Source organism: Neorhizobium populisoli, assembly GCF_019430945.1.
GTDB lineage: Bacteria > Pseudomonadota > Alphaproteobacteria > Rhizobiales > Rhizobiaceae > Neorhizobium > Neorhizobium populisoli.
The window spans coordinates 399,949-510,917 of the sequence record NZ_JAHYCB010000002.1; the positions used below are offsets into that span (position 1 = coordinate 399,949).

Annotated in this window: 116 protein-coding genes, 2 tRNA genes and 1 pseudogene (1 of these 119 running past the window's edge); 72 read left to right on the plus strand and 47 right to left on the minus strand. The window is 60.9% G+C overall.

The features are described 5' to 3' along the window. The first annotated feature begins 161 nt into the window (after window positions 1–161). The 13 genes from coxB (at window position 162) to KX729_RS06165 (ending at window position 10,852) form a co-directional block, all read left to right on the plus strand. Window positions 162–1,046 carry a cytochrome c oxidase subunit II gene (gene coxB / locus KX729_RS06105; RefSeq protein ID WP_219741543.1) on the plus strand — a complete coding sequence of 295 codons (885 nt, stop codon included), beginning with the start codon at window positions 162–164 and terminating at the stop codon, window positions 1,044–1,046. Between the two features lie 17 nt (window positions 1,047–1,063). After that, complete coding sequence (gene ctaD / locus KX729_RS06110) at window positions 1,064–2,767, plus strand: cytochrome c oxidase subunit I (RefSeq protein ID WP_219741544.1); 1,704 nt, start codon at window positions 1,064–1,066, stop codon at window positions 2,765–2,767. 90 nt (window positions 2,768–2,857) lie between these two features. After that, a complete protein-coding gene (locus tag KX729_RS06115; protein WP_219741545.1) occupies window positions 2,858–3,814 on the plus strand; it encodes a heme o synthase in 957 nt (318 codons plus the stop codon). Next, the gene (locus KX729_RS06120; RefSeq protein ID WP_512699451.1) at window positions 3,814–3,951 is read left to right on the plus strand and encodes a cytochrome c oxidase system small membrane protein; all 138 of its coding nucleotides are present in this window, start codon (window positions 3,814–3,816) and stop codon (window positions 3,949–3,951) included. The genes KX729_RS06115 and KX729_RS06120 overlap by 1 nt, the downstream gene beginning before the upstream one ends. Window positions 3,952–3,960: 9 nt before the next feature. After that, window positions 3,961–4,599, plus strand: a complete 639-nt coding sequence (locus tag KX729_RS06125; protein WP_246617426.1) for a cytochrome c oxidase assembly protein — start codon at window positions 3,961–3,963, stop codon at window positions 4,597–4,599. Window positions 4,600–4,651: 52 nt separating this feature from the next. Next, entirely contained in the window at window positions 4,652–5,530 is an 879-nt protein-coding gene (locus KX729_RS06130) for a cytochrome c oxidase subunit 3 (RefSeq protein ID WP_219741546.1), read from the plus strand. A gap of 146 nt (window positions 5,531–5,676) precedes the next feature. Continuing rightward, window positions 5,677–6,447 carry an SURF1 family protein gene (locus KX729_RS06135; protein ID WP_376775926.1) on the plus strand — a complete coding sequence of 257 codons (771 nt, stop codon included), beginning with the start codon at window positions 5,677–5,679 and terminating at the stop codon, window positions 6,445–6,447. Between the two features lie 58 nt (window positions 6,448–6,505). Beyond that, window positions 6,506–6,871 (plus strand): DUF1304 domain-containing protein, encoded by a 366-nt coding sequence (locus tag KX729_RS06140; RefSeq protein ID WP_219741547.1) that lies wholly within the window; start codon window positions 6,506–6,508, stop codon window positions 6,869–6,871. Between the two features lie 3 nt (window positions 6,872–6,874). Further along, on the plus strand, window positions 6,875–7,891 hold the full coding sequence (gene ispH, locus KX729_RS06145) for a 4-hydroxy-3-methylbut-2-enyl diphosphate reductase (RefSeq protein ID WP_219741548.1): 1,017 nt from the start codon (window positions 6,875–6,877) through the stop codon (window positions 7,889–7,891). Window positions 7,892–8,113: 222 nt separating this feature from the next. Beyond that, entirely contained in the window at window positions 8,114–9,079 is a 966-nt protein-coding gene (locus tag KX729_RS06150) for a homoserine kinase (RefSeq protein ID WP_219741549.1), read from the plus strand. Then, window positions 9,076–9,516 (plus strand): ribonuclease HI, encoded by a 441-nt coding sequence (gene rnhA / locus KX729_RS06155; protein WP_219741550.1) that lies wholly within the window; start codon window positions 9,076–9,078, stop codon window positions 9,514–9,516. Before KX729_RS06150 ends, rnhA begins: the two co-directional genes overlap by 4 nt. 150 nt (window positions 9,517–9,666) lie before the next feature. Beyond that, entirely contained in the window at window positions 9,667–10,470 is an 804-nt protein-coding gene (locus KX729_RS06160) for an endonuclease/exonuclease/phosphatase family protein (RefSeq protein ID WP_219741855.1), read from the plus strand. Between the two features lie 73 nt (window positions 10,471–10,543). Further along, window positions 10,544–10,852: a Dabb family protein gene (locus KX729_RS06165; protein ID WP_219741551.1), complete on the plus strand. Its 309-nt coding sequence runs from the start codon at window positions 10,544–10,546 to the stop codon at window positions 10,850–10,852. 46 nt (window positions 10,853–10,898) lie between these two features. Here KX729_RS06165 and KX729_RS06170 read toward each other — a convergent pair whose 3' ends face one another. Together KX729_RS06170 and KX729_RS06175 are read right to left on the minus strand one after the other, a co-directional pair. Continuing rightward, window positions 10,899–11,384, minus strand: coding sequence for a peroxiredoxin (locus KX729_RS06170; RefSeq protein WP_219741552.1), 486 nt, complete (start codon window positions 11,382–11,384; stop codon window positions 10,899–10,901). A gap of 129 nt (window positions 11,385–11,513) precedes the next feature. After that, a complete protein-coding gene (locus tag KX729_RS06175; protein WP_246617427.1) occupies window positions 11,514–12,365 on the minus strand; it encodes a protein-disulfide reductase DsbD domain-containing protein in 852 nt (283 codons plus the stop codon). 171 nt (window positions 12,366–12,536) lie between these two features. Between KX729_RS06175 and KX729_RS06180 the strand changes: the two genes are divergently transcribed. The 3 genes from KX729_RS06180 (at window position 12,537) to KX729_RS06190 (ending at window position 14,684) form a co-directional block, all read left to right on the plus strand. Next, window positions 12,537–13,142, plus strand: coding sequence for a YqgE/AlgH family protein (locus KX729_RS06180; protein ID WP_219741553.1), 606 nt, complete (start codon window positions 12,537–12,539; stop codon window positions 13,140–13,142). A 101-nt stretch (window positions 13,143–13,243) separates the two neighbouring features. Further along, entirely contained in the window at window positions 13,244–13,435 is a 192-nt protein-coding gene (locus KX729_RS06185; RefSeq protein ID WP_219741554.1) for a CsbD family protein, read from the plus strand. Between the two features lie 190 nt (window positions 13,436–13,625). Beyond that, entirely contained in the window at window positions 13,626–14,684 is a 1,059-nt protein-coding gene (locus tag KX729_RS06190; RefSeq protein ID WP_219741555.1) for a zinc-binding metallopeptidase family protein, read from the plus strand. A gap of 289 nt (window positions 14,685–14,973) precedes the next feature. Here the strand turns inward: KX729_RS06190 and KX729_RS06195 are convergent, their stop codons facing one another. The 4 genes from KX729_RS06195 to thrC form a co-directional block, all read right to left on the minus strand. Further along, the gene (locus KX729_RS06195; RefSeq protein ID WP_376775927.1) at window positions 14,974–17,880 is read right to left on the minus strand and encodes an EAL domain-containing protein; all 2,907 of its coding nucleotides are present in this window, start codon (window positions 17,878–17,880) and stop codon (window positions 14,974–14,976) included. 212 nt (window positions 17,881–18,092) lie between these two features. Next, entirely contained in the window at window positions 18,093–18,704 is a 612-nt protein-coding gene (locus KX729_RS06200) for a GNAT family N-acetyltransferase (protein ID WP_219741556.1), read from the minus strand. Window positions 18,705–18,749: 45 nt separating this feature from the next. Beyond that, a complete protein-coding gene (locus KX729_RS06205) occupies window positions 18,750–20,048 on the minus strand; it encodes a M16 family metallopeptidase (protein ID WP_219741557.1) in 1,299 nt (432 codons plus the stop codon). Window positions 20,049–20,085: 37 nt separating this feature from the next. After that, a complete protein-coding gene (gene thrC / locus KX729_RS06210) occupies window positions 20,086–21,486 on the minus strand; it encodes a threonine synthase (RefSeq protein WP_219741558.1) in 1,401 nt (466 codons plus the stop codon). 138 nt (window positions 21,487–21,624) lie between these two features. On the opposite strand from thrC, the gene KX729_RS06215 reads away from it, so the two are divergent. Beyond that, entirely contained in the window at window positions 21,625–22,233 is a 609-nt protein-coding gene (locus tag KX729_RS06215; RefSeq protein WP_219741858.1) for a PilZ domain-containing protein, read from the plus strand. Between the two features lie 134 nt (window positions 22,234–22,367). Next, window positions 22,368–25,262 (plus strand): autotransporter outer membrane beta-barrel domain-containing protein, encoded by a 2,895-nt coding sequence (locus tag KX729_RS06220; RefSeq protein WP_246617429.1) that lies wholly within the window; start codon window positions 22,368–22,370, stop codon window positions 25,260–25,262. Between the two features lie 3 nt (window positions 25,263–25,265). Here KX729_RS06220 and KX729_RS06225 read toward each other — a convergent pair whose 3' ends face one another. Beyond that, a complete protein-coding gene (locus tag KX729_RS06225; protein ID WP_219741559.1) occupies window positions 25,266–25,955 on the minus strand; it encodes an HAD family hydrolase in 690 nt (229 codons plus the stop codon). Between the two features lie 136 nt (window positions 25,956–26,091). Between KX729_RS06225 and KX729_RS06230 the strand changes: the two genes are divergently transcribed. Then, window positions 26,092–26,760, plus strand: a complete 669-nt coding sequence (locus tag KX729_RS06230; protein ID WP_219741860.1) for a GntR family transcriptional regulator — start codon at window positions 26,092–26,094, stop codon at window positions 26,758–26,760. Window positions 26,761–26,952: 192 nt separating this feature from the next. Then, a complete protein-coding gene (locus tag KX729_RS06235; protein ID WP_219741560.1) occupies window positions 26,953–27,546 on the plus strand; it encodes a biotin transporter BioY in 594 nt (197 codons plus the stop codon). Between the two features lie 12 nt (window positions 27,547–27,558). Here the strand turns inward: KX729_RS06235 and KX729_RS06240 are convergent, their stop codons facing one another. Then, complete coding sequence (locus tag KX729_RS06240; RefSeq protein WP_219741561.1) at window positions 27,559–28,239, minus strand: ArsR/SmtB family transcription factor; 681 nt, start codon at window positions 28,237–28,239, stop codon at window positions 27,559–27,561. Window positions 28,240–28,328: 89 nt separating this feature from the next. Here KX729_RS06240 and KX729_RS06245 point away from each other — a divergent pair, with 89 nt between their 5' ends. Further along, on the plus strand, window positions 28,329–28,658 hold the full coding sequence (locus KX729_RS06245) for an NIPSNAP family protein (protein WP_219741562.1): 330 nt from the start codon (window positions 28,329–28,331) through the stop codon (window positions 28,656–28,658). Then, on the plus strand, window positions 28,655–29,002 hold the full coding sequence (locus tag KX729_RS06250; RefSeq protein ID WP_219741563.1) for an antibiotic biosynthesis monooxygenase family protein: 348 nt from the start codon (window positions 28,655–28,657) through the stop codon (window positions 29,000–29,002). Before KX729_RS06245 ends, KX729_RS06250 begins: the two co-directional genes overlap by 4 nt. 161 nt (window positions 29,003–29,163) lie before the next feature. Here KX729_RS06250 and KX729_RS06255 read toward each other — a convergent pair whose 3' ends face one another. Then, window positions 29,164–30,831, minus strand: coding sequence for a vWA domain-containing protein (locus KX729_RS06255; RefSeq protein WP_219741564.1), 1,668 nt, complete (start codon window positions 30,829–30,831; stop codon window positions 29,164–29,166). A 196-nt stretch (window positions 30,832–31,027) separates the two neighbouring features. Between KX729_RS06255 and KX729_RS06260 the strand changes: the two genes are divergently transcribed. Continuing rightward, the gene (locus KX729_RS06260) at window positions 31,028–32,158 is read left to right on the plus strand and encodes a site-specific DNA-methyltransferase (RefSeq protein WP_219741565.1); all 1,131 of its coding nucleotides are present in this window, start codon (window positions 31,028–31,030) and stop codon (window positions 32,156–32,158) included. A 261-nt stretch (window positions 32,159–32,419) separates the two neighbouring features. Here the strand turns inward: KX729_RS06260 and KX729_RS06265 are convergent, their stop codons facing one another. Beyond that, window positions 32,420–32,716, minus strand: a complete 297-nt coding sequence (locus tag KX729_RS06265) for a hypothetical protein (protein ID WP_219741566.1) — start codon at window positions 32,714–32,716, stop codon at window positions 32,420–32,422. A 271-nt stretch (window positions 32,717–32,987) separates the two neighbouring features. Between KX729_RS06265 and KX729_RS06270 the strand changes: the two genes are divergently transcribed. After that, window positions 32,988–33,788, plus strand: a complete 801-nt coding sequence (locus KX729_RS06270) for a S24 family peptidase (protein WP_219741567.1) — start codon at window positions 32,988–32,990, stop codon at window positions 33,786–33,788. 88 nt (window positions 33,789–33,876) lie between these two features. Here KX729_RS06270 and KX729_RS06275 read toward each other — a convergent pair whose 3' ends face one another. Next, window positions 33,877–34,491 (minus strand): HAD family hydrolase, encoded by a 615-nt coding sequence (locus KX729_RS06275; protein WP_219741568.1) that lies wholly within the window; start codon window positions 34,489–34,491, stop codon window positions 33,877–33,879. A gap of 48 nt (window positions 34,492–34,539) precedes the next feature. Further along, window positions 34,540–35,625, minus strand: coding sequence for an A/G-specific adenine glycosylase (gene mutY, locus KX729_RS06280; protein WP_219741569.1), 1,086 nt, complete (start codon window positions 35,623–35,625; stop codon window positions 34,540–34,542). Window positions 35,626–35,738: 113 nt separating this feature from the next. Here mutY and KX729_RS06285 point away from each other — a divergent pair, with 113 nt between their 5' ends. Continuing rightward, on the plus strand, window positions 35,739–36,242 hold the full coding sequence (locus tag KX729_RS06285; RefSeq protein ID WP_219741570.1) for a DUF721 domain-containing protein: 504 nt from the start codon (window positions 35,739–35,741) through the stop codon (window positions 36,240–36,242). 16 nt (window positions 36,243–36,258) lie between these two features. On the opposite strand, the gene ppdK is transcribed toward KX729_RS06285, so the two are convergent. The 4 genes from ppdK to KX729_RS06305 all read right to left on the minus strand — a co-directional run bounded on the left by ppdK (window position 36,259) and on the right by KX729_RS06305 (window position 44,013). After that, the gene (gene ppdK / locus KX729_RS06290; protein ID WP_219741571.1) at window positions 36,259–38,925 is read right to left on the minus strand and encodes a pyruvate, phosphate dikinase; all 2,667 of its coding nucleotides are present in this window, start codon (window positions 38,923–38,925) and stop codon (window positions 36,259–36,261) included. Between the two features lie 361 nt (window positions 38,926–39,286). Beyond that, complete coding sequence (locus tag KX729_RS06295) at window positions 39,287–42,748, minus strand: chromosome segregation SMC family protein (protein WP_219741572.1); 3,462 nt, start codon at window positions 42,746–42,748, stop codon at window positions 39,287–39,289. 114 nt (window positions 42,749–42,862) lie between these two features. Then, a complete protein-coding gene (locus tag KX729_RS06300) occupies window positions 42,863–43,567 on the minus strand; it encodes a DsbA family protein (RefSeq protein WP_219741573.1) in 705 nt (234 codons plus the stop codon). Between the two features lie 176 nt (window positions 43,568–43,743). Then, window positions 43,744–44,013, minus strand: a complete 270-nt coding sequence (locus KX729_RS06305) for a hypothetical protein (protein ID WP_219741574.1) — start codon at window positions 44,011–44,013, stop codon at window positions 43,744–43,746. Window positions 44,014–44,122: 109 nt separating this feature from the next. Here KX729_RS06305 and KX729_RS06310 point away from each other — a divergent pair, with 109 nt between their 5' ends. Further along, window positions 44,123–45,016 (plus strand): DUF1499 domain-containing protein, encoded by an 894-nt coding sequence (locus KX729_RS06310; protein ID WP_219741575.1) that lies wholly within the window; start codon window positions 44,123–44,125, stop codon window positions 45,014–45,016. Window positions 45,017–45,043: 27 nt separating this feature from the next. Here KX729_RS06310 and KX729_RS06315 read toward each other — a convergent pair whose 3' ends face one another. Continuing rightward, window positions 45,044–45,970 carry an MBL fold metallo-hydrolase gene (locus KX729_RS06315; RefSeq protein WP_219741576.1) on the minus strand — a complete coding sequence of 309 codons (927 nt, stop codon included), beginning with the start codon at window positions 45,968–45,970 and terminating at the stop codon, window positions 45,044–45,046. A 194-nt stretch (window positions 45,971–46,164) separates the two neighbouring features. Here KX729_RS06315 and KX729_RS06320 point away from each other — a divergent pair. Continuing rightward, a tRNA-Gln gene (locus tag KX729_RS06320) sits at window positions 46,165–46,239 on the plus strand. 148 nt (window positions 46,240–46,387) lie between these two features. On the opposite strand, the gene KX729_RS06325 is transcribed toward KX729_RS06320, so the two are convergent. Then, window positions 46,388–46,744: a hypothetical protein gene (locus KX729_RS06325; RefSeq protein ID WP_219741577.1), complete on the minus strand. Its 357-nt coding sequence runs from the start codon at window positions 46,742–46,744 to the stop codon at window positions 46,388–46,390. A gap of 264 nt (window positions 46,745–47,008) precedes the next feature. On the opposite strand from KX729_RS06325, the gene KX729_RS06330 reads away from it, so the two are divergent. Beyond that, a tRNA-Pro gene (locus KX729_RS06330) sits at window positions 47,009–47,085 on the plus strand. A 536-nt stretch (window positions 47,086–47,621) separates the two neighbouring features. Here KX729_RS06330 and KX729_RS06335 read toward each other — a convergent pair. The 5 genes from KX729_RS06335 to KX729_RS06355 form a co-directional block, all read right to left on the minus strand. Further along, window positions 47,622–48,395, minus strand: a complete 774-nt coding sequence (locus tag KX729_RS06335; protein ID WP_219741578.1) for a glycosyltransferase family protein — start codon at window positions 48,393–48,395, stop codon at window positions 47,622–47,624. Then, on the minus strand, window positions 48,392–50,356 hold the full coding sequence (locus KX729_RS06340) for a class I SAM-dependent methyltransferase (RefSeq protein ID WP_219741579.1): 1,965 nt from the start codon (window positions 50,354–50,356) through the stop codon (window positions 48,392–48,394). Before KX729_RS06340 ends, KX729_RS06335 begins: the two co-directional genes overlap by 4 nt. 514 nt (window positions 50,357–50,870) lie before the next feature. Further along, a complete protein-coding gene (gene cysN, locus KX729_RS06345) occupies window positions 50,871–52,370 on the minus strand; it encodes a sulfate adenylyltransferase subunit CysN (RefSeq protein ID WP_219741580.1) in 1,500 nt (499 codons plus the stop codon). A 1-nt stretch (window position 52,371) separates the two neighbouring features. Beyond that, complete coding sequence (gene cysD, locus KX729_RS06350) at window positions 52,372–53,325, minus strand: sulfate adenylyltransferase subunit CysD (protein WP_219741581.1); 954 nt, start codon at window positions 53,323–53,325, stop codon at window positions 52,372–52,374. Window positions 53,326–53,534: 209 nt separating this feature from the next. Continuing rightward, on the minus strand, window positions 53,535–54,299 hold the full coding sequence (locus KX729_RS06355) for a phosphoadenylyl-sulfate reductase (protein ID WP_219741582.1): 765 nt from the start codon (window positions 54,297–54,299) through the stop codon (window positions 53,535–53,537). A 363-nt stretch (window positions 54,300–54,662) separates the two neighbouring features. Here KX729_RS06355 and KX729_RS06360 point away from each other — a divergent pair, with 363 nt between their 5' ends. After that, window positions 54,663–55,121 carry an RrF2 family transcriptional regulator gene (locus KX729_RS06360; RefSeq protein WP_219741583.1) on the plus strand — a complete coding sequence of 153 codons (459 nt, stop codon included), beginning with the start codon at window positions 54,663–54,665 and terminating at the stop codon, window positions 55,119–55,121. After that, complete coding sequence (locus KX729_RS06365; RefSeq protein WP_312990551.1) at window positions 55,118–55,252, plus strand: type II toxin-antitoxin system ParD family antitoxin; 135 nt, start codon at window positions 55,118–55,120, stop codon at window positions 55,250–55,252. The genes KX729_RS06360 and KX729_RS06365 overlap by 4 nt, the downstream gene beginning before the upstream one ends. Window positions 55,253–55,462: 210 nt before the next feature. On the opposite strand, the gene KX729_RS06370 is transcribed toward KX729_RS06365, so the two are convergent. From KX729_RS06370 to KX729_RS06385, 4 genes are all read right to left on the minus strand, one after another. Continuing rightward, a complete protein-coding gene (locus tag KX729_RS06370; protein WP_219741584.1) occupies window positions 55,463–56,203 on the minus strand; it encodes a carbon-nitrogen hydrolase family protein in 741 nt (246 codons plus the stop codon). 33 nt (window positions 56,204–56,236) lie between these two features. Further along, window positions 56,237–57,097, minus strand: coding sequence for a DUF1444 family protein (locus KX729_RS06375; RefSeq protein ID WP_219741585.1), 861 nt, complete (start codon window positions 57,095–57,097; stop codon window positions 56,237–56,239). 55 nt (window positions 57,098–57,152) lie between these two features. Further along, entirely contained in the window at window positions 57,153–57,635 is a 483-nt protein-coding gene (gene greA, locus KX729_RS06380; protein WP_219741586.1) for a transcription elongation factor GreA, read from the minus strand. Window positions 57,636–57,829: 194 nt separating this feature from the next. Beyond that, window positions 57,830–58,210 (minus strand): hypothetical protein, encoded by a 381-nt coding sequence (locus KX729_RS06385; RefSeq protein ID WP_219741587.1) that lies wholly within the window; start codon window positions 58,208–58,210, stop codon window positions 57,830–57,832. A 353-nt stretch (window positions 58,211–58,563) separates the two neighbouring features. On the opposite strand from KX729_RS06385, the gene KX729_RS06390 reads away from it, so the two are divergent. The 4 genes from KX729_RS06390 (at window position 58,564) to KX729_RS06405 (ending at window position 62,678) form a co-directional block, all read left to right on the plus strand. Further along, window positions 58,564–59,601 carry a sulfate ABC transporter substrate-binding protein gene (locus tag KX729_RS06390; protein WP_246617430.1) on the plus strand — a complete coding sequence of 346 codons (1,038 nt, stop codon included), beginning with the start codon at window positions 58,564–58,566 and terminating at the stop codon, window positions 59,599–59,601. Window positions 59,602–59,630: 29 nt separating this feature from the next. Further along, window positions 59,631–60,488 (plus strand): sulfate ABC transporter permease subunit CysT, encoded by an 858-nt coding sequence (gene cysT, locus KX729_RS06395; RefSeq protein WP_219741588.1) that lies wholly within the window; start codon window positions 59,631–59,633, stop codon window positions 60,486–60,488. Between the two features lie 280 nt (window positions 60,489–60,768). Next, window positions 60,769–61,629: a sulfate ABC transporter permease subunit CysW gene (gene cysW / locus KX729_RS06400; protein ID WP_219741589.1), complete on the plus strand. Its 861-nt coding sequence runs from the start codon at window positions 60,769–60,771 to the stop codon at window positions 61,627–61,629. An 11-nt stretch (window positions 61,630–61,640) separates the two neighbouring features. Continuing rightward, complete coding sequence (locus tag KX729_RS06405) at window positions 61,641–62,678, plus strand: sulfate/molybdate ABC transporter ATP-binding protein (protein ID WP_219741590.1); 1,038 nt, start codon at window positions 61,641–61,643, stop codon at window positions 62,676–62,678. Between the two features lie 3 nt (window positions 62,679–62,681). On the opposite strand, the gene KX729_RS06410 is transcribed toward KX729_RS06405, so the two are convergent. Further along, entirely contained in the window at window positions 62,682–64,025 is a 1,344-nt protein-coding gene (locus KX729_RS06410) for a chloride channel protein (protein WP_219741591.1), read from the minus strand. Between KX729_RS06410 and KX729_RS06415 the strand changes: the two genes are divergently transcribed. The 7 genes from KX729_RS06415 (at window position 64,024) to KX729_RS06445 (ending at window position 68,640) form a co-directional block, all read left to right on the plus strand. Beyond that, window positions 64,024–64,245 (plus strand): hypothetical protein, encoded by a 222-nt coding sequence (locus KX729_RS06415; RefSeq protein WP_219741592.1) that lies wholly within the window; start codon window positions 64,024–64,026, stop codon window positions 64,243–64,245. The two genes, KX729_RS06410 and KX729_RS06415, sit on opposite strands and share 2 nt — an antisense overlap. Before the next feature lie 48 nt (window positions 64,246–64,293). After that, the gene (locus KX729_RS06420) at window positions 64,294–65,610 is read left to right on the plus strand and encodes a phosphatidylglycerol lysyltransferase domain-containing protein (protein ID WP_219741593.1); all 1,317 of its coding nucleotides are present in this window, start codon (window positions 64,294–64,296) and stop codon (window positions 65,608–65,610) included. After that, on the plus strand, window positions 65,607–66,968 hold the full coding sequence (locus KX729_RS06425; RefSeq protein WP_219741594.1) for an AcvB/VirJ family lysyl-phosphatidylglycerol hydrolase: 1,362 nt from the start codon (window positions 65,607–65,609) through the stop codon (window positions 66,966–66,968). The genes KX729_RS06420 and KX729_RS06425 overlap by 4 nt, the downstream gene beginning before the upstream one ends. Window positions 66,969–67,073: 105 nt before the next feature. Next, entirely contained in the window at window positions 67,074–67,475 is a 402-nt protein-coding gene (locus KX729_RS06430; protein WP_219741595.1) for a DUF6152 family protein, read from the plus strand. A gap of 11 nt (window positions 67,476–67,486) precedes the next feature. Next, window positions 67,487–67,957, plus strand: coding sequence for a DUF6644 family protein (locus tag KX729_RS06435; protein WP_219741596.1), 471 nt, complete (start codon window positions 67,487–67,489; stop codon window positions 67,955–67,957). Window positions 67,958–68,014: 57 nt separating this feature from the next. Further along, window positions 68,015–68,230: a ribbon-helix-helix domain-containing protein gene (locus KX729_RS06440; protein WP_219741597.1), complete on the plus strand. Its 216-nt coding sequence runs from the start codon at window positions 68,015–68,017 to the stop codon at window positions 68,228–68,230. After that, complete coding sequence (locus KX729_RS06445) at window positions 68,224–68,640, plus strand: type II toxin-antitoxin system VapC family toxin (RefSeq protein WP_219741598.1); 417 nt, start codon at window positions 68,224–68,226, stop codon at window positions 68,638–68,640. The genes KX729_RS06440 and KX729_RS06445 overlap by 7 nt, the downstream gene beginning before the upstream one ends. Here KX729_RS06445 and betA read toward each other — a convergent pair. Next, window positions 68,595–70,244 (minus strand): choline dehydrogenase, encoded by a 1,650-nt coding sequence (gene betA / locus KX729_RS06450; RefSeq protein ID WP_219741599.1) that lies wholly within the window; start codon window positions 70,242–70,244, stop codon window positions 68,595–68,597. The genes KX729_RS06445 and betA overlap by 46 nt on opposite strands. Window positions 70,245–70,366: 122 nt before the next feature. Here betA and KX729_RS06455 point away from each other — a divergent pair, with 122 nt between their 5' ends. After that, window positions 70,367–70,591 (plus strand): hypothetical protein, encoded by a 225-nt coding sequence (locus tag KX729_RS06455; protein ID WP_219741600.1) that lies wholly within the window; start codon window positions 70,367–70,369, stop codon window positions 70,589–70,591. On the opposite strand, the gene betB is transcribed toward KX729_RS06455, so the two are convergent. Beyond that, entirely contained in the window at window positions 70,588–72,051 is a 1,464-nt protein-coding gene (betB, locus tag KX729_RS06460; protein ID WP_219741601.1) for a betaine-aldehyde dehydrogenase, read from the minus strand. The genes KX729_RS06455 and betB overlap by 4 nt on opposite strands. Window positions 72,052–72,065: 14 nt before the next feature. After that, window positions 72,066–73,589: a choline-sulfatase gene (betC, locus tag KX729_RS06465; RefSeq protein WP_219741602.1), complete on the minus strand. Its 1,524-nt coding sequence runs from the start codon at window positions 73,587–73,589 to the stop codon at window positions 72,066–72,068. Window positions 73,590–73,757: 168 nt separating this feature from the next. Between betC and KX729_RS06470 the strand changes: the two genes are divergently transcribed. The 7 genes from KX729_RS06470 to KX729_RS06500 all read left to right on the plus strand — a co-directional run bounded on the left by KX729_RS06470 (window position 73,758) and on the right by KX729_RS06500 (window position 78,932). Beyond that, window positions 73,758–74,009 (plus strand): type II toxin-antitoxin system RelE/ParE family toxin, encoded by a 252-nt coding sequence (locus KX729_RS06470; protein WP_219741603.1) that lies wholly within the window; start codon window positions 73,758–73,760, stop codon window positions 74,007–74,009. 53 nt (window positions 74,010–74,062) lie between these two features. Further along, a complete protein-coding gene (locus KX729_RS06475) occupies window positions 74,063–74,371 on the plus strand; it encodes a HigA family addiction module antitoxin (RefSeq protein WP_219741604.1) in 309 nt (102 codons plus the stop codon). Between the two features lie 261 nt (window positions 74,372–74,632). Beyond that, window positions 74,633–76,435, plus strand: a complete 1,803-nt coding sequence (locus tag KX729_RS06480) for a bifunctional diguanylate cyclase/phosphodiesterase (protein ID WP_219741605.1) — start codon at window positions 74,633–74,635, stop codon at window positions 76,433–76,435. 105 nt (window positions 76,436–76,540) lie between these two features. Further along, window positions 76,541–77,542 carry an NAD(P)H-quinone oxidoreductase gene (locus KX729_RS06485; protein ID WP_219741606.1) on the plus strand — a complete coding sequence of 334 codons (1,002 nt, stop codon included), beginning with the start codon at window positions 76,541–76,543 and terminating at the stop codon, window positions 77,540–77,542. Window positions 77,543–77,584: 42 nt separating this feature from the next. Continuing rightward, a complete protein-coding gene (locus tag KX729_RS06490; RefSeq protein ID WP_219741607.1) occupies window positions 77,585–77,896 on the plus strand; it encodes a type II toxin-antitoxin system RelE/ParE family toxin in 312 nt (103 codons plus the stop codon). An 11-nt stretch (window positions 77,897–77,907) separates the two neighbouring features. After that, window positions 77,908–78,189: a helix-turn-helix domain-containing protein gene (locus tag KX729_RS06495; protein WP_219741608.1), complete on the plus strand. Its 282-nt coding sequence runs from the start codon at window positions 77,908–77,910 to the stop codon at window positions 78,187–78,189. Window positions 78,190–78,785: 596 nt separating this feature from the next. Next, the gene (locus KX729_RS06500; protein ID WP_219741609.1) at window positions 78,786–78,932 is read left to right on the plus strand and encodes a DUF1127 domain-containing protein; all 147 of its coding nucleotides are present in this window, start codon (window positions 78,786–78,788) and stop codon (window positions 78,930–78,932) included. Window positions 78,933–79,013: 81 nt separating this feature from the next. Here KX729_RS06500 and KX729_RS06505 read toward each other — a convergent pair whose 3' ends face one another. Next, window positions 79,014–79,751, minus strand: a complete 738-nt coding sequence (locus KX729_RS06505) for a DUF3750 domain-containing protein (protein WP_219741610.1) — start codon at window positions 79,749–79,751, stop codon at window positions 79,014–79,016. Window positions 79,752–79,897: 146 nt separating this feature from the next. Between KX729_RS06505 and KX729_RS06510 the strand changes: the two genes are divergently transcribed. The 4 genes from KX729_RS06510 (at window position 79,898) to KX729_RS06525 (ending at window position 83,753) form a co-directional block, all read left to right on the plus strand. Then, window positions 79,898–80,905 carry an asparaginase gene (locus KX729_RS06510; protein ID WP_219741611.1) on the plus strand — a complete coding sequence of 336 codons (1,008 nt, stop codon included), beginning with the start codon at window positions 79,898–79,900 and terminating at the stop codon, window positions 80,903–80,905. 151 nt (window positions 80,906–81,056) lie between these two features. Beyond that, a complete protein-coding gene (locus KX729_RS06515; protein WP_219741612.1) occupies window positions 81,057–82,037 on the plus strand; it encodes an LLM class flavin-dependent oxidoreductase in 981 nt (326 codons plus the stop codon). Between the two features lie 263 nt (window positions 82,038–82,300). After that, entirely contained in the window at window positions 82,301–83,251 is a 951-nt protein-coding gene (locus KX729_RS06520; RefSeq protein ID WP_219741613.1) for a flagellin N-terminal helical domain-containing protein, read from the plus strand. A 271-nt stretch (window positions 83,252–83,522) separates the two neighbouring features. Then, window positions 83,523–83,753, plus strand: a complete 231-nt coding sequence (locus KX729_RS06525) for a hypothetical protein (protein ID WP_219741614.1) — start codon at window positions 83,523–83,525, stop codon at window positions 83,751–83,753. 338 nt (window positions 83,754–84,091) lie between these two features. Here KX729_RS06525 and KX729_RS06530 read toward each other — a convergent pair whose 3' ends face one another. Further along, entirely contained in the window at window positions 84,092–84,886 is a 795-nt protein-coding gene (locus KX729_RS06530; RefSeq protein WP_219741615.1) for a shikimate dehydrogenase family protein, read from the minus strand. Window positions 84,887–84,980: 94 nt separating this feature from the next. After that, window positions 84,981–85,736 carry a DeoR/GlpR family DNA-binding transcription regulator gene (locus KX729_RS06535; protein WP_219741616.1) on the minus strand — a complete coding sequence of 252 codons (756 nt, stop codon included), beginning with the start codon at window positions 85,734–85,736 and terminating at the stop codon, window positions 84,981–84,983. Between the two features lie 127 nt (window positions 85,737–85,863). Between KX729_RS06535 and KX729_RS06540 the strand changes: the two genes are divergently transcribed. Beyond that, complete coding sequence (locus tag KX729_RS06540; RefSeq protein ID WP_219741617.1) at window positions 85,864–86,220, plus strand: DUF4406 domain-containing protein; 357 nt, start codon at window positions 85,864–85,866, stop codon at window positions 86,218–86,220. Window positions 86,221–86,306: 86 nt separating this feature from the next. Continuing rightward, complete coding sequence (locus KX729_RS06545) at window positions 86,307–86,933, plus strand: glutathione S-transferase family protein (RefSeq protein WP_219741618.1); 627 nt, start codon at window positions 86,307–86,309, stop codon at window positions 86,931–86,933. 7 nt (window positions 86,934–86,940) lie between these two features. Here KX729_RS06545 and KX729_RS06550 read toward each other — a convergent pair. Together KX729_RS06550 and KX729_RS06555 are read right to left on the minus strand one after the other, a co-directional pair. Then, a pseudogene (locus KX729_RS06550) lies at window positions 86,941–87,282 on the minus strand (MmcQ/YjbR family DNA-binding protein); the annotation flags it as partial. Between the two features lie 184 nt (window positions 87,283–87,466). Beyond that, complete coding sequence (locus KX729_RS06555) at window positions 87,467–87,667, minus strand: hypothetical protein (protein ID WP_219741620.1); 201 nt, start codon at window positions 87,665–87,667, stop codon at window positions 87,467–87,469. A gap of 101 nt (window positions 87,668–87,768) precedes the next feature. Here KX729_RS06555 and KX729_RS06560 point away from each other — a divergent pair, with 101 nt between their 5' ends. Continuing rightward, window positions 87,769–88,662 carry a LysR substrate-binding domain-containing protein gene (locus tag KX729_RS06560; protein WP_219741621.1) on the plus strand — a complete coding sequence of 298 codons (894 nt, stop codon included), beginning with the start codon at window positions 87,769–87,771 and terminating at the stop codon, window positions 88,660–88,662. Window positions 88,663–88,671: 9 nt separating this feature from the next. Here the strand turns inward: KX729_RS06560 and KX729_RS06565 are convergent, their stop codons facing one another. Then, on the minus strand, window positions 88,672–89,334 hold the full coding sequence (locus KX729_RS06565) for a glutathione S-transferase family protein (RefSeq protein ID WP_219741622.1): 663 nt from the start codon (window positions 89,332–89,334) through the stop codon (window positions 88,672–88,674). 128 nt (window positions 89,335–89,462) lie between these two features. Between KX729_RS06565 and KX729_RS06570 the strand changes: the two genes are divergently transcribed. Further along, on the plus strand, window positions 89,463–89,744 hold the full coding sequence (locus KX729_RS06570) for a ribbon-helix-helix domain-containing protein (protein WP_219741623.1): 282 nt from the start codon (window positions 89,463–89,465) through the stop codon (window positions 89,742–89,744). Further along, window positions 89,741–90,049 (plus strand): type II toxin-antitoxin system RelE/ParE family toxin, encoded by a 309-nt coding sequence (locus KX729_RS06575; protein ID WP_219741624.1) that lies wholly within the window; start codon window positions 89,741–89,743, stop codon window positions 90,047–90,049. The genes KX729_RS06570 and KX729_RS06575 overlap by 4 nt, the downstream gene beginning before the upstream one ends. Here the strand turns inward: KX729_RS06575 and KX729_RS06580 are convergent. After that, on the minus strand, window positions 90,046–91,443 hold the full coding sequence (locus KX729_RS06580; RefSeq protein WP_219741625.1) for a TIGR03808 family TAT-translocated repetitive protein: 1,398 nt from the start codon (window positions 91,441–91,443) through the stop codon (window positions 90,046–90,048). The two genes, KX729_RS06575 and KX729_RS06580, sit on opposite strands and share 4 nt — an antisense overlap. A gap of 277 nt (window positions 91,444–91,720) precedes the next feature. Between KX729_RS06580 and KX729_RS06585 the strand changes: the two genes are divergently transcribed. Then, window positions 91,721–93,187 (plus strand): sensor domain-containing protein, encoded by a 1,467-nt coding sequence (locus tag KX729_RS06585; RefSeq protein WP_219741626.1) that lies wholly within the window; start codon window positions 91,721–91,723, stop codon window positions 93,185–93,187. Here KX729_RS06585 and KX729_RS06590 read toward each other — a convergent pair. From KX729_RS06590 to KX729_RS06600, 3 genes are all read right to left on the minus strand, one after another. Then, window positions 93,184–93,513 carry a type II toxin-antitoxin system RelE/ParE family toxin gene (locus tag KX729_RS06590; protein ID WP_219741627.1) on the minus strand — a complete coding sequence of 110 codons (330 nt, stop codon included), beginning with the start codon at window positions 93,511–93,513 and terminating at the stop codon, window positions 93,184–93,186. The two genes, KX729_RS06585 and KX729_RS06590, sit on opposite strands and share 4 nt — an antisense overlap. Next, window positions 93,514–93,759 (minus strand): type II toxin-antitoxin system ParD family antitoxin, encoded by a 246-nt coding sequence (locus KX729_RS06595; protein ID WP_219741628.1) that lies wholly within the window; start codon window positions 93,757–93,759, stop codon window positions 93,514–93,516. Window positions 93,760–93,824: 65 nt separating this feature from the next. Continuing rightward, entirely contained in the window at window positions 93,825–94,361 is a 537-nt protein-coding gene (locus tag KX729_RS06600; protein WP_219741629.1) for a MarR family winged helix-turn-helix transcriptional regulator, read from the minus strand. Between the two features lie 118 nt (window positions 94,362–94,479). Between KX729_RS06600 and KX729_RS06605 the strand changes: the two genes are divergently transcribed. The 5 genes from KX729_RS06605 (at window position 94,480) to KX729_RS06625 (ending at window position 100,272) form a co-directional block, all read left to right on the plus strand. Then, entirely contained in the window at window positions 94,480–96,015 is a 1,536-nt protein-coding gene (locus KX729_RS06605; RefSeq protein WP_219741630.1) for an MDR family MFS transporter, read from the plus strand. A gap of 49 nt (window positions 96,016–96,064) precedes the next feature. Then, on the plus strand, window positions 96,065–97,075 hold the full coding sequence (locus tag KX729_RS06610) for a ligase-associated DNA damage response exonuclease (protein WP_219741631.1): 1,011 nt from the start codon (window positions 96,065–96,067) through the stop codon (window positions 97,073–97,075). Between the two features lie 223 nt (window positions 97,076–97,298). After that, a complete protein-coding gene (locus tag KX729_RS06615; RefSeq protein ID WP_219741632.1) occupies window positions 97,299–98,924 on the plus strand; it encodes a cisplatin damage response ATP-dependent DNA ligase in 1,626 nt (541 codons plus the stop codon). A 62-nt stretch (window positions 98,925–98,986) separates the two neighbouring features. Continuing rightward, window positions 98,987–99,193: a hypothetical protein gene (locus KX729_RS06620; RefSeq protein ID WP_219741633.1), complete on the plus strand. Its 207-nt coding sequence runs from the start codon at window positions 98,987–98,989 to the stop codon at window positions 99,191–99,193. A gap of 122 nt (window positions 99,194–99,315) precedes the next feature. Then, on the plus strand, window positions 99,316–100,272 hold the full coding sequence (locus KX729_RS06625) for an alpha/beta hydrolase family protein (RefSeq protein WP_219741634.1): 957 nt from the start codon (window positions 99,316–99,318) through the stop codon (window positions 100,270–100,272). A gap of 9 nt (window positions 100,273–100,281) precedes the next feature. On the opposite strand, the gene KX729_RS06630 is transcribed toward KX729_RS06625, so the two are convergent. Beyond that, window positions 100,282–101,166 (minus strand): NAD(P)/FAD-dependent oxidoreductase, encoded by an 885-nt coding sequence (locus tag KX729_RS06630; protein WP_219741635.1) that lies wholly within the window; start codon window positions 101,164–101,166, stop codon window positions 100,282–100,284. A gap of 134 nt (window positions 101,167–101,300) precedes the next feature. Here KX729_RS06630 and KX729_RS06635 point away from each other — a divergent pair, with 134 nt between their 5' ends. The 4 genes from KX729_RS06635 (at window position 101,301) to KX729_RS06650 (ending at window position 104,841) form a co-directional block, all read left to right on the plus strand. Beyond that, window positions 101,301–101,768, plus strand: coding sequence for an Rrf2 family transcriptional regulator (locus KX729_RS06635; RefSeq protein WP_219741636.1), 468 nt, complete (start codon window positions 101,301–101,303; stop codon window positions 101,766–101,768). A gap of 74 nt (window positions 101,769–101,842) precedes the next feature. Next, complete coding sequence (locus tag KX729_RS06640) at window positions 101,843–102,670, plus strand: L,D-transpeptidase (RefSeq protein ID WP_219741637.1); 828 nt, start codon at window positions 101,843–101,845, stop codon at window positions 102,668–102,670. A 293-nt stretch (window positions 102,671–102,963) separates the two neighbouring features. After that, window positions 102,964–103,686, plus strand: coding sequence for a L,D-transpeptidase (locus tag KX729_RS06645; RefSeq protein WP_219741638.1), 723 nt, complete (start codon window positions 102,964–102,966; stop codon window positions 103,684–103,686). 261 nt (window positions 103,687–103,947) lie between these two features. Next, window positions 103,948–104,841 carry an aminoglycoside phosphotransferase family protein gene (locus KX729_RS06650; protein WP_219741639.1) on the plus strand — a complete coding sequence of 298 codons (894 nt, stop codon included), beginning with the start codon at window positions 103,948–103,950 and terminating at the stop codon, window positions 104,839–104,841. On the opposite strand, the gene KX729_RS06655 is transcribed toward KX729_RS06650, so the two are convergent. Further along, window positions 104,828–105,616 (minus strand): class I SAM-dependent methyltransferase, encoded by a 789-nt coding sequence (locus tag KX729_RS06655; protein WP_219741640.1) that lies wholly within the window; start codon window positions 105,614–105,616, stop codon window positions 104,828–104,830. The genes KX729_RS06650 and KX729_RS06655 overlap by 14 nt on opposite strands. Window positions 105,617–105,703: 87 nt before the next feature. Then, a complete protein-coding gene (locus KX729_RS06660; RefSeq protein WP_219741641.1) occupies window positions 105,704–106,165 on the minus strand; it encodes a MarR family winged helix-turn-helix transcriptional regulator in 462 nt (153 codons plus the stop codon). A gap of 162 nt (window positions 106,166–106,327) precedes the next feature. Here KX729_RS06660 and KX729_RS06665 point away from each other — a divergent pair, with 162 nt between their 5' ends. Beyond that, window positions 106,328–106,750, plus strand: coding sequence for an organic hydroperoxide resistance protein (locus tag KX729_RS06665; RefSeq protein ID WP_219741642.1), 423 nt, complete (start codon window positions 106,328–106,330; stop codon window positions 106,748–106,750). A gap of 132 nt (window positions 106,751–106,882) precedes the next feature. Here the strand turns inward: KX729_RS06665 and KX729_RS06670 are convergent, their stop codons facing one another. From KX729_RS06670 to KX729_RS06680, 3 genes are all read right to left on the minus strand, one after another. Continuing rightward, window positions 106,883–107,179: a hypothetical protein gene (locus KX729_RS06670; protein ID WP_219741643.1), complete on the minus strand. Its 297-nt coding sequence runs from the start codon at window positions 107,177–107,179 to the stop codon at window positions 106,883–106,885. A 444-nt stretch (window positions 107,180–107,623) separates the two neighbouring features. Then, a complete protein-coding gene (locus tag KX729_RS06675) occupies window positions 107,624–108,187 on the minus strand; it encodes a hypothetical protein (RefSeq protein WP_219741644.1) in 564 nt (187 codons plus the stop codon). Between the two features lie 261 nt (window positions 108,188–108,448). Continuing rightward, on the minus strand, window positions 108,449–108,913 hold the full coding sequence (locus KX729_RS06680; protein WP_219741645.1) for a MarR family winged helix-turn-helix transcriptional regulator: 465 nt from the start codon (window positions 108,911–108,913) through the stop codon (window positions 108,449–108,451). A 54-nt stretch (window positions 108,914–108,967) separates the two neighbouring features. On the opposite strand from KX729_RS06680, the gene KX729_RS06685 reads away from it, so the two are divergent. The 3 genes from KX729_RS06685 to KX729_RS06695 form a co-directional block, all read left to right on the plus strand. Continuing rightward, entirely contained in the window at window positions 108,968–109,717 is a 750-nt protein-coding gene (locus KX729_RS06685; protein WP_219741646.1) for a DUF899 domain-containing protein, read from the plus strand. A gap of 44 nt (window positions 109,718–109,761) precedes the next feature. Next, window positions 109,762–110,241: a DUF1579 domain-containing protein gene (locus KX729_RS06690; RefSeq protein ID WP_376775930.1), complete on the plus strand. Its 480-nt coding sequence runs from the start codon at window positions 109,762–109,764 to the stop codon at window positions 110,239–110,241. A gap of 202 nt (window positions 110,242–110,443) precedes the next feature. Further along, window positions 110,444–110,969 carry the 5' portion of a VOC family protein gene (locus KX729_RS06695; protein WP_219741647.1) on the plus strand. 296 nt of this gene lie beyond the right edge of the window, so the window shows 526 of its 822 coding nt (coding positions 1–526); its start codon is at window positions 110,444–110,446; its stop codon lies off the right edge, out of view.

Genomic DNA, 110,969 nt, shown 5'->3' on the forward strand with positions numbered 1-110,969 from the left:
ATGGCACGATTGAGGGGTTTGGCGGGAGACGCAAAAATGCCGCATGGGCTTTTCCAGCCAGATATTGCGGCGGCAGGCAAACTGTGATTGAAGCAGACCATATAGCTTGGATTCTGCGTTCGGTTTGATCCAGATCAGACGCATGGGGAGATAATGTTGTGATGAACAGAGCTTATGCAGTGATGACGGGGCTCATCTGTCTGCTCTTTGCATCTGCCGGATATGCGGACCAGCCGCGTCCGTGGCAGATCAATTTTCAGGATGCGGCAACGCCGATCATGCACCAGATTACCTGGTTCAACCACTATACACTGTGGTTCATCGTGCCGGTGACGCTTCTGGTCCTGGCCCTTCTGGTCGTGGTTGCCCTCAAGTTCCGCGCCAGCGTCAATCCGGTGCCGTCGCGTACCAGCCATAACACGGTGATCGAGATCGTCTGGACCATCGCTCCGGTGCTGATCCTCTTCTTCCTCGCCATCCCCTCGTTCAACCTCCTCAATGCCCAGCTGGAAATTCCCGACTCGGACATGACGGTGAAGGCGACCGCCACCCAGTGGCAGTGGAACTACGAATATGAAGGCACGCCGGCTCCGGTCGCCTTCGATAGTTTCCTGCTCAAGGACGGCGACCGCGCCGCCGCCGGCAAGACCGACATCGCCCGCTTCCCGCGCCTTCTCGCTGTCGACAACGAACTGATCATTCCGGTCGGCAAGACGGTCCGCGTGCTCGTTACCGCCGCTCCGTCGGACGTCATTCACGCCTTCGCGATGCCGGCTTTCGGCATCAAGATCGACGCCGTCCCGGGTCGCCTCAACGAGACCTGGTTCAAGGCCGAGAAGGAAGGCATGTATTACGGCCAGTGCTCCGAGCTTTGCGGCAAGGACCACGCCTTCATGCCGATCGCCATCCATGTCGTGTCGGAAGACAAGTACAAGGCATGGCTCGCGCAGGCTGCAACCGACCTTCCGGGCGCCTACAAGACGCTCGTGGCCGATGCCGGCAAGCCGGCTGACGGCGTTGCCGTCGCTGCGAACGTTTCCAAGTAACATAGGGGAGTGAGATTATGGCTGGACATTCCGCTCACGACGATCACGCTCATGACCGCACCTCTCACGATGCGCATGCACACGACGATCATCACGATCACCACCACGCGCCGACTTTCGCGCAGCGTTGGCTTTTCTCGACCAACCACAAGGACATCGGCACGCTCTATCTGATCTTCGCGATCTTTGCGGGCATCGTCGGCGGCCTTCTGTCGGTCGCCATGCGTATGGAACTGCAGGAGCCGGGCATCCAGATCTTCCACGGTCTGGCATCGATGGTTTACGGTTTCGAAGGTGATGCTGCCATCGACGGCGGCAAGCACATGTTCAACGTCTTCACCACCGGTCACGCGCTGATCATGATCTTCTTCATGGTCATGCCGGCGATGATCGGCGGTTTCGCCAACTGGATGGTGCCGATCATGATCGGCGCGCCGGACATGGCCTTCCCGCGCCTGAACAACATCTCCTTCTGGCTGATCGTTCCCGCCTTCCTGCTTCTGCTGCTTTCGATGTTCGTCGAAGGTCCGGCGGGCGCGTTCGGCGTCGGCGGCGGCTGGACCATGTATCCGCCGCTCGCGACCTCCGGTCAGCCGGGCCCGGCCGTCGACCTGGCGATCTTCTCGCTGCACGTTGCCGGCGCGTCCTCGATCCTCGGCGCGATCAACTTCATTACTACGATCCTGAACATGCGCGCTCCGGGCATGACGCTGCACAAGATGCCGCTTTTCGCCTGGGCCGTTCTGATCACCGCCTTCCTGCTGCTGCTCTCGCTGCCGGTTCTGGCGGGCGCGATCACCATGCTTCTGACCGACCGTAACTTCGGCACCACCTTCTTCTCGCCTGAAGGCGGCGGTGACCCGATCCTCTACCAGCACCTGTTCTGGTTTTTCGGTCACCCGGAAGTCTACATCCTGATCCTGCCCGGCTTCGGCATCATCAGCCACATCGTCTCGACCTTCTCGAAGAAGCCGATCTTCGGTTACCTCGGCATGGCATACGCCATGGTCGCCATCGGTGCCGTCGGCTTCATCGTCTGGGCCCACCACATGTACACGGTCGGCCTGTCGCTCGATGCACAGCGTTACTTCGTCTTCGCGACGATGGTCATCGCCGTCCCGACCGGCATCAAGATTTTCTCGTGGATCGCAACGATGTGGGGCGGTTCGCTCACCTTCTCGACCCCGATGATCTGGGCGATCGGCTTCATCTTCCTGTTCACCGTCGGCGGTGTGACGGGCGTGCAGCTCGCCAATGCCGGTCTCGACCGTTCGCTGCATGACACCTATTACGTCGTGGCTCACTTCCACTACGTTCTGTCGCTCGGCGCCGTCTTCGCGATCTTCGCAGCCTGGTACTACTGGTTCCCGAAAATGTTCGGCTACATGTACAGCCAGAAGATCGGCAACCTGCATTTCTGGGTGATGTTCGTCGGCGTGAACCTCGTGTTCTTCCCGCAGCACTTCCTCGGCCTTGCCGGCATGCCGCGCCGCTACATCGACTATCCGGATGCATTTGCCGGCTGGAACTACGTTTCCTCCATCGGCTCCTACATCTCCTTCGTCGGTGTGCTGATCTTCCTCTTCGGTGTCTGGGAAGCCTTCGCCAAGAAGCGCGTCGCCGGCGACAACCCCTGGGGTGAAGGTGCGACGACGCTGGAATGGCAGCTGTCTTCGCCGCCGCCGTACCACCAGTGGGAACAGCTGCCGCGCATCAAGTAAGCGCCCGGGTCTCAAGCCCCGCTATCCAAAAAGGGGCATCGCGACAGCCGCGATGCCCTGAAATGCCAAACAGGACGGTTCACGAATAAAATGACGGTTATCGACAATCACGACGCTCTCGGCACCGATGGAGGCGTTCGCCTCTCGGAAGCGGGTGCGCGCGATTTCTTCGAACTCCTGAAGCCGCGCGTCATGTCGCTCGTGGTCTTCACCGCATTCGCCGGCCTGATGCTTGCGCCCGGACATATCAATCCGATCCTCGGCGTCATCTCCATTCTCTGCATCGCGGTCGGTGCCGGTGCCTCCGGCGCGCTCAACATGTGGTACGACGCCGATATCGACGCCGTCATGAGCCGCACCGCGAACCGCCCGATCCCGGCCGGCCGCATCTTGCCGCAGGAAGCGCTCGCCTTCGGCCTGACGCTCTCGGTCTTCTCGGTCGTCATCCTTGGGCTGGCGGTCAACTGGTTCTCGGCAGCACTGCTTGCCTTCACCATCTTCTTCTACGCCGTAGTCTACACGATGTGGCTGAAGCGCTCGACGCCGCAGAACATCGTCATCGGCGGCGCATCCGGCGCCTTCCCGCCGATGATCGGCTGGGCCTGCGTGACGGGCGGCGTTTCGCTCGACAGCATCCTGCTTTTCATGATCATCTTCCTATGGACGCCGGCGCATTTCTGGGCGCTCGCCCTCTTCAAGATGCGCGATTACGGCTCTGTCGGCGTGCCGATGATGCCGAACGTTGCCGGTGAAAGCTCCACCAAGACCCAGATCGTCGTCTACGCCGTGCTGACCGCGTTTACCGCCGTAGCGCCGGTCGCAACCGGTCTCGTCGGCATCGGTTACGGCCTGTTCGCCACCGTGCTCGGTCTGATTTTCATATACTGTTCCATCGCCGTTCGGCGCATGCCGGATGGCGATGAGAAGATGGTGCCGGCGAAAAAGATGTTCGCCTATTCGATCTTCTATCTTTTTGCGATCTTCTCGGCGCTTCTGGCGGATCACATGTTCGCCGGCCTGCCGAGCCTCCTTGGAGGTATGCTGTGATCGATACCGTGAAGCTGAACGAAGCCCAGAAGAAGTCTCGCCGCAACCGCAACGTGGCGCTTGGCCTCGTGCTGGCCGGTCTGGTCGTCCTTTTCTACATGATGACGCTCGCCAAAATCGGCGGATTCTGGAACTAGGATCGGGATATGGCTGAGACGCAACAGAAAAATCCGATCCAGAACGGCCCAGTACGAAACGGCCAGGTGAAGCGCGTCAATAACAACGCGATCTTTGCCGGCTGCGTCGTTTTTGTTGCCGGCATGGTCGGTGCAGCTTACGCTTCCGTGCCGCTCTACCGCCTGTTCTGCCAGGTGACCGGCTATAACGGCACGACGCAGCGCGTCGAGCAGTATTCCGACAAGATCCTGTCGAAGCCGATCCAGGTGACCTTCGACGCCAATATCTCGCCGGGTCTCAACTGGGATTTCAAGGCGGCCAAGACGGTCAATCCGAAGATCGGCGAGACCGTGCAGATCGAATATACCGCCACCAACCGCTCGTCCAAGGCGACGACCGGCACGGCCGTCTTCAACGTGACGCCGATGGAAGCGGGTGCCTATTTCAACAAGGTCGAGTGCTTCTGCTTTACCGAGCAGACGCTTCAGCCGGGTCAATCGGTCCAGATGCCGGTGGTGTTCTTCGTCGATCCGGCGATCGCTACCGCGAACGAGACCAAGAATATCAAGACGATCACGCTGTCCTACACCTTCTATCCGAGCGAACCGAAGTCACAGCCGGTTGCCGCTCTGCCGGAAGGCCAGAAGGCAACAGACAAGAAACTTTAAGAGGGATCTGCCAGTTTACTGGCAGGGCAGGCATTCATCCGGGGATTCTGACATGGCCGACGCGCATCAGAAAAATCACGACTACCACATCATCGATCCGAGCCCGTGGCCTATCCTGGCTTCGATCGGCGCTTTCGTCCTGACCTTTGGTGGCGTCGGCTACATGCGTTATCTGCATGGCGGCCAGTTCCACATTTTCGGTCTCGATCTGGCGACCCCGTGGATCTTCTTCATCGGTCTCGCCATCGTGCTCTACACGATGATGGGCTGGTGGTCGGACACGATCAAGGAAGGCAATGCCGGCGCCCATACGCGCGTCGTCTCGCTTCACCTGCGCTACGGCATGATCATGTTCATCGCTTCGGAAGTGATGTTCTTCGTGGCCTGGTTCTGGGCCTTCTTCGACGCCAGCCTCTATTCCAACGAGGCGATCCAGGCGACCCGCACCCAGTTCCTGGGTGGTCAGTGGCCGCCGAAGGGCATCGAGGTTCTCGACCCCTGGCACCTGCCGCTCTACAACACCGTCATCCTGCTGCTTTCGGGCACCTGCGTCACCTGGGCTCACCATGCGCTCCTGCACAATGACCGCAAGGGCCTGATCAACGGCCTGGCGCTCACCGTCGCGCTTGGCATCCTGTTCTCCTGCGTCCAGGCCTACGAATACATCCACGCACCGTTCGCGTTCTCGAACTCGATCTACGGCGCGACCTTCTTCATGGCGACGGGCTTCCACGGCTTCCACGTCCTGATCGGCACGATCTTCCTGGCGGTCTGCCTGCTGCGTGCGATGAATGGCGGATTCACCTCCACCAAGCATTTCGGCTTCGAAGCCGCCGCATGGTACTGGCACTTCGTCGACGTGGTCTGGCTCTTCCTGTTCTTCGCCGTCTACGTCTGGGGCGGCTGGGGCGCACCGCTTCACGCTGGTTGAGACGCGGTCAGGCACAGCCTGAGCAATCGATCCAGTGAATCGATTGCAGCGTCGAACGCCCGAAGCGTAAGCGAAGGGCCGGGGGCCAATATTATTCAGATGGGGCGGCGAAAGCCGCCCTTCTGCTTTCCAGTATCGGATAGGCCATGACTTCCATGCCAGTGACGCAACCAACTGCACACGAGAAGAAGGCTCCAAGCCGCACCCGCACGATCGCCACGGCAGTCGTCGTCCTGCTGTCGCTGGCACTTCTGTTGACGCTCGGCACCTGGCAGGTGGAGCGCCTCCATTGGAAAGAGGGACTGCTCGCCGATATCGCCGAGCGGCTGGCGGCGGCGCCGGTCTCGCTCGCGGAGGTCGAGGAAATTGCGGCCAAGGGCGGCGAAATCGAATATCGCCGCGTTTCCGTCACCGGCACATTCGACCATGCCAAGGAACGGCATTTCTTCGCCACCTTCGAGGGGCAGACCGGATTTTACGTTTACACTCCGATGACGCTGGCCGATGGCCGCATCCTTCTCGTCAACCGCGGTTTCGCGCCCTACGAAATGAAGGACCCGGCCAAACGGCAGGCAGGCGAAGTGCCGGGCATACAAACGGTCACCGGTTACGCCCGCGCGCGGCTTGCCGAAAAGCCGTCCTCCATCGTGCCGGACAACGATCTCGCCAAGAACATCTTCTACTGGAAGGACCTCGACGCGATGATCTCGACCACCGGCCTCGATAAATCGAAGACTGTGCCGTTTTTCGTGGATGTCGATGCCTCCGTCTCCAATCCGGGCGGCTGGCCCAAGGGCGGCGTTACCCAGTTCGACTTGCCGAACAGCCACCTGCAATATGCCGTCACATGGTATGGTCTGGCGGCGGCTCTGGTGGCGGTGGTGATCGGCATGTGGATGCGCGGCCGCCGCGCCTGATCCGCATGGCGCGGGTTCTGTTCATCGGTTATCCTGCGGATATCAAGGGGAGGGGATGATGGCCATTCTGTCGATGATATTTGTGGCGCTGACGGCGCTGCTGCATGTCGGGTTTCTGATCCTGGAAATGTTTCTCTGGACCACGCCGACCGGTCGCAAGATCTTTCGCATGACGCCGGAACAGGCGGAGGCGACGAAAGTGCTGGCCGCCAACCAGGGCCTTTATAACGGCTTCCTTGCTGCCGGCCTCGTCTGGTCGCTGTGGCAATCCGATCCGGCTTTCGCCTTTCAATTGAAACTCTTCTTTCTTGTGTGCGTGATCATTGCCGCTATATATGGCGCGTGGTCGGTCAAGCCGCGCATCCTGCTCATCCAGGGCGGCCCGGCCATTCTCGCACTCGTGCTGACATTGCTGGCGTCCTGATTGATGGCATCTTCCATTCTTGAAAAAAGCCCCCTGGCGATCCGCCTTTGCGGCCCGCGCGGTTTCTGCGCCGGCGTCGATCGCGCGATCCAGATCGTCGTGCTTGCGCTGAAGGCCTATGGCGCCCCGGTCTATGTCCGCCATGAGATCGTTCATAATCGGTATGTGGTCGAGGGGCTGGAAGCCAAGGGCGCGATCTTCGTCGAGGAGCTTGACGAGATCCCCACCGAGCACCGTCAACAGCCGGTCGTTTTCTCCGCCCATGGCGTGCCGAAATCGGTGCCGGAAGATGCCCAGGCGCGAAATCTCTTTTATCTCGACGCGACTTGCCCGCTGGTCTCCAAGGTCCACAAACAGGCCATGCGCCACCAGCGCCTCGGCCGCCACGTCGTGCTGATCGGCCATGCCGGCCACCCGGAAGTCATCGGCACGATGGGCCAGTTGCCGCCCGGCACGGTCTCACTGATCGATACGATCGCTGATGCGGAAGCCTATGTGCCGGAAGACCCGGACAATCTCGGCTACGTCACCCAGACGACGCTGTCGGTCGATGACACGGCGGGCGTCATCGCCAAGCTGCAGGAGCGTTTCCCGAATCTCACCGCACCGGCTGCGGACAGTATCTGCTACGCGACCACCAACCGCCAGGAAGCGGTGAAGGAAGCGGCCCCCGGCTGCGACCTCTTCATCGTCGTCGGGGCGCCGAATTCATCCAACTCGAAGCGGCTGGTCGAAGTGGCGCTCCGGGCCGGTGCCACGCGCTCGCTGCTGGTGCAACGCGCCTCCGAGCTGAACTGGGACGAGATCGGCAATATCCGCACGCTCGGCCTCTCTGCTGGCGCCTCTGCCCCGGAAGTCATCGTCGACGAGATCATCGCCGCCTTCAAGGAACGGTTCGATGCCGAGATCGAGCTGGCGATCACAGCCGAAGAGACGGAGAATTTTCTCGTCAATCGTGAGCTTCGGAGTGTTCCGTTGACCCATGAAGACATGGAGTGGGTGAACGGGGCGAGGGCGTGAGGGCATTTATCGCCGCGCACCCCCCTTTGGCCTGCCGGCCATCTCCCCCACAAGGGGGGAGATCGAATCGCGGCAACGTCTCGCTTATCTCCAACGTTGTTTTTGAAACTGTGTCCGAGCGGCTAGCCAATCTCCCCCCTTGTGGGGGAGATGCCCGGCAGGGCAGAGGGGGGTATATCTCTTCTCAGTTGATCCCATCGAATCCCTTACAGTGAGACCACCTTGGCCGTTTACACCGACATCACCGAAGACGACCTCAAGCGTTTCCTGACCGACTACGACACCGGTGAGCTGACCTCCTACAAGGGCATCGCCGAGGGCGTCGAGAATTCGAACTTCCTGCTGCACACCACCCGCGATCCGCTGATCCTAACGCTCTACGAAAAGCGCACGGAAAAGTCCGACCTGCCGTTTTTCCTTGGCCTGATGCAGCACCTCGCCGCCCGCGGCCTGTCCTGCCCGCTGCCTTTGCCGCGCCGCGACGGCCAGTTGCTCGGTGAACTCTCCGGCCGCCCGGCGGCGCTGATCTCCTTCCTCGAAGGCATGTGGCTGAGGAAGCCCGAGGCAAAACATTGCGGCCAGCTGGGCAAGGCGCTGGCGGAACTGCATCTAGCGGGCGAAGGGTTCGATCTCACCCGCCCGAATGCGCTGTCGCTCGAAGGCTGGAAGGTGCTCTGGGCCAAGTCCGCCGACCGCGCCGACGAGGTGGAGAAAGGTCTGCAGGACGAGATTTCGTCCGAACTGGATTTTCTGGGCAGCCACTGGCCGAAGGACCTGCCGGCCGGCGTCATCCATGCCGACCTCTTCCAGGACAATGTGTTTTTCCTGGGCGACGAGCTGTCCGGCCTGATCGACTTCTATTTCGCCTGCAACGACCTGCTCGCCTACGACGTATCGATCTGCCTCAATGCCTGGTGCTTCGAGAAGGACCATTCCTATAATATCACCAAGGGGATGGCGATGCTCGAGGGCTACCAGAGCGTCCGCCCGCTGTCGAAGGATGAGCTTTCGGCGCTGCCTGTCCTCGCCCGCGGCTCTGCGCTCCGCTTCTTCCTGACCCGCCTTTACGACTGGCTGACGACGCCGGCTGGCGCGCTGGTGGTGAAGAAGGACCCGCTCGAATATCTGCGCAAGCTGCGCTTCCACCGGCAGATATCCTCTGTCGCCGAATATGGGATCGCACCATGAAACAGGTCGAGATTTTCACCGACGGCGCCTGCTCCGGCAATCCCGGTCCCGGCGGCTGGGGCGCCATCCTGCGCTATGGCGAAACCACCAAGGAATTGTTCGGCGGCGAGGCGGATACGACCAATAACCGCATGGAGCTGCTGGCCGCGATCACCGCGCTGAATGCCTTGAAGACGCCTTGCGAAGTCGATCTCCATACCGACAGCAAATACGTGATGGACGGCATTACCAAGTGGATTTTCGGCTGGAAGAAAAAGGGCTGGAAGACCGCCGACAACAAGCCGGTCAAGAATGGTGAGCTCTGGCAGCAGCTCGATGCCGCCAACCAGCGCCACAAGGTCAAGTGGAACTGGGTCAAGGGCCATGCCGGCCATCCGGAAAACGAGCGTGCCGACGAGCTGGCACGGCAAGGCATGGCGCCGTTCAAGAAGAAGTAGGCCGCAGAGGGAAGGCGGGAGGCCCTGCCTTTCGCCGCCTCTTGAGATGGCTGCCGCTTGAGATTATTGCTGCAAGTTGAACCGTTCCCACCCAAGGGGCTTCGCAATTCACGACGTCCCGATCCACTGACAGAACGCTGGCCGATGACCCTGAAGATCATTTCCCTCAACGCCTGGGGCGGGCGTGTTCATGAGCCGCTGATGCGTTATCTGCGGGATGAGAGCCCGGATGTGCTTTGCCTGCAGGAGGTGACGCGCACGCCGTCGGCGTCTGCCGAATGGCTCGTCTATCGTGACGGGGCGTTCGAACTGCCGCAGCGCGCCAGCCTTTATGAAGACGTGAAATGGGTGCTTCCCGGCCATGAATCGGCCTTCGCGCCGATGGCCCGGGGCACGCTGTTCGAAGGCGAGCGTGAGGTGGCGTCCGAATTCGGCCTCGGCACTTTCGTGCGCAGCACGTTTCCGATCCTCGGCCAGCACAACGGCTTCGTACACGGAGCGTTTTCGGCGGATGGCTGGGGACCGCATCCGCGCGCCCGCAACGCTCACGGCGTCCGCATCTTCCGCTACGAGACCGGATCCGCACTGACGATCGTCCAGCTGCATGGCCTGCGCGACCTCGAAGGCAAGGGCGATACGCCCGCCCGCCGGGAGCAGGCGCATGCGCTGGTGGCGCTGATCGAAAAGGTCCGCGAAAGGGGCGAGCCGCTGGTCGTCTGCGGCGATCTCAATCTCCTGCCGGATAGCGAGACATTCTCGATCCTCGGCGAAATCGGTCTCGTCGATCTCGTCACCACTCGCGGCTTTATCGATACGCGCACCTCGTGGTATCCGAAGGAGGGACGGTATGCGGACTATCTGCTGGTGACGCCGGAGGTGAATGTCGCACGCTTCGAGGTGGTGGCCGAACCGGAAGTATCCGACCATCGCGCCCTGCTTCTGGAAATCGCCTGAACCCGGTTGCGCTTGCCGGCTTTGCCGCTAATCTCTGCCCAAAATCAAGAACCCATATCCTGGAGGTCCGCCCATGATCCTGCATTGTGTTTTCGTCCGGTTCAAAGGCGCCCTTCAACCGGCCGACAAACAGGCGCTTTATGAGGCGGTTGCCGCCTTGAAGAACGTCACGCCAGGCATTCTCGACGTCAAATACGGCCCGAACGTCTCGCCGGAAGGCCTGAATGGCGGCTTTCTCGACGGTTTCATCGTCACTTTCGAAAGCCCGGAAGCGCGCGACGCCTATCTTGCCCACCCCGAACATATCACCGTTGGCGAACGCATCGTCGCATCGGCCGATGGCGGGCTGTCGGGCCTGATGGTCTTCGATCTGTCGGTGTGAAAAAGGGCGCCGCAGCGCCCTGTCTCGACTATTGAAATGAAGCAGGTCAGAGCTGCTCGATCATCGCGGCTGCACCCGAAACGGTTGCCTGGCCGGGGCTTTCCTCGACGTTGAGCGACTTTACGACGCCGTTTTCGACGAGCATCGAATAACGCTTGGAGCGCACGCCGAGGCCGCCGGCGGAGAGGTCGGCGTCGAGGCCGAGCGACTTGGTGAAGGCGCCGTCCCAGTCGGCCAGGAAGTGGATCTTGCCCATGCCGCCGGTCTGCTGCGCCCAGGCGCCCATGACATGCCAGTCGTTGACGGCCAGAACCGCGATATCGTCGACGCCCTTGGCGAGGATGGCGTCACGGTTTTCCAGGTAGCCCGGCAGGTGGTTCAGCGTGCAGGTGGGCGTGAATGCGCCGGGGACGGCGAAAAGAACGACCTTCTTGCCGTCGAACAGCTGCTCGGTGGTGATCTCCACCGGACCTTCTGCGGTCTTTTCCTTGAACTTGGCAGCTGGCAGTTTTTCGCCGATGGCAATCGTCATAGGGTAGCTCCTCTTCTTCAGGCGAGCACTACCTCCGGCCCGCCTTTTGCGGCGCACTATAGTCCCGACTTGACATAAGACAAGGAGGACAGGCCGATGGCGCGGACGAAATCAGTCTGCCGAAACAGATCACTCGAAGGCCAGCGAGGTTTCCATGGCACGGTTGCCGGCAATCACCAGAATGCCCCAGCGCTTGCCCTTGATGTCATAGTTCTTGGGCAGCTTGCCGACCGGCATGTCCAGCGAGTAACCGTCGCCGTCCTGCCGGCCGTTGATGCCGTCGAACAACACATGGCCTTCCGGCCCGGTGACGATCACCTGCGGCGGCTTGGTGATGGCTGCCGGCAGTTTCAGCGTCAGGCTCAGCCTGTCGCGCCCATGCGTCATGGCGTAATGGGTCACGGCGAAATCGTCCGACGGCGCTTCGGGCAGCCGCGACATGGCCGTGTTGAGGATCATTGCCTCTTCCACGGGCGTGGCATTGACCGGCGCCAGCGCCAGCGAGAATTCCGCCTGGAAGGGAATGCAGATATTGCGGCAGAGGCCGATGAAGGCGGAGGCGCCGAGGTTCAAGGGCTTCAGGGGATCCTGCACCTTGAGCTCGAAAGGCAACGTCACCGGCTGGTCGTAGCCGATATCGCGCAGCTTGCCGTTATCGATCCGTTTCGGCACGGGAAAGGCAAAGCTGTTGAACGTCACGCCGTCCGCTTTGGAAAACATCACATGCGGCGGAATGCCGGCATCGCCCGGCTCTTTCCAATAGGTGATCCAACCCGGTTTGGGTTCGATCTGCAGCGCGCCGTGCACCGTGCCGTCCGGTTCCGGCGGCATCGCGACGATCCGCATCCGGCCGCCTTCATTGCTGGCCCAGGGTGTCATTTCCGCATGGCAGAACGGCGCAGCCGCAAGTGCCCCGGCAACGACGAGGCAAGCGGCAAGCGTCGCAGACGCGCGGGTCGGAAACATGCGAATAACAGTCATCTTCATCGACCAAGCATTTAATCGATATAGCTGGAGCGAACCAGTCACGAGCGTTTCGACGCCGATCATTTTCGGTTGATTGATCGCCCGGACTGCCCCATCTTGTCTGGAATGGCGCAACTGACGCTTTCTAGTCCGCACAGCCGGACCGGATCGCAGGCTGGAGGCATGATGGCTCTCTCGACCCTGAAGGACAAGCGCGAACGCGGCTTCCTGGACGGACAATTCCTGATCGCCATGCCCGGCATGCAGGACGACAATTTCGTTCGCACGGTGGTCTATATCTGCGCCCATTCGGCGGCGGGCGCCATGGGCTTCATCATCAACCGGCCGCAATCGATTTCCTTCACCGACGTGCTCTTGCACCTGAAGCTGATGGACAAGACGGATGCGATCATGTTGCCGGGCGAGACCCGCAACTTCCCGATCCTGTCTGGTGGTCCGGTGGAAACCGGTCGCGGCTTCGTGCTGCATTCGGACGATTTTTCGAGCGAGTCGTCGATCCCGGTCAGCGACGATATCTCGCTGACGGCCACGCTCGACGTCATCCGGGCGATCTGCGACGGCCGGGGACCGGCACGTGCCACGATGCTTCTCGGTTACGCCGGCTGGGGGCCGGGCCAACTGGAGACCGAGATTTCCAACAACGGCTGGCTCAATTGTGCGGCCAATGAGGAACTGATCTTCGATCGTTCGCTGGAAGGCAAATACGAGCGGGCGCTGGCTATCCTTGGTGTCAGCCCGGAAATGTTGTCCAGCGAAGCCGGCCACGCCTGAGGCTCAAATCTAAAATTTTGAAATGGCCGGAACGAAGCGCGCAGAAGCCGCGTTCTCCTTGTGCAAGACGTTGAAACGTCGACGAAACGAGGAGAAGTCCAATGGGTAGCACTGGTGACAAGATGGCCGGCAAGGCCAACGAACTGGCCGGCAAGGCAAAGCAGGCAGCCGGCGACATGACCGACAATCCGAAGCTGAAGGCCAAGGGCGCCGGTCAGGAAGCCAAGGGCCATGCACAGCAGGCCAAGGGCAAGCTGAAAGAAGCCGCCAAGGACGTCGTAGATCGCGCATAACGGTCGCTCTCGTCCGAAATTTCAAACCTGTTCCGGCTTCGGCCGGGGCAGGTTTTCTATGTCCGGCTCCCTTTGGAGCCGTTTGCTGTTCTTCGTATCGCGGGACAGCTCCACGTCTTCATTTGCGCAATTCCGGACGCAAGACCGCTTCGCACTTTTGCTGGAATTACTCTAGTTCACGGATCTCTCCATGCGCCTCTACGACTGCGATCATTGCGGCCAGCCCATTCATTTCGACAACCGCTCCTGCGTCAATTGCGGCCATAGGCTGGCTTTCGTGCCGGAAAGGCTTGCCATGCATGCGCTGGAGGAAGAGGCGGACGGCACATGGCATCTCGGCGCCGTGCCAGAGCAAAAGGTACGTCTCTGCGCCAATGCCGCCATGGATATCTGCAACTGGACGGTCCTGGCAGACGATCCGCACACATTCTGCCCGGCCTGCCGGCATAATCGGCTGGTGCCGGATGCCTCCACAGAAGCGGGGCTTAGCCAATGGCGCCATATCAGCCAGGCGCAGCGGCATCTCTTCTATTCGCTCCTACGCTGGAACCTGCCACGCACCAATCGAGAGGAGGACCCTGAAGGCGGCCTCGTCTTCGATTTCCTGGTCGACGAGGTGAAGGAGGACGGCACGATCGTGCCGGCCATGACGGGCCACGAGGATGGCCTGATCGCCATCCGCGCGGCGGAAGCCGACGACGTGACGCGCGAACAGGTTCGCGTTTCGATGAACGAGCCCTATCGCACCATGCTCGGCCACTTCCGCCATGAGACCGGCCATTATATCTGGGACAAGCTGGTGCGCGACGGCGGCAGGATCGATGCCTTTCGCGCCGTCTTCGGCGACGAGACAATTGACTATGCCGAGGCGCTGCAGCGCAATTACGAAAACGGCCCGCCGCCGGATTGGCAGGAATATTACATCAGCACCTATGCTAGCTGTCACCCGTGGGAGGACTTTGCCGAAAGCTTCGCGCACTATCTCCACATCGTCGATACGCTGGAAACCGCGCGTGCCTACGGCATGTCGATCGAGCCGCGACGCCACGAGGAACTAGCGGCCGAGGTGGATTTCCGCCCATATGAGGCTAAAAGCGCCGAACAACTGGTCTCCGCCTGGGTGCCGTTCAGCGTAGCGATCAACAGCCTGCACCGCTCGATGGGCGTGCCGGACCTCTACCCGTTCATCCTGACGCCCGCCGTCGTCGGCAAGCTGGAATTCATCCACGGGATGATTCACGGGCGGTGAGCGCCAAGCTCTCATACGAATGGAAGACGGTGCGTCAGCCACCCATCTTCCCCCTTGCGGGGAAGATGTCAGCGGAGCTGACAGATGGGGGTGGTGCCCCAAATTCGACGGGGAGGGTGTTGAACCACCCCCCTCTGTCGCTTCCAGCGACATCTCCCCCGCAAGGGGGGAGATAGGAGTTTGCCGGACCGTCTCTCGTCCATATGCAATAGCCCCGGTTGATTTGGACAAAGGGCGCTGAAACGTAAGGCTGCAAAGTATTGCGTAAAACGCCTAAAACGACGGACGACTAAGCCCGCTTCGTCAGCGGAAAACGTTCCTTCAAGAGCTTTAGCACGGCATCTGCTGCGGCCGGCGGACCGAAGAGATAGCTCTGGCCGAAATGGCAGCCCATCTTGGCGAGTTCGGCCGCGTCCTCGTCCGTCTCGATTCCTTCCGCGACGACCGACATTTCGAGCGCGCGTGCCATGGCGATGACGGAGCGCAGCAAAACCGCCCGCTTTTCCGTCGCGTTGCGCACCAGCGCCTTGTCGAGCTTGATCGTGTCGAACGGGAACTGCGTCAGGTAAGCGAGCGACGAGTATCCTGTGCCGAAATCGTCGAGCGCCAGTCCAAGCCCGGTTTCCTTGAGCTTTGCCAGCACCAGCCGCGCCTGTTCCGGGTTTTCCATCATCAGCGACTCGGTCAATTCCAGCTTGATCTGGCTGGGATTGACCTGGGTTTTCTGCAGCAGGCTGCGGACGTCGTTGTAAAGATCGGCGTTCAGGAGTTGCGCGCTCGACAGGTTGACCGAGACGAAGACCGGCAAATTCCCGGTCTGGCCCTGCCAGTTCATCAGGTCGGACGCGGCGCGGTCGAGGGCGAAAAGGCCGAGCGGCCCGATGAGGTCCGACATTTCGGCGATCGGGATGAATTCCGACGGCGGGATGCTGCCGCGTTTCGGATGTTCCCAGCGCATCAAAGCTTCGAACCCGGCGATCTCGCCGTCCTTCAGGCTGATGATCGGCTGGTAGGCGAGCGAGAGTTCCTTGCGCTCGATGGCGCGGCGGAGGTCCGTCTCGATCTGCAGCTTGTCGGTGCCGGCGGAGCGGAAAGCGGGGCGGAACGGCTCGACGCGGTTGCCGCCGGCGCGTTTGGCCCGGTACATGGCCAGTTCCGCATCGGCCAGCATGCCGGACGCGCTTTCCTGCTGGTCCACCCAGGAGGCAAGCCCGATCGAGGCCGTGAGGATGATCTCGCGATTGGCGAAATTGATCGGCACCATGATCGCCTTGGAGACCGCATCGGCAAAATCCGCCACCTTGCCCGGATCCCGCTCGGAAACCAGGATCAGGCCGAACTGGTCGCCGGAAAGCCGCGCCAGCGTGTCCTGCGGCTTCAGAAGGCGGCGGAGGCGGCGCGTCAGGGCGATGAGGATGTTGTCGCCGGCGGCGATGCCGAGACTGTCGTTCACCTGCTTGTAGCGGTCGATGTCGATCGCCATCACGGTCGGGCGCACGGTATCGCCGCCCGGCGCCAGCGTCAGCACCGATTGCAGGCGATCGAGGAAGACCTGGCGGTTCGGCAGACCGGTCAGGTTGTCGTGCATCGCGTCCTGCAGCAGGCGCTCGACGGAATTCTTCTGTTCGGTCACGTCGATGATCGTGCCGACGCAGCGGATGATTTCGCCGTTCGAGCCGAGAACCGGCCGGGCGCGAATCTGCAGCCAGTGGAAATGCCCGTCTTCGGCGCGGATGCGGAATTCGTGGTTCAGGCGGCCGCGGCGATGTTCGAGCAGCACGTCGAGCGTCGCGCGGAACCGGTCGCGGTCGTCGGGATGCAGCCGCGGCACCCAGTTGCGCACCGGCCCGTGCATGGCGCCCGCATCGAGCCCGAGACGAGTGGAAATATCCGGCGTGGTGACGACGCGGTCGCGCGCTACGTCCCAGTCCCAGACCGTATCGCCACTGCCGGTCAGCGCCAGCGACTGGCGCTCGAGATCGGAGAACAGGCCTTGCTGATAGGCGCCGCCCGCAAAGGCGTGCTGCATGACCGTGAAGCCGATCAGCAGGACGATCAGCACGAGACCGCCGCCGAGTGCGGGCTGGATGATGTCGTTGTCGAGGCGGCCGGTCACCGTCAGCCAACCGCCGAACAGCCAGACCAGGATCAGCCCCCAGGCGGGCACCAGAAGGATGGCGCGGTCATAGCGGTTGAAGCCGAGATAGATGATCAGCAGAATGCCGACCGTGCCGGTCAGCGCAAAGGAAAGCCGCGCGATGCCGGATGCGACGGACGGATCGTAGATCGCCACGCCGCCGAGCAATACGAGGCCGACGACCCAAGCGAGCGTCGCATAGCCCAGATGCACGTGCCAGCGATTGAGATTGAGATAGGTGAACAGGAAGATGACAAGCGATGACGCAAGCGCCACTTCCGCTGCCGCGCGCCAGATGCGCTGGTCCGACGAAGTCACGGCGATCAGCTTGTCGAGGAAGCCGAAGTCGACGCAGATATAGGCAAGCACCGCCCAGGCAAGGGCTGCCGCCGCCGGCAGCATCGAAGTGCCCTTCACCACGAACAGGATGGTCAGGAACACGGCAAGCAGGCCGGCAATGCCGAGCACGATGCCGCGATAGAGCGTGAACGAGTTGACCGTGTCCTTGTAGGAGTCCGGCTGCCAAAGGTAGATTTGGGGGAGCGATGGGGTCGCGAGCTCGGCGACGAAGGTGATGGTCGAGCCGGGGTTGAGCGTGATGCGGAACACGTCGGCATCGGCGCTGGCGATCCGGTCCAGCGCAAAACCTTCCGACGGGGTGATCGAGATGATGCGCTGCGAGCCGAGATCCGGCCAGAACATCTTGGAATTGGCAAGCCGGAAATGCGGGGCGACGATGACGCGGTCGAGCTGTTCTTCGGAAACGTTGGAGAGCGCGAATACCGCCCAGTCGCCTTGGTGTCCAGGGGAGCTGGCACGCACTTCGATGCGCCGGCGGATGCCGTCAGAGCCGGCGGCAGTGGAAACCTGGAAGGCCTCGCCCTGGTTCGTATAGATGTCGGTGGTACGGGTCAGGTCGAGCGCGGTGTCGTCGCGGGCGATTTTGACGGGTTCGGCGGCATGGGCACTGGCAACGGCGAAGGACATTGCGGCGAGGAAAGCGGTGATCACATAAGCGCGGTTGAAGAACGTGATACCCCCCTCTGTCCTGCCGGACATCTCCCCCTCAAGGGGGGAGATTGGAAAGGCGCGCTGCCTTGCCCGATTTGCGTCGTTCGAGATGGGCGAGAGGTTTCCGCGAGTCGATCTCCCCCCTTGAGGGGGAGATGTCCGGCAGGACAGAGGGGGGTGTGCCGAGGCCGGACGGAGCACGAATGCAAACACCGACGCAACCAAACCGACCAGATACGCAATACAAGACACCGCCGCGCTCATAGCTTCAGCATCTTCCCGAATTCACCATCTTCCGGCAGTCGGGAGAACATCAGGTGATCGCGCCATTCGCCGTTTATTTTGAGGTACTTGCGCAATAGACCTTCCCGCTCGAAACCGGCTTTTTCCAAAAGCCGGACACTTTTCCAGTTTTCCGGAATACAGGCTGCCTCGATCCGGTGCAACTGAAGTCCGCCGTAGATATACGGGATAGCCACTTTCAATGCGGCCAACATATGGCCTCGACCGGAATGTTTCTCGCCCATCCAGTAACCGATCATGCAGCTCTGCGCCGCACCGCGCCGGATGTATCCAATGGTAAGGCCGCCGAGCAGGGCATTGTCGTCCCGCTGGAAGAGGAGAAGAGGCACAGCGAGGCCCGAGGAATATTCTTGGCCGCTGCGCACCACGCGGGCGCGGAAGGCGCCTTCGGTCAGTTCGTCGGAACGCCAGACCGGCTCCCATGGCTGCAGGAATCCACGGCTTTCGGAGCGAAGCTTGAACCAGGCCCTGTAGTCGGAATAGCGGGGCAGCCGCAGCAGATGGTCGTCGCCGTAAAGCTCAGGCGTGTCGGGCTGCCTCGACAGAAACCGAAACACCGACTTCGCCATCCTCGTTCTGCTCCGGCCCTGTTCGCGGGAAAGTCGGGCGCCGGCTTAGCCGGCAGCCTTCTTGGTCTGGACGCCCGGCGTGGAAAGCGCCGAAACGATGTCTTCCATCGGGGCGAGCTGTTCGATTGGGCCGACGGCGGACAGGGTCGGAACTGTATCGAAAAACAGCCGTCCGGCAAGATCGGTCAGACGCTCGGTGGTGATGCCTTCAAGACGTTCCATCAGTTCCGGGTTGGGGATAGGACGTCCGTAGAGCATCATCTGCCGGGCGATCTGGCCGGCGCGGGCGGCCGGGCTTTCCTGACCCATCAGAAGCTGGGCGCGGATCTGCGCACGGGCGCGATCGATTTCGACCTGATGGATCGTCTCGGAGGATTTCTTCAGTTCGTCGATGATCACCGGCACCAGCGTCGGCAACTCGTTGCCGCTGGTCGCCGCATGGATGCCGAAAATGCCGGTATCGGAAAAGCCCCAATGGAAGGCATAGACCGAATAGCAGAGGCCGCGCTTCTCGCGCACCTCCTGGAAGAGGCGGGACGACATGCCGCCGCCGAGGATGTTGGCAAGGATCTGCGAGCAGTAGAAATCCCGCATGTGATAGGCCTTGCCCTCGAAGCCGATGAGCACCTGCGCGTCCATCAGGTCGCGGCCCTCGCGGCTGTCGCCGCCGATATAACGGGCGGCATCGAAGACGGGCGGTGCGGACGGCGTCAGCGGCAGCCGGGCGAAACGCTCTTCCACCTGGCGACAGAAGATCTGGTGATCGACGGCGCCGGCAGCGACCACGAACATCCGGTCGGTCGTGTAATTGCGCGACAGATAATTGCGGATCTGGCCGGGCGTGAAGCTCTGCACGGTCTCCGGCGTGCCGAGGATCGGCCGGCCGATCGTCTGCTCGCGGAAGGCAGCTTCGGAGAACTTGTCGAAGACCACATCGTCCGGCGTGTCGTTGGCAGCGCCGATTTCCTGCAGGATGACATGTTTTTCGCGGCGAAGCTCTTCCTCGTCGAATTCCGATTCGGTGAGGATATCGGCGAGGATGTCGACCGCCAGTGGCACGTGGTCCTTCAGAACGCGGGCGTAATAGGAGGTGGTTTCGGTCGAGGTCGCAGCGTTCAGCTCGCCGCCGACATTCTCGATTTCCTCGGCGATGTCGCGGGCACTGCGCCTTGCGGTGCCCTTGAAGGCCATGTGTTCGAGGAGATGGGCAATGCCGTGCTCGTCTGCGGTCTCGTTGCGCGATCCGGACTTGATCCAGACACCCAGCGCAACACTTTCGAGATGCGGCATGGTTTCGGTGACGACCGTCAGCCCGGAGGAAAGCCGGGTTACTTCTACGTTCATGTTCTAAGTCTTTCCGGCGCCGCCGATACTCTTAAACTCAAGCGCGGGCATGCTGGCCGATGAAGGTTTCGACGGCCTTAAGCTCAGGCTCCAAGATATCGAAGCGCTCCTCCCTTTGCATTAGATCAGCAAGCCATGATGGAAGCGCCGGATCAATTCCGCAAGCGGATTTTACCGCGGCCGGGAATTTGGCCGGATGTGCGGTGGCAAGCGTTACCATTGGGCTGGAGGGTTTCGCATTCTTCGAAGCGACGAAAACGCCGGTCGCGGTATGCGGGTCGATGAGGTAGCCGGTGGCGGTAAGCGTCTCGCGGATCGTCTGGGCCACCTGCTTTTCGGTGGCGCGGCCGGCGCGGAACTCGCGCTTGATGGTTTTCAGCGGTTCCGGCTGGATTTCGAAGGCGCCGGACTGTTTGAGGCCCGCCATGGCGGAGCGCACGGCCGCCGCATCGCGACCGTAGGATTCGAACAACAGCCGCTCGAAGTTGGACGAGATCTGGATGTCCATCGAAGGCGATGTCGTCGCCATGACACCCTTCATCTCGTAGCGGCCGGTCTTCAGCGTACGGGCGAGGATGTCGTTGTCATTGGTGGCGATCACCAGCCGGTCGATCGGCAGGCCCATCTTCTTGGCGACGAAGCCGGCGAAGATATCGCCGAAATTGCCGGTCGGCACGGTGAAGGAAATCTTGCGGTCCGGCCCGCCGAGCGAAACGGCGGCGGTGAAATAATAGACCACCTGCGCCATGATGCGCGCCCAGTTGATCGAGTTGACGCCGGAAAGCTTCAACCGGTCGCGGAAGGCAACGTCGTTGAACATGTCCTTCACGAGGTTCTGGCAATCGTCGAAATTGCCCTTTACCGCGATCGCCCGCACATTGGCGGCACCCGACGTCGTCATCTGCCGCTGCTGTACCGGCGAGACCTTGCCATGCGGGAAGAGGATGAAGATATCGGTGCGCTCGCGACCGGCAAAGGCGTCGATCGCCGCACCGCCCGTATCGCCGGACGTGGCGCCGACGATTGTGGCGCGCTCGCCGCGTTCGGCCAGCGTGTAATCCATCAGCCGGGCGAGAAGCTGCATTGCCACGTCCTTGAACGCCAGCGTCGTGCCGTGGAAAAGTTCGAGCACGAAGTCATTGGGGCCGGTCTGGACGAGCGGCACGACAGCCGGATGGCGGAACGTGGCATAGGCCTCGTCGATCATCGCCTTGAACTTGTCGTCGGGAATTTCACCGGCCACGAAGTGCTTCAAAACCTCGAAAGCGACCTCCTGGTAGGACTTGCCGCGCAGTGCCCGGATTTCCTTTTTGGTCATGGTTGGCCATTCGCGCGGCACGTAAAGACCGCCGTCGCGGGCGAGGCCGGCGAGCATTGCATCGCGGAAACGGAGTGCAGGAGCTTCGCCCCGGGTAGAAATGTAGTCCACGACCTTCAATCCCCAATCGATTTTTATTCGCGCCGCTGATATAGACCATCGAAATCGGCGGTGAAAGACCGGAAAATGACATGTTCGGTCCGCAGAGAAACAAGCCTTGCAATGGGCATGCGACGGGATGGAAGAGGGTTGAGTAACGTGTTTGGCAAGATTTCGCGCGGTCTTCTGGCAGTTTCATTGATTGCGGTCCTCAGCGGCTGCGACACGACGATGGGGCCGCCCGACTCTTCTTTTGCGCCGACCAAAGGCAGTCAGCCCGTGGTGATGCCAAGGGCGTCTTCACCGAGCACCGACAACGCGACCGCTGTCGTGCAGGCCTATTGCCCGCAGGTCGTCCTGCCGGAACAGACCGCCATCTATCAGTCCTATGCCCGTGGCGGCGAAAAGTCGGCGGACAAGCTGGCCTACCAGGCATCGTTCGGCGATATGACACGCCAGTGCACGGCCAACGAAACGACGCTGACGATCAATGTGCTCGCACAGGTTCGCCTAGTTCAGGGGCCTGCCGGCAACCCAGGCAAGGTCACGTTGCCAATCCTCGTCGAGGTCGTCGAGGGTGACAATGTCATCTATTCGCAGAAGGTGGCGTTCCCGGTCGATCTGGCGGCCGGCGGCACGCAGCTCATCTTCAACAAGCCGGACGTCGAGATTCCGAACGCTGCCGGTGGCGCATCGCGCTTCACCCGCGTCCGCCTGAGCTTCGATACCGGCGCTACCCCGGCCAAGAAGCCGGTTCGCCGCGGCTAAGCTTTAAAACTTTTTGCCGGACGGTCGGCTGATCGTCCGGTGTTAAACCTCGGTTAACCATAAATCCCGTACTTAATATTAGAATATCGTTAAGGACTTTGCATGTCCTCGGCGGTTTCTGGCATGAGGAACGGATGATGGTCGAAGCGGGGTTTGCGCGCGCAAAAAAACGGTTGCGGCTTTATTCCGCGCTCGTCTCCCTGACGGTCGCGCTGCCGGTGACGGCATCGGCGCAATCCACATGGACCGGTGCCGGCAGCAGTGATTTTTCCGATGGCGCCAACTGGGATACGGCGCCAGCCGCACCCGGCGCCAGTGATGCGGCTATCATCCAGTCCGGAACGCCGATCGCTTCGAGCGACGCGGAAGTCAAAAGCCTCGATGTCTCCGGCGGCACACTGAAGGTCGGCGCAGATCTGACCGCGACCGGCGGCACCAAGGTTTTCGACATGGGCCGCCTGGAAGTCTCGACCGGCGGCGAGCTGATCTCCGACGTGACGCTGACTGGCGGTCATCTCGGCGTTTCCGGCACGCTGACAGGCGATGTCGATGCGTCCGGCGGAACCTTCATCAATGACGGCACTATCGACGGCGAGGCGAATATTCGCGGCGGCACGCTGAACAATAACGGCAAGCTGCGTGATCTCGCTATCACCTCCGGCGGCATCGTCACCAACAATGCGACCGCCACCGTGACGGGTCAAACGAATGTCACCAACGGCACGCTGACCAGCAACGGGACGCTCGGCGCCGTCGATATCGGCACGGCCGGTACATTCACCAACAATACCGGTGCAAAGGCCGGTGCCGTCACTAATGCGGGCACGGCATCGAACAGCGGCACGGTGATCCTGCTGGTCAACAATGCGGGCTCGTTCACCAACAATGCCGGCGGCGTGGTGACCGGAACGACGACGGTAACCGGCGGCACCGTCGCCAACAACGCCACGTTCGGCGCCGTGGAAGTCACCTCCGGCGGCGCCTTCACCAACAATACCGGCGCATCGGCCGGTGCGGTCACGAATGCCGGCACGTCCTCGAACGGCGGCACGGTGATTCTCCTGGTGAATACGGCAGGCTCCTTCACCAACAATTTCGGCGGCATAATTACCGGCAAGACGACCGTCTCAGGCGGCACCGTCACCAACAACGCCACGCTTTGCGCAGTCGAAGTGGGCGCCGGCGGCAATTTCAGCAACAATACCGGCGCAGCGGCCGGCGCCGTCACCAATGCCGGCAGCGCCTCGAACGGCGGCACGCTCGCCTCGCTCACCAACACGGCCGGCAGCTTCACCAACAATGCGGGCGGCACGATCACCGGCCTGACCAGGGTCTCGGGTGGCACGGTCACCAACAATTTCGTGGTCACCAATGTCGATGTTGCCGCCGCCGCGCATTTCGTCAATAATCTCGGTGCGACGGCGGGTGCGGTCACCAATGCCGGCACAGCCTCGAATGGTGGCACGGTCGCATCGCTCGCCAATACCGGCGGCACCTTCTCCAATAGCGGCACGATCACCGGCTCGACGACCGTCAGCGGCGGCACGCTGATCAATGACGGCACGATCACCGGAACGGTGGCGATCTATACCGGCGGCATTCTGGCCGGCACCGGCGCTATCGGCGGCCTGACGGTCGGGGCGGGGGGCATCCTGTCACCCGGGCCGGGGTTCGCGACCGTCACCGTCAACGGCAATGTCAAATTCGAAACCGGCTCGACCTTCCGCGTCGAGACCGACCCTTCCGGTCTTGCCGACCGGATGAATGCCACGGGCGCGGTGACGATCGAGGGCGGCACGCTGGAAATCCTTGCGGGCACCGGCACCTATGCGCCATCGACGACTTACACGATCATCACGGCCGGCAGTGTCACCGGCGCGTTCGACGACGTCACCACCGATCTCGCCTTCCTGACGCCGACCGTCATCTATGGCGGCACGGACGTGACTCTGGAGCTGGATCGCAATGCGGTGGACTTTGCCGATGTCGCCGAAACCTCGAATGGACGGGCCACCGCCACCGCCGTCGAATCGCTCGGCGCCGCCGATACGCTCTATCTCGCCGTCCTGCCACTCGACGCCGCGACAGCCGATTCTGCATTCGGCCAGTTGAGCGGGGAAATCCATGGCTCGCTGAAAACTCAGTTGCTGCAGGACGGCCGTTTCCTGCGTGACGCGATCGTCGACCGCATGCATGGCGCCGTCCCCATCTCTCCGCTGGGCGGCGCAAGCTCCTGGATGACGGCCTTCGGTGCCACCGGTCACATTGCCGGCGATGGCAATGCCTCCGGCTTGACGGGAAATACCGGCGGCGTGGTGGTCGGCGCGGATGTGGATATCTCCGCCAACGCCCGGCTGGGCGCAGTGCTTGGCTACAGCCACGTATCGGCCGGGGGAGACGCGGATGCCGATTCCTATCATGCGGGCATCTATGCCGGTGCCGATTGGGGCGCGCTCACCTTCACCGGCGGTGCGCTCTATGCGAGGAACGAGGTCTCCACAAAACGAACCGTCGCCTTCGGCACATTCAGGGACCGCTTGAAGGCGAATTATGACAGCACCACAGCGCAGGCCTTCGGCGATGTCGAATGGCGCATGCGGGCCGGCGATGTCGAGCTCAGCCCGTTTGCCAACCTCGCCTATGTCTATCTCGATACGGATGGATTTGGCGAAAAGGGCGGCGCGGCGGCACTTGCCGGCCGAAGCGGCAGGGACGACGTCACGTTTGCGACGCTCGGCCTGCGCTGGGCGGCGGAAGTGCCGGGCGAAATCCCGCTCACGCTTTCCGGCATGCTCGGCTGGCGGCGCGCGATCGGCGACCTGACGCCATCATCAACGCTCGCCTTCGTCTCCGGCGGCAGCCCGTTCATGATCGAGGGCCTGACGGTCCCACGCGATACGGCGGTGGTCGAAGCAGGCGTGACCGCGCAGATTTCCAAAACCGCGCGGCTGAAACTTTCCTATTCCGGCGAGTTCGCCAGCCAGATGGCGGCGCATGCGATAAAGGCCAATCTGACGGTCGATTTCTGAGCTTTAAAGCGCGTCGGCCCATTCACTGAGCGCCGCAACGACGGCCGGCAGGTCCATCATGCGGGAGATCACCGTGGCTGCGCCGGCATCGGTCAGGCGGTCGGCATGGCTCGGATAGGTATGCGAGGCGCCGGTAAAGCCGACCACGCGCATGCCGGCGGCGCGGGCGCCGTGGATGCCGTGGGTGGAATCCTCGATGACGAGGCAGCGATCCGGCGAGACCTTGAACTGCTCTGCAGCGTGCAGGAAGATGTCCGGCTTCGGCTTGACGCGATCCGGGCCAAGATCCTTGGCGGAATAGATATGCGGCGCGAAATAGGGCTTCAGGCCGACTTTCTCGAGCATCATGTCCAGCCGCTGGCTGGAAGAGTTGGAGCAGATGCAGCGCTGCGTGGTGAGCCGCGCCAGCGCGAACTTGACGCCCTCGATGATCTTCACCTCGCGGGCAAGCCGCGCATCCAGCAGCGCTTCCGACTTGTCGATCAGGGTGGCGGAGAGCGGAATGGAGGCTTCCTGCTCCACCTGCAGCAGGATGTTCTTCCAGGTCATGCCGGCAAAGCGCTCGCCCATTTCCTCGACGCTGATCGGATAACCCGCTTCCGTCAGGAGCCGCGACTCGACCTTCGCCGCGATGATTTCGGAATCGACGAGCACGCCGTCGCAATCGAAAATGATGAGATCGAATCCGCTCATGGAACAGGCCTTTCGGTGGAATGCGCCGGCCTTTTATACGACCGGTGCCAAAACCTCAATCAATACTCGCGCATGGCAGATGGAAGCTGAACGGGCGGCTCTCGACAAGCCGGGGAGCGCCCTCTAAGGAATGGCCATGGGCAAGGAGCCGGAAGACACAATCGCCAGCCGGATCAGCCGGGTACTTGCCGATCGCATCGTGCGTGGCGAGCTCGCGCCGGGCGCCCGTCTCCGCCAGGATCACATCGCTGAGGAATTCCAGACCAGCCATGTGCCGGTCCGCGAAGCCTTCCGCCGCCTTGAGGCACAGGGGCTGGCGATCAGCGAGCCGCGCCGCGGCGTCCGCGTCGCCTCCTTCGATCTGTCCGAGGTGCGCGAAGTGGCGGAAATGCGCGCGGTGCTCGAAGTGCTGGCGCTCACCCACGCCGCCCGCCACCTGACGCCGGCCATCCTCGATGCCGCCGAAGAGGCGACCCGCGAAGGCGATGCCGCCGCCGATGTCGAGGCATGGGAAGACGCCAACCGCCGCTTCCACCGGCTGATTCTGGCGCCCTGCGGCATGAACCGCCTGCTCGCCTCGATCGACGACCTGCATGCGGCAAGCGCGCGTTTCCTATTCTCCGCCTGGCAGTCGGGCTGGGAAAAACACACGGACCACGACCACCGCGCCATCCTGCACGCGCTGCGGCAGGGCCATGCCGACGAAGCGGCGGCCATCCTTCAAAAGCACGTTCAGCGCATCGGACGGGGTCCGCAAGCGGCCCGCACAGGTGGTTCACGCGAAGCTTTCGCCATAGTCGGCTGATCAATTTCCAAAATTATAGATAATTTTATCGCTATGAGAAAGCCCGATAAAATGGGCATTTTTCACGGTGATGCGCATCTTTTCGGCTTTTTGTCGCCGCTGCCCATCACTCGAACGCTTGCGCTTTCCAAAAATCCAAATCATAAAATAGATGGGAATCAAAATTATCTATAATTTGAAAAGGAGAGCTTTATGTCCCTCAACAATCCCCAGACGATGCCGGTTTTTGATCCCTTCCGGCTGGCTGAACGGTCCTTCGTGATCAGAGCGCTGTTCGTGGCGGCCGGCACGATGATCCTCGCGCTTGCCTCGCGCATCGCCGTTCCGATGGTGCCGGTGCCGATCACCATGCAGACCTTTGCGGTGACGATGATCGGCGCGCTCTACGGCTGGCGCCTTGGTGGCCTGACGGTTCTGGCCTGGGTCGTCGAAGGCCTTGCCGGCCTGCCGGTCTGGACGAATGGCGCAAGCGGCGTGCCCTATTTCCTCGGCGCGACCGGCGGTTACCTCGTGTCCTTCCCGCTGGTGGCCATGCTGGCCGGCTGGCTTTCGGAAAAGGGCTGGACGGGCAATCGGGTGATCGCCAGCTTTGCCGCGCATTTCTCGGCCAACATCCTGTGCCTGGCGATCGGCGGCGTGTGGCTCGGCGCGATGATCGGCGCGGAAAAGGCATGGCTGCTTGGCGTCATGCCGTTTTTCCTCGGCGCGGCGCTGAAATCGGCTCTTGCAGCCGCGGTGCTGAAGGGCGTTGCCATCTATGGCGGCAAGCCGCAGATCGACGCCTGACGAAGGCTGAAATCAGACCGGAAACAGCGAGAGAAACTTTCTTTCGCCTTCCGGCGTGAACAGCACGGCGCGGCTCTCGAGGCTGCGCCGTGCCCAGCCTTTTTCCATGAAGTTCTGCAACAGCGCCTTGCCGAGCGTTCCTGCCAGATGCGAGCGCCGCTCGCTCCAGTCGAGGCAGGATTTGCAGAGCGGCCGGCGGTTGGCGGCAAGCTTGCCGATATCGATACCGAGCGCCGAGAGCTCGCCTTGACCGCCCTCGGTCACCTTCAGGTTCTCGCCGTCGCTTTCGATCACCTCGCGTGCCACGAAACTGTCGAGCATCCGCACCCCGTAATCGCCTGCCAGATGATCGTAACAGACCCGCGCCTTGCGCAGCGCCGGGTCCTTCGGTCCCGGCTTGTGGCGCAGATGGCCGCGGCTTGCGGCAAAACCCATCATGCTTTCGATCAGCGTGCCGACGGCGGCATCGGCCAGCGTGAAATAACGATGCCGGCCCTGCTTACGCTGGGCGATCAATCCGCCATCCTCGAGCTTCGACAGATGCGAACTGGCCGTCTGCAGTGTAACGCCGGCCGCCTGCGCCAGCTCCGTCGCCGTCAATGCCTGACCGCCGATCAGCGCGGTCAGCATGTTGGCACGCGCGGGGTCGCCGATCAGCGTGCCGATGCGGGCAATATCCGGACCTTCTTTCATGAAGCACCTTCTTTCATACTTCGATCGTAACCGAAGCATTCCTGTTGCGCAATGTGGCAAGACATCCACATCTGCAAAGGAGAAACGTCATGATCACCTGCTTCATCCGTTACGAGATCGACCCGTTCAAGAAGCAAGAATTCGCCGAATATGCCCGCAACTGGGGGCAGGCCATTCCCCGTTGCGGCGCCGATCTGATCGGCTATTTTGGTCCGCATGAGGGCTCGGCGACGACGGCTTATGGTGTCTACAATATCGAAAGCCTCGCCGCCTACGAAGCCTATCGCGCCCGGCTGACAGCCGATGCGCTCGGCCAGGAAAACTACGCCTTTTCGAAGCGCGAACGCTTCATCCTCAAGGAAGACCGTATCTTCCTGAAGAATGTGTCCCTGCCACACGGAGCTTTGGTAAAACCATGATCGCCGTCATTTTCGAAGTCGTGCCCGCCGAGGGCGAACGCGACCACTATCTCGCCATCGCCGCCGGCCTCAAACCGACGCTGGAGCAGATGGACGGGTTCATTTCCGTCGAACGGTTCGAAAGCCTCACGATGCCGGGGAAACTTCTGTCGCTGTCCTTCTGGCGCGACGAGGAGGCGGTGAAGGCATGGCGTAATGTCGAAGGTCATCGTGTCGCCCAGGCCAAGGGGAGGGGCGGGGTGTTTGCGGATTATCATTTGCGTATTGCGCATGTGGTGAGGGACTACGGCATGTTCGAGCGGGATGAGGCGCCGGGGGATAGCCGGGAGGTGCATGCGGGTTGATGGGCTCTCCAATCTCCCCCCTTGCGGGGGAGATGTCGCCGGAGGCGACAGAGGGGGGTGGTTCAGCAAACTCGACGGTAGAGGTTGTAGCACCACCCCCATCTGTCAGCTCCGCTGACATCTTCCCCGCAAGGGGGAAGATGGGCGCTTGCCTCACCCAATCAATCCAAACTTACCTCACTCCGCTCGCCCGCCTTCACCGTCACCGGCTTTTCCTTCGGCGCCGTATCACCGGTAAACGTTGCGCGGGCGATATAGTCGCCGGGGGGCACAGTGTCCTGCCATTCCGGGCCGTAGGTGGCGGTGATTTCCTTGCGGTTGCCCTGGATATCCTTTTTCGCCGACACGACCTCGATCCGGTCGGCACCTGTGGCGGTGATCGCAATGACGCCGCCGTTGATGTTCACGGTCACGTTCTTGGCCTGGCCGGCGCTGAGCGTAAACGCCGTCTCGCCGACCGCCTTGCCGAGCGTCGCGACCAGCAGATAGTCGCCGGTCGGCGCATCCAGCTTTGCATCGTTGCCGTAATTGTAGGCCACGGTCTTGCGGCTGCCGTCGATATTCTTCTTCGGCGGCACGATCTCGAAAAAGATCTCGCGCGAATCGACATCCGGCCCGCCATCCGCATACACCGCCTTGGCCGTGACGATGCCGGAGCCGATGATGATCTCATGGGTGAGGATTTCGCCAGCCTTGACCGTCAGCGTCTCTTCCACGCTGGCCGGTCCGATCGTTGCCTTGATCGCGGCGTCGCCGGCGGAAATATAGGTGACCTTCTGCCCGTATTCGGTCACTTCATAATCGCCGAATTTCAGTTCCAGCACGGCATTGCTGTCCGGCTCGGCGCCTTTTGCCCGGCGCGGAACGAGCGTCACCTGCGCCGCATCGAAATTGACGAAGGGTTTGGCGACATCGTTGTCCTTCACCTCGAAGGGCACGTTGCGCACGATCACGCCGTGCAGGGTGGCAACCCCCAGATATTTGCCAGGGTCGAGATGTGTCGAGAAATGCGCCTTGTAGGCGGTCTCGACGGGATCCTCGGCCGGATTGTCATTGGCATCCAGCAGGAAGAACTTCCACTGGATGTCGTTGTTTTCGCCAAGCGAGGCGCCGCCTTCGGCAAGCACGGCATCCGGCTGGACGTTCATCGCAACCTTGGGGGCCGGCGGAGGCGAGGCAGGGGCGGGCTTGGGCGCCGGCGCCGGCTGCGGTTTTTCGACGACGGTTTTCTTCAAAGCATCGGTCAGTTGCTTTGCATCGGAGGCCTGGAAATACTTGCCGCCGGTATTGTCCGCCAGGCAGGCGACCTGCTTGCCTTCTTCCTTGGTCAACCCGAAACCGACCACATGCACGGTAAAATCGACGCCGCTCTTTTCAAGCGCGCTGGCCAGCGCGCAAGGGTCCGCTTCGCAGGTTTCCAGCCCGTCCGTCACAAGGATGACGGTCGCCTTCTCCTCGGTATACTTGAGCGCTTCGGCAGCCTCTTTCACGGCTTCGGAAAGCGGCGTCTTGCCCTTTGGCGTAATGCCTTTGACGAAGCTGCGGATATTGTCGGCAGTTCCCGTCGCCGGGGGAATGGCAAGCTCGATATCGCTGCAGGAGCCCTTGTCGCGATGGCCGTAGACCATCAGGCCGATGGCACTGTCGGACGGTACCGATTTCAGCACGGAGCCGAGCGTCTCGCGGGCGATATCGATCTTGGCCTTGCCGCCGATCTGGCCCCACATGGAACCCGATGCATCCAGGACGATGATCGATTGATCTGCTGCAACTGCAGTAAAGCTGAATAAGACAGAAGCAAGAAGGGTAATGGCCGCAAGAAACCGCATGGATGCTCCCCCTGTATATTGCGGCGTAACCTGTCACAGGCGGCAGTCAGCGGCAACAAGAATTCTCCGCGAAAAAATTTGTTCCAGAATGACGATTTTCTCATTTTTTACCAGTTTGGTTCAGGCTTTAGTAACCAACATAGGTAACCATAACAGTCAGTAAATTCGTAATGAGTACAGCGTAGCGAGTAACCCAATGGCAGCAGTTCTTCCGCTGGCCGACCTGAAGCAACAGGTCCGTCCGGACACTTGGCTAAACTCCATCATCAAGGGCGATTGTGTCGCCGCTCTGGAAGCCCTGCCGGATCACTCGGTCGATGCGATCTTTGCCGATCCGCCGTACAATCTCCAGCTCGGTGGCTCTCTCCATCGTCCCGACCAGTCGCTGGTCGATGCCGTCGACGACGAATGGGACCAGTTCGCCTCTTTCGAAGTCTATGACGCCTTCACCCGTGCATGGCTTCTGGCTTGCCGCCGCGTTCTGAAGCCGCATGGCACGATCTGGGTCATCGGCTCCTACCACAATATCTTCCGGGTCGGCACGATCATGCAGGACCTGAACTTCTGGATGCTGAACGATATCGTCTGGCGCAAGACCAACCCGATGCCGAACTTCAAGGGCCGCCGGTTCCAGAACGCCCATGAAACGATGATCTGGGCCAGCCGCGATGCCAAGGCCAAGAGCTACACCTTCAACTACGATGCGCTGAAGGCCTCCAACGACGACGTGCAGATGCGTTCAGACTGGCTCTTCCCGATCTGCTCGGGCCATGAGCGGCTGAAGGGCGAAGACGGCAAGAAGATTCACCCGACCCAGAAGCCGGAAGCGCTGCTGGCTCGCGTCATAATGGCCTCCACCAAGCCGGGCGACGTGATCCTCGATCCCTTCTTCGGCTCCGGCACGACCGGCGCTGTCGCAAAACGCCTCGGCCGCAACTTCGTCGGCATCGAGCGCGAGCAGGACTATATCGATGCGGCTTCGGCCCGCATCGCCTCCGTCGAACCGCTCGGCAAGGCGGAACTGACGGTCATGACCGGCAAGAAGGCAGAACCCCGCGTCGCCTTCAACACGCTGGTCGAAGCAGGCCTCGTCAAGCCCGGTCAGGTTCTGACCGACGCACGCCGCCGCCACAGCGCGATTGTCCGCGCCGACGGCACGCTGGCGGCAAACGGCGAAGCCGGATCCATTCATCGCCTCGGCGCGAAAGTGCAGGGCTTTGATGCATGCAATGGGTGGACGTTCTGGCATTACGACGACGGGCAGTCGCTTAAGCCCATCGACGATCTGAGAGCAGTCATCCGAAACGACATGGCGAAACTGGACTGATCCACCGGTCCGGTTTCACGAAACCCATTCGTGAGAGCCAAGTCGCAGAATTCCTTGTTCGGTTTTGTACCTCTAGTCCCGAACGAGGATAATTGACGCCCGGGGAGGCTGACCCCGGGCGTCATTTTATTTTCAGGCGCTCCGATTGCAGCCGGTCGCCATCGCTTAATTGTGAATCTTACTCATTGCCCATGTTTGGCGTTTTGAACGCCGGCATCGTCTGAAGCGATGATGATAGGTCCGAGGCATCATCTCCCACCATCAGAAGAACCTGATACGCTGCAGCCGGACGCGATCGGAAAGCATCGAACGGCACGAGGTAATGTAGACCCCGCTGTCCGTCGTTGCGATATTGACTGACCCGTCCGCCTCGAAGACCTCACGCGTCTCTTCGAATATGGTGAGGTCGGCATATCTCGTGGTGACAGTGAAGACATTTCCGTCACGATGCACATGAACCGCCTTTGTAAATCCATCTTTGACGTCGAACGGAAATTCCTGGCTGAAATTTTCCTGCGATGCCTCGAATTCATTCTGGGTTTTGCTGGGGACATACATCGAAGGGCAATCGTCCAATGGATATAGTAGCGACCATTTCTGTATATTGCTGTCGCAGCAGACTGTTTTCGTCGATGACGGCTTGTAATGCGGCCTGATTTTTCAGTATCGTGGATAGGAAAGTTAGCAGTTATCGCAGGTTGTGCACGTCCCTATGTCAGAAAATGCTGTCACTGATCTCCGCAACGCAAGAAAAACACAGCGATATTGCAGGGAAATTAGTCCAAAAAAATTCACCTGTAAATTGAATTTCGGCTTGTGAGTTCAGAAAATGCACATTCCTGTTCATGATCCTGTGCGTAGACGGAAGATTGAAAAAGCACTCAGCAAGTTTTCGCAGAACTGGGCGGGTCTCGACGACCGTCGCCGCGCAACGGCAATCAAGGTGTTGATTCTCTGCGAACTTCTTGGCGGCCGGGGCCGGGTCGTGGAATTGCTGGACCTCAAGGACAACACGCTCGACAACTATCGCCATGGCCGTACTGAACCGCGCCACAGCACCCTGAATGCCATGGCCGAACATGCGGGAGTGCCGATCGAATTTCTGGGACACGACTGGTCATTCGAGGGCGGCGAGATACGGGTTCTGTCGCCGGAACCGTCTTACACCGGCTTCTCGGAGGTTTCCGCGCTGGGGGAGGCCTCTCCCTTTCTGGATATTCCCGACCGCATCATCATTCCGGGATATGACGAAATCCGCACGCCCGGCGGCCAATCAAGCCGATACACGGATATTCTGGTCGCCATTCCGCAGGCCTTTCTGGCCAGGATAGAGGTCGATCCGGCCAATCTGCGGATATTGTCGGCCAAGGGTGACAGCATGGCGCCGACCATATTCGACGGCGCGCCGCTCTTGGTCGATACCAGCGACCGCAAGCTGCAGGACGGACGCATCTACGCTTTCGACGTGGATGGCGAAGTATTGCTTCGCCGTATCCAACGGCTACCCAGCGGCGATATCGAACTGCTGCCCGACAACGTTACGCGCTATCGCCCGCAATTGCTGGAAAAGCATAAAATAATGGACCTGACGGTGCTCGGACGGGTCTGCAGCGGCACCTGGATTCTCTGACAGCATATCGAACGCTACTGCTGCGCAGATCTTTGGCGCCATGAAAAGGGCGAGCAACGAAAGCGCCGATCGCGCTCGCCGCTTATCGTCAGATATCGATCCCGTGCGCGATCAGGTCCTTTCGCAGTGTTTCCGGGTCCTTGAAATGCACGGCCTGCCAGCCGGCGGCCCGCGCGCCTTCTACGTTCGGATAGCTGTCGTCGATGAAGATCGTCGCTTCCGGCGTCAGCCCGAAGTCGCGGGCATGTTTCTCGTAGATCGCCACATCCGGCTTGATCAGGCCGATTTCGCCCGACACCGTGACGCCGCGTGGCTTGTCCAGAAACGGAAACATTTTTCGCGCCTGCACGAACGTATCGGCGGCGAAATTGGTCAGCATCGTCACGTCGCGGCCCTTGCCGATCAGACCTTCCATGATGGCGACCGAGCCGTCATAGGCATGCGGCACCATCTCGTGCCAGTATGTGCGGAAGGCGTGGATATTGTCCGCATGCGCCGGATGGTCGGCGATCAGCAGCGCTTCGGCATCTTCCCATTTCCGGCCGCGATCCTGTTCGAGGTTCCATTCATGGGTGCAGACATTGGCGAAGAACCACTGGCGTTCGGCTTCGTCCGGAATGATGCGGCTATAGGGCAGGTTGGGATCGTAATGGATCAGAACCTTGCCGATGTCGAAGACGATGTGGTCGATCTTGGCCGCCATGAATTTCCTCTTTGAGATGGATTGCGCGATTTGGGTGGAAGCTTCGGTTTAGACGAAAGCCAGTGGAATAGCTTGGGCAATGGCTTTTTTCATCACAGTCGGCAGGGCCTGGGCCTCTAGATTGGCAACCGGCTCCCACCATCCGTCGTCGACGATCACTTTCGGCGTCTGCGCCCGGAAGATCGAGAGGCGGAGCTCGAAATGGGTGAAGACATGCGTGACGGTGCCGCAAGCCTCCCAGTCGGCCTGAAAGGGCGCGTGATCTACCGTCGAACCGCCGTCGATGCGAGAGGTCCAGGCGGTCGTCGGAACCTCGGTCATGCCGCCCAAAAGCCCGCTCGCGACACGGCGACGCAGCAGGATCTCGCCATCCGGCGTCACCGCCACGAAGGCCGCCCCCAGCCGCACCGGCTTGTCCTTCTTCGCCGCCTTCACCGGAAAACGCTCCGGATCGTGCCCGGCAAAGGCCAGACAGTCGTCGCGGAAGGGACAGAGCGCGCAGGCCGGCCGTTTCGGCGTGCAGATCGTCGCACCGAGATCCATCATCGCCTGCGCGAAATCGCCGGGCCGGTCTGCCGGCGTCAGCTCGGCGACCTTCGCCTTCATCAGCGGCTTGGAGCCCGGAAGCGGCGCATCGATCGCGTAAAGCCGCGAAATGACGCGCTCCACATTGCCGTCCATCACCGCCGATTGTCGATTGAATGCGATCGCCGCAACCGCTGCCGAGGTATAGTCGCCGATGCCGGGAAGCGCTCGCAGGCCGTCTTCGGTGTCGGGAAACAATCCACCATGTTCCGAAGCGACGGCCTCGGCACATTTCTTCAGATTGCGGGCGCGGGCGTAATAGCCAAGCCCCGCCCAGGCCGCCATGACGTCATCCACAGGTGCTGCCGCGAGATCGGTGACCTCAGGCCAGAGCCCTAGAAACTTGGCGAAATAAGGTTTTACCGCCTGCACCGTCGTCTGCTGCAGCATCACTTCCGACAGCCAGATATGGTAGGGATCGGCCCGTTTTCCCGCCTTCGCCGCAGCCGGGCTCACCCGCCATGGCAGCTCCCGGTGATGCCGGTCGTACCAGGCGAGCAGCTGTCCCGGTAATTTCTGTGCATGGGTGAGGGGAGAGGTCTGGAGCATCGTTTGCCGTGATGGAGGGATATCGCATATACTTGAGAGAAGATTGCGCCGGCTTCAAGGATGCTGGAGATGAATAGGGCGCGTAACCCATCGGGTATCCTGAGTTATCCAAGATGAATTATCCCAAGAAGCGCGAGCAGCAGATTGCCGAAGTGGCGAACGGCATCATTGATCCGGTGCTGGCCCGTCGCGCCGGCATTTCGACGGCTTTGCTCGGCTCCTGGGACGAGATCGCCGGCGAGGAATTCGCCGATTGCACGCGGCCGGAGAAGATTGCCTGGCCGCGCCGCGACGAAGGCACGGGCTCCGGCGGCGGCCATCAGCCCGGCGTCTTGACGATCGCCTGCGAAGGGGCGAGGGCGCTTTTCCTCACCCACGCCCAGGGCGAGCTGATTGCCCGTATCAACGGCTTCTTTGGTTTTCCGGCCGTCCGCCAGATCCGCATCGTCCAGAAACCCGTATCGCAGACCTTCCGCCATCCAAGAAAGCCGCCGCCGCTGAAGGGCGAGGCGGCGAAGCGGCTGGAGGGCATGATAGAAGGGATCGAGAGCGAGGCGCTGCGCAAGGCGGTCGAAAGGCTCGGCACGGCGGTGCTGCAGAAGAAGCGCAAAGCCTGAAACGCACATGTAAGGCCTATCGCCGTTTTCCAATCGCCGCCTGCGCCGCCGCCAGTCTTGCGATCGGTACGCGGAACGGCGAACACGACACGTAATCCAGCCCCGCATCCTCGCAGAACCTAATCGACGTCGGGTCGCCGCCGTGTTCGCCGCAGATGCCGAGTTTCAGGTCGTTGCGGGTGCGCCGGCCGCGTTCCGCCGCCATCTGGATCAGCTCGCCGACGCCATCGAAATCGAGCGAGATGAACGGGTCGTGCTCGATGATGCCCTTGCGCTGATAGGTCGGGATGAAGGCGGCTGCATCGTCGCGGGAGATGCCGAACGTCGTCTGCGTCAGGTCGTTGGTGCCGAAGGAGAAGAATTCCGCCGTTTCGGCGATCACATGGGCCCGGATCGCGGCGCGCGGCAGCTCGATCATAGTGCCGGCGAGATAGGCGATCGGCACGCCGCTTTCCTTCGCAACATCCTCCGCCACCCGGTCGATGACGCCCTTCACATAATCGAGCTCCTTGCGCAGGCTGACGAGCGGCACCATGATTTCCAGCTCCACCGGTTCGCCGGTCTTCTCGCCGGCGGCAACCGCCGCCTCGAAGATGGCGCGGGCCTGCATCTCGGCGATCTCCGGATAGGAAATCGCCAGCCGGCAACCGCGATGGCCGAGCATCGGGTTGAACTCGTGGATGGCATCGATGCGGCGGGCAAGGAATGCCGGCGGCATGCCCATCGCCTTTGCCACGTCGGCAATCTCCGCCTCGCTTTTCGGCAGGAATTCGTGCAGCGGCGGGTCCAGAAGACGGATCGTCACCGGCAGGCCGTGCATGATCTCGAACAGTTCGGTAAAATCCGAACGCTGGAACGGCAGGAGCTTGGCAAGTGCTGCGCGCCGGCCCTTTTCGTCTTCGGCCAGGATCATCTCGCGCATCGCATGGATGCGCTCGCCTTCGAAGAACATATGCTCGGTGCGGCAAAGGCCGATGCCTTCAGCCCCGAAGGAACGGGCCGCGCGCGCATCCTGCGGCGTATCCGCATTGGTGCGCACCGTCATGCGGCGGGCCTTGTCGGCCCAGAGCATCAGCTTGCCGAAATCGCCGGAAAGTTCCGGCTGGATCATCGATACGGCACCCTTCAGCACCTGGCCGGAAGAGCCGTCGATGGTGATCGTGTCGCCGCGCTTCAGCGAGACGCCTGTGCCGATCAGCAATTCGTTGCGCATGTCGACACGCATCGACCCCGCACCGACGACGCAGGGAATGCCCATGCCTCGGGCGACGACCGCCGCATGGCTGGTCATGCCGCCGCGGGTGGTGAGAATGCCTTCGGCGGCATGCATGCCGTGAATGTCTTCCGGGCTGGTCTCGATGCGAACGAGAATGACCTTGCGGCCTTCCGCCTCCGCCTCGACCGCCTCTTCGGAAGTGAAGACGATCTCCCCCGTCGCTGCCCCCGGCGAGGCCGGCAGGCCGGAGCCGACCACGTGGCGCTCGACGCGCGGATCGATGGTCGGGTGGAGAAGCTGGTCGAGCGATGCAGGCTCGATGCGGCAGACGGCCTCCTCTTCGGAGATCACCCCCTCCGCCACCATGTCGACAGCGATCTTCATCGCCGCACGGGTGGTGCGCTTGCCGGAACGGGTCTGCAGCATCCACAGCTTGCCGCGCTCGATGGTGAATTCCATGTCCTGCATATCGCAGTAATGCGCTTCCAGCCGGTCGCAGATCGCCGTGAACTCGGCAAAGGCCTCCGGCATCAGCTTTTCCATCGACGGCTTGTCGGAGCCGGAAGCCTGCCTGCCTTCCTCGGTGATCGATTGCGGCGTACGGATGCCGGCCACCACGTCCTCGCCCTGGGCATTGACGAGAAATTCGCCGTAAAGCGCCTTTTCGCCTGTCGAGGGATTACGGGTGAAGGCGACGCCGGTTGCCGAAGACGAGCCGAGATTACCAAACACCATCGCCTGTACATTCACCGCCGTGCCCCATTCCTCCGGAATGCGGTGCAGCGTGCGATAGGTGATGGCACGATGGTTCATCCAGCTGGAAAAGACCGCAGCGATCGCCTTCCACAGCTGCACATGCGGATCCTGCGGAAAGCTCTCGCCGAGTTCCTCCTCGATCATCGCCTTGTAGAGCGAGACGATATGCTGCCACTCGACGGCGGAAAGCTCCGTATCGTAATCGTGGCCGAGCCGTGCCTTTTCGTCTTCCAGGATTTCTTCGAACACCTCGTGGTCGAGACCCATGACGACATCGGCATACATCTGCACGAAGCGGCGATAGGTATCCCAGGCAAAACGCGCGTCGCCGGCATCATGGCCGAGCGCCTGCACCGTCTCGTCATTGAGGCCGAGATTGAGAACCGTGTCCATCATGCCGGGCATCGAGGCGCGGGCGCCTGAGCGGATGGAAAGGAGCAGCGGCTTAACCGCGCCGCCGAAGGTGCGTCCCGTCAGGCCTTCCATCGCGGAAATGCCGTCCAGCACCTGTTCCTTCAAACCTTCGGGAAGCGAGCGGCCGTTCTTGAAATAAAAGCTGCAGGCATCGGCAACGATCGTCAGGCCGGGGGGCACAGGCAGGCCGAGGCTCGCCATCTCTGCCAGATTGGCGCCCTTGCCGCCAAGCCGCTCGACATCCGCAGCCCGGCCCTCGGCCTTGCCGCCGCCGAAGCGATAGACCCATTTCGACATTGCCTGCTCTCCACCCCGACGCAGCCGTTCTGCGTCATAACTACCTGTTTTATGACGGTTTGGAAACGGATGAAGGCAGGATTATGTTGCAGTGCAACAAGAGCATGGAATAGCAATAATTGTGCCGGGAGAAACAAAGCTTTGCGGGGCCGGATCACAGGCGGCCCCGCAAAGCTTTCCGTCCGGGACAGGAAACCCGAACGGGGGGTAGGAAACTCGTTCACCGGGCCTGGAGGCGCCCGAAAGTGGAACCGCCGTTCCAACTCATGTTTTATCAAATAGCATTATACGCAAAACCACATCCCCCATATGGGTGATTCTACGTAGATCGTGAGCATTTTTACATAAAAGGGTAAATTGCTCAGCTTGCTTCGCGCAGAAGCTCTGCAGTCTGCAGATCCACGGAAACCAGCTGGGACACACCTTGCTCGGCCATTGTGACGCCGAAAAGGCGGTTCATGCGGGCCATGGTGATGGGATTGTGGGTAATAATGATGAAGCGGGTTTCGGTAGAAGCCGCCATCTCATCCATCAGATTGCAGTAACGTTCCACATTGTGGTCGTCTAGCGGTGCATCCACTTCGTCAAGCACGCAGATCGGCGCCGGATTGGTGAGGAAAACCGCAAAGATCAGCGCCATTGCCGTCAATGCCTGCTCGCCACCGGACAGAAGCGTCATGGTCTGCGGCTTCTTGCCTGGCGGACGGGCGAGGATTTCGAGGCCGGCTTCCAGCGGATCGTCCGATTCGATCAGCTGCAGTTCGGCCGTACCGCCCCCGAAGAGATGGGTGAACAGCCGCTTGAACTGCTCGTTGACCACGTCGAAGGCGGCGAGCAGCCGCTCCCGGCCTTCGCGGTTGAGGCTCTGGATCGCGCCGCGCAGCTTGCGGATCGCGTCGATCACGTCGGCGCGCTCGCGCATCAGGGTGTCGAGCTTGTCGGAAAGCTCTTTCTGTTCCTCGTCTGCGCGTAGATTGACGGCACCCAAGCGCTCCCGCTCCATGCGGAACCGGTCCACTTCGCGTTCGATCTCGCGGATATCCGGCATCGGCGCGTCGGGCTTCAGGCCCGTCAGACGGAAGACCTCATGAGGCGCCGCATTCAGCGTCTCGCGGATGCGGTTTTCGCTGTCGTGCCGCTTTTCGGCGGCGGACACCAGACGTTCTTCGGCGCGACCGCGCCGTTCGCGGGCTTCAGCCAGTTCGGAAAGCGCGGTGGCGGCGATGCGGTCGGTGTCGCGCTGGCGGGTCTCGGCCTCGGCCAGCCGGTCGGAGGCGGCACGGCGCTGGTCCTCGGCCTTCTGCAACTCGGAAATCAGCGCCCGGCGCTTGTCGTCGAATTCTTCCGGTGCGGCCTCGAGATCGGCGATTTCCTCGCGCGCCTCGTCTTCGCGCTCGCGCAGGCTGGCAATATGCTCGGCGGCGCTGGCGGCGCGCGTATTCCAGGAGGCGCGTTCCTGGGCGATCGCCGCGATGCGCCGCTTGCGGGCTTCCGTCTCGCGGCTCAGCCCTTCGTAGCGGGCACGCGCTTCGGCCAGCAGGCCGCGATCGGTGGCGACCAGCATCTGCTGTTCGCGCAGCCGGTTGTCGATATCGGAAATATCCGGCGCGTCCTCGAGCTCGGCGCGGGCATTCTCTTCCTGAATACCGAGATCCTCGATCTGCGCATTGAGCTGGTTTAGCGCTTCCGTCACCACATCGCGGCGGCGGGTCAAATCGCCCGCGGCGCGCTCGGCAGCGGCAAGCGCATCGCGCGCCTCGGAAAGCTGGCGGGCGGCCATGCGGCTGCGATCGCGGGCTTCCGAAAGCTGCCGTTCGCGGGCGGCGATTTCCGTACCCGCTTCGGCAAGCGCTGCTTCGGTTTCGGAAACGACGATGCGCGCGTCGTCGATTTCCGCTTCGAGTTCGGAAAGGCGGTTCTTCTGGGAAAGGCGAAGGGCCGCCGCACCCGGCGCCTCCGAGCCGGTCACATGTCCATCCCAGCGATGGATCGCACCATCCTTGGTCACCAGCCGCTGTCCGGGCTTCAGAAGCGGCATCAGCCGCTGCGCATCGGCGGCAGTGACGACGCCGATCTGGGCGAGCGTGCGGGCAAGCTCCGGTGGTGCAGTAACGCGGGCGGAAAGCGGTTCGGCACCCTGCGGCAGTGCCGGATCGTCCGAACTGTCGCCGTTCAGGACCCAATAGGTGGGGGCGGCGTTATCGACCGGGCTTTCCAGATCGTCGCCGAGTGCGGCTCCAAGCGCCGCCTCGTAACCGCGATCGACACGGATCATTTCCGCCACGCCGATAAAATCGTCGGAAACGGCGCTGGCAGCGAGCATCTTGCGGATCGTGCGGGCCTCGGTTTCCAGCCCGTTCAGCGCCGAACGGGCAGCCTCGACCGGGCCGCGGGCCAGCATCTCGTTGGCGCGGGTCAGCGCCAAAGCGGCCTCGACTTCTTCGGCAATGATCGCGGCGTCTTCCACAGCGATCTCGGCAGCTTCCACCGCCTCACGCTTTTCGATCGGATCGTCGAGCCCGGAAAGCCTGTCGTTGATCGCATCGAGTTCGCCGCCCGCCTCGGCAAGCTGGCGGTCGAGGCGCTGGTGGCGCTCGGCAAGATCGCGGATCAGTCGTTCGAGCTGGTTGCGGCCGGCGGCTGCCTCGGCGCGTTCGGCAGTGATCGCGGTAAACAGCCTTTCGCTCTCGGCAAGCGAAGCGGCGGCCGCCTCGAACGCTTCACGGAGTTCGTCGGCTTCCGCGCCGGAATCGGCCAGCATCTCGTTCAGCTCGGCCTCTTCCTGGTCGAGTTTGTCGAGAAAGGCGGTATTGTCGGCCGCAAGCTGTTCCTCGCGGCGAATGTCTTCGGCAAGCTGGGAGAGCCGACGGGTCAGCTCGTCGCGACGCTTCAACAGGCGGTTCGCCTCTTCCTCCAGCTGGCCGCGGGCGATCTGCAGGCGCTGCAGGGCAGCACCTGCCTTGGCTTCTTCCTCGCGCAGTTCCGGCAGTTTCAGGCTGGCAATGCCTTGCTGCTTGGCGGCTTCCATCTGCGCCTGCGCTTTTTCGGCGACGACGACGGTGATCTGGTTCAGCGCGCTTTCGGCTTCCGCCTCGGCATCGCGCGCCTGCACCCAGCGGACATGCAGCAGCATCGCCTCGCGGGAGCGGATTTCGGCCGACAGCATCTTGAAGCGGTTCGCCTGGCGGGCTTGCCGTTTCAGGCTCTCGATCTGGCTTTCAAGCTGCGACAGCACGTCGTCGAGGCGTTCGAGATTGCCTTCGGCGGCGCGCAGGCGAAGCTCCGCCTCGTGACGGCGGGAATGCAGACCGGAAATGCCGGCTGCCTCTTCCAGCAGCTGGCGGCGGGCCTGCGGTTTCGCCTGGATAAGTTCGCCGATCCGGCCCTGACCGACCATCGACGGCGAGCGGGCGCCGGTCGAGGCATCGGCAAACAGCAGCTGCACATCCTTGGCGCGCGCTTCCTTGCCGTTGATGCGGTAGACCGAACCGTTCTCGCGCTCGATGCGGCGCGTCACCTGGATTTCGTCGGCATCGTTGAAGGCGGCCGGCGCCGTGCGGTCGGCATTGTCGAGATACAGGCCAACCTCGGCCGTATTGCGGGCCGGGCGGTTGCCGGAACCCGAAAAGATCACATCGTCCATGCCGGACGCGCGCATGTTCTTGTAGGAATTTTCCCCCATTACCCAGCGCAGCGCTTCGACAAGGTTCGACTTGCCGCAGCCGTTCGGGCCGACCACGCCGGTCAATCCACGCTCGATGATGAATTCCGTCGGTTCGACGAAGGACTTGAAGCCGACGACGCGGAGCTTGTTGAATTTCATGAGGCGCACGCTGGGGAAGCGTACCCCCCTCTACCTGGCAGAGCAGAGGGGGGTACTTGATGCGCTCGCAGAGTCACACGTGGTCGAAGGCGAGTGGCGCTTTGCCGCTCATCCTTAAGCAAGGCTGTCGAAAAGCTTCGACATGGATTCAACCGACATGTCTCCCGAATACTTCTTGCCGTTGATGAGGAAGGTCGGCGTCGAATTTACGCCGAATTCGTCCGCACCACGCTTGGCAGTTCCGTTCACATCATCGAGAAGCTTCTGGTTCGTCAAGCAGGACTCGAAAGTCTGCTGTGAGTAACCTGCCAGTTTGACGCTCTGGAGCAGTGCATTGCGCACATTGTTGTCAGCCGGAGCCGCCCAGGCGCGCTGCTGCTTGAAGAGCATCGAGACCATGGCGAAATACTGCTGCGGTGCCGAAAGCTGCTTCGTGTCCTGCGGGTTGCAGCGGGCCAGCATGAAAGCAGCCGTCGCGACCGGGTCGAACGGGAATTCGCGGATGATGAAGCGGACCTTGCCGGTGTCGACATACTTGGTCTTGATGGCATCGAAGGTCTTGTTGTGGAAGTTGGCGCAATGCGGGCAGGTCATCGACATATATTCGATCACCTGGATCGGCGCCTTTTCATCACCCAGCGTCATTTCCGGCAGCGCGCCCGGCTTCAGCGCGGCGGCCATGTCCACATCGCCCTGGCTTTCCGGCATTTCCTGCGCAAAGGCCTGGGAAGCGCCAAGCGGTAGCGCGAGGCAAAGCGCGGTCACGGCAACGCCGCCGAGAAGTGCGCGCCTGGTCATGGTCATATCGTTCATCTGCATGGAACACCCGTGTGCGAGAGGTCTTAAATCCTAAGGTTGACATTCCGTATCGCGGCGCCCGAACGCGAACAAGCTGTCGATAGGTAAATCTCTTCAAACAATTGTGACGAAATGAGGGGCGAAGAGCGATGAAGGCTTCGAGCCCAAGCGAGAGGCCAGGTCTGCGGTCCCTTTGTTCAAGGTCGCCTGACAATCACCCGCCGCTCCACGATCATTGGCGGAGCCCACAGCATCCGTTCCGTCCTTGCCTGGAAGGCGCGGCTATCGGCGCGGCGGTCGAGGTCGAGATCGAGCAGGCAGCGGGCCATGGCATCGGTATGGGTGCGGAAACCGTAACCGGCGCAGGTGCGTTCGTCTGCGGCGCGCCGCTCCTCCGGCGTCACGGTCTGGCAGGCGGCAAGAGGGCCGGCAAGGGCTGCAATGAGGACGAGGCGGCGAAAGCGCATGGCGAGAACTCCCATTCATATGCCGGGATAAATCTTCAAGGATTTCATTCCCGGACAAGCTGTTCTACACAGGATGCAGCGCTTTCGCCATGGAGCACGTCCCAATCCCATGACCGTTCGTTTCGTCCGGCCAGTTTCCCATTCCGCCACGGCGGCGCGCCGGCTCGGCATTTCGGCGCTGGTCCTGTTTCTGATCGCAGCGCTTGCGCACCGCTTCGGCCCATTGACGACGCCCGATTTCCTGGCCTTGCTTTTCCTCTCGGCCGCAATCGCGCTCGCCTCGGTGCCCTTGTCGCTGATGGGGCTGGCCAGGTTATGGCAGGTGGGCGCGGAAGGCGGCGTCGCAGCCGCCAAGGGGCTGGTCTATGCGGCGGTGCCGCTGGGTGTGGTGGCGACGGGCGCCTTCTATTATTACACCCTGCCGGCGCTTTACGACATCTCGACAGACCTCACCGATGCACCGGCATGGGTCGCCGAGCCGAAGGCCAGGCAGCAATGGCTGCCGCGCCCGGTCAACGTCACCTCGGCGGACCGGCGGATACAGTTTTCCGCCTATCCGGGGCTGACCGGCCGTCGTTACGAAGGCGCGCTCGACCGTGTCTACGAAGGCGTCCAGAAGGCGCTTCCTTCGGCGCGCATCGGCATTACCCGCAAGCAGGGGATCGAGCTGGTGCAGCCGGATATTTCCGAACGTCCCGCGCCGCAGGACGAACAGGCGCCGGTGCCCGATGTCGCCCCCATTCCGCTGCCGCGCCCCCAACCCTCGCTGACGCCGGTCTTCGGCAATGCCGGCGATGTGCTGCTGCAGGGCGAGACGCGCACGCTTGTCTTCGGGCTGCGCTTCGATGTCGTCATCCGCCTGCGGGAGGATGCGGAAACCACGTCGGTCGATATCCGCGTGGCGCCGCGTTACGGCGCGCATGATCTGGGCATAGGCGAGCAGATTGCCGAAGACTTTCTGGACAGGCTGGACACCGAGCTTCTGGGTATCGCCGGAAACTAGAACCTTTCCGCTTTCGCCGGAATTGCGCTAGGCGAGATCGTAGGCGCCCGTCAAAGACGGTGGTCCGTCGGTGACGACCCTGCCTTTTTCGACCAGGTCTTCGAGATGTGCCAGCACGGAGAGTGCGGCCGCGCCATGCAGGCGCGGATCGGTCGTGGCATAGATCACCTTCACCATGTCCGGGATCAGCCGGTCGCCCACCCTGATGCGCTCCAGCACTGCGCGCTCGCGCATCCGCCGATGGGTCCGAAGACCTCGCAGGAAAGAGGCGGGCTCCTTCACAGGGCCGCCGTGACCGGGCAGGAAAAGCCGGTCGTCGCGGGCGAGCAGTTTTTCCAGCGAGGCCATGAAATCCGCCATCGACCCATCCGGAGGCGCAACGATCGTCGTCGCCCATGCCATGATGTGATCGGCGGAAAACAGGATATCCGTGCCTTCAAGCGCAAAGGCCGAGTGGTTTGCCGTATGGCCCGGCGTATGCACGGCGGTCAGAGCCCAGCCGTCTCCCTCCAACGTCGCGCCGTCCGGCAGTACGATATCGGGCATGAAATCCATGTCCGAGCTTTCCGCGAACGGATTGACCTCTCCGGCATGCAGCGGGCGCGAGGGGCGGTGCGGCCCTTCCGCCACCGTCGGTGCGCCGGTCGCATCCTTCAGGCGGCGGGCAAGCGGCGAGTGGTCGCGGTGGGTGTGGCTTACGAGGATATGCGATACCTCGCGGCCCTTCAGCGCCGCCATCAGCGCTTCGAAATGCGCGTCACTTTCCGGACCGGGATCGATGACAGCAACCGAGGCGCCGCCGACAATATAAGTATTCGTGCCATGGAAGGTGAAAGGCGAGGGATTATTGACGGTCAGCCGCTGAATGCCATTCGCGACGTCGATGGCAGTACCGTAATGAGGCGTGAAGGTCATATCGAAGGCGGGTTGGCTTGCATCATCGTCTTCCGCCATGGGCTGCTCCATCGGCATTTCGATTGTCTTCGGTCGGGTTCGCCGCCGCAGATGGACCGGCGCCCGCAGCTCTAGCACGACGCATGCCGGGAAATCTTCAAAAAACCGTCACGGCGCATTGCCGCATGGATGAAGCTTTGCTAGAGGAAGCCACCTCGCGGGCGACACATTCCGATTTGCCGTCCGCATCATGCTGGGGCGTCGCCAAGCGGTAAGGCACCGGTTTTTGGTACCGGCATTCCCAGGTTCGAATCCTGGCGCCCCAGCCATGTTCCTTCCAGCTTAACAAATTGTAGTTTCAGGTTGCCGCTCATCGACGCGCCGGCGTCGCGCGCGGTTGGGATTTATTGCCCGAAATACAAAGCCCGGCGCCGATGGTGACGCCGGGCTTTTGAATGCGCAAATCGAACCGGCTTGTTACTTGGCCGTCAGCAGTTCCGTGCAATAGCTCGGGCTGGTGGCGCCCGGACGGTCGGAAACGATCGAAATGCTGCGGATCGTATAGTTGTCGGAGACGGTGATCTTGGCCGAGCAGCTGACGCTCGACGTGCTGCCGTTCTGCAGCTTGATGCGGTTATAGCCGCCACGCCAATTGTAGACGGTGGACGAGCCGTCGCTGCTGTCGCTGAGCGGCGGGCTGTATTTGGCGAAGAATTCGCCGGCGGAATGGCCGACCCAGCGCGACTCGATCGCGTTGCTGGCAACGCTCACGGTGGTGCAGGCCGTGAGGCCAAGGGCAAAAAGAGCGGTCGATGCGATGACGCGGCGGTTCATGGTTTTGCAATTCCTTTGTGGAGCTGTCGCCCGGGAGGCATATCGGATAACTCGCACTATCAGATTTCGCACTGGCTTCGCGAGGTCCAGAAGCTGCGGAATGGCGCCATCAACATCAAATTTTTGCCGCGCCGCTTTTTTGCAACGCCCGGCTTTGAAGGCTTTCCGTAACGACGGGGGTGGCGAAACCGATCTTGTCGCAAATTTTTCATGACAAGCGCTTGTGGAATGAAAAATGCTGGTCTATAGAGGCGCCGCTGGTCACGGAGTGTAGCGCAGTCTGGTAGCGCACCACGTTCGGGACGTGGGGGTCGCAAGTTCGAATCTTGCCACTCCGACCAGCCGAAAAGCCCGCTATAGCGGGCTTTTTTCGTTTTTGCTCATGTCTATTAAAAATCGTCACCATGATATTCGCCATTGGATTGGTCCCCATTCCCACGGTGAACAGGCCGTCGTCTTTTCCGGGACGCCCTGCCGGGACAGCTGAAGCGCGAAGCTAAGATTGACTGCGGGCGCTGCTGTCTCCGCGCAGCGCGGCAAACTGCCGGGCGATGTGCTCGACGAAAGCGCGATCAGTCGGTGTAGTCGCCTTGTATGCGTTCATTTGATTAAGGGCTCGGAGATCGGTCTGAATAGACCCACTTACCGTCGGCATCAGCTCCTATGAGCGCGATGATGCGACAGTTACGTCTAGCAAGATAAGTGACAGCCCGGCATACTGACCGACCGCCAGCAGGCGACCACGGAGATCAAGCCCGATCGCATTCTGGAAGAGCTCGGCCGAGGTGGAAGATCGGGCGCGGGAATAGCCGATTATTAGGCCTCAAGCCTGCCAAATGAAATGCGGAGGATGGGTGTAAACGGTCCTCCGCGACCATCACTTGTTTGCCTGTAATGATAGAACATCCTTATAAAAGGCGAGGTTCGCCTCCCTGCTTTCAGCAAGGGCATTCGGATATTGCTGCGTCACCCCGACATATTTTGCCCAGTCCTGGGCCGTGCAAATGACAGGAGCATGAGCGAAGCGATAAAGCTTTGACATGGAAGGTATCACGATCACGCGCCGGCCAAGTAACGTGGCCCAATAGGCTCCGTGATAGGAGTTGGTGATGACGAGATGAGCCGACCCTAAGAAACGCAGCACAGCCTGCAAGTCATCGCCACTGTTGGAGATCGTGGGAAAACCCGAGATGCCGAGCGGGATTCGTTTATGTTCGTAGACGCATATCTCGGTTGTGACGGCATAGTCCGTATCGAAGAGCTCAGACATGCAGCTCGCGCAAGGAACCCACCGATAAGCGGTACCGAAATCCCGCACCCCAACAAGATCAAATGCTTTCAGATAAGCAGGATAGTCTCCGTCGTACGGCAGGACAATTTTGCCGGTCTTGTCGATATTTTCCGACTCGCCAATTCCCCATGCTACCAGAGACTGCATTTCCGGCTTGCGCGCCACGAGCTTTTCCATGAACGGATGAAAAGTCTTCGCTATGAGACCACCACCGCCAACGATCACATGCGGCGCAAGGGAGACGTTGTCGAGATCCAGGATATCGCCTTCAGCGTCCGGGAGCTGAAAATATCGACAGGGAGCGCAGTACCAATCTCCCACATTCGTCTTATCTCGCCGATATATGTTGCCTGTGGTCACGATGGGCACCGATTGCTTTGAAACAAATATATTCTCTCGCGGCTGTCGCTACTCGGAACGATCGATTTGAGATCGTAGCCGGCGCTTACAGCAATCGACACGAGGCCGGCAGAAGACAACGCGCTAAACCATCCGTGAGCGGACCGGTCACGCTTGCCATCGAAGTCCGTAGGATAATACGTGACGAGAAGCCTTGGCCATTTTACCGCCAGGCGATCAAGAAGCAGTTTCGGATCATGAATATACTCAAGGACGCCGAGCATCGACACGACCGACGCCTTGATATCGGGAAGCTCCCCCTTATTAAGATCGCAAACTATGGTTCTCGCGTCTCGCGAAACAATGTCAGAGGGTTGATATGTCACCCCGGGCTTTAGGTGCCGTTCTAGGTCCATCCCTCCGCAACCGAGATCCAATACGACATCAGGTGCGTCTATAAGGGAGGCCACTATCTCGGCGCGGCCTGACCACTGCGACAATAAATTTACCTTGTCTGCCCATCGCGCGATATCGCTTTCGTGCTGAACTGATAGTTTGGCAGTACGGGAAATGCGATCGTCGACCTTAAGATCACGATATGCAGACTGTAAAACCGGAGTGTTCGAGTTCTTCGACAAACCCAACTCAGCTTCGAGCTCAGATAACCGGGCATGTCGTTTATCAAGGAGAAGGGCTGATACCCCTTCGTTATCCACCGCCTTCTTTTCCTCCCGACTTGCCTGCAAATGCTCGATAACAGGCGTCACGGGCTGCGAGAAACGGCGGTCGAACACCATGCACATTGCCGGCGGAAGATGCTCCACCCTAAAGGCTTGCGGGCTCCGCATAGAATTTGCGATTACAACATCATGCAGACTGTGCTGATCCCAAGCTTCGGGTTTGGAAGACTGATCGGAGCACCACTCCTCCAGAAAGGCTCTGGCTCCTTCCGTATCATTTATAAGTATGGTTCCGCTGATGTAGTTCTTGCCGTGATGTCCGGCTACGGCAATATCACCCGTGTAGCCGTGCAGATAAGGCCAAGGATCGGAATGAACCACCGCATCGACATCCACGTACAATAATGGGCCGACAAGCTGATTCCGCCTCTCCTTGAGGAAATGAGGCTTGCGACGCACATTGGCGAGCCATCCGCCCGCATCATCGACCGCGGACAAGGCTATAGGAAGGCCAAGTCTGCTCAGGGACGCCATCATCCGATGAGCCTCCCTCTCGTAACGCGTTCCCTGGGTGTAATACGCCACGATTGTTCCGGGCCTATCTTCCGAGGCAGCAGATGAACTGGCCGACATGGTCTTAAACCACGATCGGTCATCGCTGTAGCCCCAGCGCTTTGCTACGTCGAACAGCTCGGGCGCGAGACGAAACTGCCGTACAATTCTTGCTACATCTTCCGTGGTTGCATCGAAGAGAGCGGGAACCGGAATATTCCTCTCATCGTCGGAAGCACGCCCTTCCACAAGGAAAGCGCGCAAACTCTCAGCCACCTTTTCTGGATGCTGGTTCAAATCCTCGTATCGCACAGTCAAGGTGGGGGGATGTCTGCCGAGCACGGAGCGCATAAGTTTTGCGGCGTACAAAATGCCGGGGTCACTCAAGGTCGCGACACCGTTTTCTGCAAGGTGAAGACAATGATCGAAAGAATATCGATACTGACCTGAGATATCCGGATGACGTACGGTCAATAACCTGCCCGGATGGTCAACGAACGCGATGATGCGTATTTTTTCACCGGCATCGATCAACTTTCCGACGCTGAAAAGGTTGGCAACGGAGGTTGAGACCGCGCCGAGCGGAAAAGAAGACGATTGTTTTTGCAAGTCTCTAAGAGACGTCTCAGATACAACAGGTATATCAACGGGGAGCACATCACGGATTAGCTGGGTTAGAAGCGAAATTCCTTCGTAGGGAAGACCGACAACTGCGGCCCAAAGTGGTGAAGTTACAACCTGCATACCCAATCCTACACATCCCATTCTCGGCAGTTGTCTAGCATGGACAAAGGGACAGTAAAATAACAGTCCGCCAGAAACTGACAGAGCGAGAGCGGTGGATTGGCGTTGATATTCCAAGTGGAGATGTTCCCGCCTCAATCTCTGCGCCGCCACACGGTTATGCGCCTACGGGACCAAGCGCGCCGATTGCTGCATGACACTCAACGCACGGTGATCATTTCAACTCGCCCGCCCCGGAACTGGTAAGTTTTCGCGAAGCTTCTTCCGTTCGGGACGTAGGGTCGAGTGTCGAATCACTCGACTCCGGCCACCCGAAAAGCCTTATGCCGAAAGGCGGTTTACTTCCCGAACAGATCATCCGTAAAAATTGCCATTGATCCCATATGGCCTCTGCCCATGGCATGAGGCGAGGGTAGGGTGTCCTGCCGCAAAATCACTGCAGGCAGCCCGCTCTCGTCGGCGATCAAATAGAAAAGGGCCGTTAAGGCCCTTTCTTGTTTCCGATTGAACTTTCGAAGGTTCAGATATCGCTCGCCGCGTTCGTGAAGATCTCGGCGGCCTGCTTGGCGGTCAGGCGGCGGATTTCGGTTTCGTCGCGGCGGCTGGCGAAGAGTTCACTCGCCATCAGCTGTTCGGCAAGGTCGGCCGGCAGCGACAGCAGCACGCGCTGGCCGTCGGCCGAACGGGTCTGGTGGATGCCGCCGAGGTCGCCGCGCTTGGCGGTGATCATGCCGCCGGCCACCGTGTTCAGCGTATCCGGATCGATCAGGATGAAGGCGCCGGTCGCGCGGTTCTGTTCGTAGGTGTCGAACACGGCCTGCTCCTCGAAGGAAAGGCGCACCTTGCCGATGGCGTTCATGTCGAGCACGGAGGCATGTGGCTGCCAGTTGCCGGTGGAAAGCTCCAGCTGGCTCACCGGCTCGATGGTCACCCGTTGGCGCCGCGCGCCGCTCTTCAGCCAGTAACGCTTGCCGGGCTCGATACCGCCCGGCTGCAGCGAGACGAGCTGCGCGTCGAATTCGTGACCCACCATCGGCTGGCCGTCGAGCGAGACGATCACGTCGCCGCGCGCCACGTCCACCTGGCGGTCGAGAACCAGCGTGATCGCATCGCCGGCAACCGCCGCATTGCGCACGAGGTCGAAAGTGACGATCTGCTTGACGTTGGCGATCGTGCCGGCCGGGAGGATGGCAACGCTGTCGCCCGGCTTGATCGAGCCGCCCGCGACCGTGCCCTGATAACCGCGAAAACTTTCGCCGGGGCGCGAGACGCGCTGCACCGGCAGGCGGAAACCGCCGGCCTGGGTGGAGCGAACCGTCGCCAGTTCCAGCGCCTCCACCAGTGTCGGGCCTTCATACCACGGCATGGCCGAGGAGGCCGCGTAGACGACGTTCTCGCCCTTCAGCGCCGACATCGGAATGGCGGTGATCTGGCGCACGCCGAGCGACAGAGCGAATTCGCGGAACTCGTTGGAAATCCGCTCGAAGATGGCGCGGTCGTAATTGACCAGATCGAACTTGTTGACCGCCAGTACGAACTGCCGGATGCCCATCAGCGCTGCGATTGTCGCGTGACGGCGGGTCTGCTCAAGCAGGCCAGCGCGGGCGTCGGCGAGCAGCACTGCGAGATCGGCAGTCGAGGCGCCGGTCGCCATGTTGCGGGTATATTGAACATGGCCGGGCGTATCGGCGACGATAAACGAGCGCCGGTCGGTGGCGAAATAACGGTAGGCGACGTCGATGGTGATGCCCTGTTCGCGCTCGGCCTGCAGGCCGTCGAGCAGAAGCGCGAAATCCGGCAGGCCGAGATCGTTTTGGCTACCCGAGTCGCGTGCCAGCGTCGCCGCCTGGTCTTCCTTGACAGCCTTGGTGTCCCAGAGCAGGCGGCCAATCAGCGTCGACTTGCCGTCGTCGACGGAGCCGCAGGTGATCAGGCGCAGCGGGCGGGTGTCGCGCACCGCCTTGGCCGGTTCCGCGAAAGGGAGGATGGTCGCCGAAGCGTTATTGGCTGTTGCGGTCATCTCAGAAATATCCTTCGCGCTTCTTCTTTTCCATCGAGCCGGACTGGTCGCGATCGATGGCGCGGCCCTGGCGTTCGGAAACGGTGGCGATTTCCAGCTCGGCGATCACCTCTTCGAGGTTCGAAGCCGTGGAGCGGATGGCACCGGTCAGCGGGAAGCAGCCGAGCGTGCGGAAGCGGATCGAGCCGCGCTGCACGGTCTCGCCGGGCAGAAGCTGAAGCCGTGGATCTTCGGCAAGGATCATCATGCCGTCGCGCTCCACATAGGGGCGTTCTGCGGCATAATAGAGCGGCACGAGCGGGATGTCTTCCGCCTGGATGTAGCGCCAGATATCGACTTCCGTCCAGTTGGAGAGCGGGAAGGCGCGCACGCTCTCGCCCTTTTTGATCATGCCGTTATAGACGTTCCACAGTTCCGGGCGTTGGTTGCGCGGGTCCCATTTGTGGTCCGGCGTGCGGAAGGAATAGATGCGCTCCTTGGCACGGGAGGCTTCCTCGTCGCGCCGCGCACCGCCGAAGGCCGCGTCGTAACCGCCGGCATCCAGCGCCTGCTTCAGCGCCTCGGTCTTCATGATGTCGGTGTAAAGCGCCGAACCATGGGTGAAGGGCGTCACGCCCTCCGCCTTGCCGCGTTGATTGGTGTGGACCACGAGGTCGAGATCGTATTTCTGAGCGATCTCGTCGCGGAACGCGATCATTTCCTTGAACTTCCAGGTCGTATCGACATGCAGAAGCGGGAAGGGAACGCGGCCGGGATAAAAGGCCTTTCGGGCAAGATGCAGCAGGACGGATGAATCCTTGCCGATCGAATAAAGCATCACCGGCTTTTCGAATTCCGCCGCCACTTCGCGAAAGATATGGATCGCTTCGTTTTCGAGGGCTTTCAGATGCGGATCGAGCGGCGGTCTGGAAACGGGCGGGTTCTTCACTTCCGTTTCCTGTACTGACAGGGGCATTTCAGTCTCCGAGCAGTCTAGATAACAAACACAAAAGGTGGCGGCTTTCGTCGGGCGGTTTGCCCCTCATCCGCCTGCCGGCACCTTCTCCCCGTTTTGACGGGGAGAAGGGCGAAAGCAGCGCCCTTTCCGTCCCTCGCTAGCGTTGAGCGAGGCACGTCCCCTCTCCCCGCGCGCGGGGAGAGGGTTAGGGTGAGGGGCAGCTCCATTCACGTTCGGCCGTTGATCGGGGAGGCTTCCGAAGCGGTTTCCGGCACATGCAGGCCGCATTCGCGCTTCTCGTCGTTTTCCCACCACCAGCGGCCGGCACGTTCGGGTTCGCCCGGCTTAATGGCGCGCGTACACGGCTCGCAGCCGATTGAGGGATAACCGCGACCATGCAGCTGATTGACCGGAATGGCTTCCGCGGCGACATGCGCCTTGATCGTCTCGATGTCCCAGTCGGCCAGCGGATTGATCTTCAACAGGCCACGTTCCGCATCATATTCCGCAAACGGCGTCGTGGCGCGGTTGCCCGACTGGCCGCGGCGAAGGCCCGTGATCCAGATGTCGGTGCTGGAAAGAGCCTTGGCGAGCGGCTTCAGCTTGCGCACATGACAGCAGGCGTGACGAGCCTCGACGCTGTCGTAAAAACCGTTCAGCCCGTACTGAGCCGCATAGGCATCGATATCGTCCTGCTCCGGCACGAAACGGCGAATGTCGATGCCGTAACGCTCTTCCGTCTCGCCGATCAGATCGACGGTTTCCTTGAACAGGCGGCCGGTCTCCAGTGTCGAGACTTCGATCGGCAGGCGATGGGTGCCGATCGCGGCGGTAATCACCTGGTCTTCGATGCCGAGGGAGGTGGTGAAGACGGCGCGTCCCAGCTGGGCTGCAAGGGCAAGGCGCCCGGCAAGATCGAGGCTGGCGAGTTTGGTATCGATATCAGCAGCCGAAGCCAGGAAATCCTGGCTGGCGGGTTCATGGACTGTCATCGGGTAGTCTTTCGTGAGCGATTGCTTGATTATTCGGGCAATGCGCGCAAAAGGACAGGAAAACCCGTTTCTTCCCGCGGGGCGGAAGAGCAAATATCTCTCCAAAGCGTCCATCGCACAGAAAACCTGCCGCCTTAACCAATCGTGACCATTTTTGCGGCCTCAAACCCCTGCATTGGTTTGTATTTTCTCATGATTTGAGCTATCCCGGATGTATGCAGGCGGGCCGAGATTTGGGTCGGCATGCATGCAGCCCTGAGCGCCGATCCTGGCGAACCGTGGATGCCCTTGAGATAGAGCTGATCGAGCGGCGCCGTGAGGATAAATTCCCTCGCGGCGGCGCTGCCGTTTAATGGTTGCGTGATGATATCCCAGAAAGCGAAATACGCGCTCAGAGCGCTGGCAGCTCTGGCGCAGGCCGATCCTGATGCGCCGATGCTGATTTCCGAGATCGCCCTTCAGCAAAGCATTCCGAAGAAATTCCTCGAACAGATCCTGCTCGACCTCAAGCGCTCCGGCATCGTCGTCTCCAAGCGCGGCAAGCAGGGCGGTTATCTTCTCCTGAAACCCGCCGACGCCATCACCTTCGGCGAAGTTCTCCGCCTCGTCGACGGCCCGATCGCGCCTTTGCCCTGCCTTTCCCAGACCGCATACCGCAAATGCGAAGATTGCGACGGCGAACACCTCTGCGAAATCCGCCACGTGTTTGCGCGGGTGGCGGATGCGACGCGGGATGTGCTGTTCAACACGACGATCGCCGATGCGGTCGAAGGGGCAGGGGACGTCAAGGATGCGCCGGTCAGAGAATTGCTGACGGCGTGAGCAAGCTCGAAGAACAAGCACGCATCAAAGCCTTGCAGGATGCGCTGATTGCCGGAGAGCAATCTGGCGAGCCTAAGTCATTCGATAACCAGGCATTTCTCAAGCGAATGCGCGAGCGCTACGAGCGGTAGGTTGTCGCGCGAAGCCGCCTTTCCCTTCTCCCCGCGGGGAGAAGGTGTCCCGAAGGGACGGATGAGGGGGCCGCACCCGCCGATCCATCGACCGTCCGTACTCGGAGCCCCCTCATCGCCTCGCTTTGCTCGGCACTTCTCCCCGAGGGGAGAAGGGGGAAGGCGTAGAAGCAACCGCGGCCGCGCCGACATAGAGGCACGCGTCTGACTTCATTCCCCAACCGGCAAATCAAAAACCAGCAATCCCGGCTCATCCAGCGGAAGCTGCGCCACGACTCGTCCCTCCGGATCGAGCACCGCCGTTGGCCCCCAGGCGATGCGGCCATCTCTTTCCCCCGTCACATCCGACGAAACGAGCCACAACCCCGTCTCGCGGCAACGCTCGCCACGCGCCGAATTATGGACGTCCCGATAGATTTCCGCCTTCGCCCGCGGCATCATGTTGTTGGCGCAGCAGACGATCAGCGAGGCGCCGAGATCGGCGACACCGCGGGCAGCGTCCGGAAAATTCGTGTCGTAGCAGATGTTGATCCCGAACCGCAGGCCATCGATCTCGAAGATATTGGACCCTGTGCCCGCTTCGAAAATCGTCTCGCCGCCAAGCAGGTGAACCTTCCGGTAGCGGCCGGCGACCTTGCCCTGCTCGATCACCAGTGCCGTATTGAACAGGTGCCCTTCCGCGGCCTCGATCATGCCGACGACGATCGTCGGGCCGGTTTGCGGAAACTGCCGCAGCACCGTTTCAAATTCCGGCGATGCCAGATCGAGCGCAACCCGCCGCGCCGAAGCCTCGTCCAGCAGATACCCTTGCAGGAAACCTTCCGGAAAGCAGAGCAGGCGAGCGCCTTCCGCCTCGGCCTGCGCGGCAAAATCGTTGAGGCAGGCGAGGGCGGCGGGAATGTCGTTCCTGATTTCCGGTGTCTGTGCCGCCGCGATCCTGACGGTTTTCATGAGGTCTTCCGCACCATGAAAGGTGGCGATTGGCTAACGCCCATGATCATATGCTTCCTCTGCCGTCGCCAGCCGGATACCGGCGTCCGACGAAACGAACAAGTCCGCGGTCAAGGGATAGGGCTCCGTCGTCAGGTCCTCGGCGATCTTTTTGGCAAAACCTTTGCGGCGCGAAAAATCCGGCGACCAGGCTAGGATGAAGTCCCGGTTCGGAATGCCGACGAAGATGTGCGGCGCATTGAGCACCTTTCGCACCCGTGCCATGAAATCCGGGAGCAACAGCCGGGCCGCCGCGAAGGAATCGTCTCCGGCGGCAAACAGAGCGCCTTCCTGCCCCTGCTTTGCCACCAGTTCCTGCCGGGCCGCCAATGCCTCGAGATTGGCAAAGGCCTGGGTTTCGAGCGCTTGGCGGTGGATATGCCAGGCGGCCAGCACCGGATCGCGCAACAGGCTGTAGCGCTTTTCCTCGTCGAGCACATAACCGACATCGAGCCCGGAAAGGAACGGCCGCGTCATCAGGCCGGATAGCTGGTTTTTGAATTCGGCCGGAACGATTTGCGGCATCAGCCGGTCCTTCGCCTCGGCATAGGCCGTCTTTTCCGGCTCCGGCTTTTTCGAAGTGTCCAGGGTCGTTTCAAGGAAGTCCAGAATGGCATCTTCTCGCTCGCCGCCGGTCATGTCTCGGACGATAAGAAAGTTATTATCGAGCGAAATGCGCTTGGTGCCGACCGCGATCAGCATCGGGTCGGCATTGTCTTCCGGGACCCATTCGGGGTGGTGCCGGCGCAACACCTCGATGACCTCCTGCTTGAAGCTGTCGTCTTCCAATATCCTTGCCCTCGCAATCCTGTCGCCGCCGATGGCGCATAAGGTCCCGAGTGCGCCGATGTTCAATAACCGTCGCCGGGAAAGGCGTCTCATGCCTGCCAGACCATCAGGAACCAGATCATCAGGAAATGGCGGTGATTTCGAGTTCCTGCCCCGCGACAGTCACGACGTCGCCAATGGCCTTGCCCGACAGCGCCTGTGCCACCGGCGAGACATAGGAGATCGATCCCGCCTTCGGATCGGCCTCGTCCTCGCCGACGATGCGATAGGTCTGCACTCGCCCGTCTTCGCGCTCGAAGGTGATGGTGCCGCCGAAGGCTACGACGTCGTTCGATGCCGGTTCCGGCACGACCTGCGCCGTCCGCACCCGCTCTGCAAAATACCGCACGTCGCGCATCGGTCCGGCCGCCTGACGGCGCTTTTCGTTGACGTCCTCGATCGTATTGGTCGCCTCATAGGCCGCGCGCGCTTCGGCAAGCTGCCGCTCCAGCGCCTTCAGTCCCGCTTCGGTCACGAGATTCAGGTGCGGGGAAACCGGACGGTCGGGGAGGAGGGTTTCCGAAGCGGTTTCGGCACTCTCTTCCTTCATGAAGGCAACGCTCAATGTCAGAACTCCGTAGTCGTGTCTCGGTGAATCGGGGACGCCGGTTCAATCAGAGCCATATATAGGCGCGGTCGGCCGATGCGAAATAGCTGGTGTCTTTTCGTCCAGCGCACGTTCCGGAATGAGCATCATTGGCCGGTCGCATTGCTGCGCAGTTCGGCTGGAATTACCGCAGTCCCGCCCCGATCAGGCGATCAAAGTATGGCGCTACGATCGCCGAATGGTGTGTCGTCGTCGAAATTCGTCGTGCCGATCCGATCGCTTTCACCGGACAGGGTGTGGCTGTCCTGCGCGTCCTCGGCTGCTTCGGATTCCGGTGACGGATCGTGCTCGTGCCTCGCGTGTGTATGGCGGTCGTCCGGATCAACATGGCTCTGGTCGTGGGAGTGCTCCGGATGAGGAACGTGTTTCTCGCCATGAACCACCGCCGCCTGGAAGGATTCCAACCCAGCGGTAATCTTCGATTGCCGCGCGGCAACCCAGGCATTGTCCGGCTCCGCGATCGACAGGCTTCTGTCGACCTGGGTGGCTCGTGACGCTGCTGTGCCTGAAACCGGAACGATGGGATCGACCATAAGATGCCTCCTGGGGCCTCGCGGCGGCATCACCAGGGAGGGTGTCTGCCGCTTATGCTCCTAGAAGTAATGTCGTTGGGATTTCCTCGCAAGTGACGACGCAGCGGATCACTGCCCGCGGAATAGACCTCTCGCAGGGCTCCCAGGCGGCGCTTATGGGCGAATTCTCGTGGATTGGCTTTGCCCGATCCAACCTTTTCCCGCGTCGCTCATTCTGTCGCGCATGCGGCCATTGACGCTTTCTTTGCGGCGACTACCCTATCGAGGGAAACAGTTTTGCCATCTTTTCGGCCTCGATTGACTAAGACGACCTAACCGATAGTGTTTTGGAAGAACCACAGGAGGGAACTTCCATGCCTAATTTTGCCCAAGGTCTGCTCAAACAATTGGGTGCAATCGCTCTCGGTCTGTCCCTGACCGTCGGCTCCGTAGCGCCGGCTTTTGCCGATACGCAGCTGCTCAACGTTTCCTACGATCCGACCCGTGAACTCTACAAGGATTTCAACGCGGCCTTCGCCAAATACTGGAAGGCCCAGGGCGGCGATGCGGTGACGGTGCGCCAGTCGCATGGCGGATCCGGTGCGCAGGCCCGCTCGGTCATCGACGGGCTGGAAGCCGACGTGGTGACGCTGGCGCTGGAAAGCGACATCAACGCCATTGAGAAGACCGGCAAGATCAAGGCTGGCTGGCGCGACCGCCTGCCGAACCACGCCTCGCCTTACACGTCGACCATCGTGTTCCTCGTTCGCAAGGGCAACCCGAAGGGTATCAAGAACTGGGGCGATCTGGTGAAGGGCGACGTGCAGATCATCACGCCGAACCCGAAAACCTCCGGCGGCGCTCGCTGGAATTATCTCGCCGCCTGGGCTTGGGCGAACGAAGAATTCAAGGGCGATCAGGCCAAGATCAAGGCCTATGTCGGCGAGCTTTATAAACGCGCCCCGGTTCTCGATACCGGCGCCCGCGGCTCGACGGTGACGTTTGCGCAGCGCCAGATCGGCGACGTGCTGCTCGCCTGGGAAAACGAGGCCTATCTGGCCGGCGAGGAATTCGGCAAGGACGCTTTCGAAATCGTCGTCCCGCCGATCTCCATCCTGGCCGAGCCGCCGGTTGCCGTGGTGGACAGCGTCGTCGATGCCCGCGGCACCCGCAAGACCGCTGAAGCCTATCTCAACTATCTCTATTCGGACGAAGGCCAGAACATCGCGGCCAAGCATTTCTACCGCCCGTCCAAGCCCGAAGTGGTCAAGTCGGAACTTCTGAAAGCCCTGCCGCAGATCAAGCTCGTTACCATCGACGATCCGATCTTCGGCGGCTGGAAGAAGGCTCAGCCGGAACACTTCGGCGACGGCGGCATCTTCGACCAGATCTACAAGCCTGCCGGGAAGTGAATAAAGCAAAGTAAGGGTCGGAATATATAATGACTGCTACCGCCGCTGTCGCTCGCGCGCGGTGGCGATTGAAACGGCCGAGCATCATCCCGGGTTTCGGGTTGACGCTCGGCTTTTCGCTCGCCTACCTGTCGCTGATCATCCTCATTCCCATCGCCGGCCTGTTCTGGCGAACCGCAGCGCTTGGGCCTGGCGGCTTCATGGCGATCCTGATGGATTACCGGACGCTGCGGGCGCTTTACGTCTCGTTCGGCACGGCCTTCGTCGCAGCGCTCGTCAATGTCGTCTTCGGCGTGATCGTCGCCTGGGTGCTGACGCGCTACAATTTCCCCGGCCGCCGGCTGATCGACGCCATGGTGGACCTTCCGTTTGCGCTGCCGACAGCGGTTGCCGGCATCGCACTCACCGCGCTTTATGCGCCACAGGGCTGGGTCGGTTCGCTGTTCATGCCGTTCCGCATCGCGTTCACGCCGCTCGGCATCGTCATCGCGCTGATCTTCATCGGCCTGCCTTTCGTGGTTCGCACCGTGCAGCCGGTCATGGAAGAGCTCGACCGCGAGATGGAAGAAGCAGCTGCAACGCTTGGCGCCAACCGTTTCCAGACGATCAGCAAGGTCATCCTGCCGGGGCTGACGCCCGCCATCCTCACCGGTTTCGCGCTGGCGTTTGCGCGCGGGGTGGGAGAATACGGCTCGGTCATCTTCATCGCCGGCAACATTCCCTATGTCTCCGAAATCGCGCCGCTGCTGATCGTCATCAAGCTGGAAGAGTTCAACTATGCGGGTGCGACGGCGATCGCGACGATCATGCTGCTGATCTCGTTTGCGATGCTGTTTGTCATCAACCTCATCCAGGCGTGGAGCAGGAGGAGGTATGGGAATGCTTAGTGTTTCGTTCGGAATTCAGTCACACAAAGCAGCTCTCTTGGCTCCTGCCTGCGAGATGGAGGGGATGTCGGTGCCGCATTTCCCTTCTCCCCATCGGGGAGAAGGTGCCGGCAGGCGGATGAGAGGGCTCCGGGATATGGGCCCTATTTCATTCTCTATATCTTCGACAGAGGATTTGGCCCCCTCATCCGACCCTTCGGGCCACCTTCTCCCCGATGGGGAGAAGGGAAAGCCGCACCGCCGAATCCAGGGCGCCAAATTGCAGAGGAGAAGCTAGATTATGTCCCGCTCCTCCCAACCCAAATTCCGCAGCCCCGCCGACGAGCGTCCGCTTGCCAAAATCCTGCTCATCCTGCTGTCGCTGGCGTTCCTCGGCTTCTTCCTGTTCCTGCCGCTGGTCTCGGTCTTCGTCGAAGCCTTTCGCAAGGGCATTGGTGAATATTACGAAGCCCTGATCGAACCGGATGCCGCTGCCGCCATTCATCTGACGCTGATGGTTGCCGCCATCGCCGTACCGTTGAACCTGGCTTTCGGCCTGGCCGCCTCCTGGGCAATCGCCAAGTTCGAGTTCAAGGGCAAGGCCTTCCTGATCACCCTGATCGACCTGCCGTTCTCGATCTCGCCGGTCATTTCCGGCCTGGTCTATGTCCTGCTGTTCGGCTCCGGCAGCCTGCTCGGGCCGCTGCTCAAGAGCTGGGGCATCGAAATCCTCTTCGCCGTGCCGGGCATCGTGCTGGCTACGGTCTTCGTGACCTTCCCCTTCGTGGCGCGCGAGCTGATCCCGCTGATGGAGGACCAGGGCACGGGCGATGAGGAGGCGGCGCTGTCGCTCGGCGCGTCTGGCTGGCAGACCTTCTGGTATGTGACACTGCCGAACATCAAATGGGGCCTGCTTTACGGCGTGCTGCTCTGCAACGCCCGCGCCATGGGCGAGTTCGGCGCCGTTTCGGTCGTGTCCGGCCGTATCCGCGGCATCACCACCACCATGCCGCTGCATGTCGAGATACTCTATAATGAGTACAACATGGTCGCCGCCTTCGCGGTTGCCTCGTTGCTGGCCGCCCTGGCGCTCGTCACGCTTGCCCTCAAAACCCTTCTCGAACTTCGGTTCGGTGCCGGCAATGCCGGCGGTCGCCATTAGGATTCCCGCTCATGGAAGTCACCATCAACAATATCCGCAAGGAATTCGAACGCTTCCCGGCGCTGAACGACGTATCGCTGAAGATTGGCTCCGGCGAACTCATCGCGCTGCTCGGCCCGTCCGGCTCCGGCAAGACGACGCTCCTGCGCCTGATCGCCGGCCTCGATTTCCCGACTGCGGGACAAATCTTCTTCGGCGCTGAAGACGCATCACACCATTCGGTGCAGGAGCGCAATGTCGGTTTCGTCTTTCAGCATTACGCTCTGTTCCGGCACATGACGGTGGCGGAAAACATCGGCTTCGGCCTGAAAGTCCGCCCATCTTCGAGCCGCCCGCCAAAGACCGAAATCCGCAAGCGTGTCTCCAACCTCCTCGACATGGTGCAGCTCGGCGGCCTCGAAAAGCGCTACCCGAACCAGCTTTCCGGCGGCCAGCGCCAGCGCGTGGCACTCGCGCGCGCCATGGCGATCGAACCACGCATCCTGCTGCTCGACGAACCTTTTGGCGCGCTCGATGCGAAAGTCAGGAAGGAACTACGCCGCTGGCTGCGCGAATTCCATGATCGCACCGGCCACACCACTGTCTTCGTCACCCACGATCAGGAAGAAGCGTTGGAACTCGCCGACCGCGTCGTTGTCATGAGCCAGGGTAAGATCGAGCAGGTCGGCTCGGCGGACGATGTCTACGACCGGCCGGGATCTCCCTTCGTGTTCTCATTCATCGGCGAGTCCTCGCAGTTGCCAGTTGAGGTGAAGGACGGCACGGTGCTGTTCCAGGGCCAGCCGATCGGCATTTCTGAAACAGGGGACGGGGCAGGGGAGCTTTTCTTCCGTCCGGAAGATGTGAACCTGATCGACACGCAGGACGCGCTGTTTGGCAAGGTAACCGCCTCACGCCGTCTCGCCGGCACCCGCATTGCCGAGATCGACATCGCCAATAACGGCCACCCGCCCTATCACGTCGAGGTGGAAGTGCCGCTGCATGCACCCGTCGAGCTCGGCAGCGAAGTCCGCTTCCGCCCGACCCGCTGGAAGATTTTCCGGAAGTAAGTCCTACGCGACCGTCCGCCCATCAGCCCGTCTGGCGCGAATGCCGGCGGCGATGAACGCGCGTGAAAGCCCGTGGTACAACGGCTCCGGCGAAAGCATGCGCGACGTGATATAGCCGAGCATCGAGGCGGCCATGATCGGGATCACCGCCTCGTGGTCGCCGGTCATTTCGATAATGATCACGAAAGCCGTCATCGGCGCCTGCACAACGCCGGCGAAATAGCCTGCCATGCCCAGCAGGGCCGACAGCGCGATGCTGGAGCCGAAGATCGCCGCCAGCGTTGCGCCCATGCCGACACCAACCGACAACGAAGGCGCGAAAATCCCGCCCGGAATGCCGGAGATCATCGACAGGAATGTCGCGCCGAGCTTCTCGATGAAGAAGACCGGGGAGATGGGATCGCCTTCGAGCATCGCACGCGCCTGATCATAGCCGGTGCCAAACGTCTCGCCGCCCGAGATGATGCCGATCGTAGCGACCGCCAGCCCGCAGACGGCGGCAAGCCCGACCATGCGTTTCAACGGATTGGGATGCGCCCAGCGGCGCACGCGCTGCGAGGCCCGCAATGCGCCGGCGCTGAAGGCCGCGCCCAGCGCCCCGCCGCAAATGCCGCAGACCGCCACCATCAGCCAGTCGAGCCGTGAGATCGCCATGACCGACGTCTCGCCGAAATAGGTATAGCTGCCGACCAGTCCGAGTGCGGCGAGACCCGACAGGATGACTGCGGTCAGCACCAGTCCGTTGGCGCGGGATTCGTAAGTGCGGCTCATCTCCTCGATCGCAAAGACGATGCCGGCAAGCGGTGTGTTGAACGCCGCCGCAATGCCCGCTGCCGAGCCGGCAAGGATCAGCCCGCGCGCCTGCGCCATGCCGCCGAACCGGGCGGCGGCCAGCATGATTGAGGCGCCGACCTGCACCGTCGGTCCCTCACGGCCGATCGAGGCGCCGCAGAACAGCCCGATGATCGTCAGCACGATCTTGCCGACGGCAAGCCTGAGAGACAGCAGACCGCTCCGGTCTTTATCCTCGCGCAGGTGCCGCGCGGCGATCGCCTGGGGAATGCCGCTGCCCTGCGAATTCGGAAACACAGAGAGCGCAAGCCAGGCGCAGAGCGCAAAACCCAAGGGCGTCAGAACAAGCGGAAGCAGAAATCCATAGGAACCGGTCCCGGTAATGGCTTCGAAAAGTCGATGCGACTGGTCCGCCGCCCAGGCGAAACCGACGCTGACCACGCCGATGGCAATTGCGCCGATCCAGAAGACGATCCGCGGTTTCCACACCCGCCAGGATCCCCGCATGACACGGGAACGGCGGAACATCTTCGATTTGCGATAGGAGGCAGACATGGGAAAGACCAATATTCTGACCCGCTTATTTGCCGATCTGCCCCCGAACGCAAGTCCGATTGACGAAAAACAGTTCTCTGCCGCACCGCACCCGTTTTTTACGCTTTTGCTGCGTGGCGTTTTAAGCGCAATCACGGAAAGTTTTTCGAAATTGATATGCGTCAATTTTTCCTTTGTGAAGTCGGGGTACACACCTCACGAACGCAAGCCTCGGCCTTAGGGATAGGGCCATGAGCAGATGCGCTGTTTGTATCGTGACGGGTAACCTATGGCAGATATTGCCCACCTAGACGAAACTGCCGAGGCCGTGATCCACGCGCCGGCTAAGCCTACCCATTTCGCGATTGCGGTCGGCAAGGTCCTCGTGGATAGAATTATTCCCGAACGGAACGACATCGTGTTTTTAGGCGTGCTGGTTTGCGCGCTGGCCTTGTCGGTCTTTCTGTTTCTCGAGGAAGTGCTGGCTCGTCTCGGCTGGGGGCTGCTGGTCTCCGGACATAGCCTGCCCATCCCGACCGGTCTTGCGCTGACCCTGCTGGTCGGCACTATCGTCACCAGCCGCCTGCGTCGCCCGGCACCCTGCCGCAAGCCGCCAAGCGGCGACGATATGGATCGCGCCATCGAAATTCTGGCTACCCAGCCGAATGCAAGCGCCGGTCTGGTGCGCCTCGGCGACAAGAAAATCCTGTTTTCCGACTGCGGCACCGCTTTCATCATGTATGCCCAGCAGGGACGCTCCTGGATCGCGCTGTTCGATCCGGTCGGTCCGCGTTCTGCCTGGTCCGGTCTGGTGATCAAGTTCATGGAGACTGCCCGGAAAGCTGGCTGTCGGGCGGTGTTTTATCAGGTTTCCGCAGATTTCCTGCCTTACACCGTCGATGTCGGGCTGCGGCCCTATAAGCTCGGCGAGCAGGCGGTTGTCGATCTGGCGAATTTCGACCTCAAGGGCGGCACACGCGTCCGTCTTCGCCGCGCGGTCAACAAGGCGGTTCGGGACGGTCTCGAATTCTCGATGGTCGAGCCGGAGGGCGTTCCGGCCATTCTCGACGAGCTGCTGACTGTTTCCGATACCTGGTTGACGGTGCAGAACGCCGCCGAAAAGGGCTTTTCGCTCGGCACCTTCACCTCCGCCTATGTCGCATCCGGTCCGGTTGCGGTGATCCGCTTCGAAGGCCGCATCATCGCCTTCATCAACATTCTTGCGACCGCTGCCGAGGGCGATGCCTGCATCGACCTCATGCGCCATCTGCCGGGCATGCACCAGCACACGATGGTCCTGCTGCTCGTGCGCATCATCGAACACATGAAGGCCGCCGGCTTCCAGACACTCAATCTCGGCATGGCGCCGCTCTCCGGCCTCTCCACGCATAACAAGGCGCCGCTCTGGAACCATGTCGGCGAACGCATCTACCTGCATGGCGGCCGGTTCTACAATTTCCGCGGCGTGCAGCTGTTCAAGGACAAGTTCAGCCCGGACTGGCAGCCGCGCTACCTCGCAGTCGCCGGCCGCGGCATGCCGATGATTTCCATGCTGGACGTCACCATGCTGATCGGCGGCGGCTTGAAGGGCCTGCTGCGTAAATGAAGGCTCTGCCGATCATTTTTGCCGGCATCACGCTGGCAGCCGCCATCTTCCATGTGGTTTCCGATCCGGAACTGAAAACGAAGAGCCTGCCGACCGACCGCATTTCCTATCCGGAAGGCAAGCCGAAAAGCGTCGTCGTGCTGATCTCGGACGAAGGCGGCTGGTCGGATCGTGAGGAACGCGCTTCCGAATCCCTGGCGCGCCAGGGCGCCATGGTGGTCGGTGTCGATCTGCCGGACTATTACGCCGCATTGCAGAAGCGCGACGACGAATGTCTCTATCTCGTTTCCGATATCGAGGACCTTAGCCGGCAGCTGCATCGCTCGGCGGATGTGATCGACTACCATCCGCCCATCGTCGCCGGCATCGGTAGCGGCGGCACGCTGGCGCTGGCGATCGCCGCCCAGACGCCGGATTCGACGATTGCCGAAACGTTGGCCGTCGATCCGCAGACCGCCATTCCGCTCTCGACCGTTCTCTGCACGCCTGCCGACAAGACGCCGGCCTCGGACGGTATCGTCTACGGGCTGAGCGAGGGCGAGCTGCCCAATCCGGTCAAGATCCTGTTCAGCCCCAAGGCCGATGCCGCCGGCCGTATCCATGCGGAAAACCTGAAGGAAAGCCATCCCGCGGTTCAGCTTACCGAGGCATCCGATACGCAGGAAACGGTGCTGGAAGAGGGGATTTCGTCGATCGTCGCGCAGCTCGCCCGCTCCGTATCGCCGCTTGCCCTGCCGATCGTGCCGATCGAGGTGAAGCCGCGGCACAATATGATGGCGGTGATCTATTCCGGCGACGGCGGCTGGCGCGATATCGACCAGCAGCTCGGCGCCTATATGAAAGAAGACGGCATTCCGGTCGTCGGCGTCGATGCGCTGCGTTATTTCTGGACCGAGAAGACACCCGAGCAGACCGCCGCGGACCTGACGCGCATCATCGAGACCTACAAGCGCCGCTGGAAGGTCGATAATGTCGTGCTGATCGGTTATTCCTTCGGCGCCAACATCCTGCCCGCTACCTATCGGCTGCTGCCGGATGAGGACAAACAGGCCGTCACCCTGATGTCGCTTCTGGCGCTGTCGCACCATGCCGATTTCGAGATCGACGTGACCGGCTGGCTGGGTTTTGCCGGCGCCGGCAAATACGGCGATCCGGTCGACGACCTGCAGCAGGTCGAACCGCGCAAGATCCAGTGCATCCATGGCCTGAAGGAACCGGACAGTGCCTGCCCGGCCGTGCAGGAGATTTCCGGAGCGCAGGTGCTGGCCCGCGAAGGCGGCCATCATTTCGACGGCGATTATCGCGCGCTCAACCGGCTGATCGTCGACCGCGCCACCGCGATCCTCGCAACCAACTGATCCTCTCAGCCGTCGGCCGCTTCAATAAGCCGTGAAACCTCTGGTCACGGCTTTTTGTCTCCACATCTTTTGGGATATGATCCCTGCAGACAAAGGAGAGCCGCCATGACCCGCCTTTCGATCAAACCCTGCCTTTCGATCACCGGCATTCTCGCCGCCACCTCGATCGCCACAGCACTCGCCGGCACTGCCGCCGCCCATCACGGCTGGTCCTGGGCCGAGGCCGACCAGATCGACCTCAAGGGCACCATCCACTCGATCTCCTTCGCCCCGCCACATCCAACGCTGGAAATCCGCGCCGAGGACGGCCTCTGGCGTGTCGAACTCGGCAACCCGAACCAGACCCAGCGCTCCGGTTTCTTGGAAGGCCAGGCCAAGGTCGGCGACCAGATCATTGCCACCGGCAACCGCTCCGAGGACCGCACCGAAAAGCGGCTGAAAGCGGTGCGCATCACCGTGTCCGGCAAGACGTTCGACATCTATCCGGAGCGGATCAAGACGAACTGAGTGGACGAGGGATGGAGTTCCTCGCGCCGCTCGCCGAAACGCCGCTCGCTAGAGCGCTGATCGCGTCCTCGACGCTTTATCTGCTGGTCAATGCCGCGCATATCCTCGGCATCTCGGTTTTGTTCGGAGCGATCCTGGCGCTCGATTTACGGATTCTGGGATTGGCGCGCAACTTGCCATTGGCTGTGATGGCGCCCTATCTGTCGAGACTGGCCGGGGCAGGGGTGCTGATCGCGATTGCCACAGGCCTCTGTCTCTTTAGCGTGAAGCCGGTGGAATATGCGCAGAACCCGGCTTTTCTGGCGAAGATCGGGTTTGTTGGACTTGGCATTTTAAATGCGGCGCTTGTTCATTTCTCGCAAGGCTGGCGGGCTATTTTGGCCGACAGCGAACCTCGATCGGTGATGCGACTGTCTGCCTGGTTTTCGATAACAATCTGGATTGCAGCCGTAGTTGCCGGAAGATGGATAGGCTTTTTGTAATCTGGCATCGCCATCTTATTTTTAGTATGATTGATTGCGATACCGTTGGAGGTTTTCTTGCAGACGCTTGTCGAATTGCTGGATACGGAGCTGGAAGCGCTTGATCGTTTAGCGCAAAAGGAGAACGTATCTCGATCTGTACTGATCGAGCGCGCTATCCATGCTTTCCTGCAGAAGAGCGACAAGCAGACGCGGGCTGAGGGATTTGGCCTTTGGGGTGATCGGGTGGTCGACGGCCTCGACTTCCAGCAAAAAGTCCGCGGTGAATGGTGAGCGACCGGGCGCTTCTGGATACCAATATTATCGTCGATTATCTGAATTCCGTACCTGAAGGGCGCAAGGAGTTCGAGCGATACGACAGTCCGAGTATCAGCATCGTGACTTGGATCGAGGTTTTGGTGGGAGTGCCACCGCATCTTGCCGTAGTGACACGAGAGTTTCTGAACGCACTTGAAATTATTCCACTCGATGACGCTGTCGCCGAGAGAGCGGTATTGCTTCGTCAGCAACGTAGAATGAAATTACCAGATGCGATTATCTGGGCAAGCGCCGATCTCCACTCGATGCTGCTGGTAACTAGGAATACGAAGGATTTTCCAGCCGACATGCCGGGAGTTCGCGTCCCGTATATCACTGATTATCGGTCACTCACCGCCGCCCGCGGATTGACCCAAGGCTCCTGATTGCTGCGCGGCAAGGGTTGCCGGCCGAGAATATGATCTGCCGCCTTCTCCCCGGTCATGATCGACGGGCCGTTGAGATTGCCGTAGGTCACATGCGGGAAGATCGATGAATCCGCTACCCGCAGGCCCTCGACGCCGATCACCCGGCATTCGGGATCCACGACCGCCATCGGATCGTCGGCACGGCCCATGCGGCAGGTGCCGCAGGGATGATAGGCGCTTTCCAGATGTTCGCGCAGGAAGGCGTCGATCTCGTCATCCGTCCCGACCTTCTCGCCCGGCTGGATTTCCGGTCCGCGATAGTCATCGAAGGCCTTCTGGGCGAAGATTTCGCGGGTCAGCCGCACGCAGTGGCGGAATTTTTCCCAGTCTTCGGCATGGCTCATATAGTTGAAACGCAGCACCGGTTCGGCCTTGGGATCGGCGGAGCGCAGGGTCACTGATCCGCGTGATTTCGACAGGTTGTAGCCGACATGCACCTGGAAACTATGGCTTTTCGCGGCGGCCTTGCCGTCATAGGAAATCGCGACGGGCAGAAAGTGATACTGGATATCCGGCTGTTTCAACCCCGGCGCCGAACGCAGGAAAGCGCAGGCTTCGAACTGGTTTGAAGCGCCGAGCCCGCCTTTCGACAGAACCCATTGCGCACCCGCCACCCCCTGCCAGAACCACGGCAGCCAGGAATAAAGCGACACGGGCTTGGTTGAGACCTGCTGGAAGTAAAATTCCATATGGTCCTGCAGATTGGCGCCGACGCCAGGCCGGTCGGCCTTTACCTCGATGCCCATCGATTTCAGATGTTCGGCAGGGCCGATGCCGGAGAGCATCAGCAGCTTGGGCGAATTGAACGAAGAGGCCGCGACAATCACCTCGCGTTTTGCCCGGATCACTTCGGTCGCGCCGCGCCGTTCGATCTCGACGCCGACCGCGCGGCCGTTCTCGATAACGATCCTGTTGGCGAAACCATAAACGAGTTCGACATTCGGCCGCTTCAGCGCCGGCCTTAGATAAGCATTGGCGGCAGACCATCGACGGCCGCGATGGATCGTCTGTTCCATCAGCCCGAAACCTTCCTGTTTCGAGCCATTATAATCCTCGGTCATCTCGAAACCGGCCTGGCTGCCCGCTTTGATGAAGGCATGAAACAGCGGATTGGTCACCGGCCCGCGTTTGACATGCAGCGGTCCGTCTGTGCCGCGCCAGCCTTCTTCACCGCCATGGGAGTGCTCCATGCGCTTGAAATACGGCAGCACATCCGCATAGGCCCAGCCGCTCGCGCCAAGCTCTTCCCAGCGATTGTAATCCTCCGCATGGCCTCGGACATAGACCAGCCCGTTGATCGACGACGATCCGCCGATGACCTTGCCGCGCGGCGCGGTGATGCGGCGGTTGTTGAGGTTCGGCTCGGGTTCGGAAAGATAACCCCAGTTGTAACGCTTCATGCTCATCGGCCAGGCCAGCGCGCCGGGCATCTGGATAAACGGCCCGAAATCCGACCCGCCCGCCTCGATGACGATCACCGAATGCCTGCCATCCTCCGATAGACGATAGGCCATGGCCGAGCCCGCGGAGCCGGAACCGATGATGACGAAATCTGCCTGCATTGTAAGCCTTTCACGCCTCAGAGCAGTTTTGAGTGAACAAGTCGCCTCAACATGGAATCCAGAACAACCATTCGATGGCATGATGTTTCAATTGAAATTTTTTCCCTAGCTGGAGATTTGCGATGAGGAACTACAGGATTGGTGCAAAGGTTAAACTCGCATTCGGGACTTTTATCTGGGGGCATTACACAGACCTGCAGGATAAAGTTGCTGAAGTTATCGCTGCTGAAAATCCTGACGGTTTTGATCGGATCACCGTAAGATTTGAAGATGGTTCATGCCCATTTTCTCTGATCGACCAAGATCTCTTTATCCCCTGTAGCGTACCGGATAGCGGATCACCTTAATAAGGCGCCTCGACCGGCCCCATGCCGACATAAACTGTCTTCAGCTCCGAATAATGCTCCAGCGCCGCAAGCGAATTCTCTCGCCCGAAACCGGACTGCTTCGACCCACCGAAGGGAATTTCCACCGGGCAAAGATTGTAGGTGTTGATCCACAAGGTCCCGGCTTCCAGTCGATCCGCGACCCGATGCCCGCGCGTCAGGTCGGCGGTGAAGACACCCGCTGACAGGCCGAATTCGGTGGCATTGGCGCGGGCGATCACCTCTGCTTCGCCATCGAAATCCAGCACGCACATCACCGGCCCGAAGATCTCCTCGCGCGCAATGGTCATGCCGTCCGTCACGTCGGCAAACACCGTCGGCTGGATGTAATAACCTTCACCGGTCACATGGTTCGGAATGCCGCCGCCGGTCAGCAGCGTGGCGCCTTCCGTCTTGCCCTTGTCGATATAGGACAGCACCTTCTGTCGCTGGTCGAAGGACACCATCGGGCCGAGCTGCGTCGCCTCGTCCATCGGATCGCCGATGATGATCTTTTCCGTCCGTTCCTTGAGGCGGGACAGGAATGTGTCCTTCACCTTGCGGTTCACGAAGACGCGCGTGCCGTTGGAGCAGACCTGGCCGGTCGAATAGAAATTGCCGAGCATCGCGCCGCCGATGGCAGAATCGATATCCGCATCGTCGAACACGATCAGCGGCGACTTGCCGCCGAGCTCCATCGTCACATGCTTGAGATTGCCGGCGGCGGCCGCGGCCACCTTGCGCCCGGTCGGCACAGATCCGGTCAGGGAGACCTTGGCGACGTCAGGATGGTTGACGAGCAGCGGTCCCGTCGCCCGGTCACCCTGGATGACGTTGTAGAGCCCCTTGGGCAGGCCTGCCTCGATCAGGATTTCGGCGATCTTCAGCGCCCCGAGCGGTGTGTTTTCCGAAGGCTTGAACACCATCGCATTGCCGGCGGCCAGCGCCGGCGCACCCTTCCAGCAGGCGATCTGCTGCGGATAGTTCCAGGCGCCGATGCCGACGCAAACGCCGAGCGGCACCCGTTTCGTATAGGCGAAATCCCGGCCGAGCGGGATGTAGCTGCCGTTCATGCCTGCAGCGATCACGCCGCCGAAAAATTCGAAACTGTCGGCGCCCGAGGTCGGGTCGGCGACGATGGTTTCCTGGATCGGCTTGCCGGTATCGAGCGTCTCGAGTTCCGAAAGCTCGCGGTTCCGTTCGCGGATGATCTCGGCGGCCCGCTTCAGGATGCGGCCGCGCGCGGTAGGGCTCATCGCCGCCCATTCCGGCTGGGCACGTTTTGCCGCCGCGATCGCCTTTTCGACGATGGCAGGTGTCGCCGCGTGCAGCCGGGCAATCACTTCGCCGGTCGCTGGATAAAGGCTTTCGATGACGGTGCCTTCGGTATCCTCGACATATTCGCCGTCGATGAAATGGCTGGCGATCGGTTGGGCTTTCATTGTCATTCTCCCCGTTACTCCCCTCTGGGATAACGCTTTGACTCTTCTAAAATATCGAGGTTCATATGGTTGCGCATGTAGCGCTCCGAAGCCTTCTGCAGCGGCTGATGATCCCAGGGGTAATAGGCGCCATTGCGTAGCGCCTCGTAGACCACCCAGCGCCGCGCCTGGCTTTCGCGCACCGCCGCATCGAAGGCGGCCATGTCCCACTTGGCTTTCCGTTTGGCGCGAAAACCTTCGAGGATATCGGCATGGGCCGGATCGCCGGCAAGGTTGTTCAGTTCCCTTGGATCGGAGTCGAGATCGAAAAGCTGTTCCGGGTCGAGTTCGCAATGGATATATTTCCACTTGCCCTCGCGAATGCCGACCATCGGCGCATAGGACCCTTCGGCCGCATATTCCATCAGCACCGGGCTGATGCGGGGCGCGCCGTCCATCATCGGCTTCAGGCTCTCGCCATCGGTCCAGGGCTTGATCTCGTCCATGGAAATGCCGGCAAGGTCGCAGAGCGTCGGCGTCACGTCGAGGTTGGAAACCGGCGCCGTGTGCAGGGCAGGCGGCACGCCCGGCCCGGCGATCATCAGCGGCACGCGCGCCGAACCCTCGAAAAAATTCATCTTGAACCACAGCCCGCGTTCGCCCAGCATATCGCCGTGGTCCGAGCAGAACAGGATCAGCGTATCGTCGAGCATCCGGGTCCGTGTCAGCGTGTCGACAAGCTCGCTGACCTTCTCGTCGATATAGGAGATATTGGCGAAATACCCCTGCCGCGCGCGGCGGACATGCTCTTCGCTCACCTCGAAATTCTTGTAATCGCAGGAGAAGATGATCCGCTGCGAATGCGGGTCCTGGCTTTCGATCGGCATGTTACCGACCTCGGGCAGAAGATGTTCGCAGCCTTCATAGAGATCCCAGAATTTCCGCCGTGCCACGTAGGGGTCGTGCGGATGGGTGAAGGAGACGGTCATGCACCACGGCCGGCGCTCAACATCGTCGCGTTCGCGGGCCAGATGATAGAGCTTCTGGTTGGCGAGGAAGGCGACTTCGTCGTCATATTCCATCTGGTTGGAAATCTCTGCGACGCCGGCACCGGTCACCGAACCGAGATTGTGATACCACCAGTCGATCCGCTCGCCCGGCTTGCGGTAATCCGGCGTCCAGCCGAAATCGGCCGGATAGATATCGGTCGTCAGCCGGTCTTCAAAACCGTGCAGCTGGTCCGGCCCGACGAAATGCATCTTGCCGGAGAGCGCTGTGTAATAACCGGCGCGACGCAGATGATGCGCGAAGGTCGGGATCGAGGAGATATATTCGGCCGCATTGTCATAGACCTGCGTCCGGCTCGGCAATTGCCCGGCCATGAAGGAAGCGCGGGCAGGGGCGCAAAGTGGCGAGGACGTATAATTGTTTTTGAACCGCGCAGAGCGGGCGGCCAGCGCCTTCAGATGCGGTGCATACAGCCAGTCCGCCGGCCCATCCGGAAACAGCGTCCCGTTCAACTGGTCCACCATGACGATCAGGATATTCGGCTTGGCCATAACGGAATCGACCTTCGATGGACGGTTGAACTCTAGACTGAGTTATTTTTGATCCCGCCTGCAATCAAGAAACGATTGCGAACCATCCTGTTCCAAAAGCGCGCGAGAGAATGGATTGAAAATTGTACCAAGGTACGGTACATTGGGTCAATGAGTGGAGCTGCGGCTGTGATTGTCGGTTTCAAAGAAGATTGGCTCCACGAATTCTTCGTCAATGATGTTCATTCGAAGAAGATACCGTCGGATATCGAAGGCCGCCTTTTTCGCAAATTGCAGATGATTGATGACGCTACGAGCGATCGCGACTTGCGGGTGCCACCCAGCAATCATTTCGAAAGATTGCGAGGCAATCTGGATGGCTACTGTTCCATCCGGGTAAATCAGCAACGGCGATTGATATTTCGCTGGGATGGGTCGTAGGGCGAGGCCCGGGACATCTATCTCGACGATCACAGCTATAGATGAGGTAACGGATGTTGACGACCAAACGCAAGCCGGCTTCCATTGGCGAAATCCTCATCGAAGAGTTCATGGAACCGATGAGTTTGACGCAGGCCGCGTTGGCGGAGGCGATGGGCGTGCCGCGCAAACATGTCAACGAACTCTGCAAGGACCGGCGCAGCGTGACGGCTGCCACGGCTCTCATATTGTCCCGTGTCTTCGGCAATAGCCCGGATTTCTGGCTGAACATCCAGCGCCGCAATGACTTGTGGAACACGATGCACGATCCCAAGGAGGTCGAACGGATCGAACGGGCACGGCCGCTTCATGACGCTGCTTAGGCATCCCCGACCTCGATATTTTGTGATTTTCTTCGCGGATCGCCGCAATGCGCAAGCCTGAATACATGTCGCCGAAACGCTTGCAGCAAGAGCCTTGCTAAGCCTCTGGTTGTTCTTTCTAAGCTATTATAAACTATATAAAATTGCCGCTTTGTGTCATCTAAATTTCATCTAACCGTCATGTTGGGGAAAGAGATTTTTGACCAATTGATGGGACCTTGCGACCAAAATTATTAGACCATTGCGCATGGAGTATCGAGTATGTCGTCTGCGGCCATTCTGGAACCGGGTGTTTTCCGGCGGTACGCGAGCGACCAGCTGGTGACGCTTGCGAAACTGGTGCTCGAAAACGCGTTCCAGCCGATCGTCGAAGTCGGCACCGGCTCCGTCTTCGGTTATGAATCGCTGCTGCGCGGGCAGGAACGTATCGGCTTTTCCTCGCCGCTCGAGCTTCTCGACGAGGCGCAGGAAACCGGCCAGCTTTTAGCCCTCGAACAGATGATGTCGAACCGGGCGCTTGCAAAATTCGCCAGCCTTCCGGAATTCCATTCGCAGACGCTGTTCCTCAATCTCGATGTCCGGCTGATCCGCAACGGCCAGTATTTCCTGGAAAAGGTGGTGCAGCACCTGCGCACCGCCGGCATCGCGCCGTCTTCCGTCTGCTTCGAGTTTTCCGAGCGTTTCGACAATACGAGCGTGCCGGAATTCGGCGATCTGGTCACCCGGATGCGCAAGGAAGGTTTCAAGCTGGCGATCGACGATTTCGGCGTCGGTCATGGCGAAATGAAGCTGCTCTGCGATTATCCCGTCGATTACCTGAAGATCGACCGCCACTTCATTGCCGGCGTCGACAAGAGCCCGCGCAAGCGTCACCTCGTCAAGAACATCGTCAATATCGCCCATGTCCTTGGCATTCGCGTCATCGCCGAAGGCATCGAGACCGAGGCGGAGTTCATCGCTTGCCGGGATTATGGCGTCGATCTCGTGCAGGGCTGGTTCATTGCCCGCCCGACCACGTTCGTCTCCGAACTGCAGCCGTCCTTCCCGCATCTGGCCGATATCGGCCGCCGCCGCTCCAGCCAGTCGCTCGACGAAATCCTCATCCGCAAGCAGATCGAGCATCTGCCGACCGTCTATGAGAACCAGAGTATCGACTCGGTCTTCGAACTCTTCCGCCGCAATCCGCGCCAGGCGTTTTTCCCGGTGCTGAATGCCAATGGCGAGCCGCGCGGCGTCATCAACGAATATCACCTGAAGGAATATATCTATCAGCCCTTCGGCCGCGATCTCCTGAAGAACAAGATGTACGAGCGCTCGATCTCGCATTTCGTCGACCGTGCGCCGATCATCGGGCTCGATGCGGAAGCCGAAGAGCTGATGAGCCTGTTCGCCAACATGGAAAACAGCGCCTGCGTCATCCTGACGGAAAACATGCGGTATGCCGGTGTCGTCTCTGCCGCCTCGCTCATCAAGGTCATCAACGAAAAGCAGTTGAAGGTCGCGCAAGACCAGAACCCGCTGACCGGCCTGCCGGGCAACCGCGCCATACGCGACTTCATGAAGGATACCGGCCGCGACGACGACGAGGCGCGTTTCTACTGCTACTGTGACTTCGACAATTTCAAGCCGTTCAATGACCATTACGGCTTCCAGATGGGCGACCACGCCATCTCGCTGTTTGCCGCATTGATGAAACGCTATTTCTTCTCGGACGGTGATTTCCTCGGCCATGTCGGCGGCGACGATTTCTTCATCGGCGTGCGCGGCTGGACCCATGACGACCTGAACGAAATCCTCGAACGCCTGCTCTCCGACTTCCACGACGACGTGACCGAGCTTTATTCGCCGGAAGAACGCGCCGCCGGCAAGATCCGCGGCCATGATCGCTCCGGCGCCGAACGCGATTTCCCGCTGCTGCGCTGCTCGATCGGCGTGCTGGAACTGCCGCAGGGCCTGCTGCTCGACGATGTCGGCCGCATCGGCTCCGAGATCGCGTCCGTCAAGGCCAGCGCCAAGGACAGCGAAGGCGGCCTGGTGTTCGCGACATTCGGCGAGACAAAATGACCGCGTGACCCGGTGTCACCTTCCTAATCCGTCGGGACTGTCCTAAGTCAGTGGCCACTTGAGCACGCAAGTTGTTCTTATGGCCGCTATTGAGGAGAGTCCGCCATGTCGCTTCCCGTCGAAATGCGTTTCATCGACCTGCCATCCTTCGGCGCGCCGGACGTCATGGTGGTCGCCAAAGGCCCGTTGCCGGCGGTGCGCCCCGGCGAAATCCTGGTGAAGGTCGAGGCGGCGGGTGTCAATCGCCCGGACGTGCAGCAGCGCAAGGGCAATTACCCGGCCCCCAAGGACGCAAGCCCGATCCTCGGCCTGGAAATCGCCGGCGAAGTGGTGGCACTGGGCGAGGGCGTTTCGGAGTTCAAGCCGGGCGACAAGGTCTGTGCGCTGGCGAACGGCGGCGGTTACGCGGAATATTGCGCCGTGCCCGCCGGTCAGGCGTTGTTCTGGCCGAAGGGCTATGATGCGGTCAAGGCCGCAGCGCTACCGGAAACCTTCTTCACCGTCTGGGCCAACCTCTTCCAGATGGCCGGCCTGACAGAAGGCGAAAGCGTGCTGATCCATGGCGGATCGAGCGGCATCGGCACGACGGCGATCCAGCTCGCCAAGGCGTTCGGCGCGACGATCTACGCCACCGCCGGCTCGGAGGAAAAATGCAAGGCCTGCGAAAAGCTCGGCGCGAAACGCGGCATCGACTACAAGACGGAAGATTTCGCCGAAGTCATCAAGGCGGAGACCGGCGGCAAGGGCGTCGATGTCGTGCTGGACATGATCGGCGCCGCCTATCTGGAAAAGAACCTCTCGGTGCTGGCCAAGGACGGCTGCCTCTCCATCATCGCCTTCCTCGGCGGCAATACGGCCGAAAAGGTCAACCTGTCGCCGATCATGGTGAAGCGCCTGACAGTCACCGGCTCCACCATGCGCCCGCGCACCGCAGATGAAAAACGCGCCATCCGCGATGATCTGCTCGCCGAGGTCTGGCCGCTGCTGGAAAACGGCGAGGTCGCCCCGGTCATCCACTCCGTCCTGCCGTTCGACAAGGTGGTCGAAGCGCACGAGCTGATGGAAACGAGCAGCCATATCGGCAAGATCGTACTGACGCTGGGATGATATTGCTGTTTTATATCGGTTTTGATATAGAATGAGAAAGTGATGAAGCCGCTGATCTTTCTTGGCGATGCCCTTGAGCAATTGCGGGACTTCCCGGAGATGGCCCGCAAGGAAGTGGGCGTTCAGTTGCACAAGGTTCAACTCTGGCTCGACCCGAGCGACTGGAAGCCGATGGCGACAATTGGTCCTGGCGTGCGGGAAATCCGCATCCGGGATGATGCCGGTGCCTTCAGGGTCATTTATGTCGCAAAGATCGAGGACGCGATCTACGTTCTTCATGCGTTTCAAAAGAAAACGCAACAGACGGCGAAACGGGACCTGGATATGGCTGCGTCAAGATTGCGGCAGATATGAAGGAGCAAGACATGGAACGACAGTCCTTCGACAACGTCTGGGATGCGTTGGAAGACACTCCGGGCGAAGCTGCCAACATGTCGATGCGTTCGGCGCTGCTGATTGCGATCGAGCAGAAAGTCAGGGGCTGGCAAGTAACCCAGTCGGAAGCAGCTCGCCGGCTGGGCATAACCCAGCCGCGACTGAATGATCTTTTGCGTGGCCGGATTGCGAACTTCAGCCTGGACGCCCTTGTCGGCCTCGCAGCGCAGGCCGGCCTTTCCGTGCGGCTGGATATCGCCGACGCTGCCTGAAAAATATCGGCAAGATCGTCCTGACGCTGGGATGAGAGGGGGCGCCTGATCTCAGGCTCGCGAATGCTAGGGACCACTGGGTGATTTGGCAACTCAATTATCGAAGCGGGTTTTTACATAACGTTTCTTGCGGAATCGCCGGATCACACCTACCTTTTAGTCATTATCAACGTAGTGAAAGGAAGGTGATCCAATGTCTAATGAGATTTCGGTCTGCGTAACGGACAATGGAAAGGTGGCGGTTTTGACGGGGCAACCCTCGGCCTGAACCACATCTTCCTTCGGGCCGTCGTGATGACGCCCCGGGTTCGTTCAACCGGACCAAACTCATGGAAGGGTCGCTTCAAGCGGCCCTTTTCCTTTTCTGGGCTTCGCTTTTTCCCCTGGGCATGCCGCAGGCCTTAACGCCCTTTTCCCGCCATTTGCTCTCCCTTAACGCTGCTTGCAGAAATACCTATGCGCCAATTGCATGGGTGGCCTGTCTGTTGAGCGCTTTTCGTGCACATTTGGCGGGCGTATATAAGCGTCATCGAAGCAAACGGAAGCGCCAAGGACTGGCAGCTGGCTTCGAGAAATCCCAGGAAAGGGGAACCATCATGAACGTAGCACGCACTCTGAACAACTGGCGCAAGTATCGTCAGACGGTTGCCGAACTGGGCCGTATGACCCCGCGCGAACTGGATGACCTCGGTATCGACCGTGGCGACATCCGCAACTTCGCACGCAAAGCCGTCGGCTTCTGATCGACAATCAACTGCTCACGCAGTCTCCATGTAAACGCCCGCTTGTCCGCGGGCGTTTTGCATTTTTGCATAGCTCCCATGCTAAATCCCGATGCGCTCGACTGCCGGCACCTTGATGCCGGGATTGGCGATATCGATGCCGGCGACGAGGCCGAGGAAATGCACCTCGAAGCCGCTACGCATGCCGGCGGAGAAGCCGATCAGCCCGCGCAGCGTCACATGCAGGTCGCGGCTGTCTTCATCCAGATGCCAGAATTCGCCGTTCGGCAGATAATCGCGGCCGACCGCATGTGGCGGCAGCACGGCGCCGAGCTCCGGCACGGTGCGCAGCACATAGGCGACGAACGTATTGGAATTCGGCCCCGGCCAGATCGTATAGCCGCCCGGCTCCGCATAAGGATAGGCGGCGATCGCGCCGTCGATCTTCGGGATCAGCAGTTCTGCCCTCGAACCGGTGACCGAGGTCACCAGTTGCGGCGGTTTGGAATACCAGAAGGCGTCCGGATCGCGATGGTTCTTGCGGATGGGTGAACCCCAGCCCACCTTGTCGTATCGCGTGTAGGTTTTGGCGCCCTTTTGCTTGAACACGATCCAGGCATGGCTGGCCACTGAGCCTTTCAATCCCCCGGTCATGGCGGAAAAGATGTAGATTGCCGCATCCGGGCTCTCCTCCGGCTTCGGCAATATGCCGGCGGAAGACCAGCGCGCCTGGCTCCAGCCGGAAGGCCTGTCCTTCACCATCCAGAGCCCGGCCGATGCAAAAGTCGGCACGAGGTAGACGATGAAGATGATCAGAAGCAACCGCTTAACTGATTTCATGCAATGTCCCCGTAAAAGTTGCGCCGGACGTTGTTTTTGGCACATCGTGCTTTCCGAAAATCGATTCCGATTTTCGGGTCGATGCGGTAAGCCTTCGCCGGCAACACTCGTAGACATCATCAAAAACAGCAATTTCAGGACAGGCCATGCAAAACCCCGTTACTGTTGAAGTCACAAGAGGCAAATTGGTCGAAAGCCGCCATCGCGGCCTGGGCGTGGTGGTGGATGGTGACGGCAAGACCGTCTTCTCCTTCGGCGAGGCGGATGCCCGTGTTTTCCCGCGTTCCGCCTGCAAGGCGATGCAGGCCCTGCCGCTGATCGAAAGTGGCGCTGCCGATGCGTTTGGCCTGAGCACATCCGAACTGGCGCTGTCCTGCTCCTCGCATTCCGGTGAGGATGCGCATGTCGCGACCGCCGCAAGCATTCTCTCCAAGGCTGGCCGTGATCTGAGCGCGCTGGAATGCGGCGCCCACTGGGCCTCCGATCCGACGGTGCTGATTCATCAGGCCCGCACGATCGAAAAGCCGACGGCGCTGCATAACAACTGCTCCGGCAAACATTCCGGCTTCGTCTGCGCCTGCGTGCAGGCCGGTTTCGAGGTGAAGGGTTATATCGATTACGACCACCCGCTGCAGCAGGAAATCCGCGGCACGATGGAAGTGCTGACCGGCTCCGTCATCGGCCAGGATGCCTGCGGCACCGACGGCTGCTCCATCCCCGCCTATGCCGTCCCGCTGAAGGGGCTGGCGCATGGTTTCGCCAAGATGCTGACCGGCAACACCCTGTCGGCTGAGCGCGCCAAGGCCTCGCGTCGGCTGATGGAAGCCTGCATGGCCGAACCCTTCTACGTTGCCGGCACCAACCGTGCCTGCACGAAACTGATGCAGATCGCCCCGGGCAAGATTTTTGCCAAGACCGGCGCCGAAGGCGTCTTCATCGCGGCACTGCCGGAGCAGGGGCTGGCCATGGCCGTGAAATGCGAAGACGGCACGACCCGCGCGGCCGAAGCGATGATCTTCGCGCTCCTCTCCCGCTATTTCGAAAAGGGCGGCGAAGTGCATGAAAAGCTGCTGTCGATGGCCAACAAATCGATGAGCAACTGGAACGGCATGCATGTGGGCGACGTGCGGGTGACGGACGCGATGTTCGCCTGAACCGAGTCTTGAATTTGTCCTCCCTCCGATTGCCCCTCGATTGCTTGGGGGGAGGGAGGCAAAAATCCGCGCCGGCGGGTGGATCTCCGGCGATTGATATTGTTAAAAGGCGTTTGCATGGATTGAATTTGGGAAGAGGATTTGAGCCGTCATGAAATTTTGCCTTCATCTCAGCACCCGTATCGAAAAGAAGTACGAAAACAGGCTGCTCAAGTTCATGACCGAGCTGGCGATCGAGGCGGATGCCGGTGGTTTCAGCGCCATATCGCTGACGGAACATCATCTTCACGAGAACCAGGGCTATCAGAATTCGCTCCTGTTTGCCTGCGCGCTGGCGCCGCAGTTGAAGCGGACGACGCTTATCCTCGCCACGGTAAACCCTGCGCTGCATCACCCGCTGCGGCTCGTCGAATCCTGCAACCTGATCGACCAGCTGAATTCCGGAAGACTGGTCGTCGTGTTCGGCTCGGGTTTCAAGGATACCGACCTGGTGGCCTTCGGGCGCGACCTTTCCGAGCGCCATACTCTGTTCGAAAAGGCTCTTTCGACGGCTCTCGACGTCTGGGCCTATGACGGCACGGGCGGCCCGCTGGAATTTACGGTCGGCTCGGACCGGGGCAGGCTCGAAGCGCCGGTAAACCCGTCATCCTTCCGCAACCCGCGCCCGATCCTGGCGCGCGGAACGTTGAACCGGGAAGCTGTCGAAGAGACCGCCCGTCGCGGCTGGCCGGTTTTCACGACAGGCAAGAATCCGGATGCCGCGCGCGAGCAGATGACTGCCTATCACGCCGCACTCGAAGCCGCCGGCCATGACGCCGAAACGGTGCAGATCGCCAGGGACTGGTCTTCGGTGGCAAAGGCGGTGCATGTCGCCGAAACCGACGATCAGGCCATCGCGGAAGCCACGGCCTTTTTCGCGAAAAACCCAAGCGGTGCCATCGCCCGCAATCCCGAAGACATGATCTGCGGCAGCCCCGAAACGGTGATCCGCGCCATGCGCCCCTTCGCCGAAACCGGCATCGGCACAATGATCTGCGGCTGCCTCATCGACGTGGAGAAGCCTGAGATGCTTCAGCGGAGCATCCGGTTGATGAAGGAAGAGGTTATTCCGAATGTGGGGGCGGCTGCCTGAGCTCCAGATGGGATCTATTGAGAGCGATCGATAGGTCGGCGAACGCTGGTGAGGCTGGCGTTACATTTCGCAAAATCCATGTTCGCAGGAACAAAAATAACCTTCGTTAAAATCTTAACGAACGCTGAAAACCCTTGGAAATTCTTCTCGTGCATTGCTCCAGCGGGTTGTGAATTCGCGTTCATGCAACGACGCAGCACAACGGCATGATGCCACCTTCGCCGCCCGCGCATGTAAATGTGTCCTCGAAGCGCGAGAAGCTCATGGCAAGCATTTCCTATAATCCCACGGCTTCTGCGGCCCTGTTGCTGCTGACCGGCTCGACAAAGGCGCTTGAACGCGACACGGTCCGGGTCGCCACTGGCCGTGATGTCAATCAGGCTGCGGATAACGCCGCCTATTGGTCGATCGCCACCTCCATGCGATCCACCGGCATGTCGCTTTCCTCGGCAGGCGACGCCGCCGGCCTAGCGGCCGCAACGACCGATACCGCCTCACTCGGTATGCAGGCCGCCACCGAGATCGTCTCTGCCATCAAGTCGAAACTGATCCTTTCCTATTCCTCCGGCGTCGACAAAGGCGCGATCGGCGAAGAGATCACCCAGCTCAAGGAACAGCTGCGGACGGTTTCGCAATCCTCGTCGTTCAACGGCCAGAATTGGCTGGATGCCGCCGCCGGCGCAAAACCGGGCGTCAAATCGCTGGTCGCCTCCGTCGGAACCGGACCGGATGGCGCGACGACCGTCAATTCCATCCAGTTCGACACGGCCACGACGACGCTCACGAATAGCGGCGACGCCGACAATGGCATGTTGACCAAGGCCTATTCAGGCACGACCGGCAATGGCAGTGCATACGAGTATTATATGCTTCCTTCTGCGACATCCTCCCCGACCGGCCGCGAGATCGAGATTTCCGACGCGACGACCGAAGACGAGCTGGACGGCATGATTTCGGCTACCGACAGCATGCTCTCGGCGCTCGCGTCTGCAGGTGCCAAGCTCGGCGCCACATCGAGCCGTATCGGCGACAATATGGATTTTCTGGGCAAGCTGCAGGATTCCATCGAGCGTGGCGTCGGCCGCCTGGTCGACGCCGATATGGAGGAAAGCGCCGTCAAGCTGGCCGCAACCAAGGTTCAGCAGCAGCTCCAGACCATCGGGCTGAACATTGCCAACGCGCAGGCGCAGAACACGCTGACGCTCTTCCGCTGATGACGGTTCACCGCACCTCCCATAAAAAGCCACTGCCCCAAAGCGGTGGCTTTTTGTTTGGATAGGCTGGAAATTTAGCCGCGAGGTGTGCTTTCGGCCAACCAGTCATGACGTCCTGCTCGCGAGCGGGTACGGCGGCCTATCGTGGTTCTTCAGAGTCGGGCGCGATATTTCGCTTCACACTTCTGCATTGACGAAGGCATTTTTCGTCTCGATAGGGTTCGGCTGAAAAGTGTGGTAAGCGCCAGCCAAATAACAACAGGAGTATCAAGTGAGCGAACCGACCGTAGCAGATGCCACAAACCGTATTTACGAGTCGCTCCAAGCGAACAACGCCGACATCGACCTGCATATCGCAACACTCAAGGCAGCATTGGCACGCGCCGGATTGAAAGAGGCCGAATTCGACCCGTCCAGGCTTGTTCAGAACAATCGTTCCGGCAGGAAGCTGATGCAGGCTTACTTTCGGCAGCGCGGTGTCGCGGTGAAATTTTCGGCTTAGCCGCTTCGTGCAGGACGCCCGGTGAGCCGCGCCAAATGCTTCCGTGGAAGCCTGCAGCACTTGGCGGATATCATTCGGGAGCCGCTTCCTAAAGGGTGAACTCCCGACTGACGTCCGCAACTGGTGCAAAGTTGCCTTGGGGTCTCACGGACAACAAGTATCTGCAATCAAGCACCTGACGCACTTGCCTCACACCTCCACCAGATTCACCCCCATCGTCCGGTAAGGCGCCAGCCGCGCCTCCTCGATTCCCGCCTGCACGATGCGATCGTCGGATTGTGGGTTGCGTCAGGATCACGGACGCGATGTTTGCCTGAAGCATTCCGGGGAGTTTCGTCTCACCGTGCGAGCATGAATTCAACCATCATGTCCTGTACGGCCTCGACCATCTGATCGCCATTGGCCGTCCTGCAGCCGGCGGCTTGCGCGGCCCGCAGAAATGGTGTCGTACCATGTCCTGCGATCACGTCTCCGACGAACATAGATGCGTCAAGGAGCGCGACATCCACCGGAAATGCATCGCTTTTCGTCATGCCCATCGGGGTCGCATTGAACACGAGATCGCAACCCGTGGGGTTCGGCGGTCCAAGGCGAACTTTGCCGCGGCCGAGGCTAGCGCCGGTGGCCAGCAACTCTTCGGCGCAAGCTTTGTGGCTGTCGTGTATCACCAGTTCGCCTACACCGGCCTCCAGGAGCGCGATCGCAATCGCGCTGCCGGCGCCGCCTGCGCCCACAAGAAGCGCCCGCGCGCCTCCGGGATCGGCGCCCTGGTCTATCTGGGCCTTCACGAATGCCAGCCCGTCGAGCATATCGCCATGCCACGAACCGTCCGGGTTTCGCCGCATCACGCTGACGACTTTAAGCAGTCGCGCCCGCTCGGAATAGGTGGTGCGGTAGCCGAAAGCGGCAGCCTTGTGCGGCATGGTGACAAGCAAGCCGTCGATATTCCCGATTGCGGAAAGGCCCTGCATGACGTCGCCCAGGCGCTCCTCGGCCACCTGCATGGGAATGCAGATGGCGTTCATATTGCGGTCGGCGAAGCTGCGCGTCAGTCTTTCGGGCGATTTCACATAGACGATCGGGTCGCCGATAATCGGAAACAGCCGTGTTCCACCATTCAATGCTCCAGTCATCGGCCAACCACTCCGTTTCAGCTTATCGGTCATCATGAGAATTTGCCGCATCGTGATTTCTCACGCGCCAGATCAAAGCAATTATCGAGATAACTTACGCTTCCGCAATGTTTAACCCGAGCATCCCGTAGGGCGCCAGCCGCGCCTCCTCGATCCCCGCCTGCACGATCATGCCCGTCAGATCTGAAACCGGCATGATCGTGCAGGGCGACGACGCGTCCAGTTTCTCCTCCGTCACCAGCACGAACGTCTCCGCAGCCCGCGAAGCGATATGCCGCTTGATCGCCGCTTCCTCCATGTCGCCGGTCGATAGGCCTTGGGAGGGATGTACGGCAGTGGCACCGAGGAAGAAGATGTCCGGGCGGATCAGCGAGATCTGGCTCATCGCCACAGCCCCCACCGCCACCATCGAGTGTTTGTAGAGCCGGCCGCCGATCAGGATTACCTCCGCCGTCGGATGCTGCTCGAGTTCGGCGGCGATCGTCGGGCTGTGGGTCACGATAGTGAAGGCAAAATCGCGGGGCAGGGCGCGGGCGATCTCCGCCGTCGACGTGCCGCCGTCGAGAAAGATCATCTGTCCCGGTTTCACCAGCTTTGCCGCCGCGGCGCCAAGGCTTTGCTTCACATCGGATGAAATCGCCCGCCTGGCGGAGAAATCCGGCAGGTCGGGGGCGATCGGCATCGCCCCGCCATGCACCCGACGCAGCAGGCCCTCTGCCGCCATTTCTCGCAGGTCGCGGCGGATCGTGTCCTCCGACAGTGAAAACTCTTCGGCCGCCCGTTTGGCGATCACCTGCCCCTCGCGGCGCAGCATGTCGAGGAGGAGGCTCTTGCGTTGGCTTGTCAGCATGGCTCTTGACTATGCACGAAATTGCATGAATAAGCGCGTTTATGCCTGAATTTTCCGATATTGTAAAGAAAATTCGGCATAGTCGTGCAATTCCGCGATGGATGCGGATAAGTTTGGAGAAGCGAGCATGTTGATTTTGATTGCCGGGCCTTATCGTTCCGGCACCGGCGATGATCCGGAAAAGATGGCGGAAAACCTGAAGCGGCTGGAAGCGCCGTCCTATGCCTTGTTCAAGGCCGGCCATCTGCCAATGATCGGCGAATGGGTGGCGCTGCCGGTCTGGCATGCGGCGGGCGGGGCCAAGATCGGCGACGATCTCTACGAGGAGATTTTCCATCCGACCGCCGGCCGATTGCTACAGCTTTGCGAAGGCGTGCTGCGTCTGCCGGGTGCCTCCAAGGGTGCCGATAACGATGTCCGCATCGCCAACGAGCGCGGCATTCCGGTCTGGCACCGGCTGGAGGACGTGCCGGGCGTCATCTAACAAAAGTTTATCCGATTGATAACGCAAAGGCGTTTCCCTTGCCCCGGGAAACGCCCTACAACGGGCCGACCAAACGGAGGAAGCCCATGTACACGTTGTTCTTTTCGCCCAACGCCTGTTCGCTGGCCAGCCATATCGCGCTTGCCGAATCCGGCCTGCCTTACGAGCTGAAGCGGCTGAAATTTGCGGAGAACGAACAGCGCTCTGACGCCTATCTGAAGATCAACCCGAAGGGCCGCGTGCCGGCGCTGGCCACCGATCGCGGCGTCATCACCGAGACGGTCGCAATCCTCGCCTTCATTGCTCAGGCTGCCCCGGAGGCGAAACTTGCGCCGCTCGACGACCCGTTCCTTTTTGCAAGAATGCAGGCCTTCAACGCCTATATCGCCTCCACGGTGCATGTCGCCTCCGCGCATTACCGGCGTCATGCCCGATGGGCAGACAACCAGTCATCCTTTGAAGACATGATGGCCAAGGCGCCGAAGAACGTTCACGAGTGTTTTCAACTGATCGAGGACGATTTCCTCGAAGGCCCCTATGTGCTGGGTGAGGCCTATTCGGTTGCCGATCCCTATCTCTACCTGATGACCGGCTGGCTGGCGAACCTGAAGCTCGACCGGGCCGATTTCCCGAAGGTCAGCGCGCATTACGATCTGATGAAGCAGCGTCCGGCGGTACAGCGCGCGGAGACGGAGCAGATGGCGGTGTCCTGATTGGCTCAAATGTGGCGACAAGTTTTTTCGGTGCCCGAAAAAGCCATGCGGCCACTAGCCGGTCCTTCAACTCATCATCGCCGATCGCATCGATCCTGACCGGCAGCGACGGCCAGCCGCGATAATGGTCGGTCTGGAAATAGATGTCCGGCGCCATCTCCATCAGCCGCTCCTTCTCGTCGAGCGAGACAGAGAGCACGATGGTTTCGTCATTCTTCACCGAGACGAAGGCCTTGCCGCCGACCTTGAGGGCAGGGGTGCCGTAGTGGGAGGACTCTTCGACTTGCGGCAGACCGGCTTCAGCGGTGAGGCGTTTCAGGCGGTCGAAAATGGTGTTGATGTCGGGCATAGTTCCTTCCAGTGGCGCGTAGAAAGCGCGGCCCCCTCACCGGCCTCCGCTTTGCTCGGCCACCCTCTCCTCGAGGGGAGAGGAGAATCTTAGACGGTGCAGCACTTCCCTTCTCCCCATTGGGGAGAAGGTGCCCGAAGGGCGGATGAGGGGGCCACAATCTCAGCCGGAGATCATAATCCCCTCACGCACATTTCGCGAGCGGCACCTTCTGGCAGTTTTCTGCCGAATAGGTGCGTCCTGGAAAAGGCAGGTCGGCCAGCTGTCGAAGGGTCATTGCTTGAATGTCGGGATGGAGAAGCGGATCGTCGAGCCGGATGTCGGTCAGGGCTTCTTCTTTTTGCAGCCATTCCTTCAGGCTCAAGAAAATCTTAAGCGGTGTCATGTCGTCACCTCACAAATGTTGTTTCATTTGCAGGGGAAATATCCGCTCACACCATGTTCATTTCAATTGAGTTCTTCATATAGAGACTATAGAAAATCTATATGAAAAACCTCAATCTCGTCCATCTCAACGGGCTCCGCGCCTTGGAGGCGGTCGGCCGGCTGGGCTCGCTGCAGGCGGCCGCGACCGAACTTGGTGTCTCGGTCGGAGCCGTCAGCCAGCAGGTCATCAAGGCGGAGATGCAGCTCGGTCAGCCGGTTTTTCATCGCTTGCCGAAGGGCATGGTGGCGGCCGACGCGGCGCGGCCGATGCTGGCGCGGTTGACGGACGGGTTTCAGTCCCTGTCGGAGGCGGTGGGCATTGGAAAGCAGCGGGACGATACGCTGCTGACCATTTCCGTTGCGCCGGTTTTCGCGGCACGTTTTCTCGTCCATCGACTGGATCGTTTTTCCGCCCGCCACCCGGATATCCGGCTGAGGATCGAGGCAACGACCGTGATGGCGGATTTCGTCACCGATGGCGTCGATCTCGGCATCCGGGTCGGCGGTGGCAAATGGCCGGGCATCGATGCGGAACTGCTGATCGAACAGACCGTGTTTCCCGTCTGCGCGCCGTCGCTGGCCAAGAAGCTGAAGGAACCGAAGGACATCCTGAAACTGCCGGCGATCATCGATGGTCCCTCGATGTTTTCCTGGGATATCTGGCTGGGAGAGGCCGGACTGTCAGGGGCGAGCATGGCGACGCGGCATGTCTTCAACGATGCCTCGCTCTGCCTCGACGCGACGATGGCGGGGCAGGGGGTGATGCTCGCCTGGCACACGCTCGCCACTTACGCGCTGGAGCAGGGACGTCTCGTCGAGCCCTTCGATATTCGGGCGCGCACCGGCAACGGCCATTATCTCGTCACCCGCGCCGGCATGCGACTGCCGGCGAAGGTGAGGGCTTTCCGGGATTGGCTGAAGACGGAGCTGCCGCCACTCCCGGAAAACGGTTAGTCAGTTGAATTATGCCGGCTCGGCGGTGCGCTTGTCCCACATGGCCTTGAAGCCGGCGCGTGCCTGGCAGCCTTCGATCCAGGCCTTCAGCGCCGGACGGCCATCGAACACGGCGGCATGGCCCTGCGCATAACGCACGACTTCCGCAACGTTGATATCGGCCACCGTGAAGCGGCCGCCGACCATGTAGCCGCCACTCTTGGCGAGGTGCTTTTCGAGCACGTCGAACGGGCGCTTCAGCAGGCGGGCGGAAACGTCGATATCCGTCTTGCCCTCTTCCGAATCCTGCTTGCCGCCAGCGATCGTCGAGGAAATCTTCAGGGCCGGGGTTTCGACGCTGGTGGCGCCGAACAGTGACCACTGCACCATCTGCGCTTCCTCGTTGATATCCTTCGGACCGAGATCGCCACCGTATTTGCGGGCGAGATAGAGCGTGATGGCCAGCGATTCGTGCAGCACGAAACCACCATCGTCCATCGACGGGACCGAGCCCATCGGATTGACGGCCAGGAATTCCGGCGACAGCGTATTGACCGGCGCACCGGCCGCCATCGGTTCTTTCAGGCGATAGGCCTGGATGACCGGCACCAGCTCGAACGGAAGCTTGAGCTCTTCGATCAGCCAGATCGGACGCGTGGCGCGTGAGCGATAGACACCATAGATTTTCAGCATTGAAGTCCCTCCAGAAAATGCTGGCGCAAGCTAGGGGCACAGACAGGAAAACAAAAGACCAAACCGCGTTGGACGATGATGAAAGTTTTCGATAGGATTTAATCGTGTCGAACGAATGGAGCCCGACCATGCGCACCACCCAGTCCCTCAGCATCACGCTGCCGATCGAGATGGCCGAAATGGTGAAGGCCAAGGTCGCGTCAGGCGAATATGCGACGGAGAGCGAGGTCATTCGCGATGGGCTTAGGACGTTGCTCGCGAGGGATGCGGCGATCGAGAAGTGGCTGGTGGAGGAGGTTGTTCCGACGCTGGATGCTATCGATGCAGACCCATCCAAAGCCCGTCCGCTGGAGGACGCTCGTAAAAGGTTGCATGCTCGCATCGATAAGATGGTCGAAGCAAAACAATGAAATACCGGGTTCTGCTCTCCGACGATGCGGAAGATGACATTGCCGAGCTTTTGACTTACCTGCTTCCGTTGGCGGGCGAGAAAGTCGCTCGGCGTTATGTCGATCGGCTCATCGACCATTGTTATTCGTTTGAAGCTTTCCCGGCACGCGGGATTGTCTCGGAAAAGCGGCCAGGCTTGCGGCTTGTCGGATACCGGCGTCGTGCGACCATCGCTTTTCGGGTTACATCCGATACGGTCACGATCGTCCGAATTTTCAATAAAGGTCGAAATGTTGATTTCGAGGACGAGTTGGAAAGCCTTTAGCCGACCCTATTCCCCGCAATCGTCAGATGCTTGAACCCCTGCCCATCACCCCGCCCCAGTTCTCCCGTAGCCGGCGCCTTCCATCGATAACCGATCAGCGCGCCGTCCTTCATGCCCTCGAACACATTGTTGGCGATCAGCGCGCTGCCGGCGCCTTCCGCCACCGTCACCGCACAACCGACCTTGGCCTGACGCACGATATTGCCCGTGGCGACCACATTGCGCAGATAGGGGCCGAAACCGAGCGCCAGACCCCAGAGCGGCACGCTTTCGATCACGTTGCCGGTAATCGCCGTATCCGCCTCGACGCTGATGCCGACGCCGAAGATCGCTTCGTCCAGCAAATAGGGGCCAGTGGCTTTCAGGTTGCGCACGATGTTGTTGGCGACCGTCGCCAGCCGGCCGCCCTCGTTGAAATTGACGATCGAAATGCCGTTCGCCGCGCCATCGACGATATTGCCGGAGATCAGCGCACCTTCGAAGGCAAATTCCGCATAGATCGCCGTTTCACCCGAGTTGAAACACTGGTTGTTGGCGATCTGCGCGTTCGAGGAACTGTTGGCGCGGATCGCCGAGAAGGCCGAGTCCGAGATATGGTTGCCGCTCACCATTACGTTGTCGGCACGAAACAGGTTGATGGCATTGCCATATTGCCCGGTACCGCCGTTCGTCGCGCCGATCCGGTAAAGCCGGTTGCCGGTGACGATCGTGCCGTCGACGCCCTTCGTCCAGCGATGGATCAGGATGCCGCCATTGCCGCAGTCGAAGACCGTATTGCCGGTAACCAACAGGCCGGAGCTTTCCACGGCATAAAGCCCGTATTCGGCAGCGCCCGAAATGCGGGTCCGGTCCAGCCGCCCGCCGCAGCGTTCCAGTTGGACTGCAACCTTGCGGGAGCCGACGATCTCGCAATTGTCGATCGTCGCGTCGGCGACGCCGCGCAGATGCACGAGTGCCGGCGTCTGGTCGTCCAGCCAGCGGTTGCCGCCATCGATGACGATGTTGGAAAGCTCGATGCGCCGGGCGCCATCGGCCCGCAGCATATATCCATCGCCGGAATAGATGAGGCGTGACGCGCCGGGCACGCCGGTAAGGCGTGTGCCGTCCGGCAGGTCGAGATCGGAAACGGGATAATTGCCAGGCGGCAGGAAGACCGGCGTGTTCTGGCGGGCGGCCTTTGCGATGAGATCGCGCAATTTGCGGCTCTGCCTGTCGCCACCTCCAGGTGTAATGCCGTTCTGTCCGGCATCGATCGATCCGCGCAGATCCACTGTCGAGACGCTGGAGGGAGCCGCGAATGCCTGTCGCGGCAGTCCGCCGGCGCCCATGCCCAGGGCAAGTCCGCCGCCGAACCCCTGCGCAAGCATCGTCAAAGCTGTCCGTCTCGAAATCATGCAATTGCGCTCCATGCCGTCAACGAAGCATTTTCCATGCCATTCCTTTGTATTGTGGTAACGGCAAATAGTTTTGGATGGTCACGAAGAAAAGCTTCTTTGCTGCGGTCAATCATGGCAATTTCGCGATGTTTTTAAGTAAGGGTAAGGAATTTCACGTCATGCTAATGGGCGTTGCGGCGGGATACTTGCAGTTTATCTAATGAATTGAAGAGGAGTCGCAGGGATGGTGGGAACCCTGTCATTCAGTGCATCCCCGATATTCGAGCCCGAAACCATGGATGAATTGTGCAGCCGCCTGCTGCGTGTCTCCACGGAAACCGATATCGATTTCGACGTGGCACTCGTCACGCGCGAACTCGAAACCCGTGCCCTTTTGGATCAGCTGCCGGACTTCATCTACGTGAAGGACCGCCGCAGCCGTTTCGTTTTCGCCAATGCCGCCGCCGGCCGCAACAGCCAGTATCATGACAGCGATGACCTGATCGGCAGGACCGATTTCGATATTCTCGACCGCGAGACCGCCGATGCCCTTTTTGCCGTCGAGCAGGAAGTCATGTCGAGCGGAATGTCGGTTGAAGGGAAAGAAGAGCGCATCAAGCTCGTCGATGGCCGCATTCTCTGGCTGATGACCTCAAAGATGCCGCTGCGCAACGAGGCGGGCCAAGTTGTCGGGCTTGTCGGCATTTCTCGTGACATCACAGACCGCAAACGCCAGGACGACCGGCGCCACGGCCACGCTCGGTTGCTGGAAATGATCGCGCGCGGCCAGCCGCTTCAGGTCGTTCTGGATGCGCTCGTGCGCACTGTGGAAGATGAGCTCGACGGTATCACGGCCTCCGTATTGCTGCTGGAGGAGGGCACCGACCGGCTGCGCCACGGCGCCAATACCCGCCTGCATCCGGCCTATGTGAAACTGATCGACGGTATCGAGATCGGGCCGAAGGTCGGATCCTGCGGTACGGCCTCCTGGCGGCGCGAGCCGGTCTTCGTCAAGGACGTGCTCGAAGACCCGTTATGGGAAAACTATCGTGAACTCGCGATGATGTTCGGCTTCCGCTCCTGCTGGTCGACGCCGATCATGGGCGTTGACGGCCAGGTGCTCGGCACGGTCGGTCTTTATTCCAATACGCCGCGCGAACCGACCGAGCTGGAACTTGAATTGACCGCCATGGCGACAGATATCGCCGGCATCGCCATCGAACGCTCCCGCAGCGAGCAGCGCATCCAGCACATGGCGCATCACGACCCGTTGACGGGCCTGCCCAACCGCGCGCTGTTCTGGACCCAGTTCAGCCGGTCGCTGCTGGAAGCGCAGCGTGAAAACCGCAAGATCACCGTCGCCTATATCGACCTCGACAATTTCAAGCAGATCAACGATACGCTTGGCCACGCGGCCGGTGACGAAGTCCTGAAGACGCTTGCCGCGCGGATGATCAGCTGTGTTCGGGCGACCGATCTGCTCGTGCGTCTCGGCGGCGACGAATTCGCCATCGTCTTCAGCAACCTCAACCATGACGAACTCGGCGTGTTGCGCCGTCTCCAGGAACTGCGCGGCGCAATCTCGCGGCCGATCACAGTCGAGGAAAAGAGCGTCGTCGCCACCTGCAGCATGGGCGTCGCCTTCTATCCGCAGGATGGATCGACGCCGGAGGCTCTGCTCGCACGGGCAGACCAAGCCATGTACGAGGCCAAGGGCATGGGGCGCAATGCGCTCAAGGTGTCGGTGGCCGAGGGGCTTTAGCCGTCGGTTTCGGAGTCGTCCGCGGCGTCCAGACCGAAATGGCTGGCCGCGTCGCGATGACCTTCGAGGATATTGACGATCTGGAATTCGTCCCCGACATAGCGGAAGAAGATGTAGCCTTTATAGGCGCTGCTTCTTAACCCTTCGCCGATTTCGTCGCGTGCTCGTCCCATATGGCCGGGTAAGCTGGCGAGTTTTATACATTTCAGGCGCAATTGGTGCGCAAAGCCGCGACCTATGGCCAGACTGCGGCTTTCACGGGTGATGTAAGCTTGAATTTGCGCGATATCCAATCGTGCGCTGGCGAGATAGCGAAGGTGTGGCAATCAGAAGCCTTCCTTGGCCAGCTTCTCGGCTTCCGCATCGAGAAATGCTTCAACATCTTCGTCCGTATAGCTTCCACCCGCCTCGATCGACTTCTGGATCGTCTCCCTCAGCGCTACGAGCTTCGCCTCCCGTTCCTCGACCAGCCGCAGACCCTCGCGCACCACTTCGCTGGCCGAACCGTAACGGCCGTCGCCCACCGCTTCCTCGATGAATTTTTCCCAACGGGGACCGATCGAAACATTCATGGAATTGCCTCCGGTTAGTTCCCTCAAGAATACCGGAATAACAATTTATGCGCAATTCCTGACATTCAGGGGGAGGGCGGGAGGCTTTCTTCCTGCGCCTTTTCGGCAGTCAGGAAAACGGATTCGAAATCCGTGATGAACTTTTCGAAGAGTATCGAGAACGTATTCAGCTCTTCGGGATCCCAGCCTTCGACCACACCGGCGAGCAGCGAACGTTTCACCGCACGTATTTCCGCCAGCAGGCTGTCGCCGAATTCGGTGCGCACGACCAGCGATCGTCGCCCGTCCGCCTGCGAGGCGTCGCGCTTCAGGATACCGCGGGTGACGAGATCGGCAACCAGCCGGCTGCCGCGCGAAGGATCGATCCGCATCGTTTCGGCAATCGCGCCCACCGTCACCTCGCCCTCGATGCGCCGCATCGCGTCGAGCACGTCGAGATGCGAAATGTCGAGCCCCGGCGCGATATTGGCGATCGCCGTGCGGCCGATGATCCGGCGGCCGATCAGCAGCCGCATCCGGCCGATGCTTTCGCTCACACGGGCCACATCCTCCGGGGAGGGGGCGATATCGGCGGCTTGTTTCAAAACAGTCTTGGTCGTCATTCCCTTATCATAGCAAAGCGCCCGGTGCTTTCAATCATTGTTTGCGCGATGCATCAAAGTGCCGTTGACAATTATATGCTAAAGGCACATAAATTTGCCATCACCCTGGAAAGACCTCATGGATATGACCCGCCCGGCGCCTGTGCCGCTCGTCGCCAGCCACCGCCAGCGGCTGGTGATCTTCTGTTTTCTGCTGACCGCGCTGTTCATGGCGACGCTGGACAACCAGATCGTCTCCACCGCGCTGCCGACCATTGTCGGCGAGTTCGGCGAGCTGGAACGTTTCGGCTGGATCGGCTCCGCCTATCTTCTGGCCAGCAGTGCGTCCATGCCGATCTACGGCAAGCTCGGCGATCTGTTCGGCCGCAAATACGTGATGCTGGGGGCGATCGTGCTCTTCACCATCGGCTCGCTGACCTGCGGTCTGGCCTGGTCAATGGATTCGCTGATCGCCTCGCGTTTCCTGCAGGGGCTCGGCGGCGGCGGCATCATGGTGTCGATTTTCTCGATCAATGCCGATCTCTTCGAGCCGCGCGAACGGGCCAAATACCAGAGCTATTCCAGCCTTGTCATCATGGCGTCCGGCAGCCTTGGCCCGCTGCTCGGCGGCACGATGAGCGAGCTGTTCGGCTGGCGTTCGATCTTCCTGATCAACCTGCCGATTGGCATCATCGCCGTCACCGGCATTTCGCTTCTGCTTCCCTATCGCCGCCCGGTCCGCAAGCCGAAGATCGATTATCTCGGCGCACTGCTGCTGGCCTCGACCGTCGCAAGCATCGTCGTCTGGGCCGATAGCGTGACGCTGTTCGGCTCGCTGGTTGCTTGGCAGTCGATGGTCGTCGTGGCGTTCGGCGTCTGCTGTGCCGCGCTCTGGGTCATCGTCGAAAGCCGCGTGCCGGAACCGATCGTGCCGCTGAAACTCTTCCGCGATTCCACCTTCCCGCTCTTCCTGATCGTTTCCTTCTGCACCGGTTCCGTGGCGATCGGCATGGCGCAATATTTCGCGCTCTTCCTGCAGACGACGACCGGTCTCTCGCCAACGGTCGCAAGCTTCTGTTTCATCGCCACGACAAGCGGCATCGTCATCGGTTCGATCTCGACCGGGAGGCTGATCTCGATCACCGGCCGCTACAAGCCCTTCACGCTGATCGGCCTTGGCCTCAACATTGCCGCCCTGTTCATCTTCTCGCAGCTGCCGGTCGGCACGCCGATCTATTTCATTCTCGGTTTCATGCTGATGCAGGGTCTGGCGATCGGTTTCGGCCAGCAGGCGCCGATTATCGGCGTACAGAATTCCGCACCGAGAGAAGATGTCGGCGCCGCCACCGGTGCCGTCACCCTGATGCGCATGGCCGGCGCCTCGATCGCCATTTCCATCTATGGCGCGATCGTCGCGGCCGGCATCCGTGATGTCGGAACGAGCATTCCGGGCGTTGCCGATATCGGCTCGCTGACGCCGACCATGATGCTGGCTTTGCCGGAAGCCTCGCGCCTTGCGGTCCACGCGCTCTACACGCATGCCTTCACCCCGGTCTTCATGACCGGCAGCGTCATTGCCATCTGTGGTTTCATCGCCGGCTGCATGCTGAAGCCGGTGCGCCTGCCACCGGCGACTGTTGCCGAGAAAAAGCCGGAGCCGGCCGCCGCGGACTGATCTGGCACAGCGCCTTTTTTGCCCTATCTTCAAGGGCATGAAAAAAGGCATGTCCCCTGGGGCGCTGCTGCACCCCACCCCGGCCGGGCTGTTCTGTCCCATCGGCCGTTTCCATGTCGATCCGGTGCGGCCCGTCGAGCGGGCCCTGATCACCCATGGCCATTCCGACCATGCCCGCGCCGGCCACACCCATGTGCTGGCGACGCGCCAGACGCTCGACATCATGCGGATTCGTTATGGCGAGGATTTCTGCGGCTCCGAACAGACGGCGGCATTCGGCGAGGAGATCGATCTCGATGGCGTGCGTGTGAGCTTTCACCCTGCCGGCCACGTGCTTGGTTCGGCGCAGATCGCCATCGAAAAGGACGGCCTGCGCATCGTCGTGTCGGGAGATTACAAGCGCGGCATCGACCCGACCTGCGCGCCTTTCGTGCCGGTCGCCTGCGATGTCTTCATTACCGAAGCCACCTTCGGCCTGCCGGTCTTCCATCACCCCGATCCGAAGGACGAGGTCGAAAAGCTTTTCACCTCGCTTCAGCAGTTTCCCGAGCGAAGCCATCTGATCGGCGCCTATGCGCTCGGCAAGGCGCAACGGGTGATCCGGCTGATCCGCGACTGCGGTTATTCCGAGCCGATCTACATCCACGGCGCGCTGGCGAAACTCTGCGACTATTATGTCGGGCAGGGCATCGACCTCGGCGAAATCCGCCCGGCGACGATCGAGAAAAGCAGCCCGGATACATTTCGAGGCGCAGTCATCGTCGGCCCGCCTTCGGCTTTCCAGGATCGCTGGGCGCGACGCTTCAACGAACCGCTGATCGCCTTTGCTTCCGGTTGGATGATGGTACGTCAGCGGGCGAAACAAGGTGGTGTGGAATTGCCGCTGGTGATTTCCGACCATTGCGACTGGCCGGAACTGCTGTCGACGATCGAGGAGATCGGGCCGTCGGAAGTGTGGGTGACGCATGGCCGCGAGGAGGCTTTGGTGCGCTGGTGCGAGCTGAAGGGAATACCAGCCAAGCCGCTGCATCTGGTCGGGTATGAGGATGAGGGGGATTGATGATGATTACATCTTTGCGCCAGTCCGACAGCACCCCCCTCTGCCTTGCCAGGCATCTCCCCCTCAAGGGGGGAGATTGGCTAGGGACTCCGACCTCCCTTCAATTGCAAGGCTGGAGTTTGGCAGAACCGGCCCACGAGTCGATCTCCCCCCTTGAGGGGGAGATGGCCGGCAGGCCAGAGGGGGGTAAACCCCACGGCATACCTTCAACGAGGTGGCGCCCATGAAACCCTTCGCCACCCTCCTGGACCGCCTCGTCCTCACCCCATCGCGCAACGGCAAGCTCAAACTCCTCGCCGATTATTTTCGCGACACCCCGGACCCTGACCGCGGCTACGGCCTCGCAGCATTGGCCGGCACCCTCGACCTCAAGGGCGTCAAACCCGCCATGCTGCGCGAACTGGTTCTGGAACGCATGGACGACGTGCTGTTCCGTTATTCCTACGACTATGTCGGCGACCTGGCCGAAACCATCTCGCTCGTCTGGGATGGCGGCGCCAAGGATACGGTCGATGACGACCATCAGCCGCGGCTGAGCGAAGTCGTCACCCGCATGAACTCGCTGGGCCGCACCGAAACGCGCTCCGCCGTCCGCGATCTCCTCGATCGTCTCGACACATCAAGCCGCTTCGCCTTCCTGAAGCTCGCCACCGGCTCGCTGCGCATCGGCGTTTCCGCCCGTCTCGCCAAACAGGCGCTGTCGGACATGAGCGGAAAAGACGTGACCGAGATCGAAACGCTGTGGCACGGCTTGACCCCGCCCTACATCCCGCTCTTTGCCTGGCTGGAGGGCAAGGCGGAAAAGCCGGTTCTGGCAACGCCGGCCATCTTCCACTCCGTCATGCTGGCGAACCCGGTCGAAGACGGCGATCTCGAAAAACTCGATCCGGCCGATTACGCTGCCGAATGGAAATGGGACGGCATCCGCATCCAGATGTCGAGTTATGGCGGCACGAAAAAGCTTTATTCCCGCTCCGGCGACGACATTACCGGCGCTTTCCCCGATATCGTCGAGGCGATCAATTTCGAGGGCGTCATCGACGGCGAACTTCTGGTCGGCGGTACGGCGCGTTCCAACAACCCGACCCGGACATTCTCCGACCTGCAGCAGCGGCTGAACCGCAAGACGGTGACGGGCAAGATGATCGAGGAATATCCCGCCTTCGTGCGCGCTTACGATCTGCTCTTCCAGGGCGACGAGGACATCCGCGCCGAGACCTATTTCGAGCGCCGCAAACATCTTTCCGATATAATCGAGCGCGCGCCGCACGACCGGTTCGACCTGTCTCAGCTTGTGCCCTTCACCACCTGGACTGAACTCGACACGCTCCGCAAGCAGCCGCCCGATCCGGTCATCGAAGGGGTGATGATCAAGAGGAAGGACAGCCCCTATCAGGCCGGCCGCCTCAAAGGCCCGTGGTTCAAGTGGAAGCGCGACCCCTACAATATCGATGCGGTGATGCTTTATGCCCAGCGCGGCCACGGCAAGCGGTCGAGCTATTATTCCGACTTCACCTTCGGTGTCTGGACGGAAACGCCGGAAGGCGAGGAACTGGTGCCGGTCGGCAAGGCCTATTTCGGCTTTACCGATGCGGAGCTCGAAGTGCTCGACAAGTTCGTGCGCGACAACACGACCGATCGTTTCGGGCCGGTGAGGGCGGTGCGCGCCGAGCCGGATTTCGGCTTCGTGCTGGAAGTCGCCTTCGAGGGCATCAACCGCTCCACCCGCCACAAATCCGGCGTCGCCATGCGTTTTCCGCGTATCGCCCGGTTGCGCCAGGACAAGCTGCCGCGCGATGCCGACCGGCTCGCGACGCTGACCGCGATGGTCGATGCCAAGGAGGCTTGAATCTGCCGTTTTGCGCCTATCTATCCATCCGCATTTCAAGGCTGGGTATTTGGGCGTACATCATGACGAAATCAGGTTTCATCATCAAAGCCATCATCGCACTGATCGGCTGTTTTGCCGCCGCTTATGTCGGCCAGGAACTCCTGGGCGGTGAAGCGCTCGGCTTTATCGCCGGCGGTGCCATTCTCGGCGTCACGGCCGGGCCTTTCCTGATGGCGCTGCTTCGTTGGCGCAAGGAAAGGGACGCGTTGCGCGCAAAGCAACCGTAGAAATTCTTTGCTTTTCTTCCCGATCTTCTCGGATGCGTTCATCTCTCGAATGATTGAATGGACAGCGTTTCTCGCGAATGCTGAAGTCGGGATCGACAAACTCTAATCAGGCTTGGCAGGACATGGCAGACATCCGCATTCTTCCTTCGCATTCCACTCCGGAAGAGGGCGGCGTGAAGCGCCGTACGCTGCTTGCCGGTGCCGCGGGCCTTGCGGCGGCTGCGCTGCTGCCCGCCGGCATGGCGCAGGCGGTCGGTTTTCCGATGCCGGATGTGCCGCCGCTGGAGAAGGAAGACTATGCCGAGGCGCGCAAGCGTTTTCAAACCAACCTCCTGCGCAAGGGGCCGTCGCCGGAAAAATCCGAACCGCTCGGCACACCGGCCGGCGCCAAGCGCGTCACTTATCCCGGCGGTCCGGATGGTTCGATCGAGCTGATCGCCTGGCTGTCGCATTACGAACCGATGGGCAAGCCGAAGCCGGCCGTGCTCTTCCTGCATGGCGGCAATGCCACCGGTGACGGCCATTGGGAATTGGTAAAGGGTTATTGGGAAGCCGGCTTCGTCGTACTTCATCCGTCTTTCCGCGGCGAAAACGGCCAGGAAGGCGCCTATTCCGGCTTCTATGACGAGACGGCCGACGCGCTTGCCGCCGCCACCTATCTCGAAAACCTGCCTGGCATCGACAAGAACCGCTTCTTCGTCGCCGGTCATTCGAATGGCGGCACTCTGTCTTTGCTCGCCGCCATGACGCGAAAGTTCCGCGCCGCCGCGCCGATCTCTGCCGGCGTCAATTCCTGGCGTTATTTCAACCGCTTCGAGCGCGAGGCACGGTTCGATGAAAACGACCCGAAGGAGTTCATCATGCGCTCCTCGGTCTGCTTCGGCCCGAGCCTGAAATGCCCGACCCTGCTGCTGCGCGGCACCGAGGAACGCCCCTTCGACGCCGACCACCAGCTGCTGATGGACCGCGTCAAGACCGCCGGCACGCCGATCGACGCCAAGCTCTTGCCGGGCAACCACAACGGCGTCGTGCCGGGCGCGGTGCAGGAAAGCATCAAGTTCTTCAACCAGTTCGCCTAAGGCTTCAGCTCAAGCCCCGAACATCAGGAACCGGTGCGTGGCGGCGCCGGCCATTGCGCCGTCGCCGACGGCGAGTGCCACCGAGCCTGCTGCTCGCGCCGCATCTCCGCAGGCGATGACGCCGGGGATGGTCGTCTGTTTCATCATGTCCGTCTGGATGAAAAGCCCCATCGGGCCGTCTTCGAGCGCGCAGCCGAGTTGTTCGGCGATCGGGCTGGAGATTTCGCTCTTCGGCATGGTGAAAAGCCCGGCAAAGGAAAGCGTCCGGCCATCCTGCAGCACGACATCCGCGTGGCCTTCGATCGCGCGGATCGGGGTCTTTTCAAGCCTGGCGCCGCGGCGGGCGAGCTCTTTCAAGGCAGCTTCGTCGGGCTCGAACACGTCGTTCAGCAGGAACGTGGTCGGTCCCCAGTCCGGCAGCATCAGCGCCTGATGCAGCGAGAGCGGTGAAGACGCGATGACGCCGACTTCGCCCTGGTTCAGCTCGTAGCCATGGCAGTAGGGGCAATGGTAGACGCTTTTGCCCCAGCGTTCCTGCAGGCCTTCAACGGCGGGCAGGTTGTCCTTCACGCCGGTTGCCAGCACGAGAGCCTTGGCCGTGAACGTTCGACCGCCTGCGGAGACGGAAAAGCCCGTGTCTGTCTTCGCCGCATCGTCCACCCGGCCGTCGCGCCATTGAACGGTGGGATAGGCTATCAGCTGCGTCCATGCCTTTGTGGCGATGACGGCGGGATCTTCGCCATCCTGCGTCAGAAACCCATGCGAATGCGCGGCAAACCGGTTGCGCCGCAGCCCTTCGTCGATGACGAGAATACGGCGGCGGGCACGCGCCAGCTGCAGGGCGGCGGACAGGCCGGCATAACTGCCGCCGATGACGATCGCTTCGTAATCCATTTCGAAATGCTCCCTGTGAATCTCGAAACAACATAAGTTACGTGATTGCCGTCGGTCAATCGTTTTGTAACTTCTATTGTTGCGTAAGGCGGCGCGTGTTAGAAACCGGGGAAATCTGAAGCCAAGGAGCATCGATGCGCCACGACAGCCGCCTTTCCCGCATGCTGCACGTGCTGATCCACATGGATCGCCACAAGGGCGCAACGACCTCGGAGCACATTGCGGCGATGCTCAATACCAATCCGGTCGTGGTCCGCCGCACCATGGCAGGTTTACGGGAAAAGGGTTACGTCCATTCCGAAAAGGGCCATGGTGGCGGCTGGACATTGGGGCGGCCGCTGTCGGAAATGACGCTGCTCGATATCTATCAGGCGGTCGGCGGGCCGCCGGTCTTTGCTGTCGGTCCGGCCAGCGATAATCCCGAATGTCTCGTCGAACAGGCCGTCAATGCTGCGCTTTCCGATGCCTTCGAAGAGGCGGAGAAACTGCTTCTGAAACGGTTCGGCACGGTAACGCTTGCCGATATCGCGCTCGATTTCGACCTGCGTCTGGCGCAGCATCCTAAATGGGCCGAGCGCCTTGGCGCCGATTGCAATTCCTGAACAGGTTCACCAGCTTCGCGCCAGCCGCGAGTGACATTCTCGCACCCGACGTCATCTGCCGGAATCGGGGTCCCATGCCAATCGTTCACAAACCTCTGCGCCGTATTTCGGGCCTTGGCCTGGTCTTCGCCGCCGCCACGATGCTTGCCGGTTGCGAAAGCATTCCCTTTGTAACCGATACCAGCCGCATGAACCCGGATGTCTTCGTGCAGCAGACGGCGCCGGTCTTTGCGGTCCCGGCCTATCAGGATCCGCCGTCGAACCAGCCGAAGCCGATGCCGGGCGCGATTCCGCAGAAGCGGCAGCTTTATCCGTCGGACTTCCACCAGACCTACGGCCTGCCGACCTCCAATCCGGTGCATCGCACGATGTACGGCATATTGAGCGACGAAGGTCACACGCTGCCGGCCATTCCGATCACGCGGGTCGATCCTCGCTTTCTGCGCCAGGATGTCGATTACCGCACCACCGAAGCGCCGGGCACGATCGTCGTCGATACGCGCCAGCATTTCCTCTATCTCGTTCAGCCGGGCGGCAAGGCGATCCGTTACGGCGTCGGTCTCGGCAAGCAGGGTTTTGCCTGGAGCGGCCGTGGCGTCATCCAGCGCAAGGCGACGTGGCCGCGCTGGACGCCGCCGGACGACATGGTTGCCCGCCAGCCGGACCTGCGCCAGTTCGCAGCCTCCGAAGGCGGCGCGACGCCCGGCCTCAACAATCCGCTCGGCGCCCGCGCGCTCTATATCTTCAAGGATGGCAAGGACACGCTCTACCGCGTCCACGGCACGCCGGACTGGCAATCGGTCGGCAAAGCAACCTCGTCGGGCTGCGTGCGCATGCTGAACCAGGACGTCATCGATCTCTTCGACCGCGTTCCTTCCGGCACGCCGATCGTCGTCATCTGATCCTCACGGAAATACGGCATAAGGGAGCGGCTTCGGCCGCTCTTTTCGTTTCGGCGGCGAAGAGCAATTCCAGACTGAGCTGTAGAGCGCTTTCCGATCGGAAGGTGCGGTGCGGCTTTTGCTGGATCTATTCTACCACCGCCTCGTGAAATTGCGTGTCGCGGTTGTGAATAGTTGCTTAATTACCGCAGGCCTATGTTTTGAAACGAGCCGAATCGGAATGGAACCTTTCGGCTTTCAATTCATTGAAGTATGCTTTTGCCATCCTTGCGTATTTTGTGTGGTCCTCCCCAATGATCCTGAACGATTCTCTTTCCCGCCGAGGGTTTCTCTCCCTTCTCGGCGTCGGTGCAGCCTCGACGCTGGCCGGTTGCGCGTCAACCTCGGCTGGCCCGGGCGATACGATCATCAGCTACCGTGACGGTGGCACTGTCATGCAGCCGACGGCGATGCCGGTCGGCGATCCGGCGGCCGCACAGATGTACGGCTCCTTCGAGGATGGCGGCTTCGTCATTCCCGCCATTCCCTACGAGCGCATCAACCCGCGTTATTATCGCCAGCGCGTCGTCGATCCGACCGGCGAACGTCCAGGCACGGTGGTCGTCGATACGCCGTCGCGCTTCCTTTATCTCGTCGAGCCGGGCGGTTCGGCCATGCGCTACGGCGTCGGCATCGGCCGCCAGGGTTTTGCCTGGTCGGGCGACGGCGTCATCCAGTGGCGCCAGAAATGGCCGAAATGGACCCCGCCGGACGAAATGGTGGCGCGCCAGCCGGAACTGACGAAATATTCCGCCAAGAACGGCGGCATGCAGCCGGGTCTCACCAACCCGCTCGGTGCCCGCGCGCTCTATATTTTCCGCAACGGCCAGGACACGCTTTACCGCCTGCACGGCTCGCCGGAATGGAACTCGATCGGCAAGGCCGTCTCGTCCGGCTGCGTGCGCCTGATGAACCAGGATATCATCGACCTCTACGACCGCGTGCCGGAAAAAGCCCGTATCGTTGTTTGGCAGTGAGGACTGGTCGGCGTAGCCGACGGAATGATCCAGTGAATCATTCCGAAGGACGAACGCGCTGAGCCTAAGCGAAGCGCAAGGCCGCCGGCGAAGCCCGAGCAATCGATCCAGTGAATCGATTGCAATGGCGAACGCCCTGAGCTCAAGCGAAGGGCCAGGGGCGGTCGAATGTTTCCCGATCGCACCCCAGACCAAAGCCTCAACCGGCTGTCACATCTGCCTGATACCCCTCGGCGATAATGCCGGGGGACTGGAAACCGCATGGATGACAGGCTTCAAATCGAGACTTCCACCGTCGAGCGTCTGATCGCGGGACAGTTTCCCGATTGGGCGCATCTTCGGTTAAACCCCGTCGCGCAAGGCGGCTGGTGCAACCGCACGTTCCATCTCGGCCCCGACATGTCCGTGCGCCTGCCGAGCGCGGAGCGTTATGTCGCGCAAGTGGAGAAGGAACACCGTTTCCTGCCGGTTCTCGCCGCGCAATTGCCGCTGGCCATTCCCTCTCCCCTGGCGCTCGGAAAGCCGGACGAGGACTATCCATGGCCCTGGTCGATCTATCGCTGGATCGAGGGAGAGCGCGCCAGCCTGGAAGCCATCCCGAACCTGACGGCTTTCGCCGAAGATCTTGCGGATTTTCTCAAGGCGCTGTGGAAGGCCGACGTGACCGGCGGTCCGCCCGCCGGCCAGCACAATTTCCATCGCGGCGGTGATTTGCGGGTCTATGACGCCGAAACGCGCCAGTCGATCGACGTGCTTGCCGACGAGGTTGACGGCGCGCTGATGACCGAAATCTGGGAAAGGGCGCTCGCCTCCCGATGGGCGAAGGATCCCGTCTGGGTGCATGGCGATATCTCCGAGGGCAATCTCCTCGTCCGCGATGGAAGGCTTTCCGCCGTCATCGATTTCGGCAGTTCCGGTATTGGCGATCCCGCCTGTGATCTCGTCATCGCCTGGACCTTTCTCGACGAGCCGGCGGCGCAGGCATTTCGCGAGCGGCTGTTGCTCGATGCGCAAACCTGGGAAAGGGCGCGGGGCTGGTGCCTGTGGAAGGCGCTGATCGTGGTTGCCGGTCACCCTGGCACCAACCCGCTCGTCAAGGAACAGCACCGCGCCTGGATCGGCCGCGTGGTCGCCGATCATCTCAGGGTGGACTGATCGTTCCCCACACCAGCTTTGTACGGACGGTAAAAGTCAGGTCGCCATCTGAATTCGCATAGGGTGCCAGAAGCGCGATGAGTTCCGCATCGAATTCAGCCATCCGGCCTGCGAGTTTCGACGGCGCGAACGTGTCGCGGGAATGCTGGCAGAGGATGAAATCGCCGACGCTCTGCAGGAATGGTTCTGAAAGGCAATATTCGCGGCCTTCGATATCGAGATAGCGCTCGTAACCTGCCATCTCCTCCTGCTTGCCGGCATGATCGAACGCCTTGCTGGTAATGGCCGGCACCCATCTGGCAAGGAAATGGCGCCAGTCATCCTCCCAGTCGGGCTCGAAAGGCGTATCACCTGAAATCACTGCCAGCCGATGACCGGAAGATGCATGGGCGGCCAGTCGCGGGAAAAGCCGCGCGTGATCCATCCAGTGAATGCTTGTCGCCGCGACGGTGAGGTCGAAATGCCGCTCGCCGATCGCAAAATCCTCGGCATAACCCTCGATCCAGTCGATATTCGGCGCATCGCCGCCGGGCAGCGACCTTCCGAGCGCGATCATGTCCGCCGAGGGATCGACAGCCGTCACCTGCTGGAAATGCCCTGCGAGCGGCCGCGCAATCTTGCCCGGCCCGCAGCCGAGATCGAGCAGGTTTTGCCGCCGCGGCGCAATTGCCAGAAGCTTTTCGAAAACCGTATCGGGATAGGGCGGGCGATAGGAATAGTTCTCGACGACATCCGCATCCTGGAAGGAGGCGCCGGCACGCTGGTTTTCGACCATGAAAGGCTCCGCTCTTTCGTTGCAGTCGAAGACCGCCGTCTAGACGGCGCGCGTGTCAGGCGGATGACAGGCTGACTTACCGGCCGATCATTCGCCCGCCTTGTTGAGCCTTTCCTTCAGGGCGATAATGCTGTCGCGCACGGCGACCGCCTCCTCGACGCTGCAGCCGATCGCCTGGCCGATCGCGGCATAGACCTCGTCCGCCTGCGCCTTCAGGCCGGCGCCCTTTTCCGTCAAGGTGATCACCACCTGCCGCTCGTCTTGCGGGTCACGCTGGCGGGCGACGAGGCCGGATTGCTCAAGGCGTTTGAGGAGAGGGGAGAGCGTGCCGGAATCGAGCCCGAGCTTTTCGCCGAGCACCTTCACCGTGTGACCGTCCTCTTCCCACAGAGCCAGCATGACGAGATATTGCGGGTAGGTGAGGCCGAGCGGCTCCAGCAGCGGCTTATAGGTGCGGTTGAACGCATGCGCGGCGCCATAGATCGCAAAACACAGCTGTGCATCGAGCCTGATCTCGACATCTTTCGCCTTGGGCGCGTTTTTCTGCATGGCTGGTCCTGACTTCACGGTTTCGTGCGCTACTTTTTCTTGTGCCCGCAATATCGCAGGCTTGACGCCGGATTGCAACGCGCGTAATTAGATTGTGCGCAATTGAATTGCGGACAAGATTTAACGCTGGTTCAGCCAGTTTTCAACGAAGGGAAGAATATCATGCCCATTCTCTACACCACCAAGGCTTCTGCCACCGGCGGCCGCGCAGGCCATGGCGCTTCCGAAGACGGCGTTCTCGACGTCACGCTCACAGTTCCGAAGGAACTCGGCGGCGACGGCGCTCGCGGCACCAATCCGGAGCAGCTTTTCGCCACTGGTTATTCCGCCTGCTTCCTCGGCGCGCTGAAGGTCGTTGCCGGCAAGGAAAAGGTGAAGATCCCGGACGACGCCAAGGTGACTGCAACGGTCGGCGTCGGCCCGCGTGAAGACGGCGGCGGCTTCGGCATCGAGGTTTCGCTCTCCGTCAGCGCTCCGGGCATCGACAAGGCCCAGCTGGAAGATCTCGTCGCCAAGGCGCACATCGTCTGCCCCTATAGCCACGCGATGCGCACTTCGACGGAAGTCCAGGTTTCGGTCGAGTAATCGACGAGCGTCGATTTCGACAAGGCCGTCCGCAGTTGATCGCTGCGGGCGGCTTTTTTCCGTCTGGCATGTCGCCAGAAATGCGAAAAGCCTGGGCGCTGCCCAGGCTTTCCGAATGTCGAAACCGGTCGTTTAGTTGTTGCAGGCGGTATTGCCGCTGCCGAGCGGAGCGCCCTGGGCACCGACGCCCGGAGTGCCGGGAGCACAAAACTCGTTGCTGCCGGCCGACGAAGAGCCGGAAATGCCGATGGTCGAGTTATCGTTGATGCTCTGGGTCGTCATGTTGTCGACGTAGGGATCGGCAGGAACGGCCTGACGGGAATAGGTACCTGAATTGTACTGCGCATCCGAGTCGTCCATGACGGTCTGCGCGAAAGCCGAGGTGGCGAGGCCCATGGCCAGGGCGGAAGCTGCTAGGATCTTGTACATTGCTGTGTCCCTTTTCATTGCTTGTGAACGAGGGCCTAACGGGCAAAACGGAAAACTTGTTCCGAAATTGCAGCCTTCACATTTTCGTGCATGATACTGACACTACATCATTTTTTGAGGATTGCCGGCATTGCGCCCCGGCAATCACGCGGCCATGCATCTTGAAAGGGTGCATTCTAGAACATCGCTGCAATATCCATCGCCACATAGGCGACGCCGCCGAAGATTACGAAAACGGTACATGCCAACATGGCATCCGATATGGTCAGCTTCATCTTTTCATGCCGCGTTCATGCGGCTCCCTTGCGACTTCATCGTCGTCAGGGACAGGAATAGAAGCAACAACCTAACGGCTTCTCTACCGGTTCATTAAAGTTTTCTAAATTATCGAAATGGGACTATAAATCCTCGCCGGATCCCGCAGGCCTAACCCGGATATCTCTGTCAGGCGAAGATTGCCGTCGCACCCGTGATGAACAGAAGCGCGATCGCCACCACGATCGCCACGACGGTTTTGCTTTTGGCAAGCGCGGCTGTGCCCAGAAGCGCGTAATAGGTCAGGTTGAGGCCGGCCCAAAGCGCGACGTCGCTTATCGGCCATGGCGTCGTATAGGCGGATATGGCCGGCGGAATTTGCGTCATCATGTTGCTGGCCAGCACGCAGAAGACCACCACGCGCCGGTGCTCCATGATGTGACCATCCAGCGTGTCGGTCTCGGACGCTTTCGGAAATACCTGGGTGGCCGCGAAATAATAGAGAAGCGCGATCAGCGACACGGCGAGCGCCATCGGGTAGCTCACATTCGCTACTTCGCGATAGGCCCAGGCATTCATCCAGAACGTGATCAGATCGACGAGAAGCAGCGCGCCGAAAAGCGGCGCCACGATCCCCATCTTGCGCTTGTCGCGTTCGTCGTAAGCGCGCGAGAAGCCGGACACCACTTCCGCAACGGCAAAGCCGAGCAGCAGGCCGTAAAAGGCGAACATGAAACTGAATGCGTCGCTCAACGAAACTTCCCTGACAGGTCGCATGAACTGGTAACGGCCGCCGTCGCGACGTTGGCCGGGCTGCGTGATCGGGCGCTGGTCTGCCCGGTGTTAGCGCCTTGATCGCGTTCGACATTACAGGCATGCAGGCGAGTTGCAAGTCGGTCTGGTCGCGTTCAGCCGCTGCGGAAACGTCTTTGAGGCTGACAGGGGGAGGGCGGTGGTGCCGCAGGAGGCGACCTGACGCATAACCCGATATGGTGCGTGTCCCGACCGCCCGGCTTACCGGACTTTTCCCAGGATCGACCGGAGCTCGCCGGATGTGGCGCCACCGTCTTGCAGTTCCGCATCGATCTCCGCATGCACCCGCGTCCAGATCGGCAGCGCGGCGGTCAGCATGGTCATGCCATCGGGGGTGAGGCGCAGAAGACGGCCGCGGCGATCTTTCGGGTCGGTGGTGGTCTCCACCAGGCCGCGCCGTTCCAGCACTTTCAGCGCTGCCGTCAGCGTCGTGCGGTCCATGGCGAGCAGGTTGGCGACCGAGCTCATCGTCGCCGGCTGGGGACGGTTCAGCGACATCATCAGCGAAAACTGTCCGTTGGTCAGCCCGATCGGCTTCATCGCATTGTCGAAACGCCTTGCCAGGGCACGCGCTGCGCGCTGCACATGCAGGCAAAGGCATGTATCGCGCACATGGATCGTCGTCGAAAAGGGAATCACTTCGGGGGCAGGCGTGTTTGACAGCATGGATTTATTATGTTGATATCAACGCATTCTGTCAAGGAAATGAGGAGCCCTGCCATGGATGTCACCGTCGCCCCGAAGAATGCCGTCGTTTCCGAGGAGGAGTGGCTGGAGCGCCGCAAGGAACTCCTGGCACTGGAAAAGGAAGAGACCCGTTTGCGCGACAAGGTGCGCGCTGCGCGCCAGGCGCTGCCCTGGGTCAAGGTGGACAAGGACTATGCCTTCGATACGCCGAAGGGCAGAAAGACGCTCGCCGATCTCTTCGAAGGCCGCAGCCAGCTGCTCGTCTACCATTTCATGCTCGGCCCGGACTGGGATGCCGGCTGCACCGGCTGCTCCTTCCATTCCGACCATGTGGACGGCATGCTGCCGCATCTCAACAATCACGACGTGACCTATGTCGCGGTGTCGCGCGCGCCGCTCGACAAGATCGAAGCCTATCAAAAGCGCATGGGCTGGAAATTCCCCTGGGTCTCGTCCTTCGGTTCGGATTTCAATTTCGATTATCACGTCTCCTTCACAAAGGAGGATTTGGCCAAGGACAAGGTCACCTATAATTACCGCGAGGTCCCGCCGGCCGAGGCGCATGACGAACTTCCCGGCCTGTCCGCCTTCTACAGAAACGAGGCGGGCGAGGTGTTCCACACCTATTCGAGCTATGCCCGCGGCGGCGAGGAGCTGATCGGTACGCTGATGATCCTCGACCGCGCGCCGCTCGGCCGCAACGAGAGTTCAACCATGAACTTCGTCAAGCGCCACGACGAATATGAACCGAAGCCGGAAGCCGGTTCATCCTGCTGCCATTAAGCGGGTCCATTATTTTCCAAGAAAAGCGTGAGGAGGATACGACGATGAGCATGATGGAAATGCCCAAGCCGCAGGCCGAGCATGGCTTTCTCGAAAGAATGGTCGGAAGCTGGAAGGTTACCTCCAACAGCATGGGACATTCGGAAGTCTGGACGGAAACCTGCCGCTCGCTGAACGGCGTCTGGTTCGTCGCCGAAGGCAATGGCGACATGCCGGATGGCGGCGGCCCCGCCACCACGGTGCTGACCCTCGGTTACGATCCGGCAAAGGGCCGTTATATCGGCACCTGGTTCGGCACGATGATGAACCATCTCTGGGTCTATGACGGCGAAGTCTCCGATGACGGCAAGACGCTGAGCCTCTACACGACCGGGCCGGATTTCGCCGAGCCGGGCAAGATGGGCGACTACCGCGAACAGATCACCTTCACCGCCAACGACCATCGCACCTTCACCTCCAGCGCCAAGCAACCGGATGGAAGCTGGAAGCAGTTCATGCAGGCGGATTACGCGCGGGTGGGGTGAGGACCTCGTTTATGTTTTGCCCCTCACCCTAACCCTCTCCCCGTTCTGACGGGGAGAGGGGACGTGCCCCGCTCGACGGTCAAGATGGGGGAGACGGCGCGGCTAGCTTCCTTCTCCCCGTCGAAACGGGGAGAAGGTGCCGGCAGGCGGATGAGGGGCTGCTTTTCCAAAACATTCAAATTCATTCCTGAGGAGAAAATTTATGCTGCAGACCAATCCCCAATCCCGTTCAGAGACCCATGGCAAATTCATCTGGGTCGAGCTGATGACCTCCGACACCAAGGCAGGCGGCGAGTTCTACTCGTCCGTCGTCGGCTGGAAGGTGAAGGAAATGAGCATGCCGGGGGCCGGCGACGCGATGCCGCCCTATTTCCTGTTCGAGATGGGCGAGGGCGACAATTGCCCCGGCATCGGCGGCATGATGGATTTCCCGCCGGAACTCGAAGGCAAGCTGCCGCCGAACTGGACCGGTTATGTCGCGGTCGATGACTGCGACCAGATGTGCAAGGATTTCGTGGCGAATGGTGGTCGCGTGCAGCGCGATCCGGAAGACATTCCGGGCATCGGCCGTTTTGCCGTCGTCGCCGATCCGCATGGCGCCGTCCTTTGCATCATGACGCCGCTGCCGATGGAAAACCCGCCGGCAGAACTCGCCTGGGATGCGGTCGGCAATGTCGGCTGGCGCGAGCTTTATGCCGGAAATGGCCGGGAAGCCATGGACTTCTACG

Excerpts from the sequence above, each read along its gene's own strand:
- KX729_RS06130 (WP_219741546.1), top strand. The coding sequence starts at position 4,652 with ATGGCCGACGCGCATCAGAAAAATCACGACTACCACATCATCGATCCG.
- KX729_RS06420 (WP_219741593.1), top strand. The coding sequence starts at position 64,294 with ATGGCAGATATTGCCCACCTAGACGAAACTGCCGAGGCCGTGATCCAC.
- ppdK (WP_219741571.1), bottom strand. The coding sequence starts at position 38,925 with ATGTCGAAATGGGTCTATCGCTTCGGCGGCGGCAAGGCCGAGGGCCGG.
- KX729_RS06190 (WP_219741555.1), top strand. The coding sequence starts at position 13,626 with ATGCGCCTCTACGACTGCGATCATTGCGGCCAGCCCATTCATTTCGAC.
- KX729_RS06480 (WP_219741605.1), top strand. The coding sequence starts at position 74,633 with ATGTCGTCTGCGGCCATTCTGGAACCGGGTGTTTTCCGGCGGTACGCG.
- ctaD (WP_219741544.1), top strand. The coding sequence starts at position 1,064 with ATGGCTGGACATTCCGCTCACGACGATCACGCTCATGACCGCACCTCT.
- KX729_RS06490 (WP_219741607.1), top strand. The coding sequence starts at position 77,585 with ATGAAGCCGCTGATCTTTCTTGGCGATGCCCTTGAGCAATTGCGGGAC.
- KX729_RS06180 (WP_219741553.1), top strand. The coding sequence starts at position 12,537 with ATGGCTCTCTCGACCCTGAAGGACAAGCGCGAACGCGGCTTCCTGGAC.
- KX729_RS06295 (WP_219741572.1), bottom strand. The coding sequence starts at position 42,748 with ATGAAATTCAACAAGCTCCGCGTCGTCGGCTTCAAGTCCTTCGTCGAA.
- KX729_RS06265 (WP_219741566.1), bottom strand. The coding sequence starts at position 32,716 with ATGTATGTCCCCAGCAAAACCCAGAATGAATTCGAGGCATCGCAGGAA.
- KX729_RS06115 (WP_219741545.1), top strand. The coding sequence starts at position 2,858 with ATGACGGTTATCGACAATCACGACGCTCTCGGCACCGATGGAGGCGTT.
- KX729_RS06540 (WP_219741617.1), top strand. The coding sequence starts at position 85,864 with ATGTTGATTTTGATTGCCGGGCCTTATCGTTCCGGCACCGGCGATGAT.
- KX729_RS06670 (WP_219741643.1), bottom strand. The coding sequence starts at position 107,179 with ATGTACAAGATCCTAGCAGCTTCCGCCCTGGCCATGGGCCTCGCCACC.
- KX729_RS06575 (WP_219741624.1), top strand. The coding sequence starts at position 89,741 with ATGAAATACCGGGTTCTGCTCTCCGACGATGCGGAAGATGACATTGCC.
- KX729_RS06615 (WP_219741632.1), top strand. The coding sequence starts at position 97,299 with ATGAAACCCTTCGCCACCCTCCTGGACCGCCTCGTCCTCACCCCATCG.
- KX729_RS06600 (WP_219741629.1), bottom strand. The coding sequence starts at position 94,361 with ATGACGACCAAGACTGTTTTGAAACAAGCCGCCGATATCGCCCCCTCC.
- KX729_RS06665 (WP_219741642.1), top strand. The coding sequence starts at position 106,328 with ATGCCCATTCTCTACACCACCAAGGCTTCTGCCACCGGCGGCCGCGCA.
- betC (WP_219741602.1), bottom strand. The coding sequence starts at position 73,589 with ATGGCCAAGCCGAATATCCTGATCGTCATGGTGGACCAGTTGAACGGG.
- KX729_RS06485 (WP_219741606.1), top strand. The coding sequence starts at position 76,541 with ATGTCGCTTCCCGTCGAAATGCGTTTCATCGACCTGCCATCCTTCGGC.
- KX729_RS06595 (WP_219741628.1), bottom strand. The coding sequence starts at position 93,759 with ATGAATGTTTCGATCGGTCCCCGTTGGGAAAAATTCATCGAGGAAGCG.
- KX729_RS06430 (WP_219741595.1), top strand. The coding sequence starts at position 67,074 with ATGACCCGCCTTTCGATCAAACCCTGCCTTTCGATCACCGGCATTCTC.
- KX729_RS06535 (WP_219741616.1), bottom strand. The coding sequence starts at position 85,736 with ATGCTGACAAGCCAACGCAAGAGCCTCCTCCTCGACATGCTGCGCCGC.
- KX729_RS06515 (WP_219741612.1), top strand. The coding sequence starts at position 81,057 with ATGAAATTTTGCCTTCATCTCAGCACCCGTATCGAAAAGAAGTACGAA.
- KX729_RS06305 (WP_219741574.1), bottom strand. The coding sequence starts at position 44,013 with ATGCGCTTTCGCCGCCTCGTCCTCATTGCAGCCCTTGCCGGCCCTCTT.
- KX729_RS06585 (WP_219741626.1), top strand. The coding sequence starts at position 91,721 with ATGGATGAATTGTGCAGCCGCCTGCTGCGTGTCTCCACGGAAACCGAT.
- KX729_RS06410 (WP_219741591.1), bottom strand. The coding sequence starts at position 64,025 with ATGTCTGCCTCCTATCGCAAATCGAAGATGTTCCGCCGTTCCCGTGTC.
- KX729_RS06170 (WP_219741552.1), bottom strand. The coding sequence starts at position 11,384 with ATGACGATTGCCATCGGCGAAAAACTGCCAGCTGCCAAGTTCAAGGAA.
- KX729_RS06425 (WP_219741594.1), top strand. The coding sequence starts at position 65,607 with ATGAAGGCTCTGCCGATCATTTTTGCCGGCATCACGCTGGCAGCCGCC.
- KX729_RS06315 (WP_219741576.1), bottom strand. The coding sequence starts at position 45,970 with ATGGCGGAAGACGATGATGCAAGCCAACCCGCCTTCGATATGACCTTC.
- KX729_RS06605 (WP_219741630.1), top strand. The coding sequence starts at position 94,480 with ATGGATATGACCCGCCCGGCGCCTGTGCCGCTCGTCGCCAGCCACCGC.
- rnhA (WP_219741550.1), top strand. The coding sequence starts at position 9,076 with ATGAAACAGGTCGAGATTTTCACCGACGGCGCCTGCTCCGGCAATCCC.
- KX729_RS06275 (WP_219741568.1), bottom strand. The coding sequence starts at position 34,491 with ATGGCGGCCAAGATCGACCACATCGTCTTCGACATCGGCAAGGTTCTG.
- KX729_RS06255 (WP_219741564.1), bottom strand. The coding sequence starts at position 30,831 with ATGCGGTTTCTTGCGGCCATTACCCTTCTTGCTTCTGTCTTATTCAGC.
- KX729_RS06545 (WP_219741618.1), top strand. The coding sequence starts at position 86,307 with ATGTACACGTTGTTCTTTTCGCCCAACGCCTGTTCGCTGGCCAGCCAT.
- KX729_RS06165 (WP_219741551.1), top strand. The coding sequence starts at position 10,544 with ATGATCCTGCATTGTGTTTTCGTCCGGTTCAAAGGCGCCCTTCAACCG.
- KX729_RS06270 (WP_219741567.1), top strand. The coding sequence starts at position 32,988 with ATGCACATTCCTGTTCATGATCCTGTGCGTAGACGGAAGATTGAAAAA.
- cysD (WP_219741581.1), bottom strand. The coding sequence starts at position 53,325 with ATGCCCCTGTCAGTACAGGAAACGGAAGTGAAGAACCCGCCCGTTTCC.
- coxB (WP_219741543.1), top strand. The coding sequence starts at position 162 with ATGAACAGAGCTTATGCAGTGATGACGGGGCTCATCTGTCTGCTCTTT.
- KX729_RS06435 (WP_219741596.1), top strand. The coding sequence starts at position 67,487 with ATGGAGTTCCTCGCGCCGCTCGCCGAAACGCCGCTCGCTAGAGCGCTG.
- KX729_RS06445 (WP_219741598.1), top strand. The coding sequence starts at position 68,224 with ATGGTGAGCGACCGGGCGCTTCTGGATACCAATATTATCGTCGATTAT.
- cysT (WP_219741588.1), top strand. The coding sequence starts at position 59,631 with ATGACTGCTACCGCCGCTGTCGCTCGCGCGCGGTGGCGATTGAAACGG.
- ispH (WP_219741548.1), top strand. The coding sequence starts at position 6,875 with ATGGCATCTTCCATTCTTGAAAAAAGCCCCCTGGCGATCCGCCTTTGC.
- KX729_RS06530 (WP_219741615.1), bottom strand. The coding sequence starts at position 84,886 with ATGACTGGAGCATTGAATGGTGGAACACGGCTGTTTCCGATTATCGGC.
- KX729_RS06325 (WP_219741577.1), bottom strand. The coding sequence starts at position 46,744 with ATGAACCGCCGCGTCATCGCATCGACCGCTCTTTTTGCCCTTGGCCTC.
- KX729_RS06310 (WP_219741575.1), top strand. The coding sequence starts at position 44,123 with ATGACCGTTCGTTTCGTCCGGCCAGTTTCCCATTCCGCCACGGCGGCG.
- KX729_RS06580 (WP_219741625.1), bottom strand. The coding sequence starts at position 91,443 with ATGATTTCGAGACGGACAGCTTTGACGATGCTTGCGCAGGGGTTCGGC.
- KX729_RS06250 (WP_219741563.1), top strand. The coding sequence starts at position 28,655 with ATGATCGCCGTCATTTTCGAAGTCGTGCCCGCCGAGGGCGAACGCGAC.
- KX729_RS06635 (WP_219741636.1), top strand. The coding sequence starts at position 101,301 with ATGCGCCACGACAGCCGCCTTTCCCGCATGCTGCACGTGCTGATCCAC.
- KX729_RS06570 (WP_219741623.1), top strand. The coding sequence starts at position 89,463 with ATGCGCACCACCCAGTCCCTCAGCATCACGCTGCCGATCGAGATGGCC.
- KX729_RS06245 (WP_219741562.1), top strand. The coding sequence starts at position 28,329 with ATGATCACCTGCTTCATCCGTTACGAGATCGACCCGTTCAAGAAGCAA.
- KX729_RS06185 (WP_219741554.1), top strand. The coding sequence starts at position 13,244 with ATGGGTAGCACTGGTGACAAGATGGCCGGCAAGGCCAACGAACTGGCC.
- KX729_RS06220 (WP_246617429.1), top strand. The coding sequence starts at position 22,368 with ATGATGGTCGAAGCGGGGTTTGCGCGCGCAAAAAAACGGTTGCGGCTT.
- KX729_RS06355 (WP_219741582.1), bottom strand. The coding sequence starts at position 54,299 with ATGACAGTCCATGAACCCGCCAGCCAGGATTTCCTGGCTTCGGCTGCT.
- KX729_RS06680 (WP_219741645.1), bottom strand. The coding sequence starts at position 108,913 with ATGCTGTCAAACACGCCTGCCCCCGAAGTGATTCCCTTTTCGACGACG.
- KX729_RS06640 (WP_219741637.1), top strand. The coding sequence starts at position 101,843 with ATGCCAATCGTTCACAAACCTCTGCGCCGTATTTCGGGCCTTGGCCTG.
- KX729_RS06650 (WP_219741639.1), top strand. The coding sequence starts at position 103,948 with ATGGATGACAGGCTTCAAATCGAGACTTCCACCGTCGAGCGTCTGATC.
- KX729_RS06240 (WP_219741561.1), bottom strand. The coding sequence starts at position 28,239 with ATGAAAGAAGGTCCGGATATTGCCCGCATCGGCACGCTGATCGGCGAC.
- mutY (WP_219741569.1), bottom strand. The coding sequence starts at position 35,625 with ATGCTCCAGACCTCTCCCCTCACCCATGCACAGAAATTACCGGGACAG.
- KX729_RS06510 (WP_219741611.1), top strand. The coding sequence starts at position 79,898 with ATGCAAAACCCCGTTACTGTTGAAGTCACAAGAGGCAAATTGGTCGAA.
- KX729_RS06140 (WP_219741547.1), top strand. The coding sequence starts at position 6,506 with ATGGCCATTCTGTCGATGATATTTGTGGCGCTGACGGCGCTGCTGCAT.
- KX729_RS06475 (WP_219741604.1), top strand. The coding sequence starts at position 74,063 with ATGTTGACGACCAAACGCAAGCCGGCTTCCATTGGCGAAATCCTCATC.
- KX729_RS06560 (WP_219741621.1), top strand. The coding sequence starts at position 87,769 with ATGAAAAACCTCAATCTCGTCCATCTCAACGGGCTCCGCGCCTTGGAG.
- KX729_RS06360 (WP_219741583.1), top strand. The coding sequence starts at position 54,663 with ATGATATCCCAGAAAGCGAAATACGCGCTCAGAGCGCTGGCAGCTCTG.
- KX729_RS06300 (WP_219741573.1), bottom strand. The coding sequence starts at position 43,567 with ATGCAGATGAACGATATGACCATGACCAGGCGCGCACTTCTCGGCGGC.
- KX729_RS06625 (WP_219741634.1), top strand. The coding sequence starts at position 99,316 with ATGGCAGACATCCGCATTCTTCCTTCGCATTCCACTCCGGAAGAGGGC.
- KX729_RS06660 (WP_219741641.1), bottom strand. The coding sequence starts at position 106,165 with ATGCAGAAAAACGCGCCCAAGGCGAAAGATGTCGAGATCAGGCTCGAT.
- betB (WP_219741601.1), bottom strand. The coding sequence starts at position 72,051 with ATGAAAGCCCAACCGATCGCCAGCCATTTCATCGACGGCGAATATGTC.
- KX729_RS06555 (WP_219741620.1), bottom strand. The coding sequence starts at position 87,667 with ATGACACCGCTTAAGATTTTCTTGAGCCTGAAGGAATGGCTGCAAAAA.
- KX729_RS06655 (WP_219741640.1), bottom strand. The coding sequence starts at position 105,616 with ATGGTCGAAAACCAGCGTGCCGGCGCCTCCTTCCAGGATGCGGATGTC.
- KX729_RS06495 (WP_219741608.1), top strand. The coding sequence starts at position 77,908 with ATGGAACGACAGTCCTTCGACAACGTCTGGGATGCGTTGGAAGACACT.
- KX729_RS06690 (WP_376775930.1), top strand. The coding sequence starts at position 109,762 with ATGAGCATGATGGAAATGCCCAAGCCGCAGGCCGAGCATGGCTTTCTC.
- KX729_RS06205 (WP_219741557.1), bottom strand. The coding sequence starts at position 20,048 with ATGAACGTAGAAGTAACCCGGCTTTCCTCCGGGCTGACGGTCGTCACC.
- KX729_RS06230 (WP_219741860.1), top strand. The coding sequence starts at position 26,092 with ATGGGCAAGGAGCCGGAAGACACAATCGCCAGCCGGATCAGCCGGGTA.
- KX729_RS06370 (WP_219741584.1), bottom strand. The coding sequence starts at position 56,203 with ATGAAAACCGTCAGGATCGCGGCGGCACAGACACCGGAAATCAGGAAC.
- KX729_RS06415 (WP_219741592.1), top strand. The coding sequence starts at position 64,024 with ATGGGAAAGACCAATATTCTGACCCGCTTATTTGCCGATCTGCCCCCG.
- KX729_RS06645 (WP_219741638.1), top strand. The coding sequence starts at position 102,964 with ATGATCCTGAACGATTCTCTTTCCCGCCGAGGGTTTCTCTCCCTTCTC.
- KX729_RS06505 (WP_219741610.1), bottom strand. The coding sequence starts at position 79,751 with ATGAAATCAGTTAAGCGGTTGCTTCTGATCATCTTCATCGTCTACCTC.
- KX729_RS06135 (WP_376775926.1), top strand. The coding sequence starts at position 5,677 with ATGACTTCCATGCCAGTGACGCAACCAACTGCACACGAGAAGAAGGCT.
- KX729_RS06455 (WP_219741600.1), top strand. The coding sequence starts at position 70,367 with ATGAGGAACTACAGGATTGGTGCAAAGGTTAAACTCGCATTCGGGACT.
- KX729_RS06175 (WP_246617427.1), bottom strand. The coding sequence starts at position 12,365 with ATGACTGTTATTCGCATGTTTCCGACCCGCGCGTCTGCGACGCTTGCC.
- KX729_RS06565 (WP_219741622.1), bottom strand. The coding sequence starts at position 89,334 with ATGCTGAAAATCTATGGTGTCTATCGCTCACGCGCCACGCGTCCGATC.
- KX729_RS06620 (WP_219741633.1), top strand. The coding sequence starts at position 98,987 with ATGACGAAATCAGGTTTCATCATCAAAGCCATCATCGCACTGATCGGC.
- cysN (WP_219741580.1), bottom strand. The coding sequence starts at position 52,370 with ATGACCGCAACAGCCAATAACGCTTCGGCGACCATCCTCCCTTTCGCG.
- KX729_RS06520 (WP_219741613.1), top strand. The coding sequence starts at position 82,301 with ATGGCAAGCATTTCCTATAATCCCACGGCTTCTGCGGCCCTGTTGCTG.
- KX729_RS06630 (WP_219741635.1), bottom strand. The coding sequence starts at position 101,166 with ATGGATTACGAAGCGATCGTCATCGGCGGCAGTTATGCCGGCCTGTCC.
- KX729_RS06385 (WP_219741587.1), bottom strand. The coding sequence starts at position 58,210 with ATGGTCGATCCCATCGTTCCGGTTTCAGGCACAGCAGCGTCACGAGCC.
- KX729_RS06195 (WP_376775927.1), bottom strand. The coding sequence starts at position 17,880 with ATGTCCGGCAGGACAGAGGGGGGTATCACGTTCTTCAACCGCGCTTAT.
- cysW (WP_219741589.1), top strand. The coding sequence starts at position 60,769 with ATGTCCCGCTCCTCCCAACCCAAATTCCGCAGCCCCGCCGACGAGCGT.
- KX729_RS06235 (WP_219741560.1), top strand. The coding sequence starts at position 26,953 with ATGTCCCTCAACAATCCCCAGACGATGCCGGTTTTTGATCCCTTCCGG.
- KX729_RS06500 (WP_219741609.1), top strand. The coding sequence starts at position 78,786 with ATGAACGTAGCACGCACTCTGAACAACTGGCGCAAGTATCGTCAGACG.
- KX729_RS06285 (WP_219741570.1), top strand. The coding sequence starts at position 35,739 with ATGAATTATCCCAAGAAGCGCGAGCAGCAGATTGCCGAAGTGGCGAAC.
- KX729_RS06610 (WP_219741631.1), top strand. The coding sequence starts at position 96,065 with ATGTCCCCTGGGGCGCTGCTGCACCCCACCCCGGCCGGGCTGTTCTGT.
- KX729_RS06200 (WP_219741556.1), bottom strand. The coding sequence starts at position 18,704 with ATGGCGAAGTCGGTGTTTCGGTTTCTGTCGAGGCAGCCCGACACGCCT.
- KX729_RS06260 (WP_219741565.1), top strand. The coding sequence starts at position 31,028 with ATGGCAGCAGTTCTTCCGCTGGCCGACCTGAAGCAACAGGTCCGTCCG.
- KX729_RS06390 (WP_246617430.1), top strand. The coding sequence starts at position 58,564 with ATGCCTAATTTTGCCCAAGGTCTGCTCAAACAATTGGGTGCAATCGCT.
- KX729_RS06685 (WP_219741646.1), top strand. The coding sequence starts at position 108,968 with ATGGATGTCACCGTCGCCCCGAAGAATGCCGTCGTTTCCGAGGAGGAG.
- KX729_RS06125 (WP_246617426.1), top strand. The coding sequence starts at position 3,961 with ATGGCTGAGACGCAACAGAAAAATCCGATCCAGAACGGCCCAGTACGA.
- KX729_RS06225 (WP_219741559.1), bottom strand. The coding sequence starts at position 25,955 with ATGAGCGGATTCGATCTCATCATTTTCGATTGCGACGGCGTGCTCGTC.
- KX729_RS06405 (WP_219741590.1), top strand. The coding sequence starts at position 61,641 with ATGGAAGTCACCATCAACAATATCCGCAAGGAATTCGAACGCTTCCCG.
- betA (WP_219741599.1), bottom strand. The coding sequence starts at position 70,244 with ATGCAGGCAGATTTCGTCATCATCGGTTCCGGCTCCGCGGGCTCGGCC.